Here is a 115,343-nt window from a genome sequence, read left to right as displayed (position 1 = left end):
CGCGATTGCTGTGTCACGGATCAACCGGGAAGACAGCCATGCAAGCCTACACCTCCTCCAGGATTTCATTGTCGTCGCATCTTGCTCAGCCGAGCCTGCCAGCGCCACTCGATTCCGGGCCGGTGCAGCCGGTAAGCTTCTTCCCAGCGGGTTCAGAGATCTATGCCCAGGGCGGGAAGGCGGGAGCCTTCTACCAGGTCGAGTTCGGCGCCGTTCGCATCTACCGACTGCTTGCCGATGGCCGCCGGCAGATAAGTGCCTTCCACCTGGCTGGAGAGACATTCGGCTTCGAAGCTGGCACGACGCACCACTTCTTCGCCGAAGCGATCAATGCCACCTGTGTTCGTGTCTTCCGCTTCAATGCTGGGGCGGACATGTCACATCAGTTGCTGCCCCTGGCGCTCAAGGGGTTGACCAGGGCCCAGGAACACCTCCTCGTCCTGGGTCGCCAGAACGCCATCGAACGCGTGGCCGCCTTCCTGGTGGATATGGTGGAGCGCCAAGGCGGCCTGCGGCAGGTGGAACTTCCGATGTCGCGCATGGACATCGGCGACTATCTGGGACTCACCATCGAGACCGTGTCACGGGTTTTCACCCGGCTGAAGGACAAGGGCGTCATCCGCCTGCTCAACCTGCGCAGCGTCGAAATCCTCAAGCAGGACGTGTTACGGACCATGGGCGAATGAGCCCTCCCAAGCAGCGAGCGTAACGTCAGCCTCAGATCAGGGATCTTGTTGTCATGAACGATACACTTACCACCCACACCGGATTTCGCTTCGAAGTGCGTCGCGCGCGCCCTGAAGACGAGGCCGGGCTGGCCGAGTTCTTCACGCATGTGACCGCGGAAGATCTGCGCTTCCGCTTTCTCGGCGCTGTGAAGGAAGTTTCGCATGAACGGCTGGTGGCGATGACGCGTTCAGACGACGCGCATATCCATAATTTCGTGGCCTTCTCGACCGACGGGATGTTGATCGCCGTTGCGACGCTGGCAAGCGATCGCGCCGACCGAACCGGCGAGGTCGCGATCTGCATTCGCGCGGATCGCAAGCATCTGGGCGTTGGCTGGGAACTGCTCGCCTATATCTCGAAATATGCCGAAAAACTTGGACTCGAAGCGATCGAAGCGATCGAGAGCCGTGAAAACCGTGCCGCCATCGAGGTCGAGCGCGACATGGGTTTCACCGTGACCACCGATCCCGACGATGCGACACTCGTCCAGGTTCGAAGGGAACTGGGCGCACGATCAGCCGGTTAGGGGCTCGGCCCCTCCTGGTTTGCCGAAGACGCAAAGATCGACATCTCTACCGCGACGGCACGTTCTTCATCTGCTGGAATGACAAGGACATCGACGCGGGAATTGCGATTGCTGACAACGTCCTCGCCTCGTCGGTTTCGCTGTTCATCGATGCCAACTCCAAGCCAGGCCGCGGCGGCGCCGATCCTTTCCCGGACCAACGGCGCGTTTTCGCCAATGCCGGCAGTGAACACCAGTGTGTCCAGTCCTCCCATGGCAGCGGCCAGCGATCCTATCTCGCGTCCGATCCGATAAACGAAGAGATCGACAGCCTGAACGGCAGCAGGATCCTCCGAGCCGATCAGGGTCCGCATATCGCCGGATATACCAGACACGCCGAGTAGGCCTGATTGCTCGTAGAGAAGCATGACCAGTTCTTCGGCGGACAGCCGCCGTTCCTGCAGCAAGTGGAGGATGACCCCCGGATCGAGCGCACCGCAACGCGTGCTCATGACAAGGCCGTCCAGGGTCGAAAACCCCATGGTCGTGGCGACGCTTCGTCCAGAGTCCATGGCGCACAGGCTGGCGCCGCTGCCGAGATGAGCGACGATCGTGCGGCCGCCGGCGACGGCGCCGTATCGGTCATGCAGCTTCGCAGCGATGTGGCTGTAGGACAGCCCATGAAAGCCGTAGGAAACGATGCCCGCCTCGGTCATCGCGCGCGGCAGCCCGTAGGTTTTGGCAAGCTCCGGCCGGGTCGAATGAAACGCCGTGTCGAAGCATCCTACCTGGACGGCCTGCGGGAGGAGTGCAGTGGCCAGCGCGACAATCTCGAGATTGATCCGTTGGTGGATGGGCGCCATTGGCTCGAGCAAGCGCAGTGCTTTGAGCGTGCGTTCGTCGAGCTGCGTTGCTTCGGTGAAGTCGCGCCCGCCGTGAACGATCCTGTGCCCTACCCTGTCGATGCGACGCAAGAGATCGTTTTCGACGAGCACGGAGGCAACCGCCGCGAACGCCTTGTCCATATCGATTGGTTCTTTGCTCAGGCTCCTGTCGACTTTGGAGCTGCCGGCTACGGCCTCGACACGCAGCCGCGGTTGTTGACCCAGAGAGGAGACGTTGCCGCGCAGCAGCAGCGCCAGCTCACCGCGTCGCCCGAATACGGCGAACTTCAGGCTCGAAGAACCGCCGTTGAGAACAAGGATCGCGTCGGTCATGAAGCCATCCGAAATGTTGCCGTTCCCATGCGCTTGCGAACGGGTGTCCGTTCAATCCGGACGCTTCGGCGCCGCATCAGCATCCTGTCCCCACTTCCAGTCAAGGATCTCCGGCATGTCCTGCCCATGGGCGCGAATATAGGCTCGATGTTTAAGCAGCTTGCTGTCCATCGCCTGCTTCAGGCTGACCCGCATGCCCTTCAGTCGCGGAACCCAGTCGAGGACGCTTTGGACGATATGAAAGCGGTCAAGGCCGTTCAGCACCGTCATATCGAAAGGGGTCGTCGTCGTCCCTTCCTCGTTGTAGCCGCGCACATGGATGTTGTCATGGTTGGTGCGCCGATAGGTCAGGCGGTGAATGGTCCAGGGATAGCCATGATAGGCAAAGATGACCGGTTTATCCGGGGTGAACAGCGCATCGAAATCACGATCCGACAGACCGTGCGGATGATATTCCTTCGGCTGAAGCGTCATCAGGTCGACGATATTGACCACCCTGATCCTGAGGTCGGGAGCCTGTTGCCTGAGGATCTGCACGGCGGCCAGCGTTTCGAGGGTCGGGACGTCGCCGGCGCAAGCCATCACGACGTCGGGCTCAGCCCCATCGTCCGTCGACGCCCAGTCCCAGATGCCGATCCCTGCCCGGCAGTGAACGATCGCCTTGTCCATCGGCAGCCACTGCCATGACGGCGGCTTGCCTGCGACGATGACGTTGATGCGGTTCCAGGTCTGCAGCACATGGTCGGTCACGCACAGCAAGGTGTTGGCGTCCGGTGGCAGGTAGACCCGTACGATGTCGGCCTTCTTGTTGAGGGCGACGTCGATGAAACCAGGGTCCTGATGGCTGAAGCCGTTATGTTCCTGATGCCAGACATGGCTGGACAACAGATAGTTCAGCGATGCGATCGGCCGGCGCCACGGGATCTCGCGGCAGGCATCCAGCCATTTCGCATGCTGGTTGAACATGGAATCGACGATGTGGATAAACGCCTCGTAGCAGGAAAACAGGCCGTGGCGCCCGGTGAGCAGGTAACCTTCCAGCCAGCCCTGGCAGGTGTGCTCGGAGAGGATTTCGAGAACTCGGCCGTCGCGCCCGAGATGAACGTCTTCGGGCAGAATCTTTTCCATCCAGCCGCGCTCGGTGACTTCAAACACGTCCTGAAGACGGTTTGAGGCAGTCTCGTCCGGGCCGACGATGCGGAAGTTCTTCGCGGCCTCATTCAACCGCATGACGTCCCGCAGGAAGCTGCCCATCGCCCGCGTCGACTCGGCCTTGATGGCGCCGGGGCGCTCGACCGCAATGGCGTGGTCATGCAACCCGGGCAGTTCGAGGGACCTGCGCAGCAGGCCGCCATTGGCGTGCGGGTTGGCACTCATTCGTTTCGTTGCCTGCGGTGCCGTGGCGCGGATCGAAGCGACAGGAGCGCCAGCGGCGTCGAACAGTTCCTCGGGCCGGTAGCTTCTCAGCCACTCCTCAAGCAGCTTGAGATGCGCGGGGTTTTCGGCAAGGCCCGACAATGGAACCTGGTGCGAGCGCCAGAAGCCCTCTGTCTTCAGGCCGTCGACCTCTTTCGGCCCGGTCCACCCCTTAGGGCTGCGCAGCACGATCATCGGCCATTTTGGTCTTGGCTCGGTCGGGGCTAGTCCGTTGCGCGCGGCATGCTGGATAAGCTTGATGCGATCAAACGCATCGTCGAGCACGCTCGCCATCCGCTCATGCATCAGGACCGGCTCGTGGCCTTCCACGAACAGCGGCTCATAGCCGTAGCCGGCAAACAGCGCGCGCAATTCCTCTTCGGGAATGCGGGCCAGTATAGTTGGATTGGCGATCTTATAGCCGTTGAGATGCAGGATCGGCAGCACGGCCCCGTCGCGCGTCGGGTTGAGGAATTTGTTGGAGTGCCACGCGGCCGCCGACGGTCCGGTTTCTGCTTCACCGTCACCGACGACGCAGGCAACGATGAGATCAGGATTGTCAAAGGCCGCGCCATAGGCGTGCGAAAGCGAATAGCCCAACTCGCCGCCCTCATGGATCGAGCCAGGCACGTCCGGTGCGGCATGGCTCGGTATGCCGCCGGGAAACGAGAACTGCCGGAACAGCTTGCGCATCCCCTGCTCGTCCATCGCAATGTCCGGATTGAGCTCGCTGTAGGTGCCTTCCAGATAGGTATTCGCCACCATTGCCGGGCCGCCATGACCGGGTCCGCAGATATAGATCACATTCGCGTCCCTGAGCCGGATGACGCGATTGAGGTGGGCATAGATGAAACTCAATCCGGGCGACGTTCCCCAGTGGCCGAGGAGACGCGGCTTGACGTGCTCAAGCCGCAACGGTTCGCGCAGCAGCGGATTGTCGAGCAGGTAGATCTGGCCGATCGTCAGATAGTTGGCTGCGCGCCAATAGGCATCGATATCATGAAGCTCGCGATCCGACCGAAGGCCGCCGGAAGCTGGTATCGTCCTATGCTCGGTCATGTCTGGCTCCCATCCTGTTGGCGCCCTGTCGCCGGAGCGCGACATGGGCTTGTGTTCGTCGATCCGCGGGGAATGGACACCAACGCGTGTGCACGCTTTCCGTTCATCGCTTCGCAACCTTACGTATCCGTGTCCTCGAGCGCGCGCGCCTCCGGGTATGTCGCCATGCAGAGACATGCTATTGGCTTCATGAGATTTCGCGTCCTTCGCAACATGCCTGCGCTCGCGACATCTATGGAGGCCGCGGACAGCGCTGCATTGATTCACCGCAAATGCCGCCATCGGTGCGACCAAGGAATGAAGGTTGGGCATGCTCGGTCGGGAGGCCCACCCGCGAATGCTGACATTCACTGCTCCTGAACGACCTAGCGGGTTGTGGTGCCGCTGATAGTGCTCCGTTACCGGCGCCGAATGGATCGAGGCAAGGCCCGACTTGAACAGCCCCGACTTGAACAGCAGGTGAGGGTCGAAGCGTCCGATTTGAAGAACTCTAGCGTGTCGAAGGACTTGCACGACCATTGACGGCCAATGGCAAGCTTAGCCACCTCTGCTTACGGGCACTACGCGGACACAAATGCGGCGCTGTGGCAAAACAACCCCGTCAGCCTCGTGTAATTTATTGATTTCATTGAAATATTGGTGAGCGCGATGGGATTCGAACCCATGACCTACTGATTAAAAGTCAGTTGCTCTACCGGCTGAGCTACGCGCTCCCGCGGGCGCGAAAAGGCCGCCCTCGAAATTGCGCGGAACATAGGGAGAGTGCCTCGACCGGTCAACCGGAAAAAGAGCATCCGCAAGCCATACCGCGCAAGCATTCCCACTGTGGCACTCCGCCTGCTTCGATCAAAGGCGCAACGCCCCCGGCGAAGCGCTGGCATCACCCCACGTCGGCGCTGGTGGGAGGCCTCAGAAACATTACAATTCAGCAACTTGGGATTTAGCGAGGAACCTTCCCCAAAACCACCCGTTGTCTCGCCTCAAGGGACGTCAATCACCCTTTCGAAGGAGAAGGTCATGAACAAGATCGTATCGGGTATACTGGCGACCACCCTGTCGGCTTCGTTTGCCGCGACTGCACTGCCTGCCAATGCCACGCAGATGTTGGTGCCGCAGGCGGCATCGGCTTCGAGCGACGTGCAGACGGTCGATTACAAGCCGTGGATGAAGAACCGCCACTTCAATCGCAATTTCGGCAACCGCGATTTCAACGGCAATCGTAACTTTGCGCGTAACGGCGACGCCTATTGGAACGGCCATCGCGGCTATCGCGAATATCATCGCGGCTATCGCCGCCACGGCGACTACTGGTTCCCGCTGGCAGCTTTCGCGACTGGCGCGCTGATTACGGGTGCCATCGTCAACAGCGAGAACAACCGCGTCTCCGAAGGCAATGCGCATGTGCAGTGGTGCTACGACCGCTATCGCAGCTATCGTGCTTCGGACAACACATTCCAGCCGAACTACGGACCGCGCCAGGAGTGCCGTTCGCCTTACTGACCCAGGGATGAGTGTCAGTGGCTGGCAAGTCTGAGTACAAGGCCCGCGTTGGAAATGGCGCGGGCCTTTTCGTTGAAATTTCAGCATCCCGATCAACGGAATGAAGTTTCCTGTCAGTTGGCCCAGCTTGCGCTTTTGAGCATCAGATAAAGGCCTCCACCTTCTCCGCGCGGAGAGCGATAGGCTCCGAGCGCGTCGCAGACTCGCACCATTGCCGCGGCCAGTTCCCAGCCGAGTGCTTCCAGGTCATCTGTCGTGTCGGTCACAAAAGCCTGCTGAAGTTCGGCAATATCATTCTCCTCGCCGAAGGAACGAACGCGATTGGCGTCGGCAAGAAGTTCGTTGGGCAAGTTGGAATTCGACCACGCCCAAAGCCAGTTGCCGGCCTTGGCGCTTGTCGAGCCAGCAATCTGAATCTCGGCAACGACCTTGACTGCACCATTGTCCGAAAACAAAAGCCTGCCGGTCGTCAGGTCATAGTCATAGCGCGGCCAGCGGCCGAGGCGAAACTCCTTCTCCAAAATGGCATTCTTCGCGGTCAGCTGTTCAAAAGCCTCGTCCCGCCAAGCAGGATACCAGTCTGGCTGCATGTCCCCCACCTCAAGTCCGCTCCTGTGGTGACCGTTATGACACGCTCAGAGTCCTGCGCACAGCATCGCGCCAGCCTGCCAGCTTGGCGGATCGCGTGGCGCTATCCATCTCCGGCTTGAACCGCCGCTCGAGCGCCCAGCTCTTGGCGAATTCCTTCGCCTTGGGCCAGACACCAGCCTTCGAGCCGGCAAGCCAGGCCGCACCCAGCGCGGTCGTCTCGAGGATGGTCGGGCGATCGACGGGGGCATCGAGAATGTCGGCCAGCCGCTGCATGGTCCAGTCCGACGCGACCATGCCGCCATCGACCCTCAGCACCGTTTTCGCCGAAGTGCCCTTCCAGTCCTTGCGCATGGCGTCGAGCAGGTCGCGGGTCTGATAGGCGACGGCCTCCAGGGCGGCGCGCGCGAACTCCGCAGGACCGGAATTGCGTGTCAGCCCGAAAATCGCGCCGCGCGCCTCGGCGTCCCAATGCGGCGCGCCGAGACCGACAAAGGCCGGCACCAGATAGACGTTTTGCGTCGGATCGGCTTCATCAGCGAGTTTGCCGCTCTGCTCGGCCTTGCCGATCACCTTGATGCCGTCCCGCAGCCATTGCACGGCAGCGCCGGCGATGAAGATCGAGCCTTCCAGGGCATAGGTGGTCTTGCCGTTCAGCCGATAGGCGATGGTGGTCAAGAGCCGGTTCTTCGAACGCACCAGATCGCCGCCGGTGTTGAGCAGCGCGAAGCAGCCGGTGCCATAGGTGGATTTCATCATGCCCGGCTCGAAGCAGGCCTGGCCGATGGTCGCGGCGTGCTGGTCGCCGGCAACGCCGAGAATCCTTATTGCGGCGCCGAAGAGATTCTTCTCCGTGACGCCATAGTCATCTGCGCAATCCTTCACTTCGGGCAGCATCGCGGGGGGAATGCGCAAGATGGCCAGTAGCTCGTCGTCCCAGACATTTTTCTCGATGTTGTAGACCAGCGTGCGCGAAGCGTTGGTGGCATCGGTGGCGTGGACCTTGCCGCCGGTCAGCCGCCAGATCAAAAAGCTGTCAATCGTGCCGGCGAGCAGCTCGCCCTTCTCGGCACGCTTCCTCGCCCCCTTCACCTTGTCCAGCATCCAGGCGATCTTGGTGCCCGAGAAATAGGGATCGAGCAGAAGGCCGGTCTTGCGTGTGAAATTCTTCTCCAGCCCCTGCTTCTTCAGTTTCTGGCAGAGCGGCGCGGTGCGCCGATCCTGCCAGACGATGGCGTTGTGGATCGGCTTGCCGGTCGCCCTGTCCCAGATCACGACGGTCTCGCGTTGGTTCGTGATGCCGATGGCGGCGACATCAGATCCTTCGCGGCCAGCATTCTTCAGCGCAGCCTTCACGGTCGTCACGACGCTTGCCCAGATCTCTTCCGGGTCATGCTCGACCCAGCCCGAGGCCGGATAGTGCTGGGTGAATTCCTTCTGCCCGCTGCCGGCGACTTTCATCTCACCGTCAAACAGGATCGCCCGGGTCGATGTCGTTCCCTGGTCGATTGCCAGCACAAAACCGCTCATTGCGTCCTCCGCCTTCACACAAACAGGGGAGACGGCAACATGCCGCCTCCCCCAATTTCACACGGGCGCGAGCGCCCGCATAGGGCAGTCCTATTTCTGCCAGCTCTTCACCAGTTCGTCGTAGTTGATGGTGATCGGCTTGTCCTTCTCCTTCTCGAGCTTCAGCTGAGGCGCCAGATTGCCGCCCTTGACCGCGTCGGCGTTCCAGTAAGCAAGGTCATGCTCTTCGGCCATCTTCGGTCCGATGTCGCCCTGGACACCGGATTTCTCGATACGTGCCATGACTTTTTCCTGATCGGCGCAGAGCGAGTCCATGGCTTCCTGCGGTGTTTTGGCACCAGACGATGCGTCACCGATGTTCTGCCACCAGAGCTGAGCCAGCTTCGGATAGTCCGGCACGTTGGTACCGGTCGGCGTCCACTGCACACGGGCCGGCGAGCGATAGAACTCGATCAGACCGCCGAGCTTCGGCGCACGTTCGGTGAAGCTCTTGTCATGGATGGTGGAGTCGCGAATGAAGGTCAGGCCAACCTGGCTCTTCTTCACATCGACGGTCTTCGAGGTGACGAACTGGGCATAAAGCCAGGCGGCCTTGGCGCGGTCGGTCGGCGTCGACTTCATCAGCGTCCAGGAGCCGACGTCCTGATAGCCGAGCTTCATGCCGTCCTTCCAGTAGGAGCCGTGCGGAGACGGCGCCATGCGCCACTTCGGCGTGCCGTCCTCGTTCATGACCGGCAGGCCGGGTTTGACCATGTCGGCGGTGAAGGCGGTGTACCAGAAGATCTGCTGAGCGACATTGCCTTGCGACGGCACGGGGCCGGATTCGGAGAAGGTCATGCCCTGGGCTTCCGGCGGCGCATAGGCTTTCAGCCAATCAAGATACTTCTGGATGGCATAGACCGATGCTGGTCCATTGGTGTCGCCGCCGCGCGCGGTGCACGAGCCGACAGGCCGCGAATTCGCATCGACCTTAATGCCCCATTCGTCGACCGGCACACCGTTCGGCAGACCCTTGTCGCCATTGCCGGCCATCGACAGCCAGGCGTCCGTGAACCGCCAGCCGAGCGACGGGTCCTTCTTGCCGTAGTCCATGTGGCCATAGACCTTCTTGCCGTTGACGTCGCGGCCAGTGAAGAATTCGGCGATATCCTCATAAGCCGACCAGTTGACCGGCACGCCGAGATCATAGCCGTACTTGGCCTTGAAGTCGGCCTTGTTCTTCTCATCGTTGAACCAGTCGTAACGGAACCAGTATAGGTTCGCGAACTGCTGGTCGGGCAGTTGGTAGAGTTTCTTGTCCGGCGCGGTGGTGAACTTCGTGCCGATGAAGTCGTCGACGTCGAGCATCGGATCGGTGACGTCCTTGCCTTCGCCCGCCATCCAGTCGGTCAGGTTGCGCACCTGCTGGTAACGCCAGTGGGTGCCGATCAGATCGGAATCGTTGACCCAGCCGTCATAGATGTTCTGGCCGGTCTGCATCTGGGTCTGGATCTTCTCGACGACGTCGCCTTCCTGGATGACGTCATGCGTGACCTTGATGCCGGTGATGGCGGTAAAGGCCGGTGCCAGCACCTGAGACTCGTACTGGTGGGTGGTCAAGGTTTCAGACACGACTTTGATTTCCATGCCGGCGAAGGGCTTGGCCGCGTCGATGAACCACTGCATTTGCTTTTCCTGGTCGGCGCGGGAAAGCGTCGACACGCCGCCTATCTCTTTGTCCAAAAAGGCTTTTGCCTCATCCATCCCGGCATAGGCATTGCCGACGCCGAGCAACAGGACAAGGGCCGTTGTTGATGTTAAAAATTGCCGTCGCATGTGTTTCCTCCACTGTTTCAGGTTTGAAGTGCGATCTGGTGCGGTCGCCGGCATGCGGCCGCTCCAACAGTATCCCCCTCTATACGTAGCGGAACACGCCGATGGCGTAGACCACGGAGAGAGCGAGAGCCCACCACAGGTTGGATCCAACGAGACCCAGCCAAGCGAGATGAATAAAGGCGCTGCCAAGCAGCGACAGGAAAAGACGATCGCCGCGCGTCGTCTCGAAGCGCAGGATGCCGACGCGCGGATTGCCGCCCGGCGAGGCGTATTCCCAGACCGCCATGCCGCACAGCAACAGCAGAACAGTCGTGAAGAAGGCCGCCGTCGGCCACGTCCACGCCATCCAGGAGAGATCTAGGTTCATGATCATACCCTCCCCAGGGCAAAGCCCTTGGCGATATAATTTCGCACGAACCAGATGACGAGCGCGCCGGGGATCAGCGTCAGCACGCCGGCGGCGGCGAGCAGGCCCCAATCCATGCCTGCGGCCGAAACGGTGCGCGTCATGGTGGCGGCGATCGGCTTGGCGTCGGTTGTGGTCAGCGTGCGTGCGATCAGCAATTCGACCCACGAGAACATGAAGCAGAAGAAGCAGGCGACACCGATGCCGCTCGCGATCAGCGGCATGAAGATTTTTACGAAGAAGCGCGGGAAGGAATAGCCGTCGATATAGGCGGTCTCGTCGATTTCCTTCGGCACCCCCGACATGAAGCCCTCGAGAATCCACACCGCCAGCGGAACGTTGAACAGGCAATGCGCCAGCGCCACCGCGATATGCGTGTCGATAAGCCCGAAGGCCGAGTAGAGTTGGAAGAACGGCAGCGCGAACACCGCTGGCGGCGCCATGCGGTTGGTCAGCAGCCAGAAGAACAGATGCTTGTCGCCAAGGAAGCGGTAGCGCGAGAAGGCATAGGCCGCCGGCAGCGCCACCGATACCGAAATCACCATGTTCATGACCACATAGGTGATCGAGTTGATGTAGCCGGAGTACCAGGCCTTCTCGGTGAAGATGGTGACGTAGTTGGCGATTGTCGGCGCGTGCGGGTAGAGCGTCATCGAGTTGACGATCTCGGCATTGGTCTTGAAGCTCATATTGATGAGCCAGTAGATCGGCAGCAAAAGTACGATGATGTAGAGCGTCGGCACGATCCACCACCAGCGCGATTCCTCGCCGCGCCGGCGCATGCGCCTGTCGAGATCGCTCTGCGACAGCGTACCGGCGAGACCTCCCGAAGCAGTCCCGTTCATCGCATTGCGCTCGGTTCGTTCATTGGCGCCAGCCATTTCAGCGCTCCGCGTCGTAATTGGTCATCACGGTGTAGAACACCCATGACAACAACAGGATGATGAGGAAGTAGACCAGCGACATGGCGGCCGCCGGGCCAAGGTCGAACTGGCCGAGCGCCGTCTTGACGAGGTCGATCGACAGGAAGGTCGTCGAGTTGCCCGGCCCGCCGCCGGTGACGACGAACGGTTCGGTGTAGATCATGAAACTGTCCATGAAGCGCAGCAGCACGGCGATCAAAAGCACGCGCTGCATCTTCGGCAGCTGGATGTAGCGGAACACCGCCCAGCGCGAGGCCCCGTCGATCTTGGCCGCCTGGTAGAAGGCATCGGGGATCGAGACCAGTCCGGCGTAGCAGAGCAGCACGACGAGGCTGGTCCAGTGCCAGACATCCATGACGATGATCGTCACCCAGGCATCGAACGGATCCTGCACGTAATTGTAGTCGATGCCGATCGCGTTGAGGTAATAGCCCAACAGTCCGATGTCGTTGCGTCCGAACACCTGCCAGATGGTGCCGACGACGTTCCACGGGATCAGCAGTGGCAGCGACATCAGCACCAGGCAGACCGGCACGCCCCAGCCCTTCTTCGGCATGTTGAGCGCGATGAAGATGCCGAGCGGCACCTCGATCGCCAGGATGATGAAGGAAAAGATCAGGTTGCGGACCATCGCTTCCCAGAAGCGGCTGGACGACAGCAGTTCCTCGAACCATTCGGTGCCGGCCCAGGTGAAGACATTGTTGCCGAATGTGTCCTGCACCGAATAGTTGACGACCGTCATCAGCGGGACGACGGCGGTGAAGGCTACCAGCACCAGCACCGGCAGCACGAGGAACCAGGCCTTGTTGTTCCAGGTCTTGTCCATCTATGCCCCCATCTCGACACGCCAGGAATCGGCATAGATGTTGATGCCGGCCGGATCGAACCGCACCTTCGGTTCGGCTGGCACGGTCTCGTCCTCACCGATGACGGCAGCGATGTCCCTGCCTTCCAGCTTGGCGCGCACCACCTTGTGGCGCCCGACATCCTCGACCTTGCTGATCGAAACGGCCATGCCGTCGCGGCCGAGCCGCACATATTCGGGGCGGATGCCAAGTTCGATGGCGCCGCTGTCGGCCTTCGGCGCGCCCGGCAGTTCGATCCGCTGCGACCCGAGCGTCGCCGTCCTGCCGTCGATCGCCACCGGCATGACGTTCATGCCGGGCGAGCCGATGAAATAGCCGACAAAAGTGTGGCGCGGCCGTTCGAACAGTTCCGCCGGCGTGCCGATCTGGACGATGCCGCCATCATACATCACCACGACCTGGTCGGCGAAGGTCAGCGCCTCGGTCTGGTCGTGGGTGACATAGACCATGGTGTAGCCGAAGCGGCGATGCAGCTGCTTCAATTGCGAGCGCAGCACCCACTTCATATGCGGGTCGATGACGGTCAACGGCTCGTCGAACAGGATGGCGTTGACGTCGGAGCGCACCAGGCCGCGGCCGAGCGAGATTTTCTGCTTCTGGTCGGCGGTCAGGCCCCTCGCCTTCTTCCTGGCCCAGGACGCCAGATCGATCATCTCCAGCGTCTCGCGCACCTTGCGGTCGACATCGGCCTCCGGCACGCCGCGATTGCGCAGCGGAAAGGCCAGATTGTCGTAGACGGTCATGGTGTCGTAGATGACCGGAAACTGAAACACCTGCGCGATGTTGCGCTCCTGCGTCGACAGATTGGTCACGTCCCTGCCGTTGAACAGCAACTGGCCGTGCGAGGGATGCAGCAAGCCCGAAATGATGTTGAGCAGCGTGGTCTTGCCGCAGCCGGATGGGCCGAGAAGCGCATAGGCGCCGCCATCCTCGAATGTGTGATGCACTTCCCTGAGCGCGAAATCGGCATCCTTCTGCGGGTTCGGCAGGTAGGAATGCCTGACATGGTTGACGTCGATGCGCGCCATATCGCCCTCCTCAAGCCGCCAGCTTCGGCGCGGTCACGGCGCGGCCGTGCTCGTCGAAGACCATGATGTGACGCGGATCGATGAACACCTCGACCACTTCGTCGGTCTCGAAATCCCGGATGCCGTGGGTCAGCATGACCCAGCGCACGTCGGCAAAATCGAGATGGATGAAGCTCTCCGACCCGGTGATTTCCGTGATGGTCACCTTGGCCCGCACTGGCACTGCGCTGGCATTGGGCCGTTCGAGCGAAAGATGGTGCGGCTGAAAACCGATCGTGTAATTGCCATCGGCAATGCCGACGAGTTCGGGCGGCACCGGCAGCTTCACCCCGCCTTCGAGCAGGAAGTCGGCGCCCTTCTTGGCCAGCACGATGGTGTTGAGCGGCGGATCGGCGAAGGTCCGAGCCGTCACCAGGTCGACCGGTTTGCGGAAAACGTCGATGGTCGGTCCGAACTGCGTGATGCGGCCTTCCGACAGCGTTGCCGTGTTGCCGCCGAGCAGCAGCGCCTCATGCGGCTCTGTCGTGGCGTAGACGAAGATGGTGCCGGCGGCGGCGAAGATCCTCGGCAGTTCGGCCCGCAGTTCCTCGCGCAATTTGTAGTCGAGATTGGCAAGCGGCTCGTCGAGCAGCACCAGGCTGGCATTCTTGACGATGGCGCGCGCCAGTGCGGTGCGCTGCTGCTGGCCTCCCGACAGGCTGAGCGGGGTGCGGTCGAGATAGGGCGTCAGCTTCAGCAGCGCCGCGGCCTCGCGCACCTGGCTGTCGATCTTGCCTTGCTCCGCGCCGGCCACCCGGAGCGGCGAGGCGATGTTCTCATAGACGGTCATCGCCGGATAGTTGATGAACTGCTGGTAGACCATGGCGATCTTGCGCTTCTGCACCGGCACGCCGGTGACATCCTGGCCGTCGAACCAGACCGAGCCGGAGGTCGGCACATCCAGGCCGGCCATCAGCCGCATCAGGCTGGTCTTGCCGGAAAGCGTCGGCCCGAGCAGCACGTTGAGCGAGCCGTGCTGAAGCGTCAGCGACACGTCGCGGATATGCTCGGCCGCACCGACCGTCTTGGTGACGTTTCTCAGTTCCAGCATGACGCCTCCTCCCAGGCTTTCCGCATCAGCTCAAACCCTCTTCATTCGGCAGCCGCGACATGCCGCCGGCTTATGCCGCGCATGAATTCATCGAGTGCCGCCACCTGCTCGCGGTTGAGATGCAGGCCGCGCTTTGTGCGACGCCACAGTACATCCTCTGATGTGACGGCCCACTCATTTTCAACGAGATAGCGCACTTCGGCCTCATAGAGATCGCCGCCGAAACTGCGGCCGAGCTCGGCATTCGACTTGGCAAGACCAAGCAGACGCTGGGCCCGCGTCCCGTAGAGCCGCGTCAACCGCCGGGCGAGGCGCGCATCGAGGAAAGGATAGGCTGTCTTCAGCTTCGCCACCTGTGCGTCGAACCCGGTCGCCGGGAAATCGCCGCCCGGCAACGGCGCGTCCGATGTCCACGGCTTGCCGCGCTTGCCGAGAAAACCCTCGATCTTTTCCAGCATCGATTCCGACAGCCGGCGATAGGTGGTGATCTTGCCGCCGAAGGCATTGACGATCGGGGCTGCACCCTCACCGCCATCGGCCTTGAGCACGTAGTCGCGTGTCGCTTCCTGCGCCTTGGAGGCGCCGTCATCGTAGAGCGGACGGACAGCCGAATAGGTCCAGACGATGTCCGAACGCTTGACGGGTTGCGCGAAATACTCGCTGGCCGCGGCGCAGAGATAATCGATCTCGGTGTCGCTGATCTTCACATCGTGCGGATCGCCGGGATAATCCCGGTCGGTGGTGCCGATCAGCGTGAACTCGTCCTCGTAGGGGATGGCGAAAATGATGCGACCATCCTTGTTCTGGAAGAAATAGGCGCGCGGATCGTCGAACTTCTTGGCGATGACGATATGGCTGCCCTGCACCAGGCGGACATTGTGCACGTCGTTCTGGCCGACGACGCCGGAAAGTACATGATCGACCCAAGGTCCGGCGGCATTGACCAGCAGCCGCGCCTTGATCTCTTCCGTTTCTCCGCTCCGCAGGTTCTCGATCTTGATTGTCCAAAGGCCGTTTTCGCGGCGCGCGCCGACCACCTTCGTGCGGGTCCGGATCGTTGCACCACGATCGGCGGCATCGCGTGCGTTGAGCGCCACCAACCGCGCATCGTTGACCCAGCCGTCAGAATATTCGAACGCCTTTTTGAACAACGGCTTCAAAGGCTTGCCAGCCGGATCGCTCGCCATGTCGAGCGTCCTGGTCGCCGGCAGCAATTTTCGTCCGCCAATGTGGTCGTAGAGGAACAGGCCGAGCCGGATCAGCCAGGCCGGACGCAGCCCCTTGGCATAGGGCAGCACGAAGCGCATCGGCCAGATGATGTGCGGCGCGTTCTTCCACAGAACCTCGCGCTCCATCAGCGCCTCGCGCACCAGGCGGAACTCGTAGAATTCGAGATAGCGCAGGCCGCCATGGATCAGCTTGGTGGAACCGGAGGAGGTTCCGCTGGCGAGGTCGTTCATCTCGGCGAGAAAAACCGAAAACCCGCGCCCAACGGCATCGCGGGCTATGCCGCAGCCGTTGATACCGCCACCTATGACGAAAATGTCCCGGACTGAAGACGTGTCCACTTAACTCCTCCACGATTTCGCATTGCACCATTTTTGGTCTTTTGCGAAACCGTGACGGAATTATTTCGAACTCATAACGAATGTCAAACGAAATATATAACAAACCCGTGAGACGATCGGGAAAGGGCCTCACCCCAGCGACGTCTCGATCAGCTGAACCTCGGCCTCCTGGCAGATCTTGCGCACCGAGGGGATGTCGCAGCGGTCGGTAATGAAGGTGTTGACCTGCGACAGGTGACCGATGCGCACCGGCGCCGTGCGCTCGAACTTGGTCTGGTCGGAGACCAGAATCACATGCCTGGCATTGGCAATGATCGCCTGCGCCACCTTCACCTCGCGAAAATCGAAGTCGAGCAAGGCGCCGTCATGGTCGATGGCCGAGGCGCCGATAACGGCGTAGTCGACCTTGAACTGCCTGATGAAATCGACCGCTGCCTCGCCGACGACGCCGCCATCCGACCCGCGCACCACCCCGCCGGCAATTACCACCTCGATCGAAGGATATATACGCATCCTATTGGCAACATTGATATTATTGGTGATCACCATCAGGCCGTTATGGTCGAGCAACGCCTTGCTGACCGCCTCCGTCGTGGTGCCGATGTTGATGAACAGCGAGGCGTTGTCGGGGATCAACCTTGCCGCCGCGCGGCCGATGGCTTCCTTCTCGTCCGCAGCGATCTTGCGCCTCGCCTCATACTCCATGTTCTCGATACCGGACGGGAACAATGCGCCGCCATGAATGCGGGAAAGCAGGCGCTGGTCACAGAGATCATTGAGATCCTTGCGAATGGTCTGCGGCGTCACGTTGAAACGCGTGGCCAGATCGTCGACCAGCACGCGGCCATGGTCCTTGGCCATCTGGATGATCTCGGCATGGCGTGGCGACAGATACATGGGCGGCCTCCCGTTTTCGTTTTTCTTGTCTATAGCCGAAAACGAAAGCAATGAAAAGGCATAAGCCGGCTAAGGGAAATCACCTGATTGCAAAGGCAAACTCCAGCGCAATCCTACATGGGCCTGTCAGACCAGGCCGCGCGCGATTTCGGTGATGACGGCAAAAGCCGCATCGACATCGCTAGCGGTCGCCTCGAACTGGCCGACCTGGAAGCGGATTGCCACCTGGCCGTCGACCCTTGTCTGCGTTAGATAGATGCGGCCATCGTCGTTGATCGCATTGACGAGCCGCAGATTGTGAGCGTCGGCATCGGCGCTTGAAGGCGCCCTGTGCCGGAACGAAAACAGCGACAGCATCGGTTCGCTGACGATCTCGAAATGCGGCTCCTTTGCCAGCCGCGCGGCAAGGCCCTCGCTCCAGGTCACATGGTTGCGGATCATGGCACGCAGGTTTTCCAGCCCGTGGGCGCGCAGCAGGAACCACAGTTTCAGGGCGCGGAAGCGCCGGCCGAGCGGCACCGACCATTCGGAATAGTTGATGATGCCGTCATGACCGTCGGTTTTCAGATAGTCCGGCTTGATGGCCAGCGTCCTGACATGGCTTTCGGGGTCGCGCAGGAACTGGATCGAGCAGTCGAACTGTGCGCCCAGCCATTTGTGCGGATTGAAGACGATCGAATCGGCGCCTTCGATACCGGTCCAGAAATGCCTGTACTCGGGGCAGATCATCGCCGATCCGGCCCAGGCCGCATCGACATGAAGATACAGTCCATGCCGCTTGGCGACCGCGACGACCGCCGCAATGTCGTCCGTGCCGCCGGTGCTGGTGCCGCCGACGCAAGCGATGACGCCCGCCGGCAGCAGGCCGGCTTTCCGGTCGGCCACGATGGCCGCCTCCAGGGCGGCGGTATCCATGGCGCGAAAGCGGCCGGAGACCGGAATGCGCACCAGATTGTCCTCGCCGATGCCCGACACCCAGATCGCCCTGTCGATCGACGTGTGCACCTGATCCGAGGAATAGATGCGCAACTGGCCCTGCCCAGCCAACCCCATTTTGTTGCCTTGCCAATCCAGCGCCCGCTCGCGCATGGTCAGCACGGCATTGAGTGTCGCCGACGAAGCCGAATCCTGGATGACGCCGGAAAATCCCTCGGGAAGGCCAAGTGCCTGGCGCATCCAGTCGACGGCACGGGTCTCAAGTTCGGTCGCCGCCGGCGAGGTCTGCCAAAGCATGCACTGCGCGGCCATTGCGGAGACGAGATACTCAGCCACCACCGAAACCGGCGCCGCATTGGCCGGGAAATAGGCGAAGAAGCGCGGGTGCTGCCAATGCGTCATGCCCGGCACGATCTTCTCTTCGAAGTCGGCGAAGATCCTGTCCATCGGTTCAGCGTCTTCCGGCGGCGAGGCCTCAATGCTCCTGAAAATGTCACCCGGTTCGACCAGCGGCCGCACCGGCCGCTCGCGCAATGAATTGCGATAGTCGGCGCCCCAGTCGGCGGCGCGCCGCGACCACTGCCGGAACTCGTCATTGTTCATCCTGTCCTCCCGACACGAATGCAATGCCGGCACTCCTCGCCCGGCTCTCAAATTCCATCAATAATTAACATGTGAAATAGATGCAAGCGCTGGCGCTACGGCAAGCGCCCTAAAGCGCATCGCTTGATAGGATCCAAGCGGATGCGCTTTAGATCCTTGTTCTTGTGCATGTCGTTCGCCCAAAACCGGGGCCACTTTTGGGCGGCATGCATCACCCCGGAAAATCCGGCAGGCTGGCAAAGGCGCTCTTCAGCGCATTCGACCAGCCGTCAGAGATGGTGCGGTAATACTGGTCGTCCTGAGCAATCCGCTTCTTCAGGCCGACCTTGAAGGCGTCCTTCTCCAGGAACAGCAGGTCGAGCGGCAAGCCGACCGACAGGTTGGACTTGAGTGTCGAATCGAACGACACCAGCAGCAGCTTCACCGTCTCGGCTAGGCTCATCGTCCGCTCATAGGCGCGGATGATAATCGGCTTGCCGTATTTGGTCTCGCCGATCTGGAAGAATGGCGTGTCGTCGGTCGATTCGATGAAATTGCCCTCGGGATAGATCATGAACAGCCGCGGCGGACTGCCCAAGATCTGCCCGCCGAGGATGAAGGAGGCGTTGAAATAGGAATCGGCCTTCTCGCCGGCGGGAGACGATTGCGCGATCACTTCTTTCACCGTGTCGCCCACCAATCGCACCGTCTGGTACATGGATGGTGTCTCGAGCAATTTCTCGTGGCGGTCGGTCACCGCCTTGGTGCGTTCGTCGAGCAGGCTGACCACGGCCTGCGTCGTCGCCAGATTGCCGGCCGACATCAGGACGATGACGCGCTCACCCGGCTGTTCCCAGACATGCATCTTCTTGAAGGTCGAGATCGAATCCATGCCGGCATTGGTGCGCGTGTCCGACATGAACACGAGCCCGCGATCGATCTTCAGGCCGACGCAATAGGTCATGGAATCTCTTCTGGCACTAATCCTTGCGGGATTACTGCTCTACCGTGACGGTGACCGCAAGCCGTTCTTGCGCCTGTCCCAGTCGAATTCCCGACACCGGCGAGGCGTCGCGGTAGTCGCGGCCGGTCGCCACCTTCACATAACGCTCGTCGGGAGAAATACCATTGGCTGGGTCGAAGGCAACCCAGCCGAGACCCGGAACATGCGCTTCAGCCCAGGCATGGCTTGCCGCCTGCTCGACAGCATCCATCATCAGATAGCCGGAGACGTAGCGCGACGGAAATCCCATGGCGCGCGCGGCGGCGGCAAAGATATGGCTATGGTCCTGGCAAACCCCGGTCTTCAGCGCCAGCGCCGCTTCGGCCGGTGTGGTCGCATTGGTTGTGCCTGGCGTGTAGGCGACGCGCTCGCCGATCATGGCCATCAGCCGGTGCAGCCGTTCGATATCGGTGCCCGTGCCGACCGCTTCGGCCAGCTTGCGGATGCCGCCGCCGATGGTGGTCAAGGGCGTTTCCTGCGCGAACAGCCACAGCGGCGCAAAGCCCTGATGCGACCCGCAAACGCCTGACGTGTCGCGCGTCACCACCTCGCCGGACGCCTCGACCGTGATGAAATCTCGGTCACCCTCGACACTCAACAGCCTTGTGTCGTTGCCGTAGTGATCGGTAAACCGCACTTCCTCGCGCGCGCCTTCGACCTTCAGCGCCCAGGACAGCACCGTCTGTGTCTGTCCGCTGACCGGAAGCAGCCGCAGCCGCTGCAGCAGATATTGCACCGGCGCGTCGTAGCGGTATTCGGTCCGGTGGGTGATCTTGAGCCGCATGAGGTCCTCAATAAAACCGGTAATCCTGCGCGATCTCGTCGCCGAGCCGGGTGTTGTCGCGAATGAACCCGGCGAGGAACTCGTGCAGACCCGCGTCGAATATATCCTTGATCGACCCGGCCCTCAGCATGGCTTGCGTTTTTTCCGCCGTCGCGTGGCAGGCGTGGCGCTCGCCGTAATCGTCGCTCAGGAACTTCAGATGTTCGGACAGGAAGCGGTAGCAGAAGGTCAATGAACGCGGCATGCGGACGTTGAGGATCAGGTAGTCGGCGATGTTGGTCGGCTTGTAGTCCGCATCATAGACCCAACGGTAGGAGCGGTGCGCCGACACCGAGCGCAGGATCGATTCCCATTGATAGTTGTCGAGCGTCGAACCAACCCAGGAGATCGACGGCAGCAGCACGTAATATTTCACGTCGAGGATGCGCGCCGTGTTGTCGGCGCGCTCGACATAGGTGCCGAGCTGCGAGAAGTCGAAAATCTCGTTGCGCAGCATGGTGCCGTAGAACGAGCCGCGGATCAGCGCCGTCTCGCGCTTGATGGCGTCGAGGACGTTTGGCAGGTCGCGCTCGTCGATTGGCCTCGCCAGCATCCGCTTCAGCGACATCCAGGCTTCGTTGATGCTTTCCCAGGTCTCGCGCGTCAGCGCGGTGCGCACCATGCGGGCATTGTTGCGGGCCGTCTCGATCGACGACATGGTGCTCGACGGGTTCGAGGTGTCGCGCAAAAGGAAATCAGCGACATCGGCGGCCGTATAGTCCGAATACTTCTGCTTGAAGGCCACGTCGGAGCCGGCGCTGAGCAGCACCGAATTCCATTCCTCCGACGCGCTTTGCGTGCGGGTCAGCGCCATGCGCAGGCCGGCATCGACCAGCCGCGCCATGTTTTCGGCCCGCTCGATATAGCGGTTCATCCAGTAGAGCCCGTTGGCGGTGCGGCCGAGAAGCATAGGAAGGCCCTTTGGGCTAGTGAGTAGGGAATGGTGAGTAGTCAGTAGTAAATAGTTGAATTTCAGTGGAATATGGCATGCGCTTCCCCTCTACAGCTGACTACTCACTACCGACTATTCCCTACTCACTCATCTCATCTCAATCATCCAACACCCAGGTATCTTTCGTTCCGCCGCCCTGCGACGAGTTCACGACCAGAGAGCCCTCCTTCAACGCTACGCGCGTCAGGCCGCCGGGCACGATCTGGATGCGGTCGGAAACCAGCACGTAGGGCCTGAGGTCGACGTGGCGCGGCGCCAGTCCCTTGTCGGTCAGGATCGGGCAGGTCGACAGCGCCAGCGTCGGTTGGGCGATATAGTTGGAAGGCTTCGCCGCCAGTTTCTTGGCGAAGGCTTCGCACTCTTTCTTGGTCGCCGCCGGTCCGACCAGCATGCCGTAGCCGCCGGAGCCGTGCACTTCCTTGATCACCAGTTCGTGGATGTGCTCGAGCACATATTTCAGGCTGTCCGGCTCCGAACAGCGCCAGGTCGGGATGTTGCCGAGGATCGCCTTGCGGCCGGTGTAGAATTCGACGATCTCGGGCATGTAGGAATAGATCGCCTTGTCGTCGGCGATACCGGTTCCCGGCGCGTTGGCGATGGTGATGTTGCCTGCGCGATAGACATCCATGATGCCGGGGATGCCGAGGGCCGAATCCGGCCGGAAGGTCAGCGGGTCCAGGAAGGAATCGTCGACGCGGCGGTAGAGCACGTCGATTTGCTTGTAGCCTTCGGTCGTGCGCATCGCGACATGGCCGTCGACGACGCGCAAATCCTGGCCCTCGACCAGTTGCACACCCATCTGGTCGGCAAGGAAGGCGTGTTCGAAATAGGCGGAATTGAAGCTGCCGGGCGTCAGCACGGCGATGGTCGGCGCGCCCTTGGTGCTTTGCGGCCGAACCGCCGCCAGCGACTGGCGCAGCAGCTGCGGGTAGTTCTCCACCGGCCGCACCTTGATCTTCTGGAACAGCTCGGGGAACAGCTGCATCATCGTCTCGCGGTTCTCCAGCATGTAGGAGACACCGGACGGGGTGCGCGCATTGTCCTCCAGCACGTAGAACTCGTCCTCGCTGATGCGCACGATATCGACGCCGATGATGTGGGTGTAGACGCCGGCCGGCGGCCGCACCCCGATCATCTCCGGCAGGAACGCCTCGTTCTTGGCGATCAGGTCCCTGGGAACGCGGCCTGCACGCAGGATCTCCTGGCGATGGTAAATGTCGTCGAGGAAGGCGTTCAACGCCTGCACGCGCTGCTCGATGCCTTGCGTCAGGCGCCGCCACTCATTGCCTGAAATGATGCGCGGAACGATGTCGAAGGGGATCAGCCGCTCGGAGGCTTCCTGCTCGCCATAGACGGCGAAGGTGATGCCGGTCTTGCGGAAGACGCGTTCGGCGTCCTGCATCTTCTCGGTAAGTCTGGCTGGATCCTGTTCCTTCAGCCAGCGATCATAAGCCGAATACGGTCTTCTCAATCCGGAAACTTCCGGAAGCATTTCATCGAACGCTGCCAATCGCATACTCCCCTGTGACGCCATTTCACTGGCGTCGCCGAAGAAAATCAAGCGCAATCGGTGATTTGGGAGATGCGGACGATCAGTATGTTGCGGCTGCCTAAAATTGAGGCAGTCGAAATACGACCTTGATCAGGCTTTGCCTCGTGCCCGGGCAAATGCCTTCCCGGCTAGAAGGCGCGGAAGGTGACGACCGTGAACGTGTCCTTGATGCCGGGGAGAATCTGCACCTTCTCGTTGACGAAATGGCCGACATCTTCCTCGTCATCGACATAGAATTTGGCGAGCAGGTCGTAATTGCCGGCGGTGGAATAGATTTCCGAAGCGATCTCGGCATCGGCAAGCGCGCTGGCAACCTCATAGGATTTGCCCAACTCGCATTTGATCTGCACGAAAAACGCCTTCATGGCTTCGTCCCGCTAAACGTCCAAGTCCAAGCGGCCCTTCTGGCAGACTGGAGGCGGCCTTTCAAGCACTGGAATCCGCACTTGGCCGGCACGGACCCTGGCCACGGCCTCGCGTAGCCCGGCAACCGGCAGGACATTCCGGTGGCGAATATTCGCAATCGGTGAAACCGGGATGCACCGCCGAGCGTATGTTATCGTGCGTCATCGGACATTATTTTTGAGGGACCATTCCGAGGGACAACGGAGACAGGCCATGCGCCGCGCTTTTTTCGCATTCGCAGTCATTCCATTCCTCTTCACATCCTCGGCCTTTGCCGGCGATGCCGAAATCAAGGCAGGCCAGGTCGTCATCGACGGTCAGTTGAAGGCGTTGCTGGCCGATGACGGCGCCAAGGCCTACAGCTTCGCCGCCCCGAATGTGAAGCAGGTGTTCCCGACCGTCGACGCCTTCATGAACATGGTGACCAATGGCTACCCGCCGGTGCGCAGGCCACAGTCCTATGCCTTCGGCAAGGTCGAGCAGACGGGTCCGGGCTCGATTATCCAGCAGGTGCTGATCGTCGGCCCCGACGGCAAGGATTATGAGGCGGTCTATACGCTGCAGCAGCAACCCGACGGCACGTTCCAGATCACCGGCTGCAGCCTGCGCGCATCAAACTCGCTGAGCACGTGAGGACTTTCTTGTTCGAGCATTATCTTTTCCGAAAACCGGTCTCCACTTTTCGGGATCACGCTCTACAGGACAGGTATGTCGCCCCTCGCCCAACCCTCTGTGATCTCGGCCCCACGCGCTTCGAAGCTGCCGGTCTCGATCGCGGCGCGAATGTCCTGCATCAGCTTCTGATAGTAGGACAGGTTGTTCCAGGTCAACAGCATGGCGCCCAGTGCCTCCTGCGAGCGCACCAGATGATGCAGATAGGCGCGCGAATAATCGCGCGCCGCGGGACAATCGCTTTCCTCGTCCAGCGGCCGCGGATCGTCGGCATGGCGGGCGTTGCGCAGATTGACCTTGCCTCGCCTGGTGTAGGCCAGACCGTGCCGGCCGGCCCGCGTCGGCATCACGCAGTCGAACATATCGATGCCGCGCGCCACCGATTTCAGGATATCGTCTGGCGTGCCGACACCCATGAGATAGCGTGGCTTGTCCGCGGGCAGTTCGGGACAGGTGATGTCGAGCATCTCCAGCATCACCGCTTGCGGCTCGCCGACCGCCAGGCCGCCAACCGCATAGCCCTTCAGCTCCATCGCGCTCAGCGCCTGCGCCGAGCGCACCCGAAGTGCCGCATTGTCGCCGCCCTGCACGATGCCGAACATCGCCTTGCCCGGTTGGTCGCCGAACGCCGTCTTGCAGCGCTCGGCCCAGCGCAGCGACAATTCCATGGCGCGCTCGATCTCCTTCAGTTCGGCCGGAAGCGCCGTGCATTCGTCGAGCTGCATCTGGATGTCGGAATCGAGCAGGCCCTGGATCTCGATCGAACGCTCCGGCGTCATTTCATAGGGCGCGCCATCGATATGCGAGCGGAACGTGACGCCCTTTTCGGTCAATTTTCTGAGCTTCGACAACGACATCACCTGGAAGCCGCCGCTGTCGGTCAGGATCGGATGCGGCCAGCGGGCGAATTCATGCAATCCGCCAAGCCGCGCGACACGCTCGGCGCCGGGCCGCAGCATCAGGTGATAGGTGTTGCCCAGGATGATGTCGGCGCCGACGCCGCGCACCTGGTCCATATACATGGTCTTGACGGTGCCGCCGGTGCCGACCGGCATGAAGGCAGGCGTGCGGATTTCGCCGCGCGGCATGTCGATGACACCGCGCCGCGCCTTGCCGTCGGTGGCAAGGACCTTGAAGCTGAACGGCTTAGCCATTGAATTCCTTGTCGTGGATCGGCGCGTCAGGCGCCTGTCTGTCGAGCGACTGGCGGTATTGGATGCAGCCGCGCATGAATTTGGGCCAGGGCGGCACCGCGATCGACGGCTCGGTCTTTTCCGGCAGCAGATTCCACAGATCGGGGTGATGCCAGCAGAGATCATGGCCTGACGTGTCGCGATGAGCGCGAATGCCGGCGCGCAGTTTCTTCACCTCGGCGATCAGGGCATCGCGACCGAAGGTTTGCAGGTCATCATCCATCGCTCGTCTCCGCTCGATAAAGCAGGCTTGCGTCACCATAGGAGTAGAACCTGTAGCGGTTGGCAATCGCATGGGCATAGGCCGCGCGCATCGTGTCGAGGCCGCTGAAGGCCGAAACCAGCATGAACAGCGTCGAGCGCGGCAGATGGAAATTGGTCATCAGCATGTCCGCGGTGCGAAAGCGGTAGCCGGGCGTGATGAAGATATCCGTCGGCCCGGACCACGCGGGCACCGTCCCGTCTTCACGCGCCGCGCTCTCCAGCAGGCGCAGCGAAGTCGTGCCGACCGCGACGATGCGCCCGCTTCTTGCCTTGGCCGCGTTCAGCGCATCGGCGGTTGCCGCGCTGACTGAGCCGATCTCGGCATGCATCTTGTGGTCGGCGGTGTCGTCCGCCTTGACCGGCAGGAACGTGCCGGCGCCGACATGCAAGGTCACGAAGTGGCGCTCGACCCCTTTGGCGTCGAGAGCCGCAAACAGCTCCGGTGTGAAATGCAGGCCCGCCGTGGGCGCCGCAACAGCGCCTTCCTCCCGAGCATAGATTGTCTGGTAGTCGGCCCGGTCGCGTTCGTCGTCGTCGCGTTTGGAAGCGATATAGGGCGGCAGCGGAATGTGGCCGACGGCGTGCAGCGCCTCGTCGAGGAACGGCCCCGACAGGTCGAAGCCAAGCAAGGCTTCGCCGCCCTCGCCCTTCTCTATCACCGTGGCATCGAGTTGGCCGAGGAAGCAGGAATTGCCGTCATGGCCGAAATGGATGCGGTCGCCGGCGGCAATGCGCTTGCCCGGCCGCATGAAGGCGAGCCAGCGATCCGGCGCCACGCGCATATGCAGCGTGGCCTCGACCTGCGCCTGGGCTTCGCCGCGGCGCCTTATGCCTTTGAGCTGCGCCGGAATGACCTTGGTATCGTTGAACACCAGCACGTCGCCGGCCCTGAGCAGGGATGGCAGGTCGCCGACTGTGCGGTCGCCGAGCGCCTCGCCCGGTTTGACCACCAGCATCTTGGCGCTGTCGCGCGGCTCCGCCGGGCGAAGCGCGATCCGCTCCTCCGGCAGGTCGAAGTCGAAGAGATCGACGCGCATCAGTAGAGCCGGACTAGCAGCGCTCCGACCAGCAGCAGCACCGCGCCGGCGACGCGGCCGAGCGAGATTTCACGCACCGCGACACCGAGGAAGCCGATGCGGTCGATGAGCATGCCGGCGAGCAGCTGGCCGGCCACCAGGAACGCCATCAGGGCGGCGGCGCCGATGCGCGGCGTCAGGATTGTGGAGAGCGTGACATAGAAGCCGCCGAGCATGCCGCCGGCGACGAAAAGCCAGGGTGCCGGCGCCTTCCATTCGAGCGAAATGCCTTGCAGCTTCACCACGGTGGCCGCGATGATGCCGAGCACGATGGCGCCCGACAGGAACGAAAACGCTGCCGCCGCGACCGGGAGACCCAGGCCGCGCGCAAGCTGCGAATTGATCGGTGCCTGAATGGCAATGAAGGCGCCGGACAGGATGCCGAGAAGCGACCAGACGACGCCCATAATTGTCGTTTCGCCTTACTTGACGTCGGCCGCGACCTTCAGCGTCACGATCTTGTCGGGATCGACCACCGGTTCGCCGCGCTTGATCTTGTCGACATTGTCCATGCCTTCGATGACCTGACCCCAGACCGTGTACTGGCGGTTGAGGAAGGCGGCATCGTCGAAGCAGATGAAGAACTGCGAATTGGCCGAGTTCGGATTTTGTGAACGGGCCATCGAGCAGGTGCCGCGGCCATGGTTGGCGTTGGAGAACTCAGCCTTAAGGTCCGGCTTGTCCGAGCCGCCCATGCCCGCGCGCGACGGCGCGAAGGTGGGTTTCGAGGAATTGCCGAACTTCACGTCGCCGGTCTGCGCCATGAAGCCGTCGATGACGCGGTGGAAGACCACGCCGTCATAGGCGCCTTCCCTGGCCAGTTCCTTGATGCGGGCGACATGGCCGGGGGCCAGATCGGGGAAAAGTTCGATCACGACCTTACCCTTGGTCGTTTCCATGATGAGCGCGTTCTCGCGGTCCTTGATTTCGGCCATGTCAGATATCCTTTTGAGAAAACAGAAATTACTTGTCGGCGGCGATGCGCACCTTGATCATCCGGTCGGGGTCGGAGACCGCACCATTGTCCGCCTCGTCACCCTTCTTGATGTGGTCCACCAGCTCCATGCCGCCGACGACATTGCCGACGATGGTGTACTGGCCGTCGAGCGGCGGCGCCGGCGCGAACATGATGAAGAATTGCGAATTGGCGGAGTTCGGATCTTGCGAGCGGGCCATGCCGACCACGCCGCGCTTATAGTGCTCGGTCTGCGAGAATTCGGCCGGCAGGTCAGGCAGGTCCGAACCGCCGGTGCCGACGGCCTGGGAGTTGAATCCCTTCTTCATGTTGCCGAACTTGACGTCGCCGGTCTGCGCCATGAAGCCGTCGATGACGCGGTGGAAAGCGACATTGTCATAGGCATGGTCACGCACGAGCTTCTTGATCTGCGCGACATGCTTGGGCGCCAGATCGGGCCGCAACGCGATGGTCACGTCGCCGTCCTTCAGCGTGATGATCATGGTGTTTTCGGGATCGGCGGCATAGGCCGAGACCGAGGCGGTCACAAGACCGGCAAGCACGACGAGGAACGAGGCGAGCCTTTTGAGCTGCATGAGGATTTTCTCCGGGCTTATTTCGCGAATTTTGCGGTGAGCGCGCCAGCAACAGCCGCCGGCACGAAGGCGCGGATGTCGCCGCCCATCGAGGCTATCTGGCGCACAAGTGTGGCGGTAATGGTGCGCACGGACGGGCTGGCGGGCAGAAAAACCGTCTGCAGCTCGGGCGCCATGGTTTCGTTCATGCCGGCCATCTGCATTTCGTAATCGAGATCGGTGCCGTCGCGCAGGCCGCGGATCATGATCGAGGCGCCCTGCTTCCTGGCGGCATCGATCACCAGCCCGTCGAAGGCAACGACCTTGATGCGAGCGCCGTCGCGGCCGAATTCGGCCTTCGTGGCGGCTTCGATGAGTTGCACCCGCTCCTCGAAGGAAAACAACGGCTTCTTGCCCGGATGAATGCCGATCGCGGCATAGACGATGTCGGCCACCGCCAGCGACGCTTTCAGCACATCGAGATGGCCGTTGGTCAGCGGGTCGAAGGAGCCGGCGTAAAGGGCGATGCGTTCAGTCATGGCAGGTGCTTCTAGCGAGCCTCTCTCGCAAAGGCAAATCCGATCGGCGCGCGAGCCCATGAACCTTTTCCGGCACATGAACGACAGATGAACACGCTGATCACGAAGCCTTCACTAGGTTGCACCTTAATAAGATGAAACCAAAATCCCATCTATCCGTTGTAAGGCGCAGGAGAACACGCAAATGCTGATCTACATGCTCGCCACCGCAATGACAGTCGCCATGCTGATCGCCACCGTATTCGGGCTGCATCAGGAGGCGCAACGCATTCGCGTCAAGGCAACCACCAAGCGCTTCGAAGGTTTCGGCCCCCGCAAGCCGTATCGTCACTACTAAGCCGTCTGGACTTGCTGCCGCGCCGGCCGTTGGGCCGGCGTTGCTATGTCAAAAGCAGGCCCAGGATTTACTCGCCGCTGTCCGGACCGGCATCAGCCTCTGGAGCAGACCCAGCGCCGCCCTCGATGATCTCTTCGCTTTCCTCGTCCGATTGCGGCTCGGAAATCCGCTCGACCGAAACCACCTTCTCACCCTCGGCGGTATTGAAGATGGTCACGCCCTTGGTGGCGCGGCTGGCGAAACGGATGCCATTGACCGGCACCCGGATAACCGTGCCGCCATCCGACACCAGCATGATCTGATCATCGTTGCCGACCGGGAAGGTCGCCACCAGCCGGCCGATTTCAGCCGTCTTCGACACGTCGGTGGCGCGGATGCCCTTGCCGCCGCGGCCAGTAAGGCGGAAATCGTAGGACGACGAACGCTTGCCGTAGCCATATTCGGTCACCGTCAGCACATACTGCTCATGCGCCTTGAGGAACTCATAGCGTTCGTCTGAAAGCTCGGCCTCCTCGCCGATCTCCTCATTGGTCAGCGCAATCTCTTCCTCCTCGCCGCTGGCGCCAGCGGCAAGGCGGCGCTCGGCCGCTGCGCGCTTGAGATATGCGGCACGCTCTGCCGGCGACGCGTCCACATTCTCGATCACCGACATCGAGATGATGCGGTCCGTCTCGGCCATGGTGATGCCGCGCACGCCGACCGAGTTGCGGCTCTGGAAGACGCGCACGTCGCCGACGGAGAAGCGGATGCACTGGCCGGAACTGGCGGTCAAAAGCACGTCGTCATTGTCGGTGCAGGTTTCGACGCCGAGTATCTCGTCGCCCTCCTCCTCCAGCTTCATGGCGATCTTGCCGTTGCGGTTGACCTGCACGAAATCGGACAGCTTGTTGCGGCGCACGGTGCCGCGCGTGGTGGCGAACATCACGTCGAGTTCGCCCCAGCTGGTCTCGTCCTCGGGCAGCGGCATGATGGTGGTGATGCGCTCGCCCTGCTCGAGCGGCAGCATGTTGATCAGTGCCTTGCCGCGTGACTGCGGGTTGCCGATCGGCAGCCGCCAGACCTTTTCCTTGTAGACGATGCCGCGTGAAGAGAAGAACAGCACCGGCGTGTGCGTGTTGGCCACGAACAGCCGGGTGACGAAATCCTCTTCCTTGGTCGACATGCCCGAGCGGCCCTTGCCGCCGCGGCGCTGCGCCCGGTAGAGCGAAAGCGGCACGCGCTTGATGTAGCCGGAATGGCTCACCGTCACGACCATGTCCTCGCGCTGAATCAGGTCCTCGTCTTCCATGTCCGCGCCGCCGTCGGTGAGTTCGGTGCGGCGTGGCGTGCCGAACTCGTCGCGCACGGCCGCAAGCTCGTCCTTGACGATCTGCTGGACACGCGCCCGGGACGACAAAATGTCCAGATAATCAACGATTTCGGCGCCGATCGTGTTCAACTCGTCGGCGATCTCGTCGCGGCCGAGCGCGGTCAGCCGCTGCAGGCGCAGTTCGAGGATGGCGCGGGCCTGTTCCTCGGACAGATTGTAGGTGCCGTCCTCGTTGATGCGATGGCGCGGATCGTCGATCAAAAGGATCAGCGACTCGACATCACCCGCGGGCCAACGCCGTTCCATCAACTGCTCGCGCGCCGTCTGCGGATCCGGCGCGGTGCGGATCAGCTTGATGACCTCGTCGATATTGGCGACGGCGATGGCAAGGCCGACCAACACATGGGCGCGGTCGCGCGCCTTGCGCAGCAAGAATTTCGTCCGTCTTGTGATGACCTCTTCGCGGAAGGAGACGAACGCCTTCAGCATGTCGGTCAGCGTCAGCAGTTCTGGCTTGCCGCCATTCAGCGCCACCATATTGGCGCCGAACGAGGTCTGCAGCGGCGTGAAGCGGTAAAGCTGGTTGAGGATGACGTCGGCGACGGCGTCGCGCTTCAGCTCGATGACGACGCGATAACCCTGGCGGTCGCTTTCATCGCGGATGTCGGAAATGCCTTCGATGCGCTTGTCGCGCACCAGCTCGGCCATCTTCTCGATCATCGAGGCCTTGTTCACCTGGTAGGGAACCTCGGTGATGATGATCGATTCACGGTCATTGCCGCGCTGTTCGATGTTGACCTTGCCGCGCATGACGATCGAGCCACGGCCCGTCGAATAGGCGCTGTAGATGCCGGAGCGGCCAAGCACGATGCCGCCGGTCGGGAAATCGGGCCCAGGAATGATCTCCATCAGCGCCGGCAGGTCGATCGCCGGATTGTCGATGATGGCGATGGCACCGTTGCAGACTTCGCCCAGATTGTGCGGCGGGATGTTGGTGGCCATGCCGACGGCGATGCCGCCGGAGCCGTTGACCAGCAGATTGGGAAAGCGCGCCGGCAGAACCTTCGGTTCGGTGTCCGAGGCATCATAAGTCTCCTGGAAATCGACGGTGTCCTTGTCGATGTCCTCCAGCAGCTCATGCGCGACCTTGGTCAGCCGCGATTCGGTGTAGCGCATCGCCGCCGGCGGGTCGCCGTCGATCGAGCCGAAATTGCCCTGCCCGTCGATCAGCGGCACGCGCAGCGACCAGTCCTGCGCCATGCGCACCAAGGCGTCATAGATCGAGGCGTCGCCATGCGGATGGTATTTACCCATCACGTCGGCGACCGGGCGGGCCGACTTCACATATTTGCGGTTCCAGTGGTAGCCGCTCTCATGTGCCGCATAGAGAATGCGGCGATGCACGGGCTTCAGGCCGTCGCGCACATCCGGCAGCGCACGGCTGACGATCACGCTCATGGCGTAAGAAAGATAGGAGCTTTGCATCTCCTCGATGATGGAGATCGGCTCGATGCCGGTGGGGCCGCCGTCGGCGCCGCGCGGTGTCTTTTGGTCGGTCAAATCGGATCACAATCTAATCAGGAATCACTGACCGCTTATATAGGAAGCAAGGCCGAAACTCCAATGTTCGCGGCACTTTTCCAGTGTCATTTTTGGTGGTAATTTCAAAAGGATACCGCTGATTGCGACGATATGGCCATGACGCTTTTCGCCGCCACAAGGCAAAAGCCGGCAATGGACCAACTTTCCCAAGCGAAAGCCGCAAGCGCCATGAATTGGCGCCGGCGGCTGCCTTTGCAGGCGCTGAGCGGCTGGCAGTTCCGGGATCTCAATGGTGATCTGATCGCCGGCCTAACATTGGCCGCGATCGCCATTCCCGAGCAGATGGCAACGGCCCGGCTCGGAGGTTTTGCTCCCGAGATTGGTTTTTTCGCTTTTGTCGCCGGTTCGGTGGCGTTTGCCCTGTTCGGCGCCAATCGTCACCTCTCGGTTGGCGCGGATTCGACCATCACGCCGCTGTTCGCCGGCAGCCTGGCGCTGCTCGCCACATCCGGCTCGCCGCATTATCTGGCACTGGCAGCCATGCTGGCGTTGATGGTGGGGCTGATCGTATCCTTGAGCGGCGTCTTTCGCCTCGGCTGGATCGCCGATCTCCTGTCCGTGCCGGTCACCACAGGGTTTCTGGCGGGCATCGCCGTCCATATCATCGTCTCGCAGATGCCCGGGCTGCTTGGCCTGCCGGCCGAGAGTGGAGAAACGTTGCGGCGTATCGGCGAGATCGGCGGCAATCTCCATCTCACCAATCCCTGGAGCCTAGGGCTCGGCCTCGGCGTGTTCGCCATCGTGTTCTGTTCGGAACGGATCAGCGCCCGCATCCCCGGCGCCTTGATCGGCATGGTGCTTGCCACGCTTGCGGTCGTCGTCTTCGGCCTCGGGGATCGCGGCGTCGAGGTGCTAGGCGCCTTGCCAAACGGCCTGCCGCGAGCCGACCTGCCGGAGGCCAGCCTCGACGATATCCAGGCGCTGGTGCCACTGGCGCTGCTGATCGCCATTGTCGTCATGGTGCAGACGGCCGCCACCTCGCGGTCCTTTGCCTCGCAGCAGGACGACGCACCCGACGTCAACCGCGATTTCATCGGCGTCGGCGCCGGCGGCATTTTGTCGGGCCTGTTCGGCGCCTTTGCCGTCAATGCCAGCCCGCCGCGCACGGCCATCGTCTCCCAGTCGGGTGGCCGCTCGCAACTGTCCGGCCTCATTGCCGCGGCCATCGTGCTGGCGCTCGGTGCCTTTGGCGGCGGTCTGCTCGCCAATGTTCCGCAGGCAGCCCTTGCCGGCGTCCTGATGTTCGTTGCCCAGCACATATTGCGCTGGAAGGTGCTCGCCAGCGTCTATCGGCAGGCGCCGGTCGAATTCGTGTTGATCCTGGTCACCATGGCGGCAATCGTGGTGTTGCCGATCGCAACCGGCGTGGCGGTGGGCATCGGCCTGTCGCTGCTGCATGGCATATGGAGCGCGACGCGCACGGAGCCGATCGAACTCGAACAGGTGCCGGGCACGTCCGTCTGGTGGCCTCCGGCCAAGCCCAGCGCTGGCGAACAACTCCCGGGCGTGCTGGTCGCGGCCTTCCAGGCGCCACTGTCCTTCGTCAATGCCGATCGCTTCAAGCGCGGCGTTTGCGACCTTGTCGATGCCAGGGACGAAACCGTGAAACTGGTCGTGCTGGAGGCCAGCAACATCGTCGAGATCGACTACACCGCCGCGCAGGCCCTGATCGACACCATCCTTCATTGCCGCAAGGCGGGCGCGGTCTTTGCCATAGCGCGGCTGGAATCGCTGCGCGCCCAGGCGGCGCTGGCGCGGTTCGGCATCGCTGAAATGGTCGGACCGCAGCGCATATTCCACAGCGTCGACGCGGCGATCAAATCACTTGGTCCGGGAAAACAGCACCAGCAAGGACAGGATGGAGTGTCATGATCGACCCGCGAGAACCCATTGTGACGCCGGTTCCCGTCGAGGGACTGAGGCCGACGCAGATAACGGTGGGCATGAGAGAAGTTGCGTTGAAGCGCCAGATGATCCGGGAGCAGGACGCCAAGAAGAAGACCGGCGCTTTTCTCGGCAAACACATGGTGCCGGTCGTATTGGGTCCCAAAAATCGCAGCTACGTCACCGATCACCATCACCTCGCCCGCGCCCTGCTCGAGGAAGGCGTCAAGGACGTGCTTGTGGCCGTGATCAGCGACCTGTCCGCGCTCGACAAGGACACGTTTCTTTTCGTGCTCGATAACAGAGGCTGGATGCACCCGTTCGATGAGAGCGGCCGGCGCCGCGATTACTCGGCCATTCCGAAGACAATCGGCGAACTGATTGACGATCCTTACCGGAGCATGGCGGGCGAACTGCGCCGGATGGGCGGCTTTGCCAAGGACACGACGCCGTTCAGCGAATTCATCTGGGCGGATTTCCTTCGTCGGCGCATCGATCGCAACGCGGTTACGAAGAACTTCGACAAGGCGATGAAAGAGGCACTTAGCCTGGCCAAGGGCAAGGACGCGGACTATCTGCCGGGCTGGTGCGGCCCGACCTCGGATTGAGCCTGCTTCGGCCGAGGCGCGATGCCGTTTGACTGGCGGGCTCGATAATCGCCTGGCGTCTCGCCCATGATGCGTCGAAAGCGGCGATTGAACGTCGACAGGTCGTTGAAGCCGGCGTCGAAGGCGATCGCCGAGATCGCATCATCCGACAGGCGCAGTCGCAATGCCGCACGGTGGAGACGGATCTTGAGCAGGAACTGGTAGGGCGTCATGCCGGCAACCTGCCGGAAAATACGCAGGAAATGATACGGGCTGGTCGCCGTCTCTTCCGCCAGCGCAGACAGCGAAACCGGCCCGTCGGCATCCAGTTCGATCCGCCGCACGGCTTCGGCCACCCGTTTCTGATCGCGACGGCTTGGTCCGCGCCTGATGGACGTAGCGCCGGAAATCGTGGCCACAGCCGCAGCAGCGATGCGCACACCGAGTTCCTCGAATGCCTCGCTGTCGCCCGTCTCCCGCGCGGCTTCCGCCTCGGCCAGTAGCGGCGCCAAGGCCGGCAAAGGCGGCAGGCGCGGCGCATCGAAGGCAAGCGTGCTCGCGCCCGGCAAACCGGCGACGATCCGTTCCATGTAGGCAGGCTTGAAATGGAACGAGAGACAGCGGTCGCCGCTGCCATGTTCGTGTCCGCATTCATAGCATGTGCCGGAATTGCCGAGCAGCAGCGCGCCCGGCGCCAGCATGGCGGTGCCTTGCTGCGCGCGGTAGCGGAACGTGCCGCCGGTGACCGCTGCAACACAGAAATCCTGATGGGCCTCCTCGAACGGGCGGTCGCCCACACCGGCCGTGCAGATCACATCCGCCACATGCCAGCCGGGTCCGGAAGCGAGAGTGCGGGTCATCGCTGTCATGGCCGAAATATAGCAATTTTTCCCAAGCCCAGAACCCCGTCAGCGCCTATTCCTCCCGGTCTCCTGACAGAAAGAGGCCGCAGCGATGTTCGACCCCTTTGCCGAAGCCCTGCACAGTCCCGGACCGATCGACGGGCTTGCCGAAAAACTGAACCTTTACGGCCGCTTCGTCGGCGCCTGGACGTTTGAGGCCTCGCGTCACCTCGAGGACGGCACCGTGCTGACCGGACGTGGCGAGGTGCATTTCGGCTGGGTGCTCGAAGGCCGCGCCATCCAGGACGTCTGGATCCTGCCCGCGCGCAATGCTGGCCCCTCGCCGTCGCTCGGCAAGTGGACGTTCTACGGCACGACGCTGCGGGTCTATGATCCCGGCGCGGACGCCTGGCACATTTTCTGGAGCGATCCGCGCAATCAGTATTTCAGCCGCCAGCTCGGCCGCGCCAAAGGTGATACGATCGTGCAGGTCGGTGCCGACGGCACCGGCTCCTCGGTGCGCTGGAGCTTTTCGCGGATCACCGAAGACAGCTTCCGCTGGCTCGGCGAGCGCTCGCACGACAATGGCGCGACATGGCGGCTCGAAGTCGAGTTCCTTGCACGGCGAGCGACAACAGCCTGACGCCGCAACACTTTGTAACAATGGAGAAAACGATGTTCGATCATATCTCGATCGGTGTTCGCGACGCCGACACCTCCAAGCGCTTCTATGACGCAGCGCTGAAGCCGCTCGGCTACACCTGCCTCAGCCAGTCACCGGGTTCGCTCGGCTATGGCGCCGAAAGCGTCGCGCTATGGGTCAACGAGGCAGCGCGGCCGGTTCCGGCGAACGAAAAATCAGGCCTGCATTTCTGCTTCGCCGCGCCGACACGCGACAGCGTCGATGCCTTCCATGCCGCTGCCTTGCGCGAAGACGGCAGCGACAATGGCGCGCCGGGCCCGCGCGCCGACTACGGCGACAATTATTACGCCGCCTTTGTTATCGACCCGGATGGTTATCGCCTCGAGGCCTATTGCGGCGCTGCCGGCTGACCCGTCGAGAGCCGTGGTTTCGCGGTCCTGACAGTTTCCACCGACCAGGCTTTGCTCTACCAATGGCATGGTACGGGCTCGGCCCGGCGGGAGGGTCAGCGATGCCGAGTTTCGACAGCCTGTTCAATGCCTTCGTCACCATTCTCGTGACCATCGATCCGCCCGGCCTGGCGCCACTGTTCCTCGCCGTGACGCGCGGCATGAACCGCGAGGAGCGCCAGCAGGTGTCGGTCCGCGCCTCGGTCATCGGCTTCCTGGTGATGGCGCTGTTCGCGGTGGCCGGCGCCTCGATCCTGTCGGTGTTCGGCATCACGCTGCCGGCCTTCCGCGTCGCCGGCGGTTTCCTGCTGTTCTTCATCGCCTTCGAGATGGTCTTCGAGCGGCGACAGGACCGCAAGGAGAAGATCGGCGACGTCGCCATCACCAAGGACATGATCCACAACATCGCCGCCTTCCCGCTGGCGATCCCGCTGATCGCCGGCCCCGGCGCGATTTCGGCGACGGTGCTGCTCTCCGGCTCGTTTCAGGGCTTTGCCGCGCAGGCAGCACTTGTCGGCATCATCCTCGTCTGCCTCGCCATCACCTATCTGGTGTTCGTGCTGTCGGAACGCATCGACCGCATCCTCGGCCAGACCGGCCGCTCGATCCTGACCCGCCTGCTCGGCGTCATCCTGGCCGCACTGGCCGTGCAATTCGTGGCCGACGGCATCAAGGCGCTGATGGCGGGGTGAACGGCAGTCTCTACTGCCCCACTGCCCTACTTTGCGGTGATGTCGATGACTTCGAAATCATGCGTGATCGTGGCCGTCTTGGCCATCATGGCGGAGGCCGAACAGTATTTTTCGATCGAAAGATTGATCGCCCGCTGAACCTTGTCGGGCGACAGCGCGCGGCCCTTGACGATGAAATGCATGTGGATGCGGGTGAACACCTTTGGGTCGGTCTCGGCGCGATCGGCGTCGAGTTCGACGACGCAGTCCTCGACCGCCTCGCGACCCTTTTCCAGTATATGCACGACATCATAGGCCGAGCAGCCGCCGGTGCCGATCAGCACCAGTTCCATCGGGCTCGGGCCTGGCGTCTTGCCTTCAGGGCCGGGTGCCGTTCCCAGCACCAGCTTGTGGCCGCTGCCGGACTCGCCGACGAAGGTGCGCTCTTCGACCCATTTTATCCGTGCCTTCACCGCTTTGTCCTTTCAGTCCTTTCGCCGCGCCTGCTGTCAGGCCAAATCAACAATGCAAAACCCCGAAAGTCCATGCAGGACCCTCGGGGCATCGATCACGCGACCTCAGCCGTCTGATGTTGCTTTCGATCAGAACGGGATCTCGTCGTCCAGTTCGCGCGACGAACCGCCGCCACCGCCGCCCCTGGGGGCGCCGCCGCCACGGTTGAAGCTTTCGTTCGGGCTGGACTGGCCGAAATCGGAACCGCGGCTGCTGCCGCCGCCGGAATAACCGCCGACCTGCCCGCCCTCACCCTGGCGCCCGTCGAGCATCTGCAGTTCGCCGCGGAATCGCTGCAGCACGACTTCCGTCGTGTACTTGTCGGCGCCGGTCTGGTCCTGCCATTTGCGCGTCTGCAGCTGGCCCTCGACATAGACCTTCATGCCCTTCTTCAGATACTGCTCGGCCACCTTGGCGATGCCCTCATTGAAGATGACGACATTGTGCCACTCGGTCTTTTCCTTGCGCTCGCCGGAATTCTTGTCGCGCCAGCTTTCCGACGTGGCGATACGGATGTTGACGACCGGCTCGCCAGAGTTCAGGCGGCGGATTTCAGGGTCCGCGCCGAGATTGCCGACCAGAATGACCTTATTGACGCTACCCGCCATGATTTTTCTCCGCGCTCATCCGAAACAAATTTTTGTCGCAGCACCTTACAGGCTGCGGACGTCAGCCGCCTGCTAAGGCTGGCTTTTCCCACAAGGTTTTTGTTCCCTTTTCGTTCCTATATGCACCGCCGCTGATTGTCAAGGAATGGCAACAGTGCCTGAGCCTGACATATGGGTTTCAAAACAGCGCTTGCCAAATCAATAAGTATCGACTTATGCTTTTGTCATGATCGAAGCAGAGATTTTCCGCGCTTTGGCTGACCCGACGCGCCGCGCCGTCTTCGAGCGCCTCGCCGCAGCTGAAATGAGCGTGTCCGAATTGCGCAGCGGCCTGACGGTGTCGCAGCCGGCAGTGTCGCAGCATCTGGCGGTGCTGCGCGGCGCCGGCCTCGTGGTCGAGCGGCGGGCCGGACGCAACGCCTACTATCGTGCCGATCCGCAGGGGCTCGCCCCCTTGCTCTCCTGGATCGAACGCTACCGGACCTTCTGGCCGGAGCGCATCGAAAGGCTCAAGACGGTTTTGAAGGACATGGATCAATGAAGGATTTGGGATCGATGAACGCCAAGACCCAGGGCAAAGCCTCCCCGGATGTGCTCGAGTTCGAATACGACCTTGCCGAACCGCCGGAAAAAGTGTGGCGGGCGCTGACAGTGCCGGAATTGCTCGCCGCATGGATGATGCCGAACGACATCAGGCCGGAAATCGGCAATCGTTTTGCCTTCGCCGGGACCGAAGCTGCCATCGAATGCGAAATCCTCGACGCCGAGCCGGAGCGCCTGCTGCGCTATTCCTGGCGAGAGCAGCCGGGCGACGCCGGGGATCCGCTCGACAGTGTCGTTACCTTCACACTCGCCCGCACCGTTTCCGGCGGCACGCATCTGCGCATCGTCCATGACGGTTTTGCAGGGAAAGCGATGCCCGCCGTCGCCACGGCGGGCGCCGGCTGCCGGCTTTCGCTTGGATTGGACGGGCGCGCAAAGCCTGTCGCCGCGAACATACCGAACACCCTGCTGCTTGCAGCCTGAACACGGAAATCGGAGACGAAAAATGAGCGGTCTTGCCAGTCTGGTGCCGATGGTGATCGAGCAATCGAGCCGCGGCGAACGCGCCTTCGACATTTTCTCGCGGCTGTTGCGCGAGCGCATCATCTTCATCAATGGCGAGATCAACGACGACGTCTCGGCGCTGGTCTGCGCGCAGCTTTTGTCATTGGAGTCAGACAATCCCGACAAGGAGATATCGCTCTACATCAACTCGCCGGGCGGCGTGGTGACCAGCGGGTTCGCCATCTACGACACGATGCAGTATGTCAGTTGCCCGGTTTCGACCGTGTGCATGGGGTTTGCCGCCTCGATGGGTTCGTTCCTGCTGATGGCGGGCACGCCGGGGCGCCGCATCGCGCTGCCCAACGCCACCATTCTGCTGCATCAGCCGCTGGGCGGCTTCCAGGGCCAGGCTTCCGACATCCAGCGCCATGCCGAGCGGATAGGCAAGACCAAACGCCATATGGCCGAACTCTACGCCCAGCATTGCGGCCGCAGCTATGAGGAGGTCGAACGCACGCTCGACCGCGACCATTTCATGACCGCCCGCGAGGCCCAGGCATGGGGCATTGTCGACCATGTCTTCGACACGCGCAAAAAGGCAGCGTGAACCAGCTCGGATTTCTGCCCGCCGTCGATGATTTGACGACACCGCTCTGGTTCCGGGAGCGGCTGGTCCCTATAATCCCGGGATGATCGACACTCATTCGCCCAGGACGTCGCATCGCCTCATAGTCGCAGCGGTGCTCACTTTTGCCAGCCTTGCGAGCGGTATGGCCCTCGCCGGCGACAGCGCACCGCAGGCACAGAAACGCGCACTGCCCGGTGTGAACGGTGATTATCGCATCGCCAAGCCGGGTCCCCGGCCGGAACCCGACGATGCGTTCCCCAGCAACGGCAACGGCACGTTCAAAATCGGCGATACCGATGTCAGGATTTCCGGCACCATCACGGTCGATATGGCCACGGGCGGGTTTAAGCCGCCGAGGTGAGCAGCCCTCCGCTGGGGCCGGTGCAGCCATGTCGTCAAAAGAACAGCCCCGCCGTGCCCTAGGCAAACGGACGGGGCTTTTCTGGATCTCAAATCCAAATTTTGCCGGGAGTGTACTGCCGGCGTTTGATTTCGGATGCTACGCGGCGTCAGCCGACGATCCGACTAGCGGTCTCTGATTTTGGGGATACGGCAAGTCACGGTTTGTCGGGTGGCGCAAACGCTAAACCCTGGCACTTATGCCTGCCGCGGCTCCAACGAGGCGTGGAGCCCTTGGGGACTGTCCGGTGGCGTCATGCTCCGCTCCTGTGTCCGTTGCGACATTGTCGTAGCGAAGCGCAAATCGCAAATGCCTGCGGCGTCTCGCAGGCCGCCTTGGGGCGGCGAGGCCATCGAAAGACGGCCGGCTTCGCTGACCCCGGGAGACTGCCCCCGTGAGCCGGCCACGTCAACCTTCAATAGCCGGTTACGGAAAATTGTGATCGCCGGGAGGTTACGTACAGGTCAGGTTTCTACACAGCTTTGTCAGGAGCGCGTTCGGCCTTTGTTCTTTCTGCTTGCCCCTTCGCGCGAAAGACGGTTAAACGACTTCTGTCGGGAATTGTGGCGTCTCTCGACGTGGCGGCAAAAACACCTACATAGGGGATGGCTGGGACAATCCCGCCAATCCCACGAATTCCAGATCTGAGGCGGCGACCGGCGATGGCCGACCATAAATTCCTTTCCATTCGCGGGGCGCGCGAACACAATCTGAAGAATGTCGATCTCGACCTGCCGCGTGACAGCCTGATCGTCATGACCGGCCTGTCTGGTTCCGGCAAATCGTCGCTGGCCTTCGACACCATCTATGCCGAAGGCCAGCGCCGCTATGTCGAGAGCCTGTCGGCCTATGCCCGGCAATTCCTCGAGATGATGCAGAAGCCCGACGTCGACCAGATCGACGGCCTGTCGCCTGCCATCTCGATCGAGCAGAAGACTACCTCGAAGAACCCGCGCTCGACGGTCGGCACCGTCACCGAGATCTACGACTATATGCGCCTGCTGTTCGCGCGTGTTGGCGTACCTTATTCGCCGGCCACCGGCCTGCCGATCGAGAGCCAGACGGTCAGCCAGATGGTCGACCGGGTGCTGGCGCTGGAGGAAGGCACGCGCCTGTTCCTGCTGGCGCCGATCGTGCGCGGCCGCAAGGGCGAGTACCGCAAGGAACTGCTGGAGCTGCAGAAGAAGGGTTTTCAGCGCGTCAAGGTCGACGGTGTCTTCTATGAGATATCCGATGTTCCGGCGCTCGATAAGAAATACAAGCACGACATCGACGTCGTCGTCGACCGTATCGTCGTACGCGGCAATCTGGCCACGCGTCTTGCCGACTCCATCGAGACGGCGCTGAAGCTCGCCGAGGGGCTGGCGGTGGCCGAGTTCGCCGACAGGCCGCTCGATTCCAGCCAGACCGGCGAGGATTCGGTCAACAAATCGAAGAACGAGACGCATGAGCGCATCCTGTTCTCGGAAAAATTCGCCTGCCCAGTGTCCGGCTTCACCATTCCCGAAATCGAGCCGCGGCTGTTCTCGTTCAACAACCCGTTCGGCGCCTGCCCGACCTGCGACGGTCTCGGCAGCCAGCGCGCCATCGACCCCAATCTCGTCGTGCCCGACGAAAACGTGTCGCTGCGCGACGGCGCCGTCAGCCCATGGGCGAAGTCGACCTCGCCCTATTACGTGCAGACGCTTGAGGCCTTAGGCAAGGCCTACGGCTTCAAGCTCGGCGACAAGTTCAAGGATTTGAGCGCCGAGGCCCAGGACGCGATCCTGCGCGGCACCGGCGAGCGTGAAGTCACCTTCCAGTATGATGACGGCCTGCGCTCCTACAAGACGACCAAGACCTTCGAAGGCGTCATCCCCAATCTCGAACGGCGCTGGAAGGAAACCGAATCCGCCTGGATGCGCGAGGAGATCGAGCGCTTCATGTCGGCGACGCCCTGCCCCGTCTGCAAAGGTTATCGGCTGAAACCGGAAGCGCTGGCGGTTAAGATCGGCGGCAAGCACATCGGCGAAGTCACGGAACAGTCGATCCGCAACGCCGACAAATGGTTCACCGACCTGCCTGCGCAGCTCAACGACAAGCAGAACGAGATCGCGGTGCGCGTGCTGAAGGAAATCCGCGAGCGGCTGCGCTTCCTCAACGATGTCGGGCTCGATTATCTGACATTGTCGCGCAATTCGGGCACGCTGTCGGGCGGCGAGAGCCAGCGCATCCGCCTAGCGTCGCAGATCGGCTCGGGGCTCACCGGCGTGCTTTACGTGCTGGACGAGCCGTCGATCGGCCTGCACCAGCGCGACAACACGCGCCTGCTCGATACGCTCAAGCACCTTCGCGACATCGGCAACACCGTCATCGTCGTCGAACATGACGAGGATGCCATCCTGCATGCCGACTATGTCGTCGACATGGGTCCGGCCGCCGGCATCCATGGCGGCGAGATCATCGCCCAGGGCACGCCGCAGCAAGTGATGGCCAATCCCAACTCGATCACCGGCAAATACCTGTCGGGCGCGCTTGAAGTAGCCACCCCCGGGGTCCGGCGTGAGGCGAAAAAGAACCGGCGCCTGAAAATCGTCGGCGCGCGCGGCAACAATCTGAAGAACGTCACTGCCGAAATCCCGCTCGGCACCTTCACCGCCGTCACCGGCGTATCGGGCGGCGGCAAGTCGACCTTCCTGATCGAGACGCTGTTCAAGGCAGCCTCGCGCCGCATCATGGGCTCGCGCGAGCATCCGGCCGAGCATGACCGCATCGAGGGCCTGGAATTCCTCGACAAGGTCATCGACATCGACCAGTCGCCCATTGGACGGACCCCGCGTTCGAACCCCGCCACCTATACCGGCGCCTTCACGCCGATCCGCGACTGGTTCGCCGGCCTGCCCGAGGCCAAGGCGCGCGGCTACCAGCCGGGACGCTTCTCGTTCAACGTCAAGGGTGGCCGCTGCGAGGCCTGCCAGGGCGACGGCGTCATCAAGATCGAGATGCACTTTTTGCCTGACGTCTACGTCACCTGCGACGTCTGCCACGGCAAGCGCTACAACAGGGAGACGCTCGACGTCCTGTTCAAGGGCAAGTCGATCGCCGACGTGCTCGACATGACCGTCGAGGAAGGCGTCGACTTCTTCGCCGCCGTGCCGGGCGTGCGCGACAAGCTCGATACGCTGAAGCAGGTCGGCCTCGGCTACATCCATATCGGCCAGCAGGCGACGACGTTGTCCGGCGGCGAGGCGCAGCGCATCAAGCTCGCCAAGGAACTGTCGCGCAAGGCGACAGGCAAGACGCTCTACATTCTCGACGAGCCGACCACCGGCCTGCATTTCCACGACGTCGCCAAACTCTTGGAAGTGCTGCACGAGCTGGTTGACCAGGGCAACACGGTGGTGGTCATCGAGCACAATCTCGAAGTGATCAAAACCGCCGACTGGGTGCTCGACCTCGGCCCCGAAGGCGGCGACGGCGGCGGCGAACTGGTTGCCCAGGGCACACCGGAAGCGATCGTGCGCGAGAAGCGCAGCTACACCGGGCAGTTCCTCAAAGAACTGCTGGAGCGGCGCCCCGGAGGCAAGCGCGAAGCGGCGGAGTGATCAGCGGACCGGTTGGCGCCTGGAGAGTGTTTGGATGACAATCAGAAGAGCGCTTGCCGGTGATATCCAAACAGTCGTTTCGCTGACGCAAGCCGCCTACGCCCGCTACAACGCCATGCTCGACGCGCCGCCGATCCCGGTGACCGAAGACTACGCGCCGCGCATCGCGAACGCCGAGGTCTGGCTGCTGGAGAGCGGCGGCGAACCTGCCGGAGTGCTCACACTGGAGCGGCATGCGGATCACGCCATGATCTTCTCCATCGCGGTGTCGCCCGCCTTCCAGGGCAAGGGGTTCGGTATCGCATTGCTAAAACACGCCGACGAGCAGACGCGCCAGTGGCGCCTGCCGGAGATACGGCTCTACACCAATGCGAAAATGGAGCGGAACATCGCGCTCTATCTCGCTTACGGCTATCGCGAAACGGGTCGCCGGCCCAACCCCTACCGGCCAGGATGGGTGCTTGTCGACATGGCAAAGCCGGTCGACGAGACCACGACGGCCTGATTTTCTGAACGCGGCCAGACTTCTGAATTTGGCCAGACACCGCACTCGGGAGGACGATAATGAGCAAATCGGGAACAATCCGCTCCGGCATGGGCGGCTGGACCTTCGAGCCCTGGGATACGTCCTTCTATCCGGACAAATTGTCGAAGGCCAAGCAACTGCACTACGCCAGCCGGCAGGTGCCGAGCATCGAGGTCAACGGCACCTACTATTCCAGCTTCAAGGAGCCGACCTTCGTCAAATGGGCAAGCGAGGCGCCGGACGGTTTCGTCTATTCGCTGAAGGGCAACCGCTTCGTCACCAACCGCCGCGTGCTGGGCGAGGCCGGTGAATCGATGATGCGCTTCCTCGGCTCCGGCGTTGCCGCGCTCGGCGACAAGCTCGGCCCGATCCTGTGGCAGTTCGCGCCGACGAAAAAGTTCGATCCGGACGATTTCGAAGCTTTTTTGAAACTGCTGCCGGAGAAACAGGACGGTGTCGCGCTGCGCCATGCGCTGGAAGTCCGCAACGACAGTTTCATCGTGCCGGAATTCGCGGCACTTGCCCGCAAATACAAGGCGGCGATCGTCTATGCCGACCATGCCAAATATCCTGATATCGCCGACGTCACCGGCGACTTCGTCTACGCACGACTGCAGACCGGATCGGACGACAATCCCGATTGCTACACGCCGAAGGGGCTCGACGAGTGGGCGGCGCGGGCAAAGACATGGGCTGAAGGCAAGCAGCCGGCCGATTTGCGACGCGCCGATCCCGCCACCGACGCGCCTGTTCAGCCGCGCGACGTGTTCGTCTACTTCATCACCGAGGGCAAAGTGCGCGCACCGTTCGGGGCGATGGCGCTGATGAAGCGCATAGCCGGCTGACAAGCATTCGTTGTTGTTCGGCTACATGCTGTAAGTGCATCATCTATGCGTTTTGCGCGTAGCAAAGCGCCTATTCCCGGGCATCTTCGCCACGATCGTAACCTTATCGACACTTCCTTGCTGCATGTATGCGGCGACGCCAAGCTGCAGAGCTGGAGCCGCCGCCGGCAGGGAAAGAGGGGCATGTCGCTCGACTACACTTCACTTCTGCTGGCTGTCGGTTTCTCCGCTGCTTGCCTGAGCCTGACATTGTTCGGCATGTGGCTGACCGCCCGCACGGAACGGTTCCTGCTGACATGGGCGATCAGCCTGGTATTCGTGGTCGGCGATATCTTTGTCTATGACGCCTATATCGACATGCCCGGGCGCTTGCTCGGCATCGCCGCCCTTGCCCTGTTGCTGCTCGGTTTCTCAACCATGCTGGCTGCGGCCCACCAGTTCAGAACCGGCGGCTCGCCGCTGCCGCGAGCATTGTTGGGCTGTGTTTCACTGGCAGTGACGCTGCCCCCCATGGCTCTGGGTTATGATGGCCTTGGCTTCATGTTCGAGAACCTGTTCGCCGCCTTGCTCCTGTTCGCGACGGCATTCGAATACTGGCGCGGCCGCGACGAAGCCCCTGCCCTGACGGTCGGCATCACCACGCTCTACTCGGCCACCGCCGTTTCCTTCATGCTGTGCGCGGCGGTCCTGGCATGGGACGGCAAGCTGGTTCTCGGCCATGCACCAAGCAACTGGGCCGAGGAACTGAGCCTCATTGTCGTCATCGCCAGTATGACGGGCATTGGCGCCCTGTCCCTTGCGCTCAATCAGGGGCGCCTGGCGAGACACCACCGCCGCAACGCGCTCACCGATCCCTTGACCGGCCTGCTCAACCGGCGCGCACTGTTCGACATGCATAGCCATCTCCCGGTCGGTGCCTTTACCGCCGTGGTCGTCTTCGATCTCGACAATTTCAAAGCCATCAACGACGAGTTCGGCCACGCGGCCGGGGACGAGGTGCTGAAGGTATTTGCGAGCGAACTCGCCGGCAATCTTCGCCAGACCGACGTTGCCGCGCGCATGGGCGGCGAGGAATTCGCGCTGGTGTTGAAGCGCACCTTGCCGGAAACGGTCGAGGGCGCGGCGGAGCGCATCCGAACCGCCTTCGCGACACGCCAGATAGAGACCGAAACCGGCTCCCTGAGATGCACGGTCAGTGCCGGTTTTGCATTCGGCAGCAAAGAGGGGCTCAGCTTCGACAAGGTGCTCAGCGCCGCCGACAAGGCGCTTTACGACGCCAAGCGCGGCGGCCGCAACCGCGTCACCGCCTCTGCGTTCCGGCGCGCGAGCTGACCGCGCTTATCAATGCCGAGCTGTGACTATTGGATGGGCGAAAGCGACTCTATTGGATGGGCGAAAGCTGCTCTATGCCGCCATCACGATTTCATTGAAAGTATCGAGGTCGACGTAGAACACCTTGGTGATCTCCTCGATCAGGTCGTCATATTCGCAGCCCTGTGACCTCAAAATGTTGATGGCCGCGATGATATCGACCCGTTCGGTAAGCCGCCGCTTCTGGTAGTCCTCGACGAAACGTTCCATGGCTGTCCCTTAGCCTGTGTGCCCAAACGCGTTTGAACGACAAAGATCGCAGGAGAGAAGCTAGGAAGCCTTGCTTGCGTGGAACTTGCCGGCCTTCGCCGCGCCCTCGATCTGCGATAACCAGACTGATACGGAAGCGGCCGACTCACAAAGCCAACAAAAGGACTAGCATGCCGCCTCTGGCGCGCCAGAGACGAGGATCGCTGGATGAAAGAAATATTCGACTTGCCAAGGACTTTGGATCGTCAGCTGAAGTCCAGCACCGATTCTAGACGGTAAGAAACTTTCGCACATCAGCCCGGTCTAAATCTTCCGCCGGTCCAGTATGGACGATCTGGCCCCGGTCCATGATATTGACCTCGTCGGCAAGCTCGCGGCAGAAGTCGAGATATTGTTCGACCAGCAGCACCGCGATACCAGCCTGGTCGCGCAAATAGCGGACGGCGCGGCCGATGTCCTTGATGATCGATGGCTGGATGCCCTCGGTGGGCTCATCCAGCACCAGCAGCTTCGGCCGCATCACCAGCGCCCTGCCGATGGCGAGCTGCTGCTGCTGACCGCCCGAAAGATCACCGCCACGGCGGCCGAGCATCTGCTTCAGCACTGGAAACAGCTCGAAGACATGCGCCGGCACATTGCGGTCGGCACGCTTCAACGGCGCAAAACCCGATTCCAGGTTTTCGCGCACCGTGAGCAGGGGAAAGATCTCCCTGCCCTGCGGCACGAATGCGATGCCCGACCGGGCGCGGTCATACGCCGCGCTCCGGTCGAGCGCCTTCCCCTCGAAGGCAACGCTTCCGCTCGTCAGCCGGTGGTGGCCGACGATCGATCTCATCAAACTGGTTTTGCCGACGCCGTTGCGGCCGAGCACGCAAGTGATCTTGCCGGCACCCGCCTTCAGCGAAACGCCGCGCAGCGCCTGGGCGGCGCCGTAGTGGAGCGTGGCGTTGGAAACTTCGAGCATGTCAGCGCCTTCTCCAGAACCGGAGAAACGACAGACCGAAGCGATGAAACTGCACCCGCCAGACCATGGTCATCTCCCCAGATAGACTTCGACGACGCGCTCGTCGGCCGAGACGAAATCGAGTGTGCCTTCCGACAGCACCGAGCCCTCGTGCAGGCAGGTGACCTTGACGCCGAGTTCGCGAACGAAATGCATGTCGTGCTCGACGACGATGACGGAATGGTCGCGCGCAATGTCCTTGAGCAGCCGCGCCGTCTCCTCGGTTTCGGCATCGGTCATGCCCGCGACCGGCTCGTCGACCAAAAGCAGCTTCGGATCCTGCGCCAGCAGCATGCCGATCTCCAGCCACTGTTTCTGGCCGTGGCTGAGATTGGCGGCCAGCTCGTGGCGCTTGTTGCCCAGCCGGATAATGCCGAGAATGTCGTCGATCTGCCGCGCCTCGGCCGCAGAGCGGCGGTTGAACAGCGCCGGGAAGATCGAACGCGGCCCCTTCAGCGCCAGCATCAGATTGTCCTCGATCGTGTGGCTTTCGAAGACCGTCGGCTTTTGGAACTTGCGCCCTATGCCCATCATGGCGATCTCGGCCTCGTCATGCCTGGTGAGATCCACCTGGCCGTCGAAGAACACTTCGCCCTCGTCGGGCCGCGTCTTGCCGGTGACGATGTCCATCATCGTCGTCTTGCCGGCGCCGTTGGGGCCGATGATGGCGCGCATCTCGCCCTTGTCGAGCACGAGCGACAAATTGTTGATGGCGCGAAAACCGTCGAAGGAGACCGAGACGCCGTCGAGATAGAGCATGGTGTTCGACTTGCTCATGGTCGCTACTCCGCCGCCTGCGGTTCAGGGTCGGACAAGGACCATTCGCCCGGATTCCTCGCCGGCGAGCGAGCGGGCTTCGAGGTCGCGGACGGCATTGCAACCTTGGTGGCGGCCTCTTCAGCGGCGGAGGCCGCGCGCAACGCCTTCGCATTGCCGCCCCAGCTGTCCCACATGCCGATGATGCCCTTTGGCAAGAGCAAGGTGACGGCAACGAACAGGCCGCCCAGCGCAAACAGCCACAATTCCGGCAGCACGCCGGTGAACCAGGATTTGCCGGCATTGACCAGCAGCGCTCCGATGATCGGCCCGACAATGGTGCCACGTCCGCCGACGGCGGCCCAGATCACCACCTCGATCGAATTGGACGGTTCGAACTCGCCGGGATTGATGATTCCGACTTGCGGCACATAGAGCGCGCCGGCAATGCCGGCCATGACCGCCGAGACGGTGAAGGCGAACAGTTTCACATTCTCCGCCCGCCAGCCGAGGAAGCGCGTGCGGCTTTCGGCATCGCGCACCGCCATCAGGAGCTTGCCGTATTTGGAGCCGACGATCGCCCAGGTGATGAACACGGCGAGCGCCAGCATCACCGCGCTGGCGGCGAACAGCGCCGAACGCGTTGCGTCGGCTTGCACGTTGAAACCAAGAATGTCCTTGAAATCAGTCAGGCCGTTATTGCCGCCGAAACCCATATCGTTGCGGAAAAAGGCGAGCAGCAGCGCATAGGTCATCGCCTGGGTGATGATGGAGAGATAGACGCCGGTGACGCGGCTGCGGAAGGCGAACCAGCCGAAGACGAAGGCGAGCAGGCCGGGCACCGCCAGCACCATGATCGCCGCAAACCAGAAATGATCGAAGCCATGCCAGAACCACGGCAATTCCTTGTAGTTCAGGAACACCATGAAATCAGGCAGGATCGGGTTGCCATAGACGCCGCGCGAACCGATCTGGCGCATCAGATACATGCCCATCGCATAGCCGCCGAGCGCGAAGAAGGCGCCGTGGCCGAGCGAAAGGATGCCGCAATAGCCCCAGACCAGGTCGAGCGCGAGCGCCAGCAGCGCATAGCAGAGATATTTGCCGGTCAGCGCCACGATATAGGCCGGGACGTAGAAGGCGCTGGTTGGCGACACCGCAAGGTTGAGCAGCGGCACGATAATGGCCGCGGCCAGCAGGATGAAGATGGTGATGGCGATGCGGCGGTCGGCGCCGGCGGCGAAGAAGCGTCCCGTGATCATGCTTCCACCGCCCTGCCCTTGAGGGCGAACAGGCCGCGCGGGCGCTTCTGGATGAACAGGATGATCAGCACCAGCACGACGATCTTGCCGAGCACGGCGCCGGCATAAGGCTCGAGGAACTTGTTGACGATGCCCAGCGAAAAGGCGCCGACCAGCGTGCCCCAGAGATTGCCGACGCCGCCGAAGACGACGACCATGAAGCTGTCGATGATGTAGCCGCGGCCGAGATTGGGCGAGACATTGTCGATCTGGCTAAGCGCGACACCGGCAATGCCGGCGATGCCGGATCCGAGCGCGAAGGTCAGCGCGTCGACCCATGGCGTCCTGATGCCCATCGAGGCCGCCATGTGGCGGTTGGCGGTGACGGCGCGCATCTGCAGTCCCCAGGGCGTGCGCTTCATCACATAGAGCAGGACGCCGAAGACGGTGAGCGCGAAGACCAGGATCCACAGCCGGTTCCAGGTGATGGCCAGCTGGCCGATATCGAACGAACCCGACATCCAGGAGGGGTTGCCGACCTCCTGGTTGGTCGGCCCGAAGATCGAGCGCACCGCCTGCTGCAGGATCAGCGACACGCCCCAGGTCGCCAGCAGCGTCTCCAGCGGCCGTCCGTAGAGGAAGCGGATGACGCCGCGTTCGATGGCGAGGCCAACGAGTGCGGCGACCAGGAAGGCAAGCGGCAGCGCAATGACCAGCGACCAGTCGAACAGGCCGGGAAAGGATGTGCGGATCACTTGCTGGACAACGAAGGTCGTGTAGGCGCCGAGCATGACCATCTCGCCATGCGCCATGTTGATGACGCCCATGACGCCGAAGGTGATGGCGAGCCCGATCGCCGCGAGCAGCAGCACCGACCCTAGCGAAATGCCGTACCAGATGTTCTGCCCGGCATCCCAGATGGCGAGCGTTGAATTAATGCTTGCGATTGCGGCCGTCGCCGCTTCCTTGACCGCTCCGGAGGCGTTGGCCTCGACGGAGGTGAGTAGCGAAACCGCATTACGGTCGCCACGCGCACCGATCAGCGCGATTGCGGCGAGCTTGTCTGCATCAGGCTTGTCTGAAACCAGTATGGAAGCGCCACGCGCCTGCTCGAGCAAAGCCTTGACGCTCGCCACGCTTTCACTGGCGATCGCTGCGTCGAGCGGTTCGATATTGGCGGCGTCCGGTGTCTTGAACATGGTGTCGGCCGCGGCGATGCGAACGGTCGGATCCTTGGAACCAAGCGTCAACGTGCCCAATGCATCACGGATGGCGCGGCGCAAGGTGTTGTTGACAGTGATCTTGGTTATGTCGTCCTCGGAGGCCTCGCCAGCTGCCTCGCCGCTCAGCGGGTCAAAAAGCTGGACGCCTTCATCGCCTTCCTTGCCGACAAAAACCATCGAGTCGGCGGTGCGAATGTAAAGATTGCCGTCAGCCAATGCAGCAAGCGGCCGTTCGACAGCGGAATCCCCTGTGGCTGTCAATTCTTGGACGACAGCTCCCGTCTCAGAAAAGTCCATTACCGTAGCGAACTTGGCGATGATGCCACGCAGGTCGGCTTCCGCGGCGCCCGAAGACGACAGCGTCGTCAGCAGGAACAGCAGTGTCAGGCCCGCGCGGATCAAGGTCATCGGCTTATGTTAACCCCTTGAAGGTTTGAATTGGACGTCCGGACGGCGGAGGAAACCGTCCGGACGCTGCGGTCTGGTCATGGACCCAACAGTCCAGACCTGGGAGGTCAGTTCGTTCCCTTGCCGCCGCACTTGCCGGTAGCAACGTTGAAGTTGCCGCAGGACAGAGGCTTGCGCCAATCGGAGATCAGGTCCTTGGAATCCGGCAGGTAATCGGACCATTCATCGCCCATCACCAGACCCGGTGTCTTCGAAACCGTTTCGAACTGGCCATTGGCCTGGATTTCGCCGATCAGCACCGGCTTGGTGATGTGGTGGTTTGGCATCATCGTCGAATAGCCGCCGGTCAGGTTCGGCACCGAAACGCCGATCATGGCATCGATGACCTTGTCCGGATCGGTGGTGCCGGCCTTTTCAACCGCCTTCACCCACATATTGAAGCCGATATAATGGGCTTCCATCGGGTCGTTGGTGGTGCGCTTGTTGTTCTTGATGAACTTGTGCCAATCGGAGATGAACTTCTTGTTCTCGGGCGTGTTGACGCTCTCGAAATAGTTCCAGGCGGCGAGATGGCCGACCAGCGGCTTGGTGTCGAGACCGGCAAGCTCTTCCTCACCGACGGAGAAGGCCATGACCGGAATGTCCTCGGCCTTGATGCCCTGGTTGCCGAGTTCCTTGTAGAATGGCACGTTGGCGTCACCATTGACGGTCGAAACGACGGCGGTCTTCTTGCCGGCAGAACCGAACTTCTTGATCGCAGAAACTTCGGTCTGCCAGTCGGAGAAGCCGAACGGCGTATAGTTGGTCATGATGTCTTCGGCAGCGACGCCCTTGGACTTCAGATAGGCCTCGAGGATCTTGTTAGTGGTACGCGGATAAACGTAGTCGGTGCCTTCCAGCACCCAACGCTTCACCGAACCGCCGTCCTTGCTCATCAGATAGTCGACGGCCGGAATGGCCTGCTGGTTCGGAGCCGCACCCGTGTAGAACACGTTGCGCTCGCTTTCCTCGCCCTCATACTGGACGGGATAGAACAGGATGTTGTCGAGCTCGGAGAACACCGGCAGCACCGACTTGCGCGACACCGAGGTCCAGCAGCCGAACACCGCCGCGACCTTGTCCTTCGAAATCAGCTCGCGCGCCTTTTCGGCGAACAGCGGCCAGTTGGAAGCCGGATCGACGACGACGGCTTCAAGCTTCTTGCCGAGCAGGCCGCCCTTGGCGTTCTGCTCATCGATGAGCATCAGCATGGCGTCCTTCAGCGTCGTCTCCGAAATCGCCATGGTCCCCGACAGCGAATGGAGAATGCCGACCTTGATCGTATCGTCGGCCGCCCTGGCGGGAGCCGACATCAACAGGCCGGCGGCAACGACGCTCGCCGAAAACATTTTTGTTATTGTCGAGAAATTACCCCTCATACGGAAGTCTCCCACGCTGGTTGATTGCACCGCAACAATACAATGCAACCCCCATGCCAACCGCTGCCGGGATGCTGAAAAACGGCAAATAACCAGGCATTATCAAGCGTTTATTATATTAGTTTGAACAAATCAAAGAGAGCCGGTTAAAAATTGGTTGAGAGAAATTTGCGCAGCGCATTTAGCATCTGCCTAATTTTTGCCCAATTTCGCCAAATGCCTAGATTTTGGCCTCAACGTGCGAGGTGGGGCTATGAAGTTGCAGCACAGCGCAAAAATAGGGCAAGCTCTCTGCTCAACCGAGCGACGTCATGACATCCCTGATTTCACGCATTTTTATCGGCATAGCGCTTCTGGCGGCAGCGACCGGCGCCGCACAGGCCGACTTCAGCGACGGCAAGATGCCTGACGGCACCTATCACTGCGAAGTCTACCTGCTCGGCTTGTTCCTCGACCTCGGCGACATCACGGTCAAGGGGAACGTCTATACAGGCCCGGTAACCTTCGGAACCGCCCAGCAGGCTTACAATTATCAGATGAATGCAAACGGCCAGATCTCCTGGCTGGGACCGCTCGGCGGCTACACCACGGGCGGCAACTCGCTGTCGATGACCCAGGCAACGCTGGATGGCCAGAACCCGCCCTCCTTCGACATCATCATGAAGCAACCCGACGGCGCCTTCACCGCCTCGACCTGCACCCGGCGGAGCAATCCGTAGGCCTGCCCTGGAACGGCGCCGCCGTACGGCCCGCAAGCCGTGTCCGCCTTCTCGTGTCATCTCACGCCGGATGGCACGACCTTGTTCCTGTCGGTCCAGCACCCCGCGGAAGACGCCGAGACGCTCGACAAGGCGCAAACATTGTGGCCCGATTTCAGGGACGGCCAGCCGCCGAGGCCGTCAGTGGTCGCCATCCGCCGCATGGACGGCCTGCCGGTCGGCGCCTGACCTATATCCGACAAAAAATGCGGAGCGCCTGGCGCGCTCCGCACAGCGGTCCGGGAGGACGGCAATCACCGGCGACGGTCACGCCGAACTGCTTGAAGGCGATTCTGCTTTCACCGGAAGCGCTTTAGCGCGCCGCTGCGGCAACCTCGAGCGCCAGCCGGCTCATATCGGTGAAAAGCGCCTGGCGCTCGGAATAGTCGGCCTGTTCGCCGGTAACCAGATTGTCGACGACGGTCAGCAGCGATAACGCCCTCGCGCCGAAATGCGCCGCGACGCGATAGAGCGCGCTGGTCTCCATATCCACGGCCAGCGCTCCGAGTGCCCTTGCCTCGGCATATCGGGTGTGCGTTTCAGGATGATGGAATATGTCGGTGCAGACTGTCGGGCCGGCATGGTGGTCGATGCCGAGTTCTGCTGCCTTGGCCAAGGCGCAGGAGAGCAACGCCGGATCCGGGCCGGCGTCAGCGTCATAAAGGCCAAAGACCTGGCCGCTTTGCTTGTTTTCCGGCCGTGCCGATTGCGAGATCACCAGGCTGCGCAGCTTTACCTCGGCGCCCAGGCCGCCGCAGGTCCCGGTGCGGATCAATGTTCGGGCGCCATAATAGTCGAGCAATTCATGGGTATAGATCAGGAACGACGAAACCCCGATACCCGTTGCCTGGATGCTGATGGGCCGGCCGCGATAAAGGCCGGTAAAGCCGAAAGCACCCCGCCTGCGATTGACGCAGCGTGGCGCCTCGAGAAATGTCTGCGCCATCCATTCGGCGCGCTGCGGGTCGCCCGGCAACAGCACCGTTTCGGCGTAATCGCCCTTGCCTGCCTCTATGTGTGGCGTCAATCGCCGCTCCCCCAAGCCCGCCTGGCCCTCGCGCGCAATCATGGCGCTGTCGGGGCGTTGTGCAAGGCAGACCATTGGAGAAAACTAAATTAGGACTCCAGCATATCCTTGACGATCGTCGCCAGTTGCTTGAGCGAGAACGGCTTCGGCAGGAAGCCGAAATGCGCGTCGGCCGGCAGGTTCCTGGCGAAGGCGTCCTCGGCATAACCGGACACGAACACGAACTTGATATCCGGCTGGCGCTTGCGCAACTCGCCAAGCAGGGTCGGCCCGTCCATTTCCGGCATGACGACATCCGAAACGACGATGTCGACCTTGCCGCCCAGGGCTTCGAAGACTTCCAGCGCCTCGACGCCGGAGGATGCCTCATGCACCGTATAGCCACGCGAGGTCAGCGCCCGCATGCCGCCCATGCGCACGGCATCCTCGTCCTCGACCAGCAGCACCGTGGCTGACCCCGACAGGTCCTTGGTGCTGTCGACCGGCTTGACCAGCGCGGCACTCGGGGTTTCCCCGGGTTCGGCCGCCTTTTTCGCTTCCGCGATATGACGCGGCAGGAAGATGCGAAAGGTCGATCCCTTGCCGACCTCGGAATCGCAGAAAATGAAGCCGCCGGTCTGCTTGATGATGCCGTAGACCATGGACAGGCCAAGGCCCGTGCCCTTGCCGACCTCCTTGGTGGTGAAGAACGGCTCGAAGATCTTCTTCAGCACATCCGGCGCGATGCCGCTGCCGGTGTCTTCGACCTCGACCACGACATAGTCGGCCGCGGCCAGTTCGCGATAGGAGAAGGTCTTGCACTCCTCGGCGGTGACGTTGCGGGTGCGCACGGTGAGATCGCCGCCGGCGGGCATAGCGTCGCGCGCATTGACCGCCAGATTGACCACCACCTGCTCGAACTGACCGATATCTACCCTGACCGGCCACAGGTCCCGGCCGTGGTCGATCTTCAGCTTGATGTCGTTGCCGACCAGGCGGGCAAGCAGCATCCTGAGATCGGCGAGCACGTCGGTGAGGTTCAGCACCTCCGGCCGCAGCGTCTGCTTGCGCGAGAAGGCCAGCAACTGCCTGACCAGTGAAGCCGCCCGATTGGCGTTCTGCTTGATATTCATGATGTCGGGGAAGGACGGGTCCGACGGCCGGTGATTGGTCAAAAGGAGGTCCGACGCCATGATGATGGCGGTCAGCACATTGTTGAAGTCGTGGGCGATGCCGCCCGCGAGTTGCCCGACTGCCTGCATCTTCTGGCTTTGCGCCATCTGCCCTTCGAGCGCCTTCTGCTCGGTCGTCTCGACGGCGTAGACGATGGCCGATTCCTCTGCGCCCTCGCCGCCGGTGCCGTCGGCGACGGCATTGACGTAGAAACGGATGTGCCGCTCCTCGTTGCCGGGCAGCACGGTGTCGATCGGCTCGATGTCGGCCTGCCGCTGCCGGGCCTTCTCGAATGCGGCGGCAAAGGCCGGACGCTCTCGCTCGTGGATCACCGTATCGAGCCGCACACGGCGATCCACGGCGTCCCGGTCGACGACCGAGGAAAACAGCGACAGGAAGGGGGCGTTGGTGCGCAGGATGCGCCCGCTGGCATCGACACCCGCGATCGCCATCGGCGTCGAGTTGAAGAAGCGGGTGAAGCGCACTTCCGAGGCGCGCAGATCGGCCGAGGCATCCTCGCCTTGCGTGCGGTTGAGCACGATCGTGCGTGTCGGACCCCCGACACCTTCGCGGCTGGCCGAAACGCGATGCATGAAGCGCACCGGCAGCGCCTCTCCCGTCATCGTCGTCAAATCGAGATCGATGACCGCGTTGCGCGTCGTGCCGGGGTCGGCCTTGACCGAGCGCACCAAAGCCATGCCGTCGCCGGCAACGATATCCGGCAAGGTCACCGCGCCGGGTGTGAAGCTGGCAAGATCGATGCCCAGCCACTCCGCGAGCGTGGCGTTGATGTAGGTGACGCGACCGTCCTGGTCGGCGGAAAAGAAGCCGGCCGGGGCGTGGTCCAGGTGATCGATGGCCTTCTGCAGATCGAGGAAGAAACGCTCCTGCTCGGCCCGCTCCTGCGAAATGTCGGCGAGTTGCCAGGCCAGCATCGGCAAGCGCTGGCCCGGAACGTTGAAGGTGCGGGCGCGCGCCCGGTACCAGCGGGCGCCCGGTTCGGCGCCGGGCCGGATCGACTGCGCCAGCCGAAACTCGCCGTCGCCCGGCTGCCCGTCACGCAGGCCGGAGGCCAGCCGGTAAATCGTCACCGAGGCCTCGGGAACATCCGAAAGCAGCCCTTCGACCGTCTTGAGGTCGGCGGCCGAGGAAGCTCCGGTCATGTCGGCATAGGCACGGTTGGCGTAGACGACGCGGCCCTTGGTGTCCGTCACGAGCAGGCCCTGCGCCATCGAATCGACGAAAGCCTTGGACAGTTCATCGCCGGTCGAGCGCGGCGTGACCTGCACGAAGCCGATCGCGGTCGCAAACAGGAAGCCGACGCCGATCATCGCCAGCACGCCAAGCATGCCGAGCAGGAAGGGGTCCCCGAGGCGCTCGCGGAACAGGCCGAAGACGATCGCGGCCCCCGTCAGAACGACGATGAAGATGATGAGCCGGGTGACCGCGCCCGGTCGCGTGTTCTGGTCGACGATCGGTACCGGATAGAAATCGCCGCGCGCTTCCTTGGCCATATGCCCCCTGCTCGTGAAGTCCGACGTTCCGACACCCGCCCCTGATGCATGTCGCCCAAAAGTGACTTCGGTTTTGGGAAAACGACATGCACAAAAACAAGGCCCTAGCGCGCCTCGCGTGAATCCGCTTCAGCGCGACCCGCTTTAGCCGGTTGAATCACATTCTCCCAGTCCGGAAAAGGCCCGGGCGGCAAATGTCAGATAAAAATGATGCCGGCCGGCCTTCCCAGTGTTTCAAGCTGTTCACGATGCGTGAAAGGCAACTTGCGGTGGCCAGCCGCAACGGTCTAGTGTCGCGTCACTTTCCAAAACCGATCAGGGGAAACCAATGCAGTGGCTGGATAGCGTGGCGGGCCCTGGTTATGCGGCGGCACTCCTGTGGACCTTCGCGGCGCTGATCCTGCTGGTCATCGTGCTCGTCATCGTCAGGCTCGTTCGCAACCTGACCTTCGGCACGTTCGTCGCCGGTGGCCGGAACCGCAAGACGCGGCTGGCCGTCATGGACGCCACCGCCGTCGACAGCCATCGCCGGCTGGTGCTGGTGCGCCGCGACGATATCGAACATCTGCTGCTGATCGGCGGCCCGACCGACGTCGTCGTCGAACGCGACATACGCCTTGCCGCACCGCGCCGTCCAGCGCTGACCGGAGATAGTGGTCTGCAACCCGTCCCGGCCACCGCGGCCCCGGCGGCAAAACCGCGGCCGCCTCAGCCGGCTCCAGCACCGGCACGACCGGCGCCGCAGCCGGCGACCGCGGCGCCGCCGCCTGCCCGCCAGCGCCCGGCAGCGCCACCACCAGCCCCAACCCCCGCACCGAAACCGGCGCAACCCCATCAATCGACCAACGTCACGCCGCTGCCTGCCTATGGCTCAGCCAACGCCAATGCCGTCAGGCACGCGCCATCGCCACCGCAGAGCAGTATCGACGACGAGCTGATGAAGGACCTGGAGGTTTCGCTCGACCAGCCGCGCTCCGGTGGTCCTGTTGGCAAACCGGTGGCCAAGGCGCCGCAATCGCTCGACGATGAAATGACCAGGCTTCTAGGCGAACTTTCAAGCCAGAAGAAATGATTGGCGCCTGAGGCGCCCCGCCGGCCGGGGTTTGCTTTCGCTTGCTGCAACGGATTTGTGATACAACCAACAAAAATGGCCGGAAAGCCCGGCCATTTTTGACAATGACTTCACTTGTAACTGCCTTGAGATGCAGTCCAGAAGCAATACGTCAGTCGTCGCGATAGACTTTTTCGCGGCGCTCATGCCGTTCCTGCGCTTCGATCGACAAGGTGGCTATCGGACGGGCGTCGAGCCGTTTCAGCGCGATCGGCTCGCCGGTCTCCTCGCAGTAGCCGTAAGTGCCTTCGTCGATGCGCTGCAGCGCCGAATCGATCTTCGCGATGAGTTTGCGCTGACGGTCGCGAGCCCGGAGCTCGATGGCGCGGTCTGTCTCGGAAGAGGCGCGGTCGGCGAGGTCGGGGTGGTTGGCGTTTTCCTGCTGCAGGATTTCGAGAGTTTCGCGCGCTTCGCGCAATATGTCATTTTTCCAGGTGACGAGCTTCAGGCGGAAGTAGGATTTCTGCCGCTCGTTCATGAACGGCTCGTCTTCGGAGGGTACGTAATCGGCGGTAACGATGTCGTTCATTCGACTCACCCAAACTGCCCCAAATTTGGCGCTTATATATTCGCCGCCCGACGCCTGCACAAGCGCAATCAGTCACCGACTCACGCAATTGTTAAAGTGCCCCGGCGGCACCCGTCGGGGCGAGATGTCGCTGATTCGATGGAGAAAGTGCCGCATGATTCTTTGCGAGGAAGAACAAGGGGCCATTGTGCGCGGCGCCCTTCTCGTGGCTAATCGTGCCGCGGCTTCGGCATCATCGGAGGTTGGGTGAGCAGGCTCTATCTGTTGCGGCACGCCAAGGCTGGCTGGGCGCTGCCCGGCATGCGCGATTTCGATCGACCGCTTGATGCATCCGGCCGCGCCGATGCCGAGACGATGGGCGCTGCCATGCGCTCCCGTGGCTATGTCCCCGATTTGACATTGTGCTCCAACGCCCGGCGCGCCAAGGAAACGCTCGAAGGGCTGGCCGGCCAGACCGACACCGGCAAGGTGCTGTTTTTCGACACGCTCTACAGCGAAGACGCGGCCGGCTATCTCCGCGTCATCCGGGAACATGGCGGGCCGGGGTCACTGCTGGTCATCGGTCACAATCCGATGACGGAGGATCTTGCCATGGCAGTGTCAGGCGATGGCGACGAGACGGCGCGTGCCATGCTCAACCATGGGTTCCCGACCTCGGGCCTGGCGGTCGTGCGTTTCCTCGACGATCTGACCAAAGCGGCCCAGGAAACGGGTTATCTCGAGGCGTTCCTGACACCGGCCGATCTCTAACTCTCTGTTTTGGCGCGATTTCGGACGGGAAAACCGCTCCGCACTTTCCTGGAATTGCTTCGGCATCGATTTCCGGCGCCATTTCAAAGCCGGGTTCCAACGCCTATATCGGACGGACCGCAGCCCCGAGAGATCACATTTTGGCATCATCGCTGACCACCTTCACCGACGAGGCAAGAATTGCCCTCGATACGCTGTCGGGACGCGCCACCGGGCTTTTTTCTCCCTCGCTGCGGCTGGGTGTGACGGGCCTTTCGCGCGCCGGCAAAACGGTGTTCATCTCCGCGCTGGTCCACAATCTGATCCACGGCGGACGCCTGCCGCTGTTCGAGGCACAGAAATCCGGGCGTATCGCCCGCGCCTTCCTGGAAGAGCAGCCCGACGACGCCGTGCCGCGCTTCCAGTACGAGGATCATATCGCTGCATTGGTCAACGACCGTGCCTGGCCCGATTCCACGCGCGCTATTTCGGAACTGCGGCTGACCATCGAATACGAATCGGCCTCCGGCTGGAGCCGTATGTTCTCATCCGGCAAACTGTCGGTCGACATCGTCGATTATCCCGGCGAATGGCTGCTCGACCTGCCGCTGCTCGGCAAGTCCTTCGCCGATTTTTCACGCGAGGCCGTGGAGATGGCCACTTTGCCGGTGCGCGAGGACCTTTCGCGGGCCTGGCGGGCAATCTCGGCGGAAATCGACCCGAATGCCGACGCCGACGAGATGACCGCCCGCCGCCTCGCCGAAAGCTTCGCCGCCTATCTCAAGGCCTGCAAGCTCGACGAGCGCGCGCTTTCGACCCTGCCGCCCGGCCGTTTCCTGATGCCTGGCGACCTCGAAGGTTCGCCCGCGCTGACCTTCGCACCGCTGGCCGGCCTCGACAGGCGCCAGCGCCCGGGATCGCTGCACGCCATGATGGAGAGGCGCTACGAGGCCTACAAGACGCATGTCGTCAAACCCTTCTTCCGCGAACACATCACCCGCCTCGATCGCCAGATCGTCCTGATCGACGCCATGCAGGCGTTGAACGCCGGCCCCGGCGCCATGGCCGACCTCGAGCGTGCGGTGACCGAGATCCTCGGCTGCTTTCGTCCCGGCCGGGGCAGCTTCCTCACCGACCTCTTTTCGCGGCGCATCGATCGCATCCTGGTCGCCGCGACCAAGGCCGATCACCTGCACCACGAAAGCCATGACCGGTTGCAGGCGATCGTGCGGCGGCTGGCCGACCGCGCCGTGGCGCGAGCGAACTTCACCGGCGCCGACGTCGACGTGGTCGCCATGGCGGCGGTGCGCGCGACCCGCGAAGGCACGGTCAAGCAAGGCCGTGAGGCGTTGCCTGTCATCATCGGCACGCCGATCGCCGGCGAGAAGATCAACGGCGAAACGTTCGATGGAAAGACCGAAACTGCCATATTTCCCGGTGACTTACCGGAGAAGATTGATGCGATGTTCGACGTCTCAGGACCCGACCACAGGCAAGATTCCACGGACCCGGCAATCCGCTTTGTCCGATTCCGCCCGCCAAAACTCGAACGCACGGCCGAAGGTGTCACGCTGTCTCTGCCGCATATCCGGCTCGACCGTGCCTTGCAGTTCCTGATCGGAGACCATCTGGCATGACCGCGCCCCGCAAACCGGCGGCCTTCCGCATCGAGCCGGAGGCCGCGCCGACACAAGAGGCGTCAAAGACGCGGCAGGCCGAGCCCCCGCGCAAACCCCGCGGGCTGAAGACCGATGTCGCGCTGGTCATACCGGCGGAAGTCGACGTCTTCGACGAACCCGACATCGTTGCCGCCGAACCGCCACCGGCGGTCGCCCCCAGGAAACGCTCGTTGTTCGGCGGCATCCTCTTCGGCGCGATCGGCGTGCTGGTTTCGCTGGCTGTCGGCCTGTGGACCGACCAGCTGATTCGCGATCTCTTCGCCCGCGCCGAATGGCTGGGTTGGCTGGCCGCCGGCATGGCAGCGATCGCCATATTGGCGCTTGTGGTGATCATGATTCGCGAATTCCTGGCGATCGCCCGCCTTGCCGAAGTCGAGAAACTGCAAAAACGCGCGCGCGACGCCATCGCGCGCGACGACCCCAAGGCGGCACGATCGGTGGTCGACGAGCTTTCGGCTTTCGTCGCGGCCAAGCCCGAGACCGCGGCCGGCCGGCGCGCCCTGGCCGAACTGCGCGGCGAAATCATCGACGGCGGCAATCTGGTGCGTCTGGCTGAAGCGGAAATCCTCGGCCCCCTCGATGCCAGGGCCAAGGTGATGATTCTCGAAGCCGCCAAACGCGTCTCGCTGGTGACGGCGGTCAGCCCGCGCGCGCTCGTCGATGTCGCCTATGTCGTGTTCGAGGCCGGACGCCTCATTCGCCGTCTCTCGGAACTCTATGGCGGACGCCCGGGAACGCTGGGGTTCTTCCGCCTGGCGCGCAGCGTGCTGGCACATCTGGCGGTCACCGGCTCGATCGCCGTCGGCGACAGTTTCGTCCAGCAGATCGTCGGCCATGGCCTGGCGGCACGGCTTTCGGCCAAGCTTGGCGAGGGCGTCGTCAACGGCATGATGACTGCGCGCATCGGCATCGCGGCGATGGAAACCGCGCGTCCCCTGCCCTTCAGCGCCGCGAAGCGCCCGGGACTGGGCGATTTCCTCTCGGCATTGACATCGTTTGCCGCGAAGAAGGACACCGAAACCACGGGCTCCGGCAAATAGCGTCCTGTTCTTCCTAACGATGAGCGGATTGCCGTTTCGAGGCCCCGCAGTGACGAAGCATTAACCAATCTTCTTCATGGTCGAACCGGTTCCAAACAGCCTCTTTGTTGCCGGGTGTCGTCGATGAAAAGCGTAATTCTGTCCAGCGTCCTGCCCCTGGCCGTTGCGATCACAGCAGTCGTCGGTCTCGCCTCGCAGGCTTCCGCCGCAGAGCCCGACAAGCAGTTCTTCCAGTCGGCCGAAGGCAAATGGGTCGGCCCGGGCGAAATCGTCGCCGGCAAGTACAAGGGCACGAAATTCAACTGCAGCTTCACCGGCTCCACGCCGGACGGCAAGATGGGCATGACTCTGGATGGCGGCTGCCGGGTCGGTATGTTCACCCAGCAGATGTCGGCCAAGATCGAACGCAAGGGCCGCGATTACAAGGGTTCCTTCATGGGGGGCGCTGACGGTGCGGGCCTGGACATCATCGGCGGCAACGTCGTCGATGCCCGCAAGGTGGTCTTCACCATCAACCGCAACCAGCTGCGCGGCGTCATGCAAGCCCGTATTCCCGACGACAATTCGATGACCGTGACGGTTGCCGTGCGGGTCCAGGATCAGCTGGTGCCGGTCATTGGTATGAGCCTGAAGCGCGTCGATGCCGTCGAAGTCGGCTCCATCGCCCCGAACTGAGCGCATTATCGCGCCCTACCCCCAAACACATCCCCAAAAGCAAAGAGGCGGCGGCCCATCGCCACCGCCCCCTTTTGAACCAGTCGAAAGGCGCTTAGCCCTTGATGGCGGCCGTCACCTCGTCATACGCCTTGCAGGCGTCGGCGAGTGTCGTGGTGCCCTGGTACTTGGTTGTCACCGCCTGGACCTTGGCGGTCAGGTCAGCCGCCTTGGACGGATCCTTGGTGATCGCTTCCTGCAGTGCGGCGGCCATATCCTGTGCCTTCTTGGTCGCGATCTCGGCCGTGCATTCCGGCGCCTTCGAACAGGCCGAACCCGCAAGCACCGCCAGGCCGACGGCAACAAGCAAAAACTTCTTCATGTCAGTCATCTCCTCAAAAGGGCGCGACTTGATCGTCGCTCACCCTCCAATGGCCGAAGCCGAGCGTCCTTAGCCTTCGATTGTGGCAACAAGCAACGCGCGCATTGCGTAAACTTGTGTAACGCGTCTGCAATATTATCCGGGCCGGATTCGGGCTGCCCGCGTCAGCGGCGGCAAAGTTCAGCTGCGCGGCTGTAACATCGCCAATACGGCTGTCGATGCTGCAAGGATGGCAGTCACGGTCAAAGGCGCTGTAGGGCCATAGGTGTCGACGACATAGCCGCCGACAACCGCGCCGATGGTGATGGCGACCTGAAAAGAGGCGACCATCAGGCTGCCCGCCGCCTCCAGCGCGTCCGGCGCTGCGCGAGACAGATTTGTCGGCAGCACCACCGGCGCCATGCCGAAGGCGAAGCCCCACAGCGTCGCGAAGCCAAAGGCAACGCCAATGTGCACGCCCCAAAGCACCAATGACAGCGCCGCAAACGCCATCAATGCGGCGGTGACCACGAGAGCCACGTGGATATTGGCGTCGGCCATGCGGCCACCGGCAATATTGCCGATCACCGCGGCGATGCCAAATCCGAGCAAAGCCAGGGCAATTGGCCCGGTTGCAAGGTGCGTCACATGTTCGAGAAAGGGACGCACATAGACCGAGCCGGCAAAATGCCCCGTCATCAGCAAAAGGATGGCAAGCATACCAAGTTGAACGCCACGTCTCCGTGTCAGACGAAGGACGTCTGCAAGACTATTGCTTGCCGTTGCAGGCAAGGACGGCAGGCTAAGCAACTGCAGCAGCATGGCAAGCAAGGCCAACCCCGCTGTCATGGCCATGGCGCTGCGCCAACCCAGCCAGTCGCTGATCAACGCGCCCATCGACGGTGCGGCAATGGTTGCGAGCGAGACGCCGAGGGTGACGATAGCCATGCCCCGCCCAGTCGCATTGGCGCCAACCAGCCTCGCCACCACGGCGACCGAAAGTGCCCAGAAGGCGCTGAGTGCGATCCCCAGTCCGGCCCGACCCAGCAACAATAACCAGAAATCGGTCGCCAGCGCCGCAAGAATGTTGGAACCGACCGCCAAGGCGCTGAGACCAACCAGCACTGCCTTGCGGTTCAATCGGCCGATGAGAACATTGCTCAACATGGCCGTCACGGCGCCGACAGAAGCTGTGGCGGTGACGACCTGTCCGGCTGTTCCTTCACTGATACCGAGATCGCGCGCCAGGGGCGTCAGCAGACCTGCCGGCAGAAATTCGGCTGACACCAGAGCAAAGCTGGTGGCGGCCAATGAAATGACCGCGAACCAGGTGGTTGCGCCCCACCTGGCCGGCGCAGCCGCATCAACGTCTATCGCCGCGTCTTCAAGCTGTAATGTTGTGTCTGTCACGGACGTATCTCCAAAGGTTGGAGATCTTCATAGCTGAGTCCGGTCGGATGAAATGTATCCTAAAATCCGAAATTAATGTCTATTCGTCCGGGAATTGTGCGACGCACAACGCCAGGGGAGACATTGGTGATGCGCTTGAAGGCGCGAGCGAAGGATGCCTCGGAATCATAGCCCAAGCGGGTAGCAACCTCGGCCACCGACAAACCGTTTTGCCCCAACAACTCGCGGGCAAGCTGCATGCGCAAACGGGCGAGATAGTGTGCCGCGCCTTCTCCCAATACAGCGCTGAAGCGCTCGGCGAAAATCGAGCGCGATTGGCCTGCCAGGCTGGCGAGGCTTTCGAGCGTCCAGTTATGGCCGGGGTCTTTGTGCATGGCTGCCAGAGCGCGGCCAATATTGGGGTCGCGGATGGCGGCGAGCCAACCGGTCGTCGAAGCTCCCGTGCAATTGACCCAGCAGCGAATGAGCCGGGCTGTCAGCAAGTCCGCCATACGCGACAAGATGGTGGCGCTGCCCATCTGCGGTTGCGCGGCCTCCGCGGTCATGGCCGCCAGCAAAGGACCAATGACCGGGTCATTGCCGGCCACGTCGCAACCCTTGATGATAGGCGGCATCAGCGTGATCAACGGGTTCAACGCATAGGCGCCCAAGGCCATTGAGCCGCAGAAAAGGGTGCTTGTCGCGCCCGTGCCTTCCCGTACGACTTCGCAGACGTTGCCCCCCAACTTGGTCACCCGGCAATCATCGATCGAGCCGCCTGCAACGTCTGGCGCGCTGGCCAGCCGATGGGTGATGCCTTGTGGCAGCAGCACCAGATCGCCATCGCGCAGCTGCTGCCAGTCTTGCACTTCGGTGTGGATCCAGCATGGACCCTGACCGACAAAGTGAAAACGAAGCAGCGATTGTTGCGGAAATTCTATGCTCCAAGGATGTCGGAGCTCGCAGCGGCCATAATTGACGCCACTCAGGCGAAAGTCTTGTAGGACTTCGCTGAGCGCATCCATCGGAATATGTGGCGCGGGAGACGGCCAGGACGAATGATCAGTCATCACGTCAATATACATACCAATCGTCCGACGGGCAAGCGGAGACCGTTGTTCCACCAGGGGACACGCTTTGTCGGCACCCTACCCGTCCTGGCAGGTTCCCTGGCCTTGCCTCCTGCTCCAACTGCATGCAAGGACTGCTGAAGGACATAGGGACAAGAGGCATGGCAGCGGAAACATCAGGCGGCGATCTCATTCAGGTGGTGGCGCTGCTTGCCGCGGGGGTCGTCGCCGTCCCCATCTTCAAACGCATGGGCCTCGGCTCGATCCTGGGCTATCTGGCGGCCGGCGTGGTGATCGGCCCGTTTGGTCTTCGTATCTTTTCCGAATCGGGAGCCATCCTCCACGTCGCCGAACTCGGCGTCGTCATGTTCCTGTTCATCATCGGGCTGGAAATGCAGCCGTCGCGGCTTTGGGGCCTGCGGCGCGAAATCTTCGGGCTCGGTGCGCTGCAGGTCGGAGTCTGCGCGGTCCTGTTGACCGGCGTGGGAATGGCCGGCGGTTTTCCGGTCTCGCAATCCTTCGTCGCCGGCGCCGGTTTCGTGCTGACCTCGACGGCGATCGTCATGCAGCTTCTCGAGGAACGCGGCGACATCGCCTCGCCGAAAGGCCAACGCATCGTCTCCATCCTGCTGCTGGAAGATCTGGCCATCGTGCCGCTGCTGGCCCTGATCGCGTTCCTGGCGCCGGGCGGCGCCGACACCAGCCTGTCGGAACGGCTGACCGAGGTCGGCATCGGCCTTGCCGCGATCGTCGGACTGGTGCTGGCGGGGCGCTATCTGCTCAACCCGTTCTTCCGCATCCTGGCGGATGCCCGTGCCCGCGAGGTGATGACGGCCGCGGCACTGCTGGTGGTACTTGGATCGGCGCTTGCCATGCAGCTCAGCGGCCTGTCGATGGCGATGGGCGCGTTCCTGGCCGGCGTGCTTCTGTCGGAATCGACCTTCCGCCATCAACTGGAAGCCGACATCGAGCCGTTCCGCGGCATCCTGCTCGGCCTGTTCTTCCTTGCGGTCGGCATGTCGCTCGACCTGCATGTGGTCGCCGCGAACTGGAAGCTGATCGCCATCTATGTCGTCGCCTACATGATCATGAAGGCGCTCGGCATCTACATCGTCGCCCGCATCCTCAAGACCGGCCATCGCGAAGCCTTGGAACGCGCGGTCTTCATGGCGCAAGGCGGCGAATTCGCCTTCGTCCTCTACTCAGCCGCCGCCGCCGTCGGCATCATCGACAACCAGGCCAACGCGATGCTGACGGCGATCGTCATCATCTCCATGGTGCTGACGCCGCTGGCGATCATCGCCTTGCGCTATGTCACCCCGCGCGACGAGCAGTCGCTCGACGGCATCGACGTCGCCGACGGACTGACCGGCAGTGTGCTGATCATCGGTTTCGGCCGCTTCGGCCAGATCGCCAGCCAGCCGCTGCTGCTGCGCGGCATCGATGTGTCGATCATCGACAACGATGTCGAGATGATCCAGGCGGCCGCCGACTTCGGCTTCAAGGTCTATTATGGCGATGGCACCCGGCTGGATATCCTGCACGCGGCCGGCGCCGGCCGGGCGCGCGCCGTGCTGATCTGCGTCGACAAGGCCGATGCGGCCGTTCGCATCGCCCAGTTGATCAAGGCCGAATTTCCGCTGCTCACCGTGCTTGCCCGGGCTTTCGACCGCGGCACCGCGCTGCAGCTCATTCGCGCCGGCGTCGACTATCAGCTGCGCGAGACCTTCGAATCGGCGCTGGTTTTCGGCGGCTCGGCCCTGGAATCGCTTGGCGTTGATCCCGAAGACGTGGCGGAAACGATCGAGGACGTCAGGCGTCGCGACACCGACCGCTTCGAAACCCAGCTCGCCGAAGGCATTCGCGCCGGCCAGCGCTTCCTGCGTGGCAATATCGGCACGCCGATTCCCACACCGCTCTCCACGCCGCGCCGCCCCGGTCAGGCCCTCAACGAGGAGACGGCTGGCGTTCTGCACAAATCCGAAACAGCCGATTGAACCAAGGAATCATGCATGGAATTGGACAGCGGAGCCCTGTCGGTCACCAAATTCTGGCGCGACGCCGGCGAGGATGCTTGGTTCGAGAAGAGCGACGCTTTCGATGCCGATTTCCGCGATCGCTTTCTCGACCTGCACTATGCCGCGGCACGGCGTGAGTGCGACGCCTGGTCGGGCCATGCCGAAGGTTCGCTGGCGCTGATGATCCTGCTCGACCAGTTTCCGCGCAATTGCTTCCGCGGCACCGGCCACATGTATGCCACCGATCCGCTGGCGAAGCACTTTGCCCATAAGGCGGTCGCTGCCGGGCATGACCTGGCGCTGGAACCGGAAGTCCGCGTGTTCCTGTATTTGCCGTTCGAACATGCGGAAAACCTTGCCGACCAGGACATTTCGGTCGAGCTGCACACCGCCAGGGCCGAGTTCAACCTGAAATACGCGCTGGAGCATCGCGACATCATCCGCCGCTTCGGGCGGTTTCCGCATCGCAACAGGATGCTTGGCCGCGAGACGACACCGCAGGAGCAGGCGTTTCTCGACGAAGGCGGATTTTCCGGCTGATAGCTAGGTCAGCCACCAGTCCCGGCCGGACGGCAACCGCTCGATTCCGGCGGCGTCGACAGCGCCGAGCCGTTCCGACACGCTTCTCCCGCCGACGGCAAGATCCGGCGCGATTTCGGCCAGCGGCGCCAGGACGAAAGCGCGCTCCAGCATACGCGGATGAGGCACTTCCAGACCGGTCTCATGGATGACGCGGTCACCGAACACCAGAATGTCGATATCGATCAGGCGCGGCCCCCAGCGCTCCTCGCGCACCCGCTTCAGCTTCCGCTCGGCGTCGAGGCAGAGGTCGAGCAGCGCCCGCGGCGAGAGCCGGGTCGACAGTTCGGCGGCGGCGTTGAGGAAATCCGGCTGATCGAGCTTGCCCCAGGGCGGTGTGCGGTAGAGCGACGAAACGGCGGTGACGCGCGTGCCCGCATCGGCGTCGAGAATGCGCAGCGCCGCCGCCATCGAAGCCGCCGGATCACCCAGATTGCCGCCGAGGCTGAGGAAGACGGTGTTACTCGGGCCAGACAACGGTCACCTCGACATGATCGAGCACGCCAGGCACCGGCGCGTTCGGCTTGCGCACGGTGATTTCGGCCCTCTTGATCTGCGGAAACCGCTCCGTCAGCGCCTTTGCCACTTCCATGGCCAGGGCTTCGATCAGGAAGCGCCGCTTCCCGGTGATGATCTTCTCGATCACCGTGAAGGCAATGCCGTAGTTGACGGTTTCCTCGATCGCGTCGTCGACAAGCGCGCGCCCGGGTTCGACCGACAGCACCGCGTCGACATAGAAACGCTGGCCAAGGGCTTCCTCCTCGTCGAGCACGCCATGCCGTGCAAAGAAGGCGCAGTTCTTCAGGCGGATGACATACATGGCTCAGCGTTCCGATGCGGCGGTTTCAAGCGCCAGCATAGCATCCGCCACGGCCAGCGCGTCCACGTTGATTGCGACATCATGGACGCGAAACAGATGCGCGCCCTTGAGCCTGAGAATGACGCTGGTCGCCGCCGTTCCGGCCGCCCGGTCTGCCGCATCGCGGCCGGTGACGGTGCCGATGAAGCGTTTTCGCGAGGTGCCTGCCATCAGCGGAAAGCCAAGCGCATGGAGCTCGGAAAACCGCGCCATCAGGTCGAGATTTTCCTCAGCCGTCTCCTTGGCGAAGCCGAAACCTGGATCAAGCACGATGCGATCGTCCGCAATGCCGTTACGACGGGCGATCTCCAGGGATTTTTCCAGGAACGCAAACTGGTCCGCGATCACGTCGGTCAGCTTCTCGCGATCCCGCCCGGTATGCATGATGATGAGCCCGGCTCCGGTTTCGGCGGCGACCCGCGCGATGTCGGGCTCGCGCTGCAGGCCCCAGACATCGTTGACGATATGGGCGCCGGCAGCCACGGCCAGCCGCGCTGTGTCTGCGCGATAGGTGTCGACCGAAATCAGCACGTCACCGGCGCGCGCCAGCGCCTCGATCACCGGCAGGACGCGCGCCTGTTCCTCGCTGGCCGAGATGGCGGCGGCACCCGGCCGGGTCGATTCTCCACCGACATCGATGATCCGTGCCCCTTCCTCGATCATCCGGCGCGCCTGGGTCAGCGCCGCTTCGGGCGCAGCGAACAGTCCGCCGTCGGAAAAGCTGTCGGGAGTGACGTTGAGGATGCCGACGACCACGGCCTTGCCGCCAAGGTCGAGATAACGTCCATGCGCCAGCTGCCATCGCCTCGCCGTCATTGCTCATCAACCATGGGCTCATCAACGATGTGTGATCCGCAAAGGATCAATTCCGTTGCGCCGGCAACGGCCGTAACGCAAGGTGGGTAAAGAGGCAATATGATGAAACGATCCCTGCTTTGCGCGCTACTGCTTGCCGTGACCGCTGTTCCGGCGGGCGCGGCCAATCTCCTCAAGACATACAGCTATTTTTCCATTGGCGGCAGCACGCTCGAAGACATCGAGACGCAGCTCTCCAAACATGGGCCGCAGGTCAAAAGCACGGGCTCGCGCCACCCCGGCGCCACCCAGATGGCCTTCACCACCCGGATCAGCTACGCCAGGCAGGCTGGCTCCTGCCGGATCGCCGACGCCGCCGTGACGGTCAAGGTCAAGGTGATCCTTCCGGAATGGCGCCGCCCGCGCAAGGCGGATCCCGACGTGAAGCTGTTCTGGGACACGCTGTCGGCCGACATCAAGCGCCATGAAGAACGCCATGTCGAGATCGCCAAGAACTATGGCCGCGAGCTGGAAAACGCGCTGAAGGCGACCTACCCGCGGACGGATTGCGCTGCGGCCAAGGCCAAGGCGGCCGAGATCACCGCCGCCATTCTCGCCAGGCACGACCGCGCCCAGGTGCAGTTCGATCGCGTCGAGAGCGTCAATTTCGAAAGCCGTATCCTGCGGCTCATGCGCTACCGCATCCAGCGCATCGAGAACGGCCGGCTGCCACCTGGCTGAATTTCATCGGCGCACTCGATGGCGCCGGTGCAAGCCAACCGGGCCGAAGCATAGTGCCAGCGTCGGAAAACTTTCGAACGGCGGTCGAAATCGGCCTAAACGGAACGACATATCACGGGTTGGCAAGTACAATCCTCAAGGCACGAGCACCACGACCGATCGCGCGGCGAACGCGTCAGGCAAGCCCAATCGTCGACCCGGATCGCGCGCAAAACACATGGACAAGACTATGGACCAGGCTGTCGACAAGCAGACCGTACCGGCTGCCGCCACACCGCTGACCGAAAGCGAGAAGAACGCCATCATCGGCGGCGTCCTTCTGTCCATGCTGCTGGCGGCGCTCGACCAGACCATCATCGCACCCGCCATGCCGACCATCGCGCGAGCGCTCGGCCACGCCGAATATCTGCCCTGGATGGTCACCGGCTATCTCCTGACCGCCACCGCCGTGGCACCGCTCTACGGCAAGATTTCCGACGTCTATGGCCGCCGCCCGACCGTCTACGCGGCGATCCTCATCTTCCTCGCCGGATCACTGGTCAGCGCCATGGCCCCCAACATGTTCGTGCTGGTGATCGGGCGCGCGATCCAGGGTGCCGGCGGCGGCGGCCTGTTTGCGCTGGCGCAAACCGTCATCGGCGACCTCGTGCCGCCGCGCGAACGCGCACGCTATGCGGCCTGGGTGTCAGGCACCTGGGCCGTCGCCAGCATTGCCGGGCCACTGCTGGGCGGCACCTTTGCCGAGCATCTGCACTGGTCGCTGATCTTCTGGATCAACATTCCGCTTGGGCTTTTGGCCATGGCGATCATCAACAAGCCGCTGAAGAAGCTGCCGATCGCAGCCAAACATCACCGCATCGACGGGTTGGGCGCCGTGCTTCTGGTTATCGCCACGGCCCTTCTGCTTCTGGCGCTCAACTGGGGTGGCAGCACCTATCCCTGGTTTTCCCACGAAATCCTCGGGCTGGTGGCCGGTTCGGCCGTGTTCTGGGCCCTGTTCGCACTGAGACTGATGAGGGCCGCCGAACCGCTGATCTCGCTTGAAGTGCTGGGCAATCCGATCGTGCTCGCCGGTGCGCTGTCGATGTTCCTGCTGCAGGCGGCCAATATCGGCGCTTCGGTCTACTTGCCGGTCTATCTGCAAACCGTCATCGGGCTTTCCGTCAGCGAATCGGGAATGGCCATGCTCGGCCTTTTGCTCGGCACGGTCGCCGGTGCCGCCACAAGCGGCCGCCTGATCCCCCGCTTCGTGCACTACAAGCGCATCGCCATGATCGGCATCGCCTTGGCCATTGTCAGCATTGGCGTGCTCAGCGCCATTGCTGGACACGCCTCGCTGCTCGAGGTCGAGATCCTGACAACCCTGATCGGCCTGGGCAGCGGAACGACATTCCCGGTCGCGACCGTCTCTGTCCAGAACGCCGTCGATCGAACCCATCTCGGGGTTGCGACAGGCGTGCTGACCTTCCTGCGCACGCTGGGTGGCGCGCTGGGCGTCGCCCTGCTCGGCGCGGTCGCGCTCGGCTATGGCCTGCCGCTCACCGCCGAGGGTTCGCAGACACATGTCCAGCTGGCATCAGCCTTGCCGTTCGTGATGATCTTCATCACCGCCGGCATCACCCTGGTGCTGGCGCTCGTCGCCATGATGCTGATGCCGGAAAAGGCGCTGCGCGGACGCGACGAAGCGGTTGCGCCCGTCCTCGCGGAATAGGAGCGGTCTTTACTCCACCACGCCGAGCTTCTTCTGCAGGCTGGTCGACGAGGTCGTGTATTGGAACACGATCCGCTCGCCGGGGCTGACGATGCGCTTGGCCGCCTGCGCCATCAGCGCCACTTCATGGAAGCCCGACAGGATCAGCTTCAGCTTTCCCGGATACGAGTTGATGTCGCCCACCGCGAAAATGCCGGGCACCGATGTCTGAAATCTCTCGGTGTCGACCGGAATCAGGTTCTCGTGGAGATTGAGCCCCCATTCCGCGATCGGCCCGAGCTTCATCGTCAGGCCAAAGAAGGGCAGCATGCGTGTGCATGGCACTTCGATATCGCCTTCCGGACCACCCTTGATGGTGGCCGATGACAGCTGGCCGTCGGCGCCGGTCAGGCCGGTCACCTGGCCGACCTTGAACGCAAGCTGCTTCATCTCTTGCATGGCATACATTTTGTTGACGCTGTCGGGCGCCGCGCGGAATTCAGGGCGCCGGTGGACCAGCGTCACGCTTTTTGCCACCGGCTGCAGGTTCAGTGTCCAGTCGAGCGCCGAGTCGCCGCCGCCGACAATGACAAGGTCGTGGCCGCGAAAATCCTCCATCCGGCGCACCGAATAGAAGACGCTCTTGCCTTCATAGGGCTCGATGCCCGGGATCGGGGGGCGTTTGGGTTGAAACGAGCCGCCGCCGGCGGCGATCACCACCACCTTGGCCTCGAACACCTCGTTCTCGTCGGTGGTGACGCGAAAGCTGCCATCCTCCAGTTTCTGGAGGCTGGAGACCATGCGGTTGTAGGTGAAGTCAGGCTTGAACGGATGGATCTGCTCGAGCAGCTTGTCGACCAGCCCTTGCGCCGAAATCGAGGGCCAGCCGGGAATGTCGTAGATCGGCTTTTCCGGATAGAGTTCCGCGCATTGGCCGCCGGGTTTGTCGAGGATATCGATCAGGTGGCATTTCATGTCGAACAGGCCGAGCTCGAACACGGCGAAAAGGCCGACAGGCCCTGCCCCGACAATGAGAACATCCGTCTTGATTGTTTCGGTCATGCGATGTGGTCCCCTTGGGAATGGGGCGAGACTGCATGAGCCGTGGCCTGCTGCCAAGCAGCCAATGTCAAAGAAATTGGAACGTCGCCGAAGGCATATTGAGATTCAGGTCAGGCCGAGCCGGAGTCGAAGACGGCGCGAAGCGACCAAACAGGGTTGATACCGAGAACCGGAGCGCAACGTACTTTTCATATGCGAGTACCGGCCTACCCGGGCCATAGCCCTAGCTGCCACGATCCCTCGTCAAGTGCTTCGGCCGGCGAAGGCCGGAGGAAGCCGCCGTTTGCAGGCCGGCATCACCCGAATATCAACACGCCCTAGCCCTGGCGCTCCGGCACCCGCACCACCAGGCCGTCAAGCGCGTCGCGTACCTTGATCTGGCAGGACAGACGCGAGTTCGGCTGGACGTCGTAGGCGAAGTCCAGCATGTCCTCTTCCATCGCTTCCGGCTCGCCCACTTCCGCCGTCCAGGCCTCGTCGACATAGACATGGCAGGTGGCGCAGGCGCAGGCGCCACCGCACTCCGCCTCGATCCCCGGCACGGCGTTGCGGATGGCGTTTTCCATGACCGTCGAGCCGTTTTCGGCGTCCACGTCGAATTGTGTGCCGTCATGGGCGATGAAGGTCAACTTGGTCATTTGTCACCTGAAGGGAGTTTCCGCCGAGATAATCACTCCGGCAGACAAGTCAACTGCCGTGCGAAAGCGCCGCTCGGTGACGTTTTTCCACAAACCGGGTCAGCGATTGATGGCGGCGATGAAATCGCGCACTTCGTCGATCAGTTTGCCGAGCCGCTTGAGGGTCTGGCCGTCTTCCGGCTGCCGCTCGATCTCAGTGGCACAATCGGCGATGGCGAAGGCGCCAACGCCGCGAGCAGACCCTTTCAACCCATGCGCAAGCAGAAGCCGGTCCTTGAGATCGGCATCGACAATTTTGTCGCGTACCGACAGCGCCTGCTGTACAAACAGCGCCAGCACCTCTTGCTCGAGGGCGCGGTCGCCCATCGTTTGCCGGGCAAGGTGTGCCAAATCGACTGGTCGGGACTGCCTGGTTCCCGAGACGTCGCCTCCGGGCATTGAAAAGGCAATGCCGCTTTCGCCACGCATGAACTCGAACTCCGTTTTCTTCGGCCGCCTGAAAAACTAGGCGAATCCAATGGACAACGGGTTAATGAATGGCCCGGAAAAATGTTGCGAAAGCGGCGCACGGATCACGGTTCCGTTAACCTTATATTTAAAGTTTTACGTATCCCGCGGAATGCATGTTTTCTTTACCCCCCTGTGTCATTACGATACGAGGGTCCATTTTCAGCCTCCTGCGCGGGGGTACGACAAAGACAATTATAAGCCCCGCGGCAGCTAGTACAGGGTAGCGAAGGCATGGCAAAGAAACCAACGACGACGACGAGAAATCTCGACAGCGACGTGGCCAGGGAACTGGAAAAAGCGCTCGATCTCGACCTCAGCGGCGACATCGGCAGCGGCGATCTCGATATCGCGGCTTCGATGGAAGATCTGGAAGCGCAGATATCCCAGGCCGCCGACGAGCTGGCACGCGAGGGACGCAACCAGAAGCCGGCACCCGCCGCCAATCAGGCCCCCATTGCCAATCAGCCCGCGAGTCCCGCGCCGAAGGCCAAGCCGGCAGAACTGCGCCCCGTGGAGACACGCAATGGCAATGGCAACGGCGCGCAGCCCACGGGCTTCGCGCCGGCCAATGATGATCGCCAGAAGGATTACAAGACCCTCCTGCACGGCCTCAACAGGCGCGCCTCCAACACCGTCTACTGGATCGTCGCCTTCGTCTCGCTCGCCTGGATCGCCGGCGCCGGCGGGCTCGCCAACCTGCTGTTCGGACCGAGCATCTGGAGGATCCGCACCCTCGACCAGTTCCTTGCCCGTCCCGAACTGATTGGCCTCGCCGTCGCGGCGATCGTGCCGATCATCCTGTTCTGGGCCTTCGCAGCCATGATTCGCCGCGCCCAGGACATGCGCATTGCCGCCCAGTCGATGACGGAAGTGGCCTTCCGCCTGACCGAGCCGGAAAACATGGCGCAGGATCGCGTCATGATGATCGGCCAGGCCGTTCGCCGCGAGGTGGCGGCCATGGGCGAAGGCATCGAACGCACGCTGGCCCGCGCCGTGGAGTTGGAAACGCTGGTCCACAGCGAAGTCAACCAGATCGAGCGCTCCTATTCGGAAAACGAAACCCGCATCCGTTCGCTCGTCGACGGGCTTGGCAGCGAGCGCGAGGCGGTCGTCAGCCATGCCGAGCGCGTCCGTGCCTCGATTGCCGGTGCGCATGAGACGCTCAGGGATGAAATCGGCTCCGCCAGCGACATCATCCGCGACTCGATCCTCAATGCGTCGACCAAGCTGTCGATGACGATCACCAATTCGGGCGACACGCTCATCGACCGCATCAATGAAAGCTCGATGTCGATCTTCGATTCGGTGGAAGGCCGGCTCGACACCATCACCGACAAGCTTTCGACCTCCGGCGAGGCCTTCGCCAGCCTGCTCGACACGCGCATCGCCAAGCTGACGGATACGACGGACGGCCTGACCCGGTCGCTGACCGATCTGCTCGACGATCGCACCACCGGCATGGTTTCGCTGCTCGGCGGCGCCGCGCGCACCCTCAATTCGGAATTCGAAGCCAGCCTCAACGGCATCGAACGTACGCTGGCCGAACGCGGTCAGGCCCTGATCAGCGAATTCCAGACCCGCGCCGAAGCGCTGGACACCGGCACGCAGAAGCTCAACGCAGCGCTCGAGGCCCGCGCCCGCCAGATCAACGAGACGCTGGTCGAGCGCGCCCGCGAAATTGCCCACACCTTCGCCGAGAGCAAGGATACGCTGGCCGCGATGATCGATCAGGGCAAGACCCAGATCGGCGCCGACATGGCCGACATCGTCACCTCGACATCGAGCATGCTGGAGGCTCGCGCCAGCGACTTTGCCGGTCGCATGGAAGCGGCGCGTCATGTTGTCTCGCGTTCTTTCGATAGCGACATCCAGCGGCTCGCCGACGCCCGTGTCGGCATCGAGGAAGCCGTCGAAAACCACAGCCGCAAGCTGTCCGAAAGCCGCGAGCGCATGGCGGCCGCCATGCAGGCGGACCTGGAGAAATTCGCCGAAAGCCGCGACGGCATCGATGCCGCGGTGACCAACCAGGTGCAGAAGCTGGCCGAAGGCCGCAGCCTGATCGCGCGCGCCCTCGAAGAGGATCTGCGCAAGGTCAACGAATCGCGGGCCGCCATCGACGCGTCGCTCGGCAGCCACCTCGAAAGGCTGGAAGAAGGCCGCAACAGGCTTTCGCTGGCTCTCAACGAGGACTCCGGAAAACTCGTGCAAGCCCGCACGATCATTGATGAAATGGTCGCCGGTCATGTTGGAAAGCTCGCCGAAGGCCGCAACATCCTGTCGCGCGCCCTGGAAGCCGACCTCGGCAAACTGTCCGACAGCCGTGCCAGCATTGACGGGCTGGTCGCCGGTCAGGTCGAGAAGATCGCCGAAGGTCGTGCGGTGCTCGCCAAGGCCTTGGAAAACGATATCGCCGGCATCAAGGGCCTGATCGAGGCGCATTCGACAAAGCTCGTGGATGACCGCAGCCAACTCGGCCGTTCGCTCGAGGACGACCTATCTGGCATCAGGGGCTTGCTTGACGATCATTCGGTCAAACTCGCCAACGACCGCAGCCTGCTGTCGCAGACGCTGGAAGCCGACCTTGCCAAGCTGGCCGAAAGCCGCTCGAGCATTGACGGCCTCGTCGCCGGTCAGGTCGAGAAGCTGGCCGAGGGCCGCGACATTCTCAAGCGCGCGCTGGAATCGGACCTCAACACCATCAAGGGTGTCATATCGAGCCAATCGGAAAGGCTGGCGGAGGATCGCGGACTGCTTTCGCAGGTCCTCGAAGCCGACTTGCAGAATGTGAACAGCGTCATCGCCGACCACATGAACAGGCTCGTTCAGGATCGTTCGACATTGTCGAAGGCTCTCGAGGACGACCTCGCCAAGCTGGCCGACAGCCGCTCCAGCATCGACGGGCTGGTCGCTGGTCAGGTCGAGAAGCTGGCCGAAGGCCGCGACATTCTCAAGCGCGCGCTCGAAGCCGACCTCAACACCATCAAGAACACCGTTGCCGACCAGTCGCAGAAGCTGGTCGACGACCGCGCCCAGTTCGCCAGGGCGCTCGAAGCCGATCTCGAAAGCGTCAACAGCTTGGTCAGCAGCCATTCCGAGCGGCTCGTCCAGGATCGTTCGACCCTGTCGAAGGCGCTGGAAGTCGACCTCGACAACATCAACGGCCTGGTCAACAGCCATGCCGAGCGACTCGTCCAGGACCGTTCGACGCTGTCGAAGGCGCTGGAAGCCGACCTCGAAAGCGTCAGCGGCCTGGTCGGCAGCCACGCTGACAGGCTTGTCCAGGAGCGCTCGACCCTGTCCAGGGCGCTCGAGGACGACCTTGCCAAGCTGGCCGAGAGCCGTTCGAGCATCGACGGCCTGGTCGCCGGCCAGGTGGAGAAACTGGCCGAAGGCCGCGACGTTCTCAAACGCGCCCTCGAAGCCGATCTCGCCAAGCTCGCCGAAAGCCGCTCCAGCATCGACGGGCTGGTGGCCGGCCAGGTGGAAAAGCTCGCCGAAGGCCGTGACATTCTCAAGCGCGCCCTCGAGGCCGACCTGCAGAAGCTGAGCGAAAGCCGCGGCGAGATCGACGGCGTCATCGCTGGCCATGTCGGCAAGCTGGCCGAAGGCCGCAACATGCTGAGCCGCGCGCTGGAAGACGATCTCGGCAAGCTCGCAGAGACCCGCAAGGACGTCGACCGTTCGTTGTCCGGCCACATCGACCAGATCGCTGCCAGAAGCACCGACATTTCGGCCGCAATCGCCGCCGATGTAGAGAAGATCGAGCAGGCGTTCAGCCGTCAGACCGGGATCATCGAGGAACGCGCCGGAACCATGGAGCGCGCGCTCTCGACCGGCGTCGACAATGTCCGCAGCGTGCTCGAAAAGAGCGCGGTCTTCGTCGCCGGCGCCTTGCGCGAAAAGGTCCTGGAGGTCACCAGCGCGCTGCATGAGCAGGCCGGTGCAGCCTTCAGCGATGCCGACCGCAAGATCGCCGAGCGCGCCGAACAGACGTCCGCCGCCCTTTTGGCGCGGGCCGAAGACATCGCCCGCACCTTCGAGGAAGCCGACCGTCGCCTGCACGCCCGTGCGGAAGATACGTCCAACGCCTTGCTCGCCCGCGCCGACGACGCCTCCAGCTCGCTGCTGGCCCGCGCCCACGAAACCGCCGATCAACTGGCCGCCCGCGCCGGCGAGATCGCCGGCACCTTCGAGCTGGCGGACCAGAAGCTCGCCGCCCGCGCCCAGGAAACGGCCGACCAGCTGGCTGCCCGGGCCCAGGATACCGCGGATCATCTGGCGGCCCGCGCCAGCGAGATTGCCGGCACCTTCGACGCAGCCGACCAGAAACTGGTCGCCCGCGCCGTCGAGACGGCACAATCGCTGGCCGCCCGCGCCGGCGACATCCTGCGCAACTTCGAAAGCGCCGACCAGCGGCTCGGCATGCGCATCGGCGAATCCGCCGAGGCGCTCGCCGCCCGCGCAACCGACCTTGGCCGCATCTTCGATGCTGCCGATCAGCAACTGGTCTCGCGCATCGCCGAAGGTTCGGATGCTCTGTCCAGCCGTGCGTCCGAGATCGGCCGCATCTTCGACGAGGCCGACCAACGCCTGGTCTCGCGCATCGCCGACAGCTCTTCGACGATCGGCGAGCATGCGCAGACCATCGTCGGGGCTTTCGCCAGCACCGAGCAGAAGGTCGCCGACCGCGCGCGCCAGACCGGCCAGGAACTGGCCGTGCACGCCCGCGAAATCGAGCAGGCACTTGCCGGCGCCGACGAGCGTCTTGCATCGACCGCGGCGGCTGCGGCCGCCCGTGTCGAGGAGCAGATCACCAGCGTCGAGAACCGCCTCGCCCATACCACCGAAACAATGGGCCAGAGGCTCAATGAGCAGGTGTCGAGCGCCGAGGCACAGCTCGTTTCGCGCGCCAATGTGATCGCCGAGACCTTCACCGCCGTAGGTCAGCATATCGGCCAGAGCACCAACGACGCCGCCAAGACGATCGGCGCCAACACACGCGAACTCAACACCATGCTCGCGGCGCGGTCGGCCGAAATGTCGAAGATCCTCGACGAAACCGCGCGGCCTTTGGTCGAACGCTTCGCCCAGGGTGGCTCGGAACTGCAAAAGAGCATGGAAGAGGTCACCGAACGCGCCACCGAGAAGCTGCGCAGCGAAAATGCCGCCCTGGTCAACGCGCTCGCCAACCGCACCGCCGAGACCTTGTCGGCGGTCGAAGGCGCCCGCTCGTCGCTGTCCGACAGTGTTGCCGATCTCATCGGCCGCATGACCAAGTCCAGCTCGCAGCTCGGTCAGCTGATCGAGCAGGCCGCGGTCAATCTCGGTCAGGTCGACGAGCGCCTGACCGGCAGCACGCAGAGCTTCGCGGCGACAACAGAAAAGGCGGCGCAGACCTTTGCCAGCTCGGCGCGCCTTGTCGATTCGAACACCACAAGGCTGACGGAACTGTCGTCGTCGACCTTGCGCGAAGTGGCCTCGATCGCCACCAAGTTCGATGAACACAGCCGCCTCCTGGCCAGCGCCTCGGACCTGTTGAGCTCGGCCCAGAGCAACCTCGAGCACACGCTGGAAAGGCAGTCATCGCTCGAAGACCTCGCCGTCGGTCTGGTCAAGAAGTCGGAGGATCTCGAAAGGGTCATGCGCTCGTTCGAAAACCTCGTCGGCCAGACGCTGCAGAACGCCGAAGGCAAGACGATGGAGTCGGCCGACAAGATCCGCAATGCCATCACCGACGTGGTCGATTCGGCAACCAAGCGCTTCGCCGACGCCACCGATGAGATGCGGCGCACCGCGAGCTCGATCAAGAGCGAACTCGATCTCACCCGCGCCGAACTCAAGAAGGGCGTCATCGAGATGCCGGAAGAGGCAAAGGAATCGACCTCGGCGATCCGCCGCGCCGTTTCCGAGCAGATCAACGCCTTGAAGGAGCTTTCCGACATCGTCGCGAAGTCCGGCCGCGGCGGCGGCGACACCTCGGAGCCACGCAATCTGCGCCCGGCGCCGCAAGCGCCGGCAGCACGTCCCGCCGAACCGCCACGTCGCGCGCCGGCAGCACCGCAGCCGGAGCTTCGCACGCCTCAGGCGCCGTTGGGCGGCACGGCGCTGCGCGGCACGCTCGATCTCGAGCGTCCGGCCGAGCCGCGCCAGCGTCCCGAAGCCGGCGCCCGCACGCCACAGGGCGGCTGGGTGCGCGACCTCCTGACAGCGGCGTCGAACGATGCGGATCTCAGGCCGGCGGCAGCACCCTCGGCGCCCGTGGAAGCGCCGCGCGCGGCCCCTGCCCAGCGCTCGCCGCTGCATGTCGTGGAATCGCTGAACTCGCTATCCGTCGACATCGCACGGGCAATTGACCACGATGCTTCGATCGAGCTGTGGAACCGCTATCGGCGCGGCGAGCGGGACGTGTTCACGCGCCGGCTCTACACGCTGAAGGGCCAGCAGACGTTCGACGAAATCCGCCGCAAGTATCAGGGCGAGGCCGAATTCCGCGCCGCCGTAGACCGTTACTGCGACGACTTCGAAAAACTGCTCAAGGACGTCTCGCGCAACGACCGCGACAACATCATGGCGCAGACCTACCTGACCTCGGACACCGGCAAGGTCTACACCATGCTGGCCCACGCCAGCGGGCGCCTGCACTAAGCGTCAGCGGCCAGGCGACCGAGATCTGCTTGCGGAAACCTCTGCGTTTCCGCAAGCAGGCACCCAAACGCCCGGTTCGCCGATAAAAGGGGGCTGACCGTGCAGACGGCAATCATATTCGACTGCGAGTTTCTCTGCCTCGAGGGGTCGCAACGTCGGTTTTGGTGCGCGGCTCACGATCCCGACCCGGTCATCGCGCAGATCGGCGCAGTCAGGCTTGGTCTCGAAGACGACTTTCCGCTGCTCGGCACGCACAAGGCCTATATCAGACCGATCGACCGGTTTGGCCGGAAATACGAACTCGATCCGTTCTTCACCAGACTGACCGGCATAACCGAGAAAAACATCGAGACCGAAGGGGTTGCGCTTGGAGAAGCACTTGCCAGGGTCGATCGCTTTTCCGATGGCGCGCGGTTCTGGTCCTGGGGCAAGGACGAACTGAACATGATCGCCATCAGTTGCTATGTCGCGGGCATTCAGCCGTCCATCCCCGCCACCCGGTTCGACAACGCCGTCAAGCTGCTGATCGCGGCGGGGATGCCGCTCGAGGATCTCGCACGGACGCCAAGCAACAAGCTTGCGGACTATCATGGCGTCGAACACCCGCCATTGCAGGGACATGACGCGCTCGACGACGCGCTGTCCGTCACCTACACGCTGCAGCACTTGATGAAGACTGGAAAGCTGCAGCCGGAAGCCTTCGACAGCTTGTAGCTTGAAGCGTCTGGCGGGATTGCGCTCAGATCACTGAATCGGTCCAGCGAACGATCTGTTTGGCGGCATCGCCGAACGCGCTGTCGAGCGCACTGACATAGGCAGGATTGCCGCTGCCCGAAACCGGCGCGGACGCGGTGAAGCTCTTGGAAGCGCGTACCTCGCCGTTGCGATCGTTGAGCAGGCGCACGAACAGGTCGACTTCGGCATGTTCGCCACCGTCGACACTCACTTCGAAGGAACGGATCTCGACGATCACCTGGTAGTCGATCGCCAGGCCCTCGCCCGGCTTGCCGACGCCGGCAAAGCTGCCGGAACGCTGGAAGGTCTCCGCCAGCCGCGCCTGCACGATCACCGGCAGCCGGTCGGCCCATTGCGCGCCCTTCAGATACTGGATCGAGCGGTCGGAGGGTTTGATGACGATGTTCTGGCTGTCCAGCGCCTTGAGCGCCGAGGGCTGGGCGATCAGGATTTGCTTGCGGCTATGGCCACGGGCGTCAACCGACGGCGCCGAAAGCTCGAATGTGTCGAGCGGCGCAGGCTTGCCGCCCAGTACCGCACAGCCGGCAAGCGATAGCGCAAGCAGCGCCGCAGCCGGTGTCAATCCACCCGTTCTCACCCATACCGACTTCACGCGCGATCCCCGTTGTCCCCGGATCGTAAGATCAACCCGCATCCGCGGCTCATGTTCTTGGGGCCAGCAGACGCCGAAGTCAACGCCGCGCCCTGCCGTCGAATTGCCGAACCTCGCCCTCGCCACCTGAAAGAATGCGCTGCGGATTGCGGCTGAGATCCGTGACCGCTTCCTCGATACGCGTGATCGAGCGGCGGCTGTCCTGCACCAGCGCCTCGACATTCGAGAGGCCTTGGCCTGAGAAGCGCGACAGATTGTCGGTGATGGTGCCAAGGCGCGCATTCAGCGTGTCGGCGACCTGCTTGAACGACTTCAGCGTGGCCCTGGCGTCCGCCATCACGCCGTTGGCCTCGCCGGAGCCGAGCAAATTGTCGACCTTGGCCAGAATGCCGTCGACCCGCACCGAGGCATCGTTGAGGCGCTGCGCGAGTTGTTTGGCGTCCTTGATCGTCTGATTGATATCGTCGGCGCGGTTGGCGAACTTGTCGGTCACCATTGCAATGTCGGCGGCGGCCTTGTTGGCGTTTTCGCTGGCCTTCTGGATGTTGGCCAGAGCCGTACGCACCTGCGCCGGGTCGACACCGTCGAGCACGCCGTCGACCTTGGCCAGCGTGCCTTGCGTCTGCTTGGCGAAATCATTGACGGACCCGACCGCCGTGTCGACATTCTTGATCACGCCGTCGAGCTGCTGCGATGTCTGCTTGAGGTTCGCGGTCACCGTATCGACATTGGCGACGATGCTCTTGATCTTGTCCCTGTCGACGGCGTTGAGCAGGCCCTCCGCCGCCTTCAGCGTGCCGTCGAGCTTGCCGGACACGCCCTTCAGTTCTTCGGACAGCGCGCTGACGCTGGACAGGAACTTGTCGATGCCGTCGGAATTCTTGGCCAGCGCATCGGAGAATGTCTGCACGTTCTGGACAGTCTGTGTCAGCGGCCCGCGAACATCCCTGGTGAAGCCCTCGAGTTCGGACAGCACCTTGTCGGCGCGGGTGAAGATGTTCTGCGCCGTCTGCAGCAGATTGGTCACGGCGGAAGGGTTGGCTACGATCTCGGCGACCTTGCCTTCCTTCTCGGCCTGATCGAGAAGTTTCACTTCCTTGGGATCGGCTCCCTTGAGCTCGATATTGGCCTGCCCGGTGAGGCCGGCAAGCCCGATATCGGCCTGCGTCGACTTGGTGATCGGCGTCATCCGATCGATCTCGGTGTCGGCGATGGCGACCGTCGGATTGTCGACGTCGATATAGACGCGCTTGACGTCACCGACCTTGACGCCGTTGAACAGCACGAAGCTGCCGCGGCCAAGACCGGAAGCCGAACCAGGGATGCGCACGCGCAGCAGCGTCGTCTCGCCCCTGTCACCGATCGCCGCCGTCCAGTAGACGAAGCCGAACGCCGCCAGGATCGCAACCAGCGTAAAGATGCCGACAATGACGTAGTTGGCTCTGGTTTCCATTATTTCACTTATGGCTATGCACGTGCGGCAAGATCAAGTTGGCGGGCGCGTTTTCCGCGGAAATAGGATTTCACCCACGGTTCCTCGCTCTTCAGCATGTCGTCGATGGTGCCCTCGACCAATACTTTCTTCTTGCCGAGCACCGCCACGTGGTCACAAGCGGTAAACAGCGTGTCGAGGTCGTGCGTGACCATATAGACGGTCAGATCCATGGTGTCGCGCAGCTTGACGACAAGTTCGTCGAACTCGGCAGCACTGATGGGATCGAGGCCGGACGTCGGCTCGTCGAGAAAGACGATATCCGGATCGAGCGCCAGGGCGCGCGCAAGTGCTGCGCGCTTGATCATGCCGCCGGAAAGTTCTGATGGGAATTTCTGCGCCGCGTCCGGCGGCAGCCCGACCAGCTCGATCTTGAGCAGCGCCAGCTCGTCCATCAGCTTCCTTGGCAGGTCGAGATATTCGCGCATCGGCACCTGCACATTCTCCTGCACGGTCAGCGCCGAAAACAGCGCGCCATGCTGGAACAGCACGCCAAGCCGCATGTCGATGCGCAGGCGCTCGATATCGCTTGCTTTGTCGACGTCGACGCCAAACAGCCTGATCGTTCCGGACTGCTTGGGCATCAGCCCGAGAATGGTGCGCAACAGGACGGACTTGCCGGCGCCCGAAGCGCCGACGAACCCCAGGATCTCGCCGCGCTTGATGTCGAGCGAAAGCTTGTCGAGGATCAGCTTGTCGTCGATGGCAACGGTGACGTCACGCACCGAAAGGACGATCTCGTTCTGGTCCTTTTCCTCCGTCTTGATGCCATTGCCCTTCGCCATTGTGTCAGAACTCGATCGCTGCGTAGAACATGGCGAAAAGCCCATCGAGGATGATGACGACGAAGATCGACTTCACCACGGAGGCAGTCACGTGCTGGCCGAGCGATTCGGCGCTGCCGCCGACCTTCATGCCTTCGACCGAGGCGATCGTGCCGATGATCATGGCCATGAACGGCGCCTTGATCAGCCCAGCGAAAATCGTGCTGAGATCGATGGCGACACGCAGGCGGTCGATGAATGCGGCGGGTGGGATATCGGAGTAAAGCCAGGCCGCGGCAATGCCGCCGCCGAGTGCCGCGAAATTGGCGATGATCGTCAGGCACGGCAAGGCGATCACCAGCGCAACCAGGCGCGGAAAGACCAGGACGCCAATCGGATTGAGACCGATGACCTTCAGTGCGTCGACCTCCTCGCGCATCTTCATCGAGCCGATCTCGGCGGTGATCGCGCTGCCGGAGCGGCCGGCGATCATGATTGCCGTCATCAGCACGCCGAGTTCGCGCAGGATCAGCACGCCGACGAGGTCGACGACGAAGATGTCGGCGCCGAAATAGCTGAGCTGGTAGGCGCCTTGCTGGGCAACGATGGCGCCGACGATCGCCGACATCAGCACCACGACGGGAATGGCGCCGACGCCCATGCGGTCGATCTGGTTGAAGATCGCCGCCGGGTTGACGGCATGGCCACGGCCGAGCTTCATCTGCGCGCCGCGGATGGTGGCGCCCAGAATATTCATCGAGGCAAGGAAATCGTCTCGCATCTCGTAGACGCGCCGGCCAACCGCCTCGAGGGCGCGAATGACGATATTGGGCGGCCGCGCCGGGCCGGATTCGGGTTCGCGCCGGACAGCCTCGCCGACCGCGTCGAGCAGGATGGCGGCGATCTCGCTTTGGCCTTGCAGCCGAACCTCGACCTTCTTCTTCTCGAAGGCGCTGACGAGCCGGTCGATTAACCAGGCGCCGGCGGTATCGATCTTCTCGATTTTCGAAAGATCGAGCGCCAAAGTCTTGAAACCGTTTCGTTTCTCGATCTTGCGCATGTCGGCGTCGACCAGCGCCACAGTCCGTGTCGTCCAGATTCCGGAGAACGCGCAGCCGAGCACGCCACCCTCCTCGCCGACCGCGACGCGCGGTTGGTGGTCAGCCTCCGAGGCGGTGGTGCCGCTTGCGTCGCGCTTGCCGATGGTCAACATGGCGTCCTGTTTAGCCTGATGGGTCCGACCTTGTCGATTTGCCGACAACCCTTCTCGCACAGCCGGAGCAGAAAAATATGGCGCGTGTCATTTCGGTTGAGGCCGAGCGTTTTCCAATCGCCGGCACCTTCACCATTTCGCGCGGCTCCAAGACCGAGGCCGAGGTCATCACCTGCACGATCAGCCAGGACGGTCATAGCGGGCGCGGCGAGTGCGTTCCCTACAAGCGCTATGGGGAAACCACGGACGGCGTACACGCCGCGATTGAGGCCATGCGCGAGCGGATCGCCGATGGCATCGACCGGACCGCTTTGCTCGACGCTATGCCGGCGGGAGCCGCCCGCAACGCCGTCGACTGCGCGCTGTGGGACCTTGAAGCCAAGATTAGCGGCAAGCCGGTGGCAAGCGCAATCTGGCCGGCGCCGCTGCGTCCGCTGGAAACCGCCTACACACTGTCGCTCGGCGAAGCCGAAGCGATGGCGGCACAGGCCCGCGCCAATGCCGGCCGGCCGCTGCTGAAGGTCAAGATCGGCGGCGACAACGACACCGCCAGGATTCGCGCCGTGACGGAGGCAGCGCCTCGGAGCCGAATCATCCTCGATGCCAATGAGGGCTGGACCGACGACAACATCGTGGCAAACCTCGCTTTTGCGGCGGAGCGAGGCATTGCGCTGGTCGAACAGCCCCTGCCCGCCGGCCAGGACCAGATCCTGCGCCACATCGCCCATCCTGTGCCGATCTGCGCCGATGAAAGCGTGCATGAGGCGAAGCATCTGGAAACGCTGCTCGGCCTTTACGATGCCGTCAACATCAAGCTCGACAAGTCGGGCGGACTGACGGCGGCGCTCATGCTGCGCGACCGCGCCCGCGAGCTCGGTTTCGGCATCATGGTCGGCTGCATGGTCGGCACGTCGCTTGCCATGGCGCCGGCGGTGCTGCTCGCCCAGGACGCCGATTTCGTCGACCTTGACGGTCCGCTGCTACTTGCCCGCGACCGTGTGCCGGGTCTCGTCTACCAGGGATCGCTCGTCTCCCCCCCGGACCGGGCGCTTTGGGGCTGAGCGCGCAGCAAGCCCGATCAGCACCAGGCCGGCGATCGCGATCGGGATCATCACCAGGAAACCATCGACGCCGAGACGGTCATAGAGCGGGCCGGAAGCCAGCGTAACCGCGGCCATGAAGAAGCCGTTGAAGAAATAGGCAATGCCTTGCGCCGCACCCGTGCGCTCTTCGGAGACGGTCTCGGCGATCATTCTCTGCAGGCCGATGAGCACCATGGCGACAGACACCGAGTGCAGTGACTGCACGGCGAAGAAGCCGGCGATGCCGAGCCCGAGCGGCCAGACCAGTGGAAAGATGATCCAGCGCACGATGGAGCCGATGCCGGCGATCACCATCACCTTGACGACCGACACGGAAGCGAAAATGCGGTTGAAAAACAAAAACATGCAGACTTCGGACACCACGCCCCATGCCCACAGCAGGCCGACGACGGAATCGCTGATGCCGATCGATTTCCAGTAGATGGAAACGAAACCGTAGAGGAAGGCGTGGCTGGCGGTAATAATGCCGACGCCGAAGGTGAAGTAGAGGAAATAGGCATTGAACAGGCTCGGGGCCGCGTGCTGGATCTCCGCTGCCGACAACGGCGAGGCCTTGCGCGGGCGCCCCATGCGCGGCGCCAGCAGCCCGGCGACGAGCGCCGCGCCAAGGGCAAGGAGTATGATCACCGGAACGGCTTGGGGTCCGGTGGCCGCCAGGATGAAGCCGCCCGCGACATTGGCGCAGAGATAACAAATCGATCCCCATTTGCGCATGCTGGCATAGTTCGAGCCGAAGCGGCGCACGCCCGAAAGCGCCAGCGAATCGGCGATCGGCGAATGCGGCGTCCAGACAACGGTGAGCGCCAGCGACACAGCCAGCACCATCGCGTAGGTCGGGGTGAGGAAATAGCCCGCCGAGAGCAGCAGCGAGGCTGCCACCAGCGCGACATAGACATTGGCGCGGTCCCTCGCGCGATCGGCGAGCGTCGTCAGCAGCGGCGTGGTCACCACGCGCAGGAACATCGGCGCTGCCAGGATGACGGCGATCTGCTCGGCGTGAAACCCCTTGGCCTGCAGCCAGAGCGGAAAATACGGCAGATGCGTGCCGAGCGATATGAACAGTGTGCCGAAGATCAGGCTCATGCGCAGTTCGAAATGGCGCGGCTTGACGAGCTGTTCTGGCGAAAGCGGCGGCAGGGACATGAATCGATCCAATTACGCCGCGCTCGATCTGCCGGCGACGTGGATCGATCCCTTAACATGGCGGAAAAGCAGGCGGAACCGGCTGGACCAATGATTGACGCTTAAAGTCGTCGCGACCTTCGTGTCAGGCCGCCTGCCCGACCCGATCCTCGATGAGCATCGGGATGAAAGGTTCGTCCCACGACTCCGGCAGCACCTGCGCCCAGGTCAGGATTTCCATCCGGCCATCGAAGTGCTCCACCACGGCCGTGCAGCTCTCCACCCAGTCGCCGGTGTTGATGTAGCGAACGTCGTCGAAATTCTCGATCGCCGCATGGTGGATATGGCCGCAAATGACGCCGTCGACATGCGAGCGGCGGGCTTCCTCGGTCAGCACGGTCTGGAACGAGCCGATGAAGTTGACCGCCTTCTTGACCTTGACCTTGGCCCAGGACGAGAACGACCAGTAAGGCAGGCCGAGCAGTTGGCGCAGCCGCGTCACCACCCGGTTGACGTTCATAGCCGCGTCATAGGCGTGGTCGCCGAGATAGGCGAGCCAGCGCTGATTGTGGACGACGGTGTCGAACTGGTCGCCATGGATGACGAGGAGGCGCTTGCCGTCGGCGGTTTCATGGATGGCGCGGTCGGCGACGACGATGCCGCCGAAATGCACGCCTTGGAACTGGCGGGCGAATTCGTCGTGATTGCCGGCGATATAGGTGATCGAGGCGCCCTTGCGCGCCTTGCGCAGCAATTTCTGCACGACATCATTGTGGCTTTGCGGCCAGTGCCAGCTGCGCCGCAGCCGCCAGCCATCGACGATGTCGCCCACCAGATAGATGATATCGGCGTCATGGTAGCGCAGAAAATCGATCAGGAACTCGGCCTTCGCCGCCTTCGAGCCGAGATGGACGTCGGAAATGAACATGCTGCGGAAAGTGCGGGGCTCGTGGCCTGGCATCGCGATTTCATCCTTGCTTTCGCGCAGCCTATGCCCCGATTCATGCAACAACCGTATGACGGTTGCGATTGGTCCAGCCTAGGGACTAGCTTGCCGGCCAAATCACAGGAGAAATCGTCATGGATCTTGGTATCCGCGGAAAGAAGGCCATCGTCTGCGCTTCGAGCAAGGGTCTTGGAAAAGGCTGCGCCATGGCGCTGGCCGAGGCCGGTTGCGATATCGTCGTCAATGGGCGCAACGCCGAACTGGTGGCCAAGACCGCAGCGGAACTGCGTGCGCGTTACGGCGTGACGGTGACGGAAGTCGTCGGCGACGTTTCGAAACCGGAAGTGCAGAAGGAACTGCTCGCCGCCTGCCCGGAGCCCGACATCCTCGTCAACAACAATGGCGGCCCGCCGCTGCGCGATTTCCGCGAACTCGATCGTGCGAAAATCCTCGAAGGCGTGACCCAGAACATGGTGACGCCGATCGAACTGGTGCAGGCCGTCCTCGACGGCATGGCGAAGCGCGGCTTCGGCCGCATCGTCAACATCACCTCGCTGTCGGTCTATGTCCCAATTCCCGGTCTAGACCTCTCATCGGGCGCGCGCGCCGGCCTGACCTCCTTCCTCGCCGGCGTGGCGCGAACGGTGATCGACCGCAACGTCACCATCAACAGCCTCTTGCCCGGCAAGCTCGACACCGACCGGCTGCGCGGCCCGCATCAGGCCGGCACCGTCGAGGACCCTGCTGCGGCAGCCGCGCGCAAGAGCCGCATCAGCGCCGATGTCCCGGCCAAGCGGCTCGGCACGCCGGAGGAATTCGGCCAGATCTGCGCCTTCCTCTGCTCGGTCCATGCCGGCTATCTCACGGGCCAGAACATACCGGTCGATGGCGGCCTCTACGTCAGCGCGTTTTGATCGCAAGGTCTGCGAAGCGGCGCGACTCATCTGGCATGAAATTGCCATAAGAATTTGATATTCAAGGATTTTCGACGCGCCGTCACTTAATGCTGCCAGCGCGTCAATTAGCGTCGCGAAAAATCTTGGCCGCATGCTAAAAGGACTCCCGACACAGGTTTCGAGGGAGCGGCCGCATGGAAGGCGAGAACAAGAAAACGGCACGTTCGGACCTCGACGAAGCCGCCCTCTACTTCCACAAGCACCCGACGCCGGGAAAGCTCGAGATCCAGGCAACCAAGCCGCTCGGCAACCAGCGCGACCTGGCGCTCGCCTATTCGCCCGGTGTGGCGGCGCCTTGTCTTGAGATCCGCGACAATCCGGCAACCGCTGCCGATTACACGGCGCGCGCCAACCTCGTCGGCGTCGTCTCCAATGGCTCGGCCGTGCTCGGCCTCGGCAATATCGGCCCGCTGGCCTCCAAGCCGGTCATGGAAGGCAAGGCGGTTCTGTTCAAGAAGTTCGCCGGCATCGACGTCTTCGACATCGAGATCGACGCACCCGAGATCGAGCGCATGGTGGAGACCGTCGCCGCTCTCGAACCCACTTTCGGCGGTATCAACCTCGAGGACATCAAGGCGCCGGAGTGTTTTGAAGTCGAGGAACGGCTGAAAGCTCGCATGAGCATACCGGTGTTCCACGACGACCAGCATGGCACCGCCATCATCGTCGCCGCCGCCGTGCTCAACGGACTGGAGTTCGCCGGCAAGACCATCTCGGACATCAAGGTCGTCACCTCCGGCGCCGGTGCCGCCGCCCTTGCCTGCCTGAACCTGCTGGTCTCGCTCGGCGTGCGCATCGAAAACATCTGGGTCACCGATCGTTTCGGCGTCGCCTACAAGGGCCGCACCGACGAGATGGACCGCTGGAAAGACCCCTATGTGAAGGATACCGAGGCGCGCACGCTGGCCGATGTCATCCCTGGCGCCGACGTTTTCCTCGGCCTGTCAGCGGCGGGTGTGCTGAAGCCGGAACTGCTGCAGCACATGGCGCCAAAACCTCTGATCCTGGCGCTCGCCAATCCCAATCCCGAGATCATGCCGGAAGTGGCGCGCGCGGCGCGTCCCGATGCCATGATCTGCACCGGCCGCTCCGATTTTCCCAATCAGGTCAACAACGTCCTGTGCTTTCCTTACATTTTCCGTGGCGCGCTCGACTGCGGCGCCAGCGCCATCAACGAGGAGATGAAGATGGCTGCGGTGCGGGCCATCGCCGCCCTTGCCCGCGAAGAGCCTTCGGACGTCGCCGCACGCGCCTATTCGGGCGAGACGCCGATCTTCGGACCCGATTTTCTGATTCCCTCGCCCTTCGATCCCAGGCTCATCCTGCGCATCGCGCCGGCCGTCGCCAAGGCGGCCTGCGACACCGGTGTGGCGACACGGCCGATCACCGACTTCGCCGCCTATATCGACAAGCTCAATCGCTTCGTCTTCCGCTCCGGCCTGGTGATGAAGCCGGTATTCTCGTCCGCCAAGGCATCGAGCGCCAAGCGCGTCATCTATGCCGATGGCGAGGACGAGCGCGTGCTGCGCGCCGCCCAGGTGGTGCTCGAGGAAGGCATCGCCGAGCCGATCCTGATCGGTCGCCCGCACGTCATCGAGGTCAGGCTGAAGCGCTACGGCCTGCGCATCAAGCCGGGCGTCGATTTCGGCCTGATCAATCCCGAGGACGATCCGCGCTATCGCCACTATGTCGACCTGCTGATCGAACTTGCCGGCCGGCGCGGCGTGACGACGGAAGCCGCGCGCACCATGGTGCGCACCGACAACACCGTGATCGCAGCGCTGGCGCTCAAGCGTGGCGACGCCGATGCCATGGTCTGCGGCCTCGAAGGGCGTTTCGAGCGGCATCTGCGCAACGTGACGCTCATCATTGGCCCTCGCGCCGGCATCAAGGACTATGACCTGTCGACGCTTTCGATGCTGATTTCGCAGCGCGGCATCATCTTCCTCACCGACACCCACGTCTCCGTCGACCCGACGGCCGAGGAGATCGCCGAGATGACCGTGCTGGCGGCCGAGGAAATCCAGCGCTTCGGCATCGAGCCGAAGGCGGCCCTTCTGTCGCATTCGGATTTCGGTTCGCGCGATTCACCAAGCGCGCTCAAGATGCGCCAGGCGGCGGCAATCCTGGCGCGCATCGCGCCGGAGTTGCAGTGCGACGGCGAAATGCATGCCGATTCCGCGCTGTCCGAGCATCTACGCCAGCGCGTCTATCCGCATTCGCGGCTCAAGGGCGAAGCCAATCTGCTGGTGTTCCCCAACCTCGATTCGGCCAACATCACGCTGACGGCGTTGCGCGCCATGATGGATGCGCTGCATGTCGGCCCGATCCTGCTCGGCACCGACATGCCGGCCCACATATTGACGCCCTCTGTCACGTCACGCGGTGTGGTCAACATGACGGCGCTCGCCGTGGTCGAGGCAGCGCACAAGGCGCAGGCCATCGCCAATCTGGACTAGGCTGAAGCCGGCTTCAACAGGCCGGCCCGGTCTTCCGGGCGGCATCCTCACATGCCGGCGACAACTTTGTTGCAAACGGGGTGTTGCCGACCGGCAACTTGCGATTGCGGAAAATCAACGTTGCCCGGAAGCGGATTTCGCGGGGAAGACCGACCTGATATGGTTGCGCATCTGATCTGACGGCGAGGACGTCATGAAAGGCTTGTTGCTCGCATCCGCATTGCTGTCGCTGATCGGCGGACAAGCTCTGGCCGCGGACGCCATCAGTGCCGAGCCCGCGACGGTCCATGACTGGTCCGGGGTCTATGTCGGCGGTCAGATTGGCTACGGTTTTGGACGGACTGACGCGACGTACAATTTGCCGAACACCCCAACGATCCGGGGTTCGCAGGATTACGATACCGATGGTTTCCTGGGCGGCGTGCAGATCGGCTACAACTATCAGATCAACTCCGCGGTTCTTGGCGTCGAGGCCGATGTTTCCGGAGCCGACATCAAGGGGCACTCCGACGAGATCACCTCCGGCTTGGGCGATGTTTACGACACCAAGGTGGACTGGTTTGGAACGCTGCGCGCCAGGGCGGGCTACGCGCTCGATCGTAGCCTGATCTACGGCACCGGTGGCCTGGCGTTTGGAAACGTCGAAAACCGGTATCTCGACGGTCCCCTCGATAGCTTTTCCGAGAAGAACACCAAGGTTGGCTGGACCATCGGCGCCGGACTGGAGCAGGCGATCACGGACCATTGGTCGGCGAAGTTCGAATATCAATATGTCGATCTGAGGGACCAGACCATCGACTATGCCCCGAACTCCAACACCACGTTCGACAACACGTTCAACGCGGTCAAGATCGGTATGAATTACAAGTTCTGACAGTCGGTGGAGAGATCTGCCGCGCCCCGTCGCTTTCCGGCTGATTGAACCCGCCCGCTGCCGCGATCGAGGGCAGGTAGCGGACCGCATCCGAAATAGACGATTAACCGGCAACGGGGTAGTTTGGCGGGCACAGGCCAGCGGGATTGAGGCGGATGACAAGCGGAGGGTTGAAGCGGGCGCATGCTGCCATGCTGCTTGGCCTCCTGCTGTCAGGCGCCACCATCGCCGAGCCACAGGCCGCCTCGCGGGTCTGCCGTCAATTGGAGGCCGATCTTGCCGCGGCTTCGCGTGGCGGCGGCGGTGGTCCGGCAATGATCCGCAAATACGATGCCGCGATCGACCGGCAGCGCGAACAGATCTCCAAGGCCCGCAGCCAGGCGGACAATGCCGGTTGCGGGTTTTCGCTGTTTTCCCGCAACATCAATCGATGCGCCGGGCTCAACGCCACCATCGACCGCATGAACGCCAATCTCGACGGTCTCCAGGCCAAGCGTGCCCAACTCGCCGGTGGCGGCGGCTCGCGTCGCGACCGTGGCCGCATCCTGGCCGCACTCGACGCCAATGGCTGCCGCGACGACACGGTTGCGCCGCGCCGCGCGCCGCTGCAGGAAGCCGACCGCGAGGAAGACGGCAACACCAACCTGTTCGACCAGCTTTTCGGCGGCGACGACCAGCCGAGCGACACGCCTGACCAGCCGGACGATCCCGGTGAGGAACGCAATGTCGGCCGCGTCCTGAACCTGCCCGGCGTTCCAGACGCTCCGGGCACCGGCGGCGAGTTCCACACCACCTGCGTGCGCACCTGCGACGGCTATTTCTTCCCGATGTCGAATGCCGCCTCGGTCGGCGATTTCGAGCGAGACCAGAAGAATTGCGAATCCAGCTGCCCCGGCACGGAGATGCAGGTCTTCTATTCGCGCGGCATGGACGACGATTCGGCCTCGATGACCTCATCGGTCACCGGAAGGCCCTACAGCGAGCTGCCGACCGCCTATCTCTACAAGCAGTCCAACATGTCGCGGCCGCCGGCCTGCGGCTGCAATGCCGCGCAGAACTTCCAGATCATTGGCGGCAACCCGCCGGCCCCGCAACAGTCGCTGCCGGAAACGGAAGCGGCACCGTTGGTTCCCATGCCGGCCTCCAAGCCCGATCCGGGGGCCGACCCGGAAACCCTGGCCAACAGGGACGGCGGGCTCGACCGCGACGCCATCAAGCGGCTTTCCGCCAAGCCGGTGACGTCGCCGGTATCCGCCTTGCCGCCGGAGCAGCGCAAGGTCAGGGTCGTCGGGCCAACGTTCCTTCCCGACCCATCAGCGGCAATAAATCTGCAAGCTCCGGCCCCGAAGGCAGTCCAGTAAGGGCAAGCCTCAGCGGCATGAACAGCCCCTTGCCCTTGCGCCCTGTCGCTTCCCTGATCTTGCCGGTCCAGTCCTTCCAGACCGCTCCGTTCCAGGGCTCTTCGGGCAGGACTTCGAAGGCCTGTCCGAGGAAGTCACGATCGTCGTCGGAGAACTCCGGTCTGTCCTGCGGCCCCTCGCGCAGGATGCGCCACCAGCCCACCGCATCGGCGAGCCGGTCGAGATTGCCGCGTACCGCCAGCCAGAACGGCTCGGCCTGTTCGCCGGAGATGCCAAGCACCATCAGCCTGTCGCGCGCCTCGTTGAACGGCATGTGGTGCAGCAGCACGCGGTTGAGCACGAACAGTTCGTCCGGATCGAACTTGGCCGATGATTTCGAGGTCGCGGCCGGGTCGAAATGGCCGGCGAGATCGGCGAGATCATGCGCGGCCGCGACATTCTCCGAGGTGCCGACCAGAACGGCGAGCGACGCGACGGCCATCGGCTCGATGCCATCCTCGCGCAGGCTTTCGATGGAGAGTGCGCCGCTGCGCTTAGACAGCCCTTCGCCCGAGACGGTGGTCAAGAGATTGTGGTGGCCGAAGACAGGCGGCTCGGCGCTCAGCGCCTTGAACAGGGCAATCTGCACGCCGGTGTTGGTGACATGGTCGTCGCCGCGGATGACGTGGCTGACACCCATCTCGATGTCGTCGACGACGGATGGCAAAGTGTAGAGATAGGTGCCGTCCTCGCGCACCAGCACTGGATCCGAGAGCGAAGCGAGATCGACCGTTTCCTCGCCACGCACCAGATCGTTCCAATGAACCTCCGTGCGTTCGGGCTGGAGCGGATCGCTGGTGAAATTGGGCAGCAGGAAGCGCCAGTGCGGCCGGCGCCCGTCGGCCTGGTATTCGGCCACCTGCTCATGTGTCAGCGCCAGGGCCTCGCGGCCATAGACCGGCGGCAGGCCCCGCGTGCGGCGCACCTTGCGCCTCAGGTCGAGTTCTTCCGGCGTTTCATAGCAGGCGTAGAGAACGCCCGCCGCCTTCAGCCGCTCGACCGCCGCGTCATAGACCTCGAAGCGCCGCGACTGATATTCGGTGGCATCGGGGAAGATGCCAAGCCAATGCAGGTCGTAGAGGATGGCGTCGGCGAATTCCTGCTTCGAACGGCCAATGTCGGTGTCGTCGAAGCGCTGGATGAAGCGGCCCTTGTTGTTCAGGGCAAACAGCCAGTTGAACAGAGCGGTGCGCGCATTGCCGATATGGATGCGGCCGGTCGGTGACGGGGCGAAACGAACGGTAACTGTCATGAGCGGGGCGTACCGGATGCCTTTGTGATTGACAAGATGCGCCCCCGCGCTGGTCGGCACACATAGAACATGACGCGGGCGATGAAAAGACTGAAGCCATGCGCGGCGCATGGCCCTTATCCGATCAGAACAGCTGGTTGAAAGCGATCAGCGGCCGAAGTCGTCGGAACTGAGGCGGGTCCAGCGGTCGCCCATCAACCCACCGATAAAGATGTCGCCGGAGCGGACCGCTTGCGCGACCTCGGGGATGCGCGAGCGCACCATCGTCCCCCCGGCATAGCGGAAGAAGACATTCTTGTAGCTGAAGAGTTGCGGCATGAACCTGCTCTGCGTCTGCCCGATGATGCCGGCGCAGCCCATATTCCACGCGTCCTCCATCACGCCATCCAGCGTCGCACCCCAGTGAGGTCCAGAGGACTGGAGTTGCAGCAGGTTCGCGATGCCGCCGGCCTGACCGTAGAAAGCGTAGCAACCGAGCATTTTACCGGCTTCGTCGTAGGTCCCAGCAAAATGAAGGGGGCCGTCGGCCCGTTTCTCGGCCGCCAGCGCCAGCAGCCGTGGCAGCTCGCCATCCTGCCAGCGCGGCCGCAGCGAGTAATCTGAGACAAGGGTCGGCAGCCGCTCCGCAAATAGCGCGGCATCCATCGGTTCGCGATGGATCCGGTGTGACGAGGAATGCTGGACAGGCGGCTCGAACCTTTTTCTCGTAAAAGCATCGAATGCTCGGGCGCAGGGATCGAGCACGAAGCGCGGCAGGCCCGGCCATTTACCGCGCGCCACGGCCGATGCCACCGCGGCCGGGCGGAAAATGCGGGTCCATCCCAGACAATGCGTCGGCAGCAACTGATATTTCATCGGGCGCGCGAAGGCCAGGGATACCCGGTTGGCCGAATCGGTCAGGTGCAGATCGAATTCGCCTTGATGCACGGCACGCAGCAATTGCGGCCCGGCCAAACCGTGATCGGTGCCGGTGTCAGCCATGAGCGGACCGATGATCGCGGCATTCAATGTCGCGCCGTTGAGCTCGTAACGGGCCTTCAGGACACCGAGGAAGCCACCCAGATCTCCCTGCGGGTTGATCTGGACAAGAGCGTTGCTCGCGCCTGGCTGGCCGGCAGGGTCGAGATAGATCTTTCTCATATACTCGGCCGTCTCAGCGATGGCGCGATCGAGGAGGTGACGTCGCCGACGGCGAAACTTCGTCAGGAAGAGTGCGGCGACCCGCTCGAGATCTTCGGCGGCGAGTGGCCGAACCGAGCCATGGTGAATTGCCAGCACCGGCGGCGCAGCTACTTTTTCCGCACCGGTATCTTCGGAAGCAAGATGCATAGTGAAGCCGAAATCCTGCGCTGACCAGTTTGATCCCAGGGCACGGGCTTACGATCCCTGGGTTGCTTTTGCGTAAACAACCCGCAACCAGTGGTAGAAATGGCGTGTTGTACCCCGGCATTATAAAAAAGTATGCCGCGCAGGTCACTCTGTCTGACAGCGCCTGATGGAGATGGCCTCCGGCCGATGGCGGAGGCCATCTCAGGTCAGATGACCAGTCCCTTGGTGAGTTCGAGCGCCTGACGTTCGAACAGGCGGCGGTAAATGCCACCCTTCAGCCGGATCAGTTCGTCATGCGAGCCTTCCTCGACGATGTCGCCGCGATCGAAGACCAGCAGCCTGTCGAGCGCTCGCACCGTCGACAGCCGGTGCGCGATGACCAGCGTGGTGCGGCCGACCATCAGCCGCTCCATCGCCTGCTGGATCAGCACCTCCGATTCCGAATCGAGGCTCGACGTCGCCTCGTCCAGGATCAGGATGCGCGCATCGGCCAGGAAGGCGCGCGCGATGGCCACGCGCTGCCGCTCGCCGCCCGACAATTTCACGCCGCGCTCGCCGACCAGCGTGCCATAACCCTTCGGCAGGCTGGTGATGAAGTCATGCGCGCTGGCCAGCTTCGCGGCATGCTCGATCTCCTCCTGCGTCGCGTTTGGCCTGGCATAGGCGATGTTTTCGGCCAGCGAGCGATGGAACAGGATCGGCTCCTGCTGGACGATCGCGATCTGCTCGCGCAGCGACGCCTGCGCCACCCGCGAGATGTCCTGGCCGTCGATCAGGATCTTGCCCGCATTGACGTCATAGAGCCTCTGGATCAGCTTGACGAAGGTCGTCTTGCCCGAACCGGAGTGACCGACGAGCCCGACGCGTTCACCCGGCGCGACATCGACCGAAAAGTCGCGATAGAGCGGCGACCGGTGATTGCCGTAGTGAAAAGTGACCTTGTCGAAGCTGATCGACCCTTGCGTGATCCGGATCGGCCTGGCGCCGGGCCGGTCCTCGATGCCGAGCGGTTCGGACTGGAAATCGACCAGTTCCTCCATGTCGTTGATCGAACGCTGCAAATTGCGGATATGCGTGCCGATATCCCTGAGATAGCCCTGCAGCACGAAGAACGAGGTCAGCACGAAGGCGACGTCGCCGGCGCTCGCCTGCCCCCACGACCACAGCAGCAGCGACAGGCCGATCACCGCGGCGCGCATGACCAGCAGCAACGCCCCTTGCGTGGTGCCGTTGACGGTGCCGCGCACCCAGGTGCGCCGCGTGCGCGCCCGCCATTTGGCGACAACCCTTGCAAGGCGGCGCTCTTCGCGCTCCTCGGCGCCAAAGCCCTTGACCACGGCGTTGCAGCTGACAGCGTCGGCAAGCGAACCGCCAAGGCGCGTGTCCCAGGTGTTGGCGAGCCTGGCCGCCGGCGCGACAAAGCCAAGCGACAGCATCGCCGTCACCATGATGAACAGCACCGAGCCGGCAGCAACGACCACACCCATCAGCGGCCAGAACCAGCCAAGCAGCAGCGTCGAGCCGACGAGCATGACGACCGATGGCAAGAGCGCGATCAGGATGGTGTCGTTGAGCAGGTCGAGCGCCCACATGCCGCGCGTCACCTTGCGCACGGTCGAGCCGGCAAAGCTGTTGGCGTGCCAGTCGGTGGAAAAGCGCTGGACGCGATGGAAGGCATCGGCGGCAATGTCGGCCATCATCTTCAGCGTCAGTTCGACGATGCCCATGAACGCCAGGTTGCGCAGCACGACGCCCGTCAAGGCAAGCGCCATCAATATCGAAAACGCCGTCATGGCGGCGTTCCAGGCAATGGCGTCCGCGCCGGCGCTGCTGGCGACGGCGTCGACCAGGCGGCCAGAATAGAGCGGCGTCAGGACGTCGGCCAGCGTCGACAGCAGGAAACCACCCATGATCAGCGAAAGCCGCCAGGGCTGGCGCCGCCAATGGGTAAGTGTGAAACCAAGAACGCTGCGAAAGGCGCTCGCGCGCAAATCGATCTTGAAACGAGCCATGATGTCATTCGGGCGCAAACGAGCCCGATCCCAGTAAGGTCGAAAATTGAAGAAGCCGCGCAAGGGGCGAATGATTGCCCAGAAGCGGAATGGCATATTTTGGCGTCACGCCCGTAGTCGGGCGGCGACCGGCGTCGGCATAAGCCTGTGCTCAATTTGGCTCCGATGCGAAGGACGGACCTTCGCGCGGCGCCAGATGAGGCCTAGGCTTCGCGGCCTCGCATTACCATTTTAAATACTGCCATTCGGACCTCCCGCAAATGAATCGCGGAGTGGTCCTTATAGAGACGCTCTGATGCAACGCCAAGACGGGCCTTGCCAAAAAGCGTATCCAGTGCAACCAGTGCGATTATTTTGCAACAACGGCGGCGGGAGCTTTCGCCGCGTTGCGGTCACTGGGGCGTGCGGTCCAAGCGCACGTATCGGCCATCGGTCGATGCCTTGAAGCCCAGCTTTTCGTAGACCCCATGCGCATCACCGGTCGACAGGCTCCAGTGCGAGACGGTGCCGAGCTCGGGATGATCGATGAGTGCCTGCACCAGCCGCCGGCCAATGCCCTGCCCGCGATTCTCGGGCCAGACGATGATGTCGGCGAGATAGGCGAACACCGTGCGGTCGGTGATCGCCCTGCCGAAACCGACCTGCTTTCCGTCGATGTAGGCGGCGGCGCAGAACGAATTGGCGAAGGCCCGGCGATGAAACTCGTCGCTGCGTCCAGCCCCCCAATAGCTCGCCATCAGCAGGTTGGAGGTCGCACGGAAGTCGATTCGCGCAAGGTCGAAGCTGATCTCACAGTCCAGCATGGCTGTCTCGCCTCGCGGCATCGCGTATTTTCGCCCATTGGACGAACTGCGCGTTACCCACGATCCCTGAAACGGTTGGTGATGGGATAGCGGCGATCGCGGCCGAAATTCTTACGGGTGATCTTCACCCCCGGTGCCGCCTGCCGGCGCTTGTACTCGGCGATGTAAAGCAGGTGTTCGATGCGCGTCACCGTCGCCCGGTCATGGCCGCGCGCGACTATGTCGTCGACGCCCATCTCATTCTCGACCAGGCATTCGAGGATGTCGTCCAGCACCGGATAGGGCGGTAGTGAATCCTGGTCGGTCTGGTTCTCGCGCAACTCCGCCGACGGTGCCTTGTCGATGATGTTCTTCGGGATGATCTCGCCCGATGGCCCGAGCGCGCCCGGCGGCACATGGCTGTTGCGCCAACGCGACAGCGCGTAGACCTGCATCTTGTAGAGGTCCTTGATCGGATTGAAGCCGCCATTCATATCGCCATAGAGCGTGGCATAACCGACCGACATCTCGCTCTTGTTGCCTGTCGTGACCACCATCGAGCCGAATTTGTTGGAAATCGCCATCAGGATGGTGCCGCGCGCACGGCTCTGCAAATTTTCCTCGGTGATGCCTTCCTTGGTGCCCTCGAAGAGCTGCGTCAGCGCATGCAGGAAACCTTCGACCGGCTCGAAGATCGGCACGATGTCATAACGGCAGCCGAGCGCGCGGGCGCAATCCTCGGCGTCCTTGAGCGAATCCTTCGAGGTGTAGCGGTAGGGCATCATCACCGCGCGCAACCGCTCTTCGCCGAGCGCGTCGACGGCAAGGGCGGCACAGATCGCCGAATCGATGCCGCCGGACAGGCCGAGCACCACATTCTTGAAGCCGTTCTTGTTGACGTAGTCGCGCAGGCCCAGCATGCAGGCGCGATAGTCGGCCTCCTCCCGCTCGGGGATCTTCGACATTGGCCCTTCCGAGCAGACCCAGCCGTCCTCCCCGCGCTTCCATGTGATGACGTCGACTGCTTCCTCGAACTGGCTCATCTGGAAAGCCAATGTCTTGTCGGCGCCGATGGCAAACGACGCGCCGTCGAAGATCAGCTCATCCTGACCGCCAAGCTGATTGGCATAGGTGATGGGCAATCCGCATTCGATGACCTGGCGGATGACGACCTGATGGCGGACATCGATCTTGGCCCGATAGTAAGGCGAGCCGTTCGGCACCAGCAGGATTTCTGCCCCGCTTTCCGCCAGCGATTCGCAGATGCCGACATCGCCCCAGATGTCCTCGCAAATCGGAATGCCGATGCGCACGCCACGGAAATTGACAGGTCCCTGGATCTCGGGTCCTGCCTGGAACACGCGCTTCTCATCGAACTCGCCATAATTCGGCAGGTCGAGCTTGTAGCGTTCGGCGATGATCTTGCCACCATCGGCGACGACGATCGAATTGTGCGTGCCGCTCTTCCGCTTCAGCGGCGTGCCGATGATGACGCCGGGGCCGCCATCCGATGTATCGGCGGCAAACTCCTGCGCCGCCTTTTCGCAGGCCTTCAGGAAGGCCGGCTTCAGCACCAGGTCCTCGGGAGGATAACCGGCGAGGAAAAGCTCGGTGTAGAGCACGAGATCGGCGCCCTGCCGCGCGGCATCCGCCCTCGCCTCGCGGGCCTTGGCGAGATTGCCGGCGACATCGCCGACGGTCGGGTTGAGCTGGGCGATCGCGATGCGCAGTAGGTCGGGCTTCTTGGTCATGCCTGCTGACTTAGCGCGGCACAATTCGCCTCGCAATGGCGTTGGCTTGGACCACCCCGACCGAGACCGCCGGTCAGTCGTCGCCCATATATTCGCGCAGCGACTGCGGAGAATGGTTCTCGCCGATCGACATCGCCAGGATGCGCGAAATGTGCCGGCGCGGCAGGCTGGTGTCCGCCACCCATTGATTGATCTGCGCCTGGATCTTGTCGAGGTCCCTCTTCGAGGTCGGGCTTTCGGCGATGTCGAGGCCGGCGTCACGAAGCGCTGCTGCCATGTCGGCCGAGATGACGAAGGCATCCCAGCCCAGCCAGCGCAGGAAATACTGGCCCGTATTGCCGCCCAGCCGGCTGCCATGCTTGCCGAGATAGGCCATCAGCCCGACCTGGTCGTCGGCAGGCCAGTTGGCGAGGAATTCGCCGAAGCCGCCATGCTCCTTCGACACGCGTTCGACGAAGGCAGCGTTGTCGCGCACGGATTTGATTTTCTGCGGGTTGCGCACAATGCGCTGGTCGGAAGCCAGATCGTGCCAGAAATCGTCAGGCTGGAACAACAGCCGCTTCGGCTCGAAGCGCAGAAACGCCTCCTCGAAACCGGGCCATTTCTGCTCGATGACCCGCCAGACGAAACCGGCGGCAAAGATCCGCTCGGCCATGGTCGAGAGAATGCGGTCGTCCGGGGTATCGGCGACCGCGGCGTTGTCGGGCACTGGCCCGAGCAGCGTTGCAAGCTCGGCTTCGCCGCCCTTGCGCTTTGCCGCGCGCAGGCGAATTTTCTGGAAATCGGCCATGGGTCCCTCGCTGTTGGCTTGAATGTAACACTTCCCGCGAGAGGCGGCAGCCTCTACGTCTATCTCCACTGACGACGGAGACGGCCATGAACAAGACAATCGACGACCTGGCGAACCGCTGGCTCAAGCGACGGCCGGACGGCCTCAGCCAGTTGGAGAGCCGCGTGCTGCAATCGACGCTCGAGCGCACCACGATCTCCAGGGACACCAACAAGGCCGTCGCTTTCCACCAGACCTTTGGCGACCGCCTCGCCGATACGATCGCCCGCATCGGCGGCTCCTGGTCCTTCATCCTGGGCTTCATCGCTTTCCTGGTTGTCTGGACAGTCGGCAATGTCTGGCTTTTGACGCGCGATGCCTTCGACCCTTACCCGTTCATCTTCCTCAATCTGGTGCTGTCGATGGTCGCCGCCTTGCAGGCGCCGGTGATCATGATGGCGCAGAACCGCCAGACCGAACGCGACCGCATCGACGCCGCCCATGATTATGAGGTCAATCTGAAGGCCGAGATCGAGATCATGGCGCTGCACGAGAAACTCGATGAACTGCGCCACAGCCAGATCATCGGCATGCGCGACGAGATCGTGCGGCTGACGGAAGCGGTCAAGCGCATCGACGAGAGGCTGGCGCGGCAGCAGTCGGCCTCATGACCGAAGCGATCCATCCTTTCATCGAACAATATGGGCTGCTTGCCGTCTTTCTCGGCTGCGTCGCCGAAGGGGAAAGCGCCGCCATCCTCGGCGGTTTCTTCGCCCACCAGAATGTTTTCGTGCTGTGGCACGCTGTTGTCGCGGCAGCGCTCGGCGCCTTCGCCGGCGACACCTGCTTCTTCATCCTGGGCAGAAGTTTTGCCGATAACCGCCATGTCGTCAGGCTGCGCAGGCGGCCGGGCTTCCGCCGCGCCTACCGTCTGCTCAACACCCATCCCAACATCTTCGTGCTGTCGAATCGCTATGTCTACGGCATGCGCCTGGTTGGTGGCATCGCGGCCGGCCTGTCGACCATAGCAGCACCCCGCTTCGTCATCCTCAACGCCATCTCATCGACGATCTGGGCGGTGCTGTTCAGTACGATCGGCTATGTCTTCGGGCTGGGCGCCGAGCATTTCGTCGGCCAGGCGCTGATGCGCCACGAGCGGCTGTTCATCGGGCTCGGCATTGGCCTCACCGTGGCCGTGCTGGCCTGGCTTGTCGCCCGCCACATCGCCAAGCGGGAACGTCGCCGGGAGCAGTGATGCCGCCGGCCTCGCTCGGAAGGTCAGATCGGAAAGCCGGTGATCCGCTCGATGAGCGCGATACCCCAGACGCCGGCGACGATGACCACCGAGATCAGCACCGCCAGCGAACCGCAATCCTTGGCCAGCTGGATGTCGACATTGAACTCGCGGCTGAAGGCATCGCAGGCCGCCTCGATGCCGGTGTTCAGCACCTCGACCATGATCAGCAACAGCACCGCCCCGACCAGAAGCGCATAACCACGCCAGGAGACTGAAACGAACCACGCAGCGGGCAAGGCGAGCACCAGCAGCATCAGTTCCTGCTGGAAAGCCTTCTCGCTGGCGGCCAGCTTGCGAAACGCCCGCACCGAATTGAAAAAAGCGTCGATCAGCCGCTGCATGCCCAAACCTCTTTCCGAGTTACCGGCACGAGATAAAGCAACGGCCCGATCAAGGGAATAAGGCGTCTTGTCCAAAATTCATTCAGCGACCGCTATCGAAGGTGTCGACTTTTCAAACTGCGGCAACCCGTCGTCGATCGAATAATAGTCGCCCTTGTCACCAACGAAGATATGACAGTCGCCCTTGAGACCTGTCGGCTTGTCGAACGCTCCCGCCATGACCGAAATATAATCTTGAGCCCTTGGCTTCCAGAACAGCACGGAGCCGCAAGTCTTGCAGAAGCCGCGCCCGGCGAAAGCGGACGCTTCATACCATGTGATGCTTTCGGCGCCTTCGATCACGATGTCGGCGTCGGCGACATTGGTCGCGGCATAGAAATGCCCGCTTTGCTTCCGGCATTGCGAGCAATGACAGTAGACGACGCCGCGCAATGCTCCCCTTGTCCGGAAGCGGACCGCTCCGCACAGGCATGATCCCTGGTGACTGTCACTCATTTCGGCGCTCCTGGAGAAACCTCGCCCAGCATCATTGCCAGGATTCCAGCTTTGCGGTGGTTGCGCGCAAGCAAATGCGACATCGATTGGCGTGACAGATTCGAAATTCCATCGGGACAACAGGCGGATTTCGAAGTCAAAGCCCTCAAACCGGACGCTTTCCCGCTGTGGTGGTACAAGATTTATGCTTCTACAGCCACAGGTAGCGAAAAACCCATGGAGGTCGTGCGGATTAAGGAAACTTTAGCGCCACCGCATCTATGGTCACGCCAAGCGAAGATGGCGGGTGGGGACGCGTCTCTTCGCAAGATGTTCTGGACTATCGGGTCGCGCTCCCCAGGTCGGCGATCAATGGAACCCGCAAATTCCGCGTCGGGATCCGAGGGGAAGAGTGGATCAGACATGCAGCCGGCAGCAGCCACGACCGAACGAAACACCGACATCGCAGCCACGGTTGTCGCGACCATGCGCCAGCTTGGCGTCCTCGGCCTGCCGCGCAACTACGAAATCTTCTACGAGGCATTGAGCGGCACCAACCGCGAGCTCAGTCTCGCCGTCGTGTCGCTGAGCAGCCGGCCGACGCAGGATGAATTGGATAAGATCGGACGCGCCTTCTTTGCCCAGAACCACGGCCCCGGCATCGTCGAGCATGCGCGGGACGTCATCGCCCGGGAACTCGAGGAGGTCGCGGCGCTTTTGCGGAGCGAACGCAGCCACATCGAAAAATACGGCAGGATCCTCGACGAGACATCGAACGGCCTGAGTGGCCGCAGCCTGCTCTCGCAGGACCTTCTGCAAAAAATCGCCAACGCCATGGCCGTTGCCACCAATTCGACGATCGATCACGGCAAGCAGATCGCTTCGACGCTCAGCGACAAGACGGCCGAACTCGAAAGCGTCAAGTCGAAGCTCGAGGAATACAAGCGGCTGGCCGATACGGACCCGTTGACCCAGATTCGGAACCGCCGCGCCTTCGACAAGGAAATCACCCGGATCTACACCAGCAACAAGGGTATCCTGTTCAACGCCTTGATCCTTGCCGACATCGATCGGTTCAAGGACATCAACGACCGCTACGGCCATCCTGTCGGCGACAAGATCATCCAGATCATCGCCGAGATTTTCCAAACCAGCATTCGCGGCGACATGTTCGTCGCCCGCACCGGCGGCGAGGAGTTCGCGCTGATCATCGAGGGTGCCAGCGAAGACGCCACCTACGAGATCGCCGAGCGCATTCGCGCCCTGATCGAGCAGACGCCGTTCACCAGCAGCCAGACCGGCATGAATTACGGAACCGTGACCGTCTCGATGGGCATCTGCATGGCATCCGAGGCCGAAGGCCCGGAGGACCTCTACACCAAGGCCGACCGTGCACTCTACCGTTCGAAAGTGAGCGGCCGCAACCGCGTCACCAAGCATTCGACGATGGCCGGCCGCGCCGGCAAGAGCTGGCTGCTCTACAAGAAGGATTGACGCCTTCTATCAGCTGATCGCGCTGGCAGCTGCCGAGAACACAAACGTGAGCTAAAACGAAGAAGGCGCCGGATTTCTCCAGCGCCTTTCCTTAATCGGGTCATTGGCCGGCATCAGCCGTTGACAGCCTGCTTGTGCTGCACCGGGTGGCTTTTCTTCAGGAGATCCGACACCAGGAAGGCGAGCTCGATCGCCTGGTCGGCATTGAGGCGCGGGTCGCAATGCGTGTGGTAACGGTCCTGCAATTCCTCGGCCGTGATGGCGCGCGCGCCACCCGTGCATTCGGTGACGTTCTTGCCGGTCATCTCGACATGGATGCCGCCCGGATGCGTGCCTTCGGCGCGGTGCACCTCGAAGAAAGTCTGCACCTCCTTCAGGATGCGGTCGAACGGCCGCGTCTTGTAACCGGCGGCCTCGATCGTGTTGCCATGCATGGGATCCGACGACCAGACCACGCTGCGGCCTTCCTTCTGCACCGCGCGCACCAGCTTCGGTAGATGGTCGGCGACCTTGTCGGAGCCGAAACGGGCGATCAGCGTCAGCCGACCGGGCTCGTTCTCGGGGTTGAGCAGGTCGATCAGCTCCAGCAAGCCGTCAGCGGTCAGCGACGGGCCGCATTTCAGGCCGAGCGGGTTCTTGATGCCGCGGCAATACTCGACATGGGCATGATCGGGCTGGCGCGTGCGGTCGCCGATCCAGATCATGTGGCCCGACGTGGCATACCAGTCGCCGGAGGTCGAATCGACGCGGGTCAGAGCTTCCTCATAGCCAAGCAGCAGCGCTTCATGGCTGGTGTAGAAATCGGTCTCGCGCAGCGCGTAATTGGTCTCCGAGGTGATGCCGACGGCCTTCATGAAGTCCATCGTCTCGGTGATGCGGTTGGCGAGCTCACCGTATTTTTCGCCCTGCGGGCTGTCGGCGACGAAGCCGAGCATCCAGCTATGCACGTTCTCCAGGCTGGCATAGCCGCCCTGGGCGAAGGCGCGCAGAAGGTTGAGCGTCGCCGCCGACTGGCGGTACGCCATTTCCTGGCGGGCAGGATCGGGAATACGGGACTTGGCGTCGAATTCGATGCCGTTGATGATGTCGCCGCGATAGCTCGGCAGCGTCACCTCGCCCTTGGTCTCATTGTCGGACGAACGCGGCTTGGCGAACTGGCCGGCGACGCGTCCGACCTTCACCACCGGCTGTGCGCCGGCAAAAGTCAGCACGACCGACATCTGCAGGAAGACGCGGAAGAAGTCGCGGATGTTGTCGGCGCCGTGCTCGGCAAAACTTTCGGCGCAGTCGCCGCCCTGGAGCAGGAACGCCTCACCAGCGGCGACCGCCGCGAGCTGCTTCTTGAGCTTGCGCGCCTCGCCGGCAAAGACCAGTGGCGGGTAGGTGGCGAGTTGGGCTTCGGTGTTCTTCAGCGCGGCAAGGTCCGGATAGGCAGGAACCTGCTTGATCGGCTTTGCTCTCCACGAATTCGGCGACCATTTCGTCATCGCTGCACCCAACACTCTTTCCGGCGAGCACCCTCGCCCGCCATTTCCGCCCCTATATGGGTTGGCGGCTCCATACACGAAGCCGATTTCCTATTCTAGACCGGAATTTCAGCGCTGGCGAATGGGTCGGGGGGCTACGCAGCCTTCTCAACCAGGCGCGCCAGTTGTGTCATGACCACCGCCGAGCCCGCCAGCCGTTTCTCGGCGGTCGGCCATTCGCGGGCGAAGACGACGCTGTGATCCGGGCGGATCTTGGCCAGCGAACCCTGCTCGCCGATGAACTTGACCAGGCCGACCGGGTTGGAGAACTCGCGCTTGCGGAAATGAATGACGACGCCCTTCGGCCCGGCGTCGAGCTTCTCGACATTGGCCTTGCGGCAAAGCGCCTTGATGAAGACGATTTTCAACAGATGCTTTACCTCGTCCGGCAGCGGGCCGAAACGGTCGATCAGTTCGGCGCCGAAAGCGTCGATCTCCTCGGTGTCTTCGAGGTCGCCGAGGCGGCGGTAGAGCGCCAGCCTGAGCTGCAGGTCCGGCACGTAGCTTTCGGGGATCATCACCGCCGTGCCGACGGCGATCTGCGGCGACCAGCCGCCATCCAGGACCTCGCCGGAATCCTTCACCTCGGCGACAGCCTCTTCCAGCATCTGCTGGTAGAGTTCGAAGCCGACCTCCTTGATATGGCCGGACTGCTCTTCGCCCAGGAGATTGCCGGCGCCCCTTATATCGAGATCGTGGCTGGCGAGCTGGAAGCCGGCGCCCAGCGTGTCGAGCGATTGCAGCACCTTCAGCCGGCGCTCGGCCGTGTCGGTGAGCTTGCGGTTGGCCGGCAGCGTGAACAGCGCATAGGCGCGCACCTTCGAGCGGCCGACCCGGCCGCGCAGCTGGTAGAGCTGCGACAGGCCGAACATGTCGGCGCGGTGGATGATCAGCGTGTTGGCGGTCGGGATGTCGAGGCCGGATTCGACGATGGTGGTCGACAGAAGTACGTCGTATTGCCCGTCATAGAAGGCATTCATGATGTCGTCGAGCTCGCCCGGCGGCATCTGGCCATGGGCAACCGCCACTTTCAGTTCGGGCACGGATTCTTTCAGGAAATCATGGATTTCCGAGAGGTCGCTGATACGTGGAACGACATAGAAGGAGTGGCCGCCACGATAGCGCTCGCGCAGCAGCGTCTCGCGAATGACCAGCGGATCGAAGGGCGAGATGAAAGTGCGCACCGCCATGCGGTCGACCGGCGGCGTGGCGATCAACGACAGCTCGCGCACCCCGGTCAGTGCCAGTTGAAGCGTGCGCGGGATCGGCGTCGCCGACAGCGTCAGCACATGGACGTCGGTCTTCAGATCCTTCAGCCTTTCCTTGTGCTTGACGCCAAAGTGCTGCTCCTCGTCGATGATCAGCAGGCCGAGATTCTTGAACGAGATCGACGAACCGAGCAGCGCATGCGTGCCGACAACGATGTCGACCTGCCCCTCGGCCAAAGCCTTCTTCGTCTCCGCCAGTTCCTTGGCGCCGACCAGCCGCGAGGCCTGGGCGACGCGGATGGGAAGGCCTGAGAAACGCTGCAAGAACGTCTTGTAATGCTGGCGCGACAACAGCGTCGTCGGCACCACGACCGCGACCTGGAACCCTTCCATCGCCGCGATGAAGGCGGCGCGCAGCGCCACTTCCGTCTTGCCGAAGCCGACATCGCCGCAGATCAGCCGGTCCATCGGCTTGCCGGCGCCGAGGTCATCCCTGACGGAGTCGATGGCCGTCTGCTGGTCGTCGGTTTCCTCGTAGGGGAAACGCGCGGCGAATTCGTCATAGAGGCCTTCGGCCGGCACCAGCGCCGGCGCGGCGCGCATCTGCCGCTCGGCGGCGATGCGGATCAGCTGCCCGGCCATGTCGAGCAGGCGCCGCTTCAGCTTGGCCTTGCGCGACTGCCAGGCGCCGCCGCCGAGCTTGTCCAGGGTCGCTTCGGCCGTGTCAGAACCGTAGCGCGACAGCAGCTCGATGTTTTCCACCGGCAGGAACAATCGGTCGTCGCCGGCATAGTGGATTTCCAGGCAATCATGCGGCGCGCCGACCGCCTCGATGGTGCGCAGACCGATGAAGCGGCCAATGCCATGGTCGGCATGGACGACGATATCGCCGGCCGACAGCGCCGAAGCCTCGGCAATGAAGTCGGAGGCGCGCTTCTTGCGCTTTGAACGCCTGATCAGCCGGTCGCCCAGAATATCCTGTTCGGCAACGACGACCAGTTTTTCGGTCTCGAAGCCGGATTCGAGCGGCAGCACGGCCAATGCCGCCTGCCCCGGCTCGAGCTGTTCGGCTTCCGCCAGCGTCCCGACCTGCTTGAGATTGCCGAGGTGATGCTCGGTGAGGATCTGGCCAAGCCGGTCGAGCGAACCTTCCGTCCAGCCGGCGATGACAATACGCCGACGTGCCGCGCGCTCGTCGGCGATATGCCTGACGACGACGTCGAAGACGTTGACGTTCGGATCGGCGCGCTCCTCAACGAAACTGCGGCCATGGCGCGAGCCGGCGTGGTAGACCTTTTTCGCGCCGGCATCGGGCGCGTCGAAGGGCGTGAGGTCGATCGCTTCGCGCGGACCGAGCGAGGCGATCAGGTTTTCCGGCGAGAGATAGAGCAGATCGGGCGCAACCGGCTTGTAGGGCACCGCATCCTTCAGCGCGGCGTCGGCCTGCTTTTTGCGCGCTTCATAATGGTCGAGGATCAGCGTGTGGCGTTCGGCCAGCGCTTCATGCGCCAGATGGTCGAAAACGACAGGCGTATCCGGCAGATAGTCGAACACCGTCTCCAGCCGCTCATAGAAGAACGGCAGCCAATGCTCCATGCCGGCGAACCGCCTGCCCTCGCTGACCGCCGTGTAGAGCCCGTCGTCGCGCTGCGGCGCGCCGAACGCTTCGATATAGGAGCGGCGGAAGCGGCTGATGGTTTCAGGCGTCAGCGCCACTTCGCTCATCGCCTGCAGCGCCATCGACTTGCGCTGGCCGGTGGTGCGCTGGGTGGCGGCATCGAAGACGCGGATTGATTCCAGCGTATCGCCGAAGAAATCGAGGCGCAGCGCCTCGGTCCAACCCGGAGCAAACAGGTCGAGAATGCCGCCGCGCACCGCGAACTCGCCGATGCCGCGCACTGTCGGCACCCGCTCGAAGCCGGACGTTTCCAGCCGCGCAATCAGCACGTTCATGTCGATCTGGTTGCCAGGCCTGGCATGAAAGGTCTGTGCCTCGACCAGGTCGGCCGGCGGAACGCGCTGCAGAAGCGCATTGGCGGTGGTGAGGATGACGGCGCGATGCGGCTTCTTCGCCAGCGCGATCATCGCTGTCAGGGCATCGAGGCGCTTGGCGGCGGCATCCGAGCCGGGCGAGACGCGATCGTAGGGCAGACAGTCCCAAGCCGGCAGTTCCAGCACCGGCAGGCCGGGCGCGGCAAAGGCCAGTGCCTCGATGATAACAGGCAGGCGCTGGCCGTCACGCGCCACGAACAGCACCGGCTTGTCGGGCGCGATCTCGAGTGCGGCCTGCACCAGTGCGAACGCCTCGTACCCATCGGCGACACCATCGACGATGAATTGGCCGGCACGGCCTTTCGGCAGACCAATGGTGGGAATGAGGCTCATCAAATCACGGTCTTTGTTTGTCGCAATTCCTGTGGGAAAACCGCTTCGCACTTTTCCTGGAATTGCTGTTGTTCAGAAAGTCATGGTCCGGCGGGACGCCAGGATCTTTTGCAGGACAGGACAATCGATATCCGCCGGGATCGGGCGTTCACCGGTGATAAGCGGTAGGAATTCGGTGTCGGAAATGTCGAGGAGCCCCTCATATTGTTCGATTTCATCAGCCGTCAAGGCGCCGATCTCGGCGTCGGCGAAGGTGCCGAGGATGAGATCCATCTCGCGCATGCCGCGATGCCAGGAGCGGAACAACAGCTTGCGGCGGTGGGCGTCCAGCCCCTCGCTTGATCGTTTCGTTCCGGTCATTGTGGCGCATCCTCACTTGCTGCGGCGCATATAGCGTGGATAGAAGGGGCTGTCAGCCTTGCGCTGTAGCCGTCGCGACATAAGCTGACATCATGCGTCCTTCCATCCTCGATCCGCTGTTTGTTCCGATCACTTCGCTTGCCGGCGTCGGACCGAAGGTCGGCGCGCTGATCGAGAAGGTCGTCACCGCTGATCTTGGTGATCGCGCGGCCCGCGCCGGCGACCTTCTGTTCGTGCTGCCGCACACCGTCATCGACCGCCGCAGCCGGCCGGGCATTGCCGGTTCCGCGGAAGGCCAGATCGTGACCCTCGACGTGCGCATCGACCGCCACCAGCCGCCGCCACGCGGCAACCGGTCGGTGCCTTACAGGGTCTACGCCCATGACGATACCGGCGAGATCGGCCTGACCTTCTTTCATGCGCACGCCGCCTATCTCGAAAAGGCAATGCCTGTGGGCGAGCATGTCGTGGTCTCGGGCCGCATGGAATGGTTCAACGGCCGCCCGACCATGGTTCACCCCGACCACATCGCGCTGGCCAGCGAAGCGGAGAACCTGCCGCTGGTCGAACCGGTCTATCCGCTCACCGCGGGCCTCTCGGGCAAGGTGCTGCGCCGCGCGATCGGCCAGGCGCTGGCGCGACTGCCCGCATTTCCGGAGTGGCAGGACGGCGCCTTCATGCGCCGGCACACCTTTCCCAGCTTTGCCGACGCGCTTACCCGCATCCACAATCCGGCCGATCCCATCGACGTTTCCATCGACGGCGCGGCCTGGCGGCGTCTTGCCTATGACGAGTTGCTGGCGGGCCAGGTCTCGCTGGCGCTGGTGCGGGCAAAGATCCGCCGCCTGTCCGGCCGCCCCCTGGTCGGCGACGGCCGCATCGTCGAGAAACTCCGTGCAGCCCTTCCCTATTCGCTGACCGCAAGCCAGGAATTCGCGCTGGCCGAAATCAATGCCGACCTTGCCGACCCCGAGCGCATGCTGCGGCTGCTGCAGGGCGATGTCGGCTCGGGCAAGACGGTGGTCGCGCTGCTTGCCATGGCGCGCGCCATCGAGGCCGGTGGCCAGGCGGCACTGATGGCACCGACCGAAATCCTGGCGCGCCAGCATCTGGCGACGATCGCGCCGCTCGCCGCCAAGGTCGGCCTGCGCATCGCCATCCTCACCGGCCGCGAAAAGGGCCGCGAACGCACCGAAACATTGGCCGGCCTGGCAAGCGGCGAGCTCGACATCGTCGTCGGCACCCACGCGCTGTTCCAGGAGACGGTGACCTTCCACGATCTGGTGCTCGCCGTCATCGACGAGCAGCATCGTTTCGGCGTCCACCAGCGGCTTGCCATCACCGCCAAGGGCGACGCGCCAGACATGCTGGTGATGACCGCCACACCGATCCCACGCACGCTGGTGCTGACCGCCTTCGGCGACATGGATGTCTCCAAGCTGACGGAAAAGCCCGCCGGGCGACAGCCGATCCGCACCGTCACGCTGCCGCTGGAGCGTCTCGACGAACTGGTCGACCGCATGGAGGATGCCGTCGCCGGGGGCCAGAAAATCTACTGGATCTGCCCGCTGGTCGAGGAATCCGAAGAGATCAAGCTGATGTCGGCCGAGGATCGCTTTGCCTCGCTGAAACCGTTGTTCGGCGACCGCATCGGCCTTGTCCATGGCCGCATGAAGGGCGCCGAGAAGGACGAGGCGATGCGCGCCTTCAAGGAGGGCGAGACACGCATCCTGATCGCCACCACGGTCATCGAGGTCGGTGTCGACGTGCCCGACGCCACCGTCATGGTCATCGAGCATGCCGAGCGCTTCGGCCTTGCGCAGTTGCACCAGCTGCGCGGCCGGGTTGGGCGCGGCGACAAGCCATCCTCTTGCGTGCTGCTCTACAAGGACCCGCTCGGCGAGACGGCAAAACGCCGGCTGTCGGTGATGCGCGAGACCGAGGACGGCTTTTTGATCGCCGAGGAAGACCTGAAATTGCGCGGCGAAGGCGAGCTGTTGGGCACCCGCCAGTCCGGCACACCGGGCTTCCAGGTGGCGCGCATCGAGGCGCATGCCGATCTCCTGGAGGCAGCCCGCGACGATGCAAGGCTTATCCTGTCACGCGACCCGGAGCTGCAATCCGACCGCGGCCAGGCGCTGCGCCTGCTGCTCTATTTGTTCGGCCGCGACGCGGCCGTGCGGCTCTTGCGCGCCGGATGAGGTGCCAATGACGGATTGGCGACCGTTCCGTTGATCGGCTCGCCATTCAGCGTCACCATCTTGCTTTTCACCTCGGGCGCCACCAGCCCGGCCGAAACGATCAGCTTGGCGCCGTCCTCGATCGTCATGTCGAGCAGCACGATGTCGGACTTCAGCACATACATCAGGAACCCGGTCGTCGGATTCGGCGTACACGGCATGAACACGGCGATCAGCGGATCGCCTTCCTGATCGAGCTTCTCATTGATCTCGGTTTCCTTCTCGCTTGCGACGAACACCAGCGACCACACGCCCTTGCGCGGATATTCGACCAGTCCGACCTGGCGGAACATGTCGCCCTTGTTCGACAGCACGGTCTCGAAGATCTGCTTCAGCGAGCCATAGATGCCGCGCACCAGCGGCATGCGGCCAAGCAGGCGCTCGCCGAAACCGACAATGGCGCGGCCGACAATGTTGGCGGTGAGGAAACCGATCAGCGTGACCAGGATCAGTGCGACGATCAGCCCGAACCCGGGGACCGGAAACGGCAGATAGGTATCGGGGCTGTAACGCGCCGGAATATAGGGCTTTACCCAGGAATCGACCCAGCCGATGAACGACCAGGCGATATAGGCGGTGATCGCCAGCGGTGCGCAGACGACGAACCCCGTGAGGAAATAGTTCCTCAGCCGGGTCATGCCTGAGGTCTTGGAAGCATCGGACATGGTTCACCGGGCGCGGGTTGCAGCGCAACATTAGTGAACCGGGACGCCGTTTGGAACTGCGAAGTTTTTAAAAGGACTCGCTCTATGACGCGGCTCTCAGTGTTCCGAACGGAAGCTGCTGCCGTTCGCGATTAGGCCGAAACATCCCTCCCTCGTCATCCTCGGGTCTGCGCAGAAGCTTTGCTCCTGCTCCGCCCGTGGATGACGAAAGAAGGGCTATCGCCAGCTGGACTTCGAATTGCTGCCCGCCAAGCAAGCAGTGACAGTGCTATTCCACGGTCACCGACTTCGCCAGATTGCGCGGCTGGTCGACATCGGTGCCCATGAACACGGCGGCGAAATAGGCCAGCATCTGGATCGGCAGCGCATAGATGATCGGCGAGATGATTTCGGGAACGTCCGGCAGGATGATCGTCTCCATCGTCTTGACGCTCACCTGTGCGGCGCCCTTGGCATCGGTGA

The 115,343-nt window shown here is 62.8% G+C and carries 105 protein-coding genes, 1 tRNA gene and 1 pseudogene; 40 read left to right on the top strand and 67 right to left on the bottom strand.

Annotation, left to right across the window (positions count from 1 at the left end; translation table 11 throughout):
- Positions 1–38: 38 nt before the first annotated feature.
- Together CK227_RS31535 and CK227_RS31530 are read left to right on the top strand one after the other, a co-directional pair.
- Positions 39–686 carry a helix-turn-helix domain-containing protein gene (locus tag CK227_RS31535; RefSeq protein ID WP_095775411.1) on the top strand — a complete coding sequence of 216 codons (648 nt, stop codon included), beginning with the start codon at positions 39–41 and terminating at the stop codon, positions 684–686.
- A 53-nt stretch (positions 687–739) separates the two neighbouring features.
- Positions 740–1,255: a GNAT family N-acetyltransferase gene (locus tag CK227_RS31530; RefSeq protein ID WP_095775410.1), complete on the top strand. Its 516-nt coding sequence runs from the start codon at positions 740–742 to the stop codon at positions 1,253–1,255.
- On the opposite strand, the gene CK227_RS31525 is transcribed toward CK227_RS31530, so the two are convergent.
- From CK227_RS31525 to CK227_RS31515, 3 genes are all read right to left on the bottom strand, one after another.
- A complete protein-coding gene (locus CK227_RS31525; protein ID WP_095775409.1) occupies positions 1,252–2,451 on the bottom strand; it encodes an acetate/propionate family kinase in 1,200 nt (399 codons plus the stop codon). The two genes, CK227_RS31530 and CK227_RS31525, sit on opposite strands and share 4 nt — an antisense overlap.
- A 51-nt stretch (positions 2,452–2,502) precedes the next feature.
- On the bottom strand, positions 2,503–4,926 hold the full coding sequence (locus tag CK227_RS31520; protein WP_095775408.1) for a phosphoketolase family protein: 2,424 nt from the start codon (positions 4,924–4,926) through the stop codon (positions 2,503–2,505).
- Between the two features lie 637 nt (positions 4,927–5,563).
- A tRNA-Lys gene (locus CK227_RS31515) sits at positions 5,564–5,639 on the bottom strand.
- A 304-nt stretch (positions 5,640–5,943) separates the two neighbouring features.
- On the opposite strand from CK227_RS31515, the gene CK227_RS31510 reads away from it, so the two are divergent.
- Positions 5,944–6,426, top strand: a complete 483-nt coding sequence (locus CK227_RS31510; protein WP_095775407.1) for a BA14K family protein — start codon at positions 5,944–5,946, stop codon at positions 6,424–6,426.
- Between the two features lie 113 nt (positions 6,427–6,539).
- Here the strand turns inward: CK227_RS31510 and CK227_RS31505 are convergent, their stop codons facing one another.
- From CK227_RS31505 to CK227_RS31430, 16 genes are all read right to left on the bottom strand, one after another.
- The gene (locus CK227_RS31505; protein WP_095775406.1) at positions 6,540–7,016 is read right to left on the bottom strand and encodes a DUF6882 domain-containing protein; all 477 of its coding nucleotides are present in this window, start codon (positions 7,014–7,016) and stop codon (positions 6,540–6,542) included.
- A 34-nt stretch (positions 7,017–7,050) separates the two neighbouring features.
- The gene (gene glpK, locus CK227_RS31500; RefSeq protein WP_095775405.1) at positions 7,051–8,544 is read right to left on the bottom strand and encodes a glycerol kinase GlpK; all 1,494 of its coding nucleotides are present in this window, start codon (positions 8,542–8,544) and stop codon (positions 7,051–7,053) included.
- 90 nt (positions 8,545–8,634) lie between these two features.
- Positions 8,635–10,359, bottom strand: a complete 1,725-nt coding sequence (locus CK227_RS31495) for an ABC transporter substrate-binding protein (protein WP_095775404.1) — start codon at positions 10,357–10,359, stop codon at positions 8,635–8,637.
- A 79-nt stretch (positions 10,360–10,438) separates the two neighbouring features.
- Complete coding sequence (locus CK227_RS31490) at positions 10,439–10,732, bottom strand: DUF2160 domain-containing protein (RefSeq protein ID WP_179296546.1); 294 nt, start codon at positions 10,730–10,732, stop codon at positions 10,439–10,441.
- The gene (locus CK227_RS31485; RefSeq protein WP_095775403.1) at positions 10,729–11,646 is read right to left on the bottom strand and encodes a carbohydrate ABC transporter permease; all 918 of its coding nucleotides are present in this window, start codon (positions 11,644–11,646) and stop codon (positions 10,729–10,731) included. Before CK227_RS31485 ends, CK227_RS31490 begins: the two co-directional genes overlap by 4 nt.
- Position 11,647: 1 nt before the next feature.
- On the bottom strand, positions 11,648–12,514 hold the full coding sequence (locus CK227_RS31480) for a sugar ABC transporter permease (protein WP_013895315.1): 867 nt from the start codon (positions 12,512–12,514) through the stop codon (positions 11,648–11,650).
- A complete protein-coding gene (locus CK227_RS31475) occupies positions 12,515–13,582 on the bottom strand; it encodes an ABC transporter ATP-binding protein (RefSeq protein WP_095775402.1) in 1,068 nt (355 codons plus the stop codon).
- A 10-nt stretch (positions 13,583–13,592) separates the two neighbouring features.
- On the bottom strand, positions 13,593–14,672 hold the full coding sequence (locus CK227_RS31470) for an ABC transporter ATP-binding protein (protein WP_095775401.1): 1,080 nt from the start codon (positions 14,670–14,672) through the stop codon (positions 13,593–13,595).
- Positions 14,673–14,713: 41 nt separating this feature from the next.
- Positions 14,714–16,240, bottom strand: coding sequence for a glycerol-3-phosphate dehydrogenase (glpD, locus tag CK227_RS31465; protein ID WP_095775400.1), 1,527 nt, complete (start codon positions 16,238–16,240; stop codon positions 14,714–14,716).
- 129 nt (positions 16,241–16,369) lie between these two features.
- On the bottom strand, positions 16,370–17,137 hold the full coding sequence (locus CK227_RS31460; protein WP_095775440.1) for a DeoR/GlpR family DNA-binding transcription regulator: 768 nt from the start codon (positions 17,135–17,137) through the stop codon (positions 16,370–16,372).
- 126 nt (positions 17,138–17,263) lie between these two features.
- On the bottom strand, positions 17,264–18,676 hold the full coding sequence (locus CK227_RS31455; protein ID WP_095775399.1) for an aspartate aminotransferase family protein: 1,413 nt from the start codon (positions 18,674–18,676) through the stop codon (positions 17,264–17,266).
- Positions 18,677–18,887: 211 nt separating this feature from the next.
- Positions 18,888–19,619: a peptidase gene (locus CK227_RS31450; RefSeq protein WP_010909605.1), complete on the bottom strand. Its 732-nt coding sequence runs from the start codon at positions 19,617–19,619 to the stop codon at positions 18,888–18,890.
- Between the two features lie 31 nt (positions 19,620–19,650).
- The gene (locus CK227_RS31445; protein WP_095775398.1) at positions 19,651–20,442 is read right to left on the bottom strand and encodes a transglutaminase family protein; all 792 of its coding nucleotides are present in this window, start codon (positions 20,440–20,442) and stop codon (positions 19,651–19,653) included.
- Positions 20,443–20,449: 7 nt separating this feature from the next.
- The gene (locus CK227_RS31440) at positions 20,450–21,391 is read right to left on the bottom strand and encodes an alpha-E domain-containing protein (RefSeq protein ID WP_095775397.1); all 942 of its coding nucleotides are present in this window, start codon (positions 21,389–21,391) and stop codon (positions 20,450–20,452) included.
- Between the two features lie 139 nt (positions 21,392–21,530).
- Positions 21,531–22,943 (bottom strand): circularly permuted type 2 ATP-grasp protein, encoded by a 1,413-nt coding sequence (locus tag CK227_RS31435; protein ID WP_032933458.1) that lies wholly within the window; start codon positions 22,941–22,943, stop codon positions 21,531–21,533.
- Between the two features lie 170 nt (positions 22,944–23,113).
- Positions 23,114–23,350 (bottom strand): Lrp/AsnC family transcriptional regulator, encoded by a 237-nt coding sequence (locus CK227_RS31430; protein WP_010909609.1) that lies wholly within the window; start codon positions 23,348–23,350, stop codon positions 23,114–23,116.
- Between the two features lie 253 nt (positions 23,351–23,603).
- Here CK227_RS31430 and CK227_RS31425 point away from each other — a divergent pair, with 253 nt between their 5' ends.
- Entirely contained in the window at positions 23,604–24,023 is a 420-nt protein-coding gene (locus tag CK227_RS31425; RefSeq protein WP_095775396.1) for a DUF4864 domain-containing protein, read from the top strand.
- A 62-nt stretch (positions 24,024–24,085) separates the two neighbouring features.
- Here the strand turns inward: CK227_RS31425 and tgt are convergent, their stop codons facing one another.
- From tgt to coaD, 7 genes are read right to left on the bottom strand one after another with little or no spacing between them, the layout of a single operon-like run.
- On the bottom strand, positions 24,086–25,216 hold the full coding sequence (tgt, locus tag CK227_RS31420) for a tRNA guanosine(34) transglycosylase Tgt (RefSeq protein ID WP_095775395.1): 1,131 nt from the start codon (positions 25,214–25,216) through the stop codon (positions 24,086–24,088).
- Positions 25,209–25,478, bottom strand: a complete 270-nt coding sequence (locus CK227_RS31415) for a hypothetical protein (protein ID WP_095775394.1) — start codon at positions 25,476–25,478, stop codon at positions 25,209–25,211. Before CK227_RS31415 ends, tgt begins: the two co-directional genes overlap by 8 nt.
- On the bottom strand, positions 25,471–26,556 hold the full coding sequence (gene queA / locus CK227_RS31410) for a tRNA preQ1(34) S-adenosylmethionine ribosyltransferase-isomerase QueA (protein WP_095775393.1): 1,086 nt from the start codon (positions 26,554–26,556) through the stop codon (positions 25,471–25,473). Before queA ends, CK227_RS31415 begins: the two co-directional genes overlap by 8 nt.
- On the bottom strand, positions 26,556–27,005 hold the full coding sequence (locus CK227_RS31405; protein WP_095775392.1) for a DMT family transporter: 450 nt from the start codon (positions 27,003–27,005) through the stop codon (positions 26,556–26,558). The genes queA and CK227_RS31405 overlap by 1 nt, the downstream gene beginning before the upstream one ends.
- A gap of 12 nt (positions 27,006–27,017) precedes the next feature.
- A complete protein-coding gene (locus tag CK227_RS31400) occupies positions 27,018–27,530 on the bottom strand; it encodes a peptidylprolyl isomerase (protein ID WP_095775391.1) in 513 nt (170 codons plus the stop codon).
- Between the two features lie 28 nt (positions 27,531–27,558).
- Positions 27,559–28,146: a peptidylprolyl isomerase gene (locus CK227_RS31395; RefSeq protein WP_095775390.1), complete on the bottom strand. Its 588-nt coding sequence runs from the start codon at positions 28,144–28,146 to the stop codon at positions 27,559–27,561.
- Between the two features lie 17 nt (positions 28,147–28,163).
- Positions 28,164–28,664 (bottom strand): pantetheine-phosphate adenylyltransferase, encoded by a 501-nt coding sequence (gene coaD, locus CK227_RS31390; RefSeq protein ID WP_095775389.1) that lies wholly within the window; start codon positions 28,662–28,664, stop codon positions 28,164–28,166.
- Positions 28,665–28,848: 184 nt separating this feature from the next.
- On the opposite strand from coaD, the gene CK227_RS31385 reads away from it, so the two are divergent.
- Positions 28,849–29,001, top strand: a complete 153-nt coding sequence (locus tag CK227_RS31385; RefSeq protein WP_019858284.1) for a hypothetical protein — start codon at positions 28,849–28,851, stop codon at positions 28,999–29,001.
- Positions 29,002–29,068: 67 nt separating this feature from the next.
- On the opposite strand, the gene gyrA is transcribed toward CK227_RS31385, so the two are convergent.
- A complete protein-coding gene (gyrA, locus tag CK227_RS31380) occupies positions 29,069–31,870 on the bottom strand; it encodes a DNA gyrase subunit A (protein WP_095775388.1) in 2,802 nt (933 codons plus the stop codon).
- A gap of 210 nt (positions 31,871–32,080) precedes the next feature.
- Between gyrA and CK227_RS31375 the strand changes: the two genes are divergently transcribed.
- Positions 32,081–33,784 (top strand): SulP family inorganic anion transporter, encoded by a 1,704-nt coding sequence (locus tag CK227_RS31375; RefSeq protein ID WP_095775439.1) that lies wholly within the window; start codon positions 32,081–32,083, stop codon positions 33,782–33,784.
- The gene (locus CK227_RS31370) at positions 33,781–34,404 is read left to right on the top strand and encodes a ParB-like protein (protein WP_095775387.1); all 624 of its coding nucleotides are present in this window, start codon (positions 33,781–33,783) and stop codon (positions 34,402–34,404) included. Before CK227_RS31375 ends, CK227_RS31370 begins: the two co-directional genes overlap by 4 nt.
- On the opposite strand, the gene CK227_RS31365 is transcribed toward CK227_RS31370, so the two are convergent.
- Complete coding sequence (locus CK227_RS31365) at positions 34,368–35,252, bottom strand: AraC family transcriptional regulator (RefSeq protein ID WP_245318323.1); 885 nt, start codon at positions 35,250–35,252, stop codon at positions 34,368–34,370. The two genes, CK227_RS31370 and CK227_RS31365, sit on opposite strands and share 37 nt — an antisense overlap.
- Positions 35,253–35,337: 85 nt before the next feature.
- Between CK227_RS31365 and CK227_RS31360 the strand changes: the two genes are divergently transcribed.
- The 3 genes from CK227_RS31360 to CK227_RS31350 all read left to right on the top strand — a co-directional run bounded on the left by CK227_RS31360 (position 35,338) and on the right by CK227_RS31350 (position 37,009).
- Positions 35,338–35,868 carry a hypothetical protein gene (locus CK227_RS31360; protein ID WP_095775386.1) on the top strand — a complete coding sequence of 177 codons (531 nt, stop codon included), beginning with the start codon at positions 35,338–35,340 and terminating at the stop codon, positions 35,866–35,868.
- 32 nt (positions 35,869–35,900) lie between these two features.
- A complete protein-coding gene (locus tag CK227_RS31355; RefSeq protein WP_095775438.1) occupies positions 35,901–36,278 on the top strand; it encodes a VOC family protein in 378 nt (125 codons plus the stop codon).
- A gap of 101 nt (positions 36,279–36,379) precedes the next feature.
- On the top strand, positions 36,380–37,009 hold the full coding sequence (locus CK227_RS31350) for a MarC family protein (RefSeq protein WP_095775385.1): 630 nt from the start codon (positions 36,380–36,382) through the stop codon (positions 37,007–37,009).
- A 26-nt stretch (positions 37,010–37,035) separates the two neighbouring features.
- Here the strand turns inward: CK227_RS31350 and CK227_RS31345 are convergent, their stop codons facing one another.
- Both CK227_RS31345 and CK227_RS31340 read right to left on the bottom strand, forming a co-directional pair.
- Positions 37,036–37,461: an OsmC family protein gene (locus CK227_RS31345; protein ID WP_095775384.1), complete on the bottom strand. Its 426-nt coding sequence runs from the start codon at positions 37,459–37,461 to the stop codon at positions 37,036–37,038.
- Between the two features lie 129 nt (positions 37,462–37,590).
- Positions 37,591–38,109 (bottom strand): single-stranded DNA-binding protein, encoded by a 519-nt coding sequence (locus CK227_RS31340; protein WP_064985641.1) that lies wholly within the window; start codon positions 38,107–38,109, stop codon positions 37,591–37,593.
- Between the two features lie 226 nt (positions 38,110–38,335).
- Between CK227_RS31340 and CK227_RS31335 the strand changes: the two genes are divergently transcribed.
- From CK227_RS31335 to CK227_RS31300, 8 genes are all read left to right on the top strand, one after another.
- Positions 38,336–38,650 (top strand): metalloregulator ArsR/SmtB family transcription factor, encoded by a 315-nt coding sequence (locus CK227_RS31335; protein ID WP_010909628.1) that lies wholly within the window; start codon positions 38,336–38,338, stop codon positions 38,648–38,650.
- 14 nt (positions 38,651–38,664) lie between these two features.
- On the top strand, positions 38,665–39,135 hold the full coding sequence (locus CK227_RS31330; protein ID WP_245318322.1) for an SRPBCC domain-containing protein: 471 nt from the start codon (positions 38,665–38,667) through the stop codon (positions 39,133–39,135).
- 22 nt (positions 39,136–39,157) lie between these two features.
- The gene (locus CK227_RS31325) at positions 39,158–39,763 is read left to right on the top strand and encodes an ATP-dependent Clp protease proteolytic subunit (RefSeq protein ID WP_095775382.1); all 606 of its coding nucleotides are present in this window, start codon (positions 39,158–39,160) and stop codon (positions 39,761–39,763) included.
- Between the two features lie 82 nt (positions 39,764–39,845).
- Positions 39,846–40,145 carry a hypothetical protein gene (locus CK227_RS31320; RefSeq protein ID WP_095775381.1) on the top strand — a complete coding sequence of 100 codons (300 nt, stop codon included), beginning with the start codon at positions 39,846–39,848 and terminating at the stop codon, positions 40,143–40,145.
- Positions 40,146–40,846: 701 nt separating this feature from the next.
- Entirely contained in the window at positions 40,847–43,768 is a 2,922-nt protein-coding gene (uvrA, locus tag CK227_RS31315) for an excinuclease ABC subunit UvrA (protein ID WP_095775380.1), read from the top strand.
- Between the two features lie 34 nt (positions 43,769–43,802).
- Positions 43,803–44,273: a GNAT family N-acetyltransferase gene (locus tag CK227_RS31310; RefSeq protein ID WP_095775379.1), complete on the top strand. Its 471-nt coding sequence runs from the start codon at positions 43,803–43,805 to the stop codon at positions 44,271–44,273.
- A 59-nt stretch (positions 44,274–44,332) separates the two neighbouring features.
- Positions 44,333–45,139 (top strand): DUF72 domain-containing protein, encoded by an 807-nt coding sequence (locus CK227_RS31305; RefSeq protein WP_095775378.1) that lies wholly within the window; start codon positions 44,333–44,335, stop codon positions 45,137–45,139.
- Positions 45,140–45,322: 183 nt separating this feature from the next.
- On the top strand, positions 45,323–46,471 hold the full coding sequence (locus CK227_RS31300; protein ID WP_095775437.1) for a GGDEF domain-containing protein: 1,149 nt from the start codon (positions 45,323–45,325) through the stop codon (positions 46,469–46,471).
- A 72-nt stretch (positions 46,472–46,543) separates the two neighbouring features.
- On the opposite strand, the gene CK227_RS31295 is transcribed toward CK227_RS31300, so the two are convergent.
- The 6 genes from CK227_RS31295 to urtA form a co-directional block, all read right to left on the bottom strand.
- The gene (locus CK227_RS31295) at positions 46,544–46,720 is read right to left on the bottom strand and encodes a hypothetical protein (protein WP_019858306.1); all 177 of its coding nucleotides are present in this window, start codon (positions 46,718–46,720) and stop codon (positions 46,544–46,546) included.
- 268 nt (positions 46,721–46,988) lie between these two features.
- A complete protein-coding gene (gene urtE, locus CK227_RS31290; protein ID WP_095775377.1) occupies positions 46,989–47,684 on the bottom strand; it encodes an urea ABC transporter ATP-binding subunit UrtE in 696 nt (231 codons plus the stop codon).
- 69 nt (positions 47,685–47,753) lie between these two features.
- Positions 47,754–48,500, bottom strand: coding sequence for an urea ABC transporter ATP-binding protein UrtD (gene urtD / locus CK227_RS31285; protein ID WP_095775376.1), 747 nt, complete (start codon positions 48,498–48,500; stop codon positions 47,754–47,756).
- A gap of 5 nt (positions 48,501–48,505) precedes the next feature.
- The gene (gene urtC / locus CK227_RS31280) at positions 48,506–49,741 is read right to left on the bottom strand and encodes an urea ABC transporter permease subunit UrtC (protein WP_095775375.1); all 1,236 of its coding nucleotides are present in this window, start codon (positions 49,739–49,741) and stop codon (positions 48,506–48,508) included.
- A complete protein-coding gene (urtB, locus tag CK227_RS31275) occupies positions 49,738–51,351 on the bottom strand; it encodes an urea ABC transporter permease subunit UrtB (RefSeq protein WP_095775374.1) in 1,614 nt (537 codons plus the stop codon). The genes urtC and urtB overlap by 4 nt, the downstream gene beginning before the upstream one ends.
- Before the next feature lie 107 nt (positions 51,352–51,458).
- Positions 51,459–52,739: an urea ABC transporter substrate-binding protein gene (gene urtA, locus CK227_RS31270; RefSeq protein ID WP_245318325.1), complete on the bottom strand. Its 1,281-nt coding sequence runs from the start codon at positions 52,737–52,739 to the stop codon at positions 51,459–51,461.
- A gap of 341 nt (positions 52,740–53,080) precedes the next feature.
- On the opposite strand from urtA, the gene CK227_RS31265 reads away from it, so the two are divergent.
- Entirely contained in the window at positions 53,081–53,488 is a 408-nt protein-coding gene (locus tag CK227_RS31265) for a hypothetical protein (RefSeq protein ID WP_095775372.1), read from the top strand.
- 39 nt (positions 53,489–53,527) lie between these two features.
- Entirely contained in the window at positions 53,528–53,716 is a 189-nt protein-coding gene (locus CK227_RS31260; protein WP_095775371.1) for a hypothetical protein, read from the top strand.
- A gap of 124 nt (positions 53,717–53,840) precedes the next feature.
- On the opposite strand, the gene CK227_RS31255 is transcribed toward CK227_RS31260, so the two are convergent.
- Positions 53,841–54,554: a DeoD-type purine-nucleoside phosphorylase gene (locus tag CK227_RS31255; protein ID WP_095775436.1), complete on the bottom strand. Its 714-nt coding sequence runs from the start codon at positions 54,552–54,554 to the stop codon at positions 53,841–53,843.
- A gap of 89 nt (positions 54,555–54,643) precedes the next feature.
- A complete protein-coding gene (locus tag CK227_RS31250; protein WP_095775370.1) occupies positions 54,644–57,220 on the bottom strand; it encodes a PAS domain-containing sensor histidine kinase in 2,577 nt (858 codons plus the stop codon).
- Between the two features lie 328 nt (positions 57,221–57,548).
- Between CK227_RS31250 and CK227_RS31245 the strand changes: the two genes are divergently transcribed.
- Complete coding sequence (locus tag CK227_RS31245) at positions 57,549–58,292, top strand: flagellar biosynthetic protein FliO (protein ID WP_095775369.1); 744 nt, start codon at positions 57,549–57,551, stop codon at positions 58,290–58,292.
- Positions 58,293–58,443: 151 nt separating this feature from the next.
- Here CK227_RS31245 and dksA read toward each other — a convergent pair whose 3' ends face one another.
- Positions 58,444–58,860: an RNA polymerase-binding protein DksA gene (gene dksA, locus CK227_RS31240; protein ID WP_010909647.1), complete on the bottom strand. Its 417-nt coding sequence runs from the start codon at positions 58,858–58,860 to the stop codon at positions 58,444–58,446.
- A 246-nt stretch (positions 58,861–59,106) separates the two neighbouring features.
- On the opposite strand from dksA, the gene CK227_RS31235 reads away from it, so the two are divergent.
- The 4 genes from CK227_RS31235 (at position 59,107) to CK227_RS31220 (ending at position 62,983) form a co-directional block, all read left to right on the top strand.
- The gene (locus CK227_RS31235; protein WP_095775368.1) at positions 59,107–59,610 is read left to right on the top strand and encodes a histidine phosphatase family protein; all 504 of its coding nucleotides are present in this window, start codon (positions 59,107–59,109) and stop codon (positions 59,608–59,610) included.
- 140 nt (positions 59,611–59,750) lie between these two features.
- The gene (locus CK227_RS31230) at positions 59,751–61,226 is read left to right on the top strand and encodes a YcjX family protein (protein ID WP_095775367.1); all 1,476 of its coding nucleotides are present in this window, start codon (positions 59,751–59,753) and stop codon (positions 61,224–61,226) included.
- Positions 61,223–62,308 carry a YcjF family protein gene (locus CK227_RS31225; RefSeq protein WP_095775366.1) on the top strand — a complete coding sequence of 362 codons (1,086 nt, stop codon included), beginning with the start codon at positions 61,223–61,225 and terminating at the stop codon, positions 62,306–62,308. The genes CK227_RS31230 and CK227_RS31225 overlap by 4 nt, the downstream gene beginning before the upstream one ends.
- A 123-nt stretch (positions 62,309–62,431) precedes the next feature.
- Positions 62,432–62,983: a hypothetical protein gene (locus tag CK227_RS31220; RefSeq protein ID WP_095775365.1), complete on the top strand. Its 552-nt coding sequence runs from the start codon at positions 62,432–62,434 to the stop codon at positions 62,981–62,983.
- Between the two features lie 94 nt (positions 62,984–63,077).
- Here CK227_RS31220 and CK227_RS31215 read toward each other — a convergent pair whose 3' ends face one another.
- The 3 genes from CK227_RS31215 to CK227_RS31205 all read right to left on the bottom strand — a co-directional run bounded on the left by CK227_RS31215 (position 63,078) and on the right by CK227_RS31205 (position 65,782).
- Positions 63,078–63,344, bottom strand: coding sequence for a hypothetical protein (locus CK227_RS31215; protein WP_019858327.1), 267 nt, complete (start codon positions 63,342–63,344; stop codon positions 63,078–63,080).
- A 180-nt stretch (positions 63,345–63,524) separates the two neighbouring features.
- Complete coding sequence (locus CK227_RS31210; protein ID WP_095775364.1) at positions 63,525–64,733, bottom strand: MFS transporter; 1,209 nt, start codon at positions 64,731–64,733, stop codon at positions 63,525–63,527.
- A gap of 59 nt (positions 64,734–64,792) precedes the next feature.
- Positions 64,793–65,782 (bottom strand): AraC family transcriptional regulator, encoded by a 990-nt coding sequence (locus CK227_RS31205; protein ID WP_179296548.1) that lies wholly within the window; start codon positions 65,780–65,782, stop codon positions 64,793–64,795.
- Positions 65,783–65,943: 161 nt separating this feature from the next.
- Here CK227_RS31205 and CK227_RS31200 point away from each other — a divergent pair, with 161 nt between their 5' ends.
- Together CK227_RS31200 and CK227_RS31195 are read left to right on the top strand one after the other, a co-directional pair.
- The gene (locus CK227_RS31200; protein WP_095775362.1) at positions 65,944–67,779 is read left to right on the top strand and encodes a monovalent cation:proton antiporter-2 (CPA2) family protein; all 1,836 of its coding nucleotides are present in this window, start codon (positions 65,944–65,946) and stop codon (positions 67,777–67,779) included.
- Between the two features lie 15 nt (positions 67,780–67,794).
- Positions 67,795–68,340: a DUF924 family protein gene (locus CK227_RS31195; RefSeq protein WP_095775361.1), complete on the top strand. Its 546-nt coding sequence runs from the start codon at positions 67,795–67,797 to the stop codon at positions 68,338–68,340.
- Between the two features lie 3 nt (positions 68,341–68,343).
- Here the strand turns inward: CK227_RS31195 and folK are convergent, their stop codons facing one another.
- Genes folK through folP form a run of 3 tightly spaced genes read right to left on the bottom strand, consistent with a single transcriptional unit; the run spans position 68,344 to position 70,054 of the window.
- Positions 68,344–68,856 (bottom strand): 2-amino-4-hydroxy-6-hydroxymethyldihydropteridine diphosphokinase, encoded by a 513-nt coding sequence (gene folK, locus CK227_RS31190; protein ID WP_095775360.1) that lies wholly within the window; start codon positions 68,854–68,856, stop codon positions 68,344–68,346.
- On the bottom strand, positions 68,840–69,199 hold the full coding sequence (gene folB, locus CK227_RS31185; RefSeq protein WP_095775359.1) for a dihydroneopterin aldolase: 360 nt from the start codon (positions 69,197–69,199) through the stop codon (positions 68,840–68,842). Before folB ends, folK begins: the two co-directional genes overlap by 17 nt.
- A gap of 3 nt (positions 69,200–69,202) precedes the next feature.
- Complete coding sequence (gene folP, locus CK227_RS31180; protein WP_095775358.1) at positions 69,203–70,054, bottom strand: dihydropteroate synthase; 852 nt, start codon at positions 70,052–70,054, stop codon at positions 69,203–69,205.
- A 99-nt stretch (positions 70,055–70,153) separates the two neighbouring features.
- Here folP and CK227_RS31175 point away from each other — a divergent pair, with 99 nt between their 5' ends.
- The gene (locus tag CK227_RS31175) at positions 70,154–70,774 is read left to right on the top strand and encodes a DUF922 domain-containing Zn-dependent protease (RefSeq protein ID WP_095775357.1); all 621 of its coding nucleotides are present in this window, start codon (positions 70,154–70,156) and stop codon (positions 70,772–70,774) included.
- 217 nt (positions 70,775–70,991) lie between these two features.
- Positions 70,992–72,485 (top strand): MDR family MFS transporter, encoded by a 1,494-nt coding sequence (locus CK227_RS31170; protein WP_245318321.1) that lies wholly within the window; start codon positions 70,992–70,994, stop codon positions 72,483–72,485.
- A gap of 9 nt (positions 72,486–72,494) precedes the next feature.
- Here the strand turns inward: CK227_RS31170 and CK227_RS31165 are convergent, their stop codons facing one another.
- The 3 genes from CK227_RS31165 to CK227_RS31155 form a co-directional block, all read right to left on the bottom strand.
- The gene (locus tag CK227_RS31165) at positions 72,495–73,526 is read right to left on the bottom strand and encodes an NAD(P)/FAD-dependent oxidoreductase (protein ID WP_095775356.1); all 1,032 of its coding nucleotides are present in this window, start codon (positions 73,524–73,526) and stop codon (positions 72,495–72,497) included.
- A gap of 317 nt (positions 73,527–73,843) precedes the next feature.
- A complete protein-coding gene (locus CK227_RS31160; RefSeq protein WP_010909663.1) occupies positions 73,844–74,164 on the bottom strand; it encodes a 2Fe-2S iron-sulfur cluster-binding protein in 321 nt (106 codons plus the stop codon).
- A gap of 99 nt (positions 74,165–74,263) precedes the next feature.
- Positions 74,264–74,632 (bottom strand): Hpt domain-containing protein, encoded by a 369-nt coding sequence (locus CK227_RS31155; protein ID WP_032930394.1) that lies wholly within the window; start codon positions 74,630–74,632, stop codon positions 74,264–74,266.
- 273 nt (positions 74,633–74,905) lie between these two features.
- Between CK227_RS31155 and CK227_RS31150 the strand changes: the two genes are divergently transcribed.
- Positions 74,906–81,319 (top strand): kinesin, encoded by a 6,414-nt coding sequence (locus CK227_RS31150; RefSeq protein WP_095775355.1) that lies wholly within the window; start codon positions 74,906–74,908, stop codon positions 81,317–81,319.
- 99 nt (positions 81,320–81,418) lie between these two features.
- Positions 81,419–82,033, top strand: a complete 615-nt coding sequence (locus CK227_RS31145; protein ID WP_095775354.1) for a 3'-5' exonuclease — start codon at positions 81,419–81,421, stop codon at positions 82,031–82,033.
- Positions 82,034–82,058: 25 nt separating this feature from the next.
- Here the strand turns inward: CK227_RS31145 and CK227_RS31140 are convergent, their stop codons facing one another.
- From CK227_RS31140 to CK227_RS31125, 4 genes are read right to left on the bottom strand one after another with little or no spacing between them, the layout of a single operon-like run.
- Entirely contained in the window at positions 82,059–82,709 is a 651-nt protein-coding gene (locus tag CK227_RS31140; RefSeq protein WP_095775353.1) for an ABC-type transport auxiliary lipoprotein family protein, read from the bottom strand.
- 37 nt (positions 82,710–82,746) lie between these two features.
- On the bottom strand, positions 82,747–84,120 hold the full coding sequence (locus CK227_RS31135; protein ID WP_095775352.1) for an MlaD family protein: 1,374 nt from the start codon (positions 84,118–84,120) through the stop codon (positions 82,747–82,749).
- Positions 84,121–84,134: 14 nt separating this feature from the next.
- Positions 84,135–84,944, bottom strand: a complete 810-nt coding sequence (locus CK227_RS31130; RefSeq protein ID WP_095775351.1) for an ABC transporter ATP-binding protein — start codon at positions 84,942–84,944, stop codon at positions 84,135–84,137.
- Between the two features lie 4 nt (positions 84,945–84,948).
- On the bottom strand, positions 84,949–86,136 hold the full coding sequence (locus tag CK227_RS31125; protein ID WP_095775350.1) for an ABC transporter permease: 1,188 nt from the start codon (positions 86,134–86,136) through the stop codon (positions 84,949–84,951).
- A 77-nt stretch (positions 86,137–86,213) separates the two neighbouring features.
- On the opposite strand from CK227_RS31125, the gene dgcA reads away from it, so the two are divergent.
- Positions 86,214–87,197 (top strand): N-acetyl-D-Glu racemase DgcA, encoded by a 984-nt coding sequence (gene dgcA / locus CK227_RS31120; RefSeq protein ID WP_095775349.1) that lies wholly within the window; start codon positions 86,214–86,216, stop codon positions 87,195–87,197.
- Here dgcA and CK227_RS31115 read toward each other — a convergent pair.
- The gene (locus tag CK227_RS31115; RefSeq protein WP_095775348.1) at positions 87,117–88,382 is read right to left on the bottom strand and encodes an MFS transporter; all 1,266 of its coding nucleotides are present in this window, start codon (positions 88,380–88,382) and stop codon (positions 87,117–87,119) included. The two genes, dgcA and CK227_RS31115, sit on opposite strands and share 81 nt — an antisense overlap.
- Before the next feature lie 124 nt (positions 88,383–88,506).
- Positions 88,507–89,322 (bottom strand): UDP-2,3-diacylglucosamine diphosphatase, encoded by an 816-nt coding sequence (locus tag CK227_RS31110; protein WP_095775434.1) that lies wholly within the window; start codon positions 89,320–89,322, stop codon positions 88,507–88,509.
- A 119-nt stretch (positions 89,323–89,441) separates the two neighbouring features.
- Between CK227_RS31110 and CK227_RS31105 the strand changes: the two genes are divergently transcribed.
- The 4 genes from CK227_RS31105 to CK227_RS31090 all read left to right on the top strand — a co-directional run bounded on the left by CK227_RS31105 (position 89,442) and on the right by CK227_RS31090 (position 94,957).
- The gene (locus CK227_RS31105; protein WP_095775347.1) at positions 89,442–90,221 is read left to right on the top strand and encodes an SDR family oxidoreductase; all 780 of its coding nucleotides are present in this window, start codon (positions 89,442–89,444) and stop codon (positions 90,219–90,221) included.
- A gap of 176 nt (positions 90,222–90,397) precedes the next feature.
- Complete coding sequence (locus CK227_RS31100) at positions 90,398–92,722, top strand: NADP-dependent malic enzyme (protein WP_095775346.1); 2,325 nt, start codon at positions 90,398–90,400, stop codon at positions 92,720–92,722.
- 193 nt (positions 92,723–92,915) lie between these two features.
- Complete coding sequence (locus tag CK227_RS31095; RefSeq protein ID WP_095775345.1) at positions 92,916–93,596, top strand: outer membrane protein; 681 nt, start codon at positions 92,916–92,918, stop codon at positions 93,594–93,596.
- A gap of 155 nt (positions 93,597–93,751) precedes the next feature.
- A complete protein-coding gene (locus CK227_RS31090; RefSeq protein ID WP_095775344.1) occupies positions 93,752–94,957 on the top strand; it encodes a DUF2865 domain-containing protein in 1,206 nt (401 codons plus the stop codon).
- Here the strand turns inward: CK227_RS31090 and CK227_RS31085 are convergent.
- From CK227_RS31085 to CK227_RS31060, 6 genes are all read right to left on the bottom strand, one after another.
- Positions 94,875–96,248 carry a glutamate--tRNA ligase gene (locus tag CK227_RS31085; RefSeq protein WP_095775343.1) on the bottom strand — a complete coding sequence of 458 codons (1,374 nt, stop codon included), beginning with the start codon at positions 96,246–96,248 and terminating at the stop codon, positions 94,875–94,877. The two genes, CK227_RS31090 and CK227_RS31085, sit on opposite strands and share 83 nt — an antisense overlap.
- Before the next feature lie 147 nt (positions 96,249–96,395).
- Positions 96,396–97,577 carry a hypothetical protein gene (locus CK227_RS31080; protein WP_095775342.1) on the bottom strand — a complete coding sequence of 394 codons (1,182 nt, stop codon included), beginning with the start codon at positions 97,575–97,577 and terminating at the stop codon, positions 96,396–96,398.
- A gap of 206 nt (positions 97,578–97,783) precedes the next feature.
- Complete coding sequence (locus tag CK227_RS31075; protein WP_095775433.1) at positions 97,784–99,589, bottom strand: ABC transporter ATP-binding protein; 1,806 nt, start codon at positions 99,587–99,589, stop codon at positions 97,784–97,786.
- Positions 99,590–99,981: 392 nt separating this feature from the next.
- A complete protein-coding gene (locus tag CK227_RS31070) occupies positions 99,982–100,392 on the bottom strand; it encodes a GNAT family N-acetyltransferase (protein WP_095775432.1) in 411 nt (136 codons plus the stop codon).
- Positions 100,393–100,445: 53 nt separating this feature from the next.
- Positions 100,446–102,122: an NAD+ synthase gene (locus CK227_RS31065; protein ID WP_095775341.1), complete on the bottom strand. Its 1,677-nt coding sequence runs from the start codon at positions 102,120–102,122 to the stop codon at positions 100,446–100,448.
- A gap of 73 nt (positions 102,123–102,195) precedes the next feature.
- Positions 102,196–102,912, bottom strand: coding sequence for a DNA-3-methyladenine glycosylase I (locus CK227_RS31060; RefSeq protein WP_095775340.1), 717 nt, complete (start codon positions 102,910–102,912; stop codon positions 102,196–102,198).
- Between the two features lie 86 nt (positions 102,913–102,998).
- Between CK227_RS31060 and CK227_RS31055 the strand changes: the two genes are divergently transcribed.
- On the top strand, positions 102,999–103,562 hold the full coding sequence (locus tag CK227_RS31055; protein ID WP_095775339.1) for a DUF1003 domain-containing protein: 564 nt from the start codon (positions 102,999–103,001) through the stop codon (positions 103,560–103,562).
- On the top strand, positions 103,559–104,146 hold the full coding sequence (locus CK227_RS31050; protein ID WP_095775338.1) for a DedA family protein: 588 nt from the start codon (positions 103,559–103,561) through the stop codon (positions 104,144–104,146). Before CK227_RS31055 ends, CK227_RS31050 begins: the two co-directional genes overlap by 4 nt.
- A gap of 23 nt (positions 104,147–104,169) precedes the next feature.
- Here CK227_RS31050 and CK227_RS31045 read toward each other — a convergent pair whose 3' ends face one another.
- Together CK227_RS31045 and CK227_RS31040 are read right to left on the bottom strand one after the other, a co-directional pair.
- On the bottom strand, positions 104,170–104,529 hold the full coding sequence (locus tag CK227_RS31045) for a diacylglycerol kinase (RefSeq protein ID WP_095775337.1): 360 nt from the start codon (positions 104,527–104,529) through the stop codon (positions 104,170–104,172).
- Between the two features lie 78 nt (positions 104,530–104,607).
- On the bottom strand, positions 104,608–105,024 hold the full coding sequence (locus tag CK227_RS31040; protein ID WP_095775336.1) for a GFA family protein: 417 nt from the start codon (positions 105,022–105,024) through the stop codon (positions 104,608–104,610).
- A 402-nt stretch (positions 105,025–105,426) separates the two neighbouring features.
- On the opposite strand from CK227_RS31040, the gene CK227_RS31035 reads away from it, so the two are divergent.
- Entirely contained in the window at positions 105,427–106,497 is a 1,071-nt protein-coding gene (locus CK227_RS31035) for a diguanylate cyclase (RefSeq protein ID WP_095775335.1), read from the top strand.
- 113 nt (positions 106,498–106,610) lie between these two features.
- Here the strand turns inward: CK227_RS31035 and CK227_RS31030 are convergent, their stop codons facing one another.
- The 3 genes from CK227_RS31030 to CK227_RS31020 form a co-directional block, all read right to left on the bottom strand.
- Complete coding sequence (locus tag CK227_RS31030; RefSeq protein ID WP_095775334.1) at positions 106,611–107,984, bottom strand: 3-deoxy-7-phosphoheptulonate synthase class II; 1,374 nt, start codon at positions 107,982–107,984, stop codon at positions 106,611–106,613.
- Positions 107,985–108,118: 134 nt separating this feature from the next.
- Entirely contained in the window at positions 108,119–111,616 is a 3,498-nt protein-coding gene (mfd, locus tag CK227_RS31025) for a transcription-repair coupling factor (RefSeq protein ID WP_095775333.1), read from the bottom strand.
- A 72-nt stretch (positions 111,617–111,688) separates the two neighbouring features.
- A complete protein-coding gene (locus tag CK227_RS31020; protein WP_095775332.1) occupies positions 111,689–111,976 on the bottom strand; it encodes a succinate dehydrogenase assembly factor 2 in 288 nt (95 codons plus the stop codon).
- A gap of 92 nt (positions 111,977–112,068) precedes the next feature.
- Here CK227_RS31020 and recG point away from each other — a divergent pair, with 92 nt between their 5' ends.
- Complete coding sequence (recG, locus tag CK227_RS31015; protein WP_095775331.1) at positions 112,069–114,177, top strand: ATP-dependent DNA helicase RecG; 2,109 nt, start codon at positions 112,069–112,071, stop codon at positions 114,175–114,177.
- On the opposite strand, the gene CK227_RS31010 is transcribed toward recG, so the two are convergent.
- Complete coding sequence (locus CK227_RS31010; protein WP_095775330.1) at positions 114,129–114,881, bottom strand: DUF502 domain-containing protein; 753 nt, start codon at positions 114,879–114,881, stop codon at positions 114,129–114,131. The two genes, recG and CK227_RS31010, sit on opposite strands and share 49 nt — an antisense overlap.
- A gap of 268 nt (positions 114,882–115,149) precedes the next feature.
- Positions 115,150–115,343, bottom strand: a pseudogene (locus CK227_RS31005) (glutamine--fructose-6-phosphate aminotransferase); the annotation flags it as partial.

It is taken from the genome of Mesorhizobium sp. WSM4308 (assembly GCF_002294905.1).
Classification (GTDB): domain Bacteria; phylum Pseudomonadota; class Alphaproteobacteria; order Rhizobiales; family Rhizobiaceae; genus Mesorhizobium.
Note: the sequence above shows the minus strand (reverse complement) of the source record. Positions and strands in the feature narration are given on the sequence as shown.

Coding starts and splice junctions, on each gene's coding strand:
- CK227_RS31480 (WP_013895315.1), bottom strand. CDS start 12,514: ATGGACAAGACCTGGAACAACAAGGCCTGGTTCCTCGTGCTGCCGGTG.
- CK227_RS31295 (WP_019858306.1), bottom strand. CDS start 46,720: ATGGAACGTTTCGTCGAGGACTACCAGAAGCGGCGGCTTACCGAACGG.
- CK227_RS31360 (WP_095775386.1), top strand. CDS start 35,338: ATGTTCGACCCCTTTGCCGAAGCCCTGCACAGTCCCGGACCGATCGAC.
- CK227_RS31200 (WP_095775362.1), top strand. CDS start 65,944: ATGGCAGCGGAAACATCAGGCGGCGATCTCATTCAGGTGGTGGCGCTG.
- CK227_RS31125 (WP_095775350.1), bottom strand. CDS start 86,136: ATGTTGACCATCGGCAAGCGCGACGCAAGCGGCACCACCGCCTCGGAG.
- CK227_RS31030 (WP_095775334.1), bottom strand. CDS start 107,984: ATGACGAAATGGTCGCCGAATTCGTGGAGAGCAAAGCCGATCAAGCAG.
- CK227_RS31350 (WP_095775385.1), top strand. CDS start 36,380: ATGCCGAGTTTCGACAGCCTGTTCAATGCCTTCGTCACCATTCTCGTG.
- CK227_RS31535 (WP_095775411.1), top strand. CDS start 39: ATGCAAGCCTACACCTCCTCCAGGATTTCATTGTCGTCGCATCTTGCT.
- CK227_RS31105 (WP_095775347.1), top strand. CDS start 89,442: ATGGATCTTGGTATCCGCGGAAAGAAGGCCATCGTCTGCGCTTCGAGC.
- CK227_RS31425 (WP_095775396.1), top strand. CDS start 23,604: ATGCGCCGCGCTTTTTTCGCATTCGCAGTCATTCCATTCCTCTTCACA.
- CK227_RS31455 (WP_095775399.1), bottom strand. CDS start 18,676: ATGAACAATGACGAGTTCCGGCAGTGGTCGCGGCGCGCCGCCGACTGG.
- glpK (WP_095775405.1), bottom strand. CDS start 8,544: ATGAGCGGTTTTGTGCTGGCAATCGACCAGGGAACGACATCGACCCGG.
- CK227_RS31530 (WP_095775410.1), top strand. CDS start 740: ATGAACGATACACTTACCACCCACACCGGATTTCGCTTCGAAGTGCGT.
- urtA (WP_245318325.1), bottom strand. CDS start 52,739: ATGTTTTCGGCGAGCGTCGTTGCCGCCGGCCTGTTGATGTCGGCTCCC.
- CK227_RS31050 (WP_095775338.1), top strand. CDS start 103,559: ATGACCGAAGCGATCCATCCTTTCATCGAACAATATGGGCTGCTTGCC.
- CK227_RS31035 (WP_095775335.1), top strand. CDS start 105,427: ATGCAGCCGGCAGCAGCCACGACCGAACGAAACACCGACATCGCAGCC.
- tgt (WP_095775395.1), bottom strand. CDS start 25,216: ATGGCTAAGCCGTTCAGCTTCAAGGTCCTTGCCACCGACGGCAAGGCG.
- CK227_RS31330 (WP_245318322.1), top strand. CDS start 38,665: ATGAACGCCAAGACCCAGGGCAAAGCCTCCCCGGATGTGCTCGAGTTC.
- CK227_RS31220 (WP_095775365.1), top strand. CDS start 62,432: ATGAAAAGCGTAATTCTGTCCAGCGTCCTGCCCCTGGCCGTTGCGATC.
- CK227_RS31110 (WP_095775434.1), bottom strand. CDS start 89,322: ATGCCAGGCCACGAGCCCCGCACTTTCCGCAGCATGTTCATTTCCGAC.
- CK227_RS31340 (WP_064985641.1), bottom strand. CDS start 38,109: ATGGCGGGTAGCGTCAATAAGGTCATTCTGGTCGGCAATCTCGGCGCG.
- CK227_RS31045 (WP_095775337.1), bottom strand. CDS start 104,529: ATGCAGCGGCTGATCGACGCTTTTTTCAATTCGGTGCGGGCGTTTCGC.
- CK227_RS31355 (WP_095775438.1), top strand. CDS start 35,901: ATGTTCGATCATATCTCGATCGGTGTTCGCGACGCCGACACCTCCAAG.
- CK227_RS31385 (WP_019858284.1), top strand. CDS start 28,849: ATGCTGATCTACATGCTCGCCACCGCAATGACAGTCGCCATGCTGATC.
- CK227_RS31010 (WP_095775330.1), bottom strand. CDS start 114,881: ATGTCCGATGCTTCCAAGACCTCAGGCATGACCCGGCTGAGGAACTAT.
- CK227_RS31245 (WP_095775369.1), top strand. CDS start 57,549: ATGCAGTGGCTGGATAGCGTGGCGGGCCCTGGTTATGCGGCGGCACTC.
- CK227_RS31490 (WP_179296546.1), bottom strand. CDS start 10,732: ATGATCATGAACCTAGATCTCTCCTGGATGGCGTGGACGTGGCCGACG.
- CK227_RS31485 (WP_095775403.1), bottom strand. CDS start 11,646: ATGGCTGGCGCCAATGAACGAACCGAGCGCAATGCGATGAACGGGACT.
- CK227_RS31170 (WP_245318321.1), top strand. CDS start 70,992: ATGGACAAGACTATGGACCAGGCTGTCGACAAGCAGACCGTACCGGCT.
- dksA (WP_010909647.1), bottom strand. CDS start 58,860: ATGAACGACATCGTTACCGCCGATTACGTACCCTCCGAAGACGAGCCG.
- CK227_RS31055 (WP_095775339.1), top strand. CDS start 102,999: ATGAACAAGACAATCGACGACCTGGCGAACCGCTGGCTCAAGCGACGG.
- CK227_RS31085 (WP_095775343.1), bottom strand. CDS start 96,248: ATGACAGTTACCGTTCGTTTCGCCCCGTCACCGACCGGCCGCATCCAT.
- queA (WP_095775393.1), bottom strand. CDS start 26,556: ATGCGCGTCGATCTCTTCGACTTCGACCTGCCGGAGGAGCGGATCGCG.
- folB (WP_095775359.1), bottom strand. CDS start 69,199: ATGTATGTCATCCGCCTGAAGAACTGCGCCTTCTTTGCACGGCATGGC.
- CK227_RS31115 (WP_095775348.1), bottom strand. CDS start 88,382: ATGTCCCTGCCGCCGCTTTCGCCAGAACAGCTCGTCAAGCCGCGCCAT.
- CK227_RS31375 (WP_095775439.1), top strand. CDS start 32,081: ATGAATTGGCGCCGGCGGCTGCCTTTGCAGGCGCTGAGCGGCTGGCAG.
- CK227_RS31525 (WP_095775409.1), bottom strand. CDS start 2,451: ATGACCGACGCGATCCTTGTTCTCAACGGCGGTTCTTCGAGCCTGAAG.
- CK227_RS31090 (WP_095775344.1), top strand. CDS start 93,752: ATGACAAGCGGAGGGTTGAAGCGGGCGCATGCTGCCATGCTGCTTGGC.
- recG (WP_095775331.1), top strand. CDS start 112,069: ATGCGTCCTTCCATCCTCGATCCGCTGTTTGTTCCGATCACTTCGCTT.
- mfd (WP_095775333.1), bottom strand. CDS start 111,616: ATGAGCCTCATTCCCACCATTGGTCTGCCGAAAGGCCGTGCCGGCCAA.
- CK227_RS31140 (WP_095775353.1), bottom strand. CDS start 82,709: ATGCGGGTTGATCTTACGATCCGGGGACAACGGGGATCGCGCGTGAAG.
- CK227_RS31460 (WP_095775440.1), bottom strand. CDS start 17,137: ATGTATCTGTCGCCACGCCATGCCGAGATCATCCAGATGGCCAAGGAC.
- CK227_RS31130 (WP_095775351.1), bottom strand. CDS start 84,944: ATGGCGAAGGGCAATGGCATCAAGACGGAGGAAAAGGACCAGAACGAG.
- urtC (WP_095775375.1), bottom strand. CDS start 49,741: ATGATCACGGGACGCTTCTTCGCCGCCGGCGCCGACCGCCGCATCGCC.
- CK227_RS31320 (WP_095775381.1), top strand. CDS start 39,846: ATGATCGACACTCATTCGCCCAGGACGTCGCATCGCCTCATAGTCGCA.
- CK227_RS31250 (WP_095775370.1), bottom strand. CDS start 57,220: ATGGCCAAGGAAGCGCGCGGCGATTTCTATCCGGTACCGATCGTCGAC.
- CK227_RS31215 (WP_019858327.1), bottom strand. CDS start 63,344: ATGAAGAAGTTTTTGCTTGTTGCCGTCGGCCTGGCGGTGCTTGCGGGT.
- CK227_RS31225 (WP_095775366.1), top strand. CDS start 61,223: ATGACCGCGCCCCGCAAACCGGCGGCCTTCCGCATCGAGCCGGAGGCC.
- urtE (WP_095775377.1), bottom strand. CDS start 47,684: ATGCTCGAAGTTTCCAACGCCACGCTCCACTACGGCGCCGCCCAGGCG.
- CK227_RS31495 (WP_095775404.1), bottom strand. CDS start 10,359: ATGCGACGGCAATTTTTAACATCAACAACGGCCCTTGTCCTGTTGCTC.
- CK227_RS31520 (WP_095775408.1), bottom strand. CDS start 4,926: ATGACCGAGCATAGGACGATACCAGCTTCCGGCGGCCTTCGGTCGGAT.
- CK227_RS31080 (WP_095775342.1), bottom strand. CDS start 97,577: ATGCATCTTGCTTCCGAAGATACCGGTGCGGAAAAAGTAGCTGCGCCG.
- CK227_RS31305 (WP_095775378.1), top strand. CDS start 44,333: ATGAGCAAATCGGGAACAATCCGCTCCGGCATGGGCGGCTGGACCTTC.
- CK227_RS31440 (WP_095775397.1), bottom strand. CDS start 21,391: ATGCTTCTCGGCCGCACCGCCAACGGGCTCTACTGGATGAACCGCTAT.
- CK227_RS31265 (WP_095775372.1), top strand. CDS start 53,081: ATGACATCCCTGATTTCACGCATTTTTATCGGCATAGCGCTTCTGGCG.
- CK227_RS31335 (WP_010909628.1), top strand. CDS start 38,336: ATGATCGAAGCAGAGATTTTCCGCGCTTTGGCTGACCCGACGCGCCGC.
- CK227_RS31020 (WP_095775332.1), bottom strand. CDS start 111,976: ATGACCGGAACGAAACGATCAAGCGAGGGGCTGGACGCCCACCGCCGC.
- dgcA (WP_095775349.1), top strand. CDS start 86,214: ATGGCGCGTGTCATTTCGGTTGAGGCCGAGCGTTTTCCAATCGCCGGC.
- CK227_RS31510 (WP_095775407.1), top strand. CDS start 5,944: ATGAACAAGATCGTATCGGGTATACTGGCGACCACCCTGTCGGCTTCG.
- CK227_RS31195 (WP_095775361.1), top strand. CDS start 67,795: ATGGAATTGGACAGCGGAGCCCTGTCGGTCACCAAATTCTGGCGCGAC.
- CK227_RS31370 (WP_095775387.1), top strand. CDS start 33,781: ATGATCGACCCGCGAGAACCCATTGTGACGCCGGTTCCCGTCGAGGGA.
- CK227_RS31505 (WP_095775406.1), bottom strand. CDS start 7,016: ATGCAGCCAGACTGGTATCCTGCTTGGCGGGACGAGGCTTTTGAACAG.
- CK227_RS31400 (WP_095775391.1), bottom strand. CDS start 27,530: ATGGCCGAAATCAAGGACCGCGAGAACGCGCTCATCATGGAAACGACC.
- CK227_RS31365 (WP_245318323.1), bottom strand. CDS start 35,252: ATGACAGCGATGACCCGCACTCTCGCTTCCGGACCCGGCTGGCATGTG.
- CK227_RS31415 (WP_095775394.1), bottom strand. CDS start 25,478: ATGGATGATGACCTGCAAACCTTCGGTCGCGATGCCCTGATCGCCGAG.
- CK227_RS31075 (WP_095775433.1), bottom strand. CDS start 99,589: ATGGCTCGTTTCAAGATCGATTTGCGCGCGAGCGCCTTTCGCAGCGTT.
- folP (WP_095775358.1), bottom strand. CDS start 70,054: ATGACGGCGAGGCGATGGCAGCTGGCGCATGGACGTTATCTCGACCTT.
- urtB (WP_095775374.1), bottom strand. CDS start 51,351: ATGACCTTGATCCGCGCGGGCCTGACACTGCTGTTCCTGCTGACGACG.
- coaD (WP_095775389.1), bottom strand. CDS start 28,664: ATGACTGAACGCATCGCCCTTTACGCCGGCTCCTTCGACCCGCTGACC.
- CK227_RS31135 (WP_095775352.1), bottom strand. CDS start 84,120: ATGGAAACCAGAGCCAACTACGTCATTGTCGGCATCTTTACGCTGGTT.
- CK227_RS31445 (WP_095775398.1), bottom strand. CDS start 20,442: ATGCGGCTCAAGATCACCCACCGGACCGAATACCGCTACGACGCGCCG.
- CK227_RS31095 (WP_095775345.1), top strand. CDS start 92,916: ATGAAAGGCTTGTTGCTCGCATCCGCATTGCTGTCGCTGATCGGCGGA.
- CK227_RS31165 (WP_095775356.1), bottom strand. CDS start 73,526: ATGACCGAAACAATCAAGACGGATGTTCTCATTGTCGGGGCAGGGCCT.
- CK227_RS31060 (WP_095775340.1), bottom strand. CDS start 102,912: ATGGCCGATTTCCAGAAAATTCGCCTGCGCGCGGCAAAGCGCAAGGGC.
- CK227_RS31040 (WP_095775336.1), bottom strand. CDS start 105,024: ATGAGTGACAGTCACCAGGGATCATGCCTGTGCGGAGCGGTCCGCTTC.
- CK227_RS31065 (WP_095775341.1), bottom strand. CDS start 102,122: ATGACCAAGAAGCCCGACCTACTGCGCATCGCGATCGCCCAGCTCAAC.
- urtD (WP_095775376.1), bottom strand. CDS start 48,500: ATGAGCAAGTCGAACACCATGCTCTATCTCGACGGCGTCTCGGTCTCC.
- CK227_RS31160 (WP_010909663.1), bottom strand. CDS start 74,164: ATGACCAAGTTGACCTTCATCGCCCATGACGGCACACAATTCGACGTG.
- CK227_RS31205 (WP_179296548.1), bottom strand. CDS start 65,782: ATGACTGATCATTCGTCCTGGCCGTCTCCCGCGCCACATATTCCGATG.
- CK227_RS31175 (WP_095775357.1), top strand. CDS start 70,154: ATGATGAAACGATCCCTGCTTTGCGCGCTACTGCTTGCCGTGACCGCT.
- CK227_RS31325 (WP_095775382.1), top strand. CDS start 39,158: ATGAGCGGTCTTGCCAGTCTGGTGCCGATGGTGATCGAGCAATCGAGC.
- CK227_RS31100 (WP_095775346.1), top strand. CDS start 90,398: ATGGAAGGCGAGAACAAGAAAACGGCACGTTCGGACCTCGACGAAGCC.
- CK227_RS31300 (WP_095775437.1), top strand. CDS start 45,323: ATGTCGCTCGACTACACTTCACTTCTGCTGGCTGTCGGTTTCTCCGCT.
- CK227_RS31155 (WP_032930394.1), bottom strand. CDS start 74,632: ATGCGTGGCGAAAGCGGCATTGCCTTTTCAATGCCCGGAGGCGACGTC.
- CK227_RS31430 (WP_010909609.1), bottom strand. CDS start 23,350: ATGAAGGCGTTTTTCGTGCAGATCAAATGCGAGTTGGGCAAATCCTAT.
- CK227_RS31450 (WP_010909605.1), bottom strand. CDS start 19,619: ATGACCTATTGCGTCGGCCTGAAGATCGATCGCGGGCTCGTGTTCATG.
- CK227_RS31310 (WP_095775379.1), top strand. CDS start 43,803: ATGACAATCAGAAGAGCGCTTGCCGGTGATATCCAAACAGTCGTTTCG.
- CK227_RS31150 (WP_095775355.1), top strand. CDS start 74,906: ATGGCAAAGAAACCAACGACGACGACGAGAAATCTCGACAGCGACGTG.
- CK227_RS31470 (WP_095775401.1), bottom strand. CDS start 14,672: ATGCTGGAACTGAGAAACGTCACCAAGACGGTCGGTGCGGCCGAGCAT.
- CK227_RS31070 (WP_095775432.1), bottom strand. CDS start 100,392: ATGCTGGACTGTGAGATCAGCTTCGACCTTGCGCGAATCGACTTCCGT.
- CK227_RS31395 (WP_095775390.1), bottom strand. CDS start 28,146: ATGCAGCTCAAAAGGCTCGCCTCGTTCCTCGTCGTGCTTGCCGGTCTT.
- uvrA (WP_095775380.1), top strand. CDS start 40,847: ATGGCCGACCATAAATTCCTTTCCATTCGCGGGGCGCGCGAACACAAT.
- CK227_RS31475 (WP_095775402.1), bottom strand. CDS start 13,582: ATGGCGCGCATCGACGTCAACCATGTCAGGCATTCCTACCTGCCGAAC.